The organism is Pseudomonas sp. P4795, assembly GCF_048822895.1.
Taxonomy (GTDB): Bacteria; Pseudomonadota; Gammaproteobacteria; order Pseudomonadales; family Pseudomonadaceae; genus Aquipseudomonas.
Map to the genome: position 1 here is coordinate 227,099 of NZ_JBMFBT010000007.1, position 88,281 is coordinate 315,379.

Below are 88,281 nucleotides of genomic sequence, written 5' to 3' on the forward strand. Positions count from 1 at the left end.
CGATGATCCCTTGAGTCAGATCGGACATTTTTTCAAAGTGAGCCGAGCGGCCGGTCTGCGCAGTTGACTCTTCTTCGTCCAAAAGTGTGAGAGTTGCGCGCAAGCTGTCGCGGAACTCTTTCGAGCGCTGGTCGAGCCAGGATTGGCTGAGAAACAGCTGGTGCGACAGCCGCTCGACCATGGCCGCGCGGTAGCTGGGAACACTCTCCAGAGCGTTCAGCGCCTTCAGTTGCTCGGTGTGGTCGGCGTACTCCTTGAGCTGGGAATCGAGGGTTTGCAGGAAGTACTCGCGTGCGCTGTCAGCGGCTGCCGGGAGCGCGGACAGCATCGCCTGCCGGGCATTGACCAATTGGGTTTGCCTGGCGTCGAGAGCCGCATCAAAGGCCATTATTTCGGCTCTTTTCTGGCTCAGACGCTGCTTGTTCTCCTGCTGCATCTGCTTGCGCCTGCTGCCCAGTCCACCACCACGCAGGCGCAGGCGCAGATCGATAAACCACAGGCCTTTGGCGTCATGGGTCAGCAGCGGCCCGTTGCGCACCGGTTGCTGCCGAGAATCGATAATCTGCACCTGTTCATCGTCGTTGAGCGCCACCTCGAACCAGCGTTTGCCGACTGGCGCGTACCACGTTTGCAGGTGGGCATAGAGGTGACGGTGCGCACCGTCGATGGCGGGGCTGGCGAGCGCTTCGGGTTTGTCCACTTTCAGTGTGTCGAGCAGCGTCCCCAGCACCGGACGCGAGCGACTCAGTGCGCCGATGGTGCGCAGCGAGGTTTCATGCGCCGCGGGAAATTCCGCGCCACTGACGTCTGCCAGTTGCGTCACCGTGAGCGTCCGGGCAATGGCCTTTGGCGGTGGCTTGATGGCTGTCGGGCGCCGTGCCTGGAGGCTCGATGCCGCGCGGTGAGCGAGCACCGTACCAAGTGTCAGCAACACATCGGTCAGGGCCGACCAGTCGACCGCGCCAGGCTGTTCATTGCGTGCGTCGATCAACGCTTGCAGGTCATCCATGATCTGCCAGATCCACGCGGCCGTACCGACGCTGCGCCCCAGAAACGGCAACGCCGCGTTGAACAGCATCCAGCCCCCGCTTTTGAGCGTGGCCCAGCGTGCTTCAGCGTTAGACACCGTCTGGCGGTCGGCCTGAGTGATCAAGGCTTGCACATTGGCATCGAACAGCGCCGTCAGCACGTCAGTCTCGATGACGTTGTCTTCGGCCAGAGTGACCGCGCCGGTCATGTCCAGTGCGATGGTTGGATCGAGCAGCAATTGCGGCACGATCCACACCGAAGGCAGGGTCGCCGGGAACACATATTGTGAGTAATTGAAGCGCACGCTGTCGGGTAGCCAGGCGAGCACCGATTGTTTGAGTGCGCGGGAATGTTTGATCGCATACAGCAGATTGGTCCGGCTCGGATACTGCAGCAATGGCGGGTCGAGCAGCGGTCTGTAAAGCAGGCACGGGCCCTTGTCTGCCTGACGTGGCCCGATCACGAACATGTTTGCCACGGTGTCGACCGTGTTGTTGATGCGATGGGCCATGAATGCCAGCGGGCGGATCACGATGGGCTGGTCGTCCACCTCGCGGGCATTCGCGTCAGTGGCAAACGCGGCGACGACGTAGCGGTAACCCTGTGCGTCGAGCCGCGCTTCGCTGCGGATCTTGGACTGCAGCGCGAGCAATGCCAGTTCGATCGGCAACTGCCGGGCATACAGCTGACGCAGGGCCGGCGCATCGGTCGGGTCGTCGATCAGCCGGCGTTTGAGCATTGCCGGATAGGTGCGGCCGATGTCGACAGCCGTCACCACAGTTTCAAGATAATCGGCCGTCAGCCAGCCGGGAACCGGCGTGCCGTCGACATGGCGCACGGTTTTGATTCCCGTCGGCAGCCCGGCAAGGTTTTGCAGCGCCAGTTCGCTGAGCGACAGGGTCAGGGTGTCCATCTGCCCGGGCAAAACGAACGTGCCCCACACCACCAGGCTGGTGATGGTGATCTCGATGTTTTCGACCTGGATAGCTGCCGGCGCCGGATGATCCTGGCGAATCCTTGTGGTCAGCGCCTCCACGGTAAAGGCGTGGAGACTGCTGACCTCGCGCTGAAAGGTTTTGCCCTTGTTGCGGTTTTGCACAACCGCCAGGTCAAGCAAGTGGCGGCTGTAGCAGGCTTGATCAGCGGTAGATGCGCGGTCCAGCCAGCGCGGGAGCAATGGTCGCAGTTGTTCGAAATACTCCTCTGGCTGCACGGCCGTTGGCAGATCGGTTACCTCGTCGACCACAGCGCTGGCGTCGACGGGTGGAGAGGCACCGAGCGACCCGATGACATCCGTATCCAGCGCTATCAGCGTACAAGCTTGATAATCGAAGAAATTGCCTTGCGGCTCGAACAGTCGCCATTGCAGATGGTTGGCCTGAGTGTTGTTTTCCAGCAGTTTGACCAGAGCCTTGCCGAGCGCATCGAGCGAATCAAAGTGGCGAAAACCCTGGGTGATCGAGTGCGTGGCGATCAGTGTGCGTTTGCCCGAGGTGCCCACCAGCACCGCGATGGGTAGCACCTCCAAATGCGTGCGTTCGCTGGCATCATCGCAGTCGATGTCGATCAGGCAGGCACGAGTTTTCAACGGGTCGTCGGTCAGCCGCTGTTGCTTGTCGGGAAACCGGTACACCGCCGCGGCCATGGCCAGTTGCTCGGCGTCCCAGCCCTTGGCATCGGTAATGTTCCACAGGTTGCGCAAGGCATCCGAGAGTTGATACCAGCGCGGCTGTCCGGGGCTGGTGGCGGTGTTCCAGTAGTCGACCTGTTGTTCCTGATAGGCCACCAGCAGCAACGCGGCGAGCTCGTTGATCAGGCGCCCGACCGCATCGATTTGCACCGGCAGATGCAGGGCCGATCCAGCGCCCGGTTGCCGGGTCAGAAAATGTTCACCATCGAGCCAGGTCACGCTACCGCCGTAGATGCCAAGTCGCACCAGCACGTCGGTGAGTGATTCAAACCGGTCGGGGCCGGCTGCGACGTGATCTCCCTCAATGTTCCATGTGGGCGTCGCAACCAATGCCAGCTGCGGATCGATGTCGAGATGCGGATACAAGGTTTTTAGCGCGTGACGCAAGGTATTCGAGGCGGTGTCCCTGAGCGTAGGTCCGGACACCAGTTGGGTCTGCAGATCGATGACGTCAGGCTTGGAGATTGCGGGCATGGCCGTTCCTTCTCTGTCGGTGGCGGCGCTCACCAACAACGCCGGAGTCGGAGCAGACTAAAATCCCGGCCACGGCCCAGTGCGGTACATAGATATCGCAGGCAAAAAAAGACCCGCGAATGCGGGTCCTGGTCTGATGGGGAGAGCGGCTTCAGCTGACGGACCGGCCTTCAAAACCTTGCAGCACGTTCACCGCATTGATGCCGATTTCTTCTACCGCGTAACCGCCCTCCATGACGAACAGCGCAGGTTTACCGAGCGCGGCGATGCGTTGGCCCATGGCGAGATAATCCGGGCTGTCGAGCTTGAACTGCGAGATCGGATCATCCTTGAACGTATCGACACCCAGCGACACGACGATGACGTCGGCGTCGTAACTTTCGATCTCTTTGCAGGCCTGTTCCAGCGCGGCGCTCCAGGTTTCCCAGCCAGAACCGGCCGGCAGCGGATAGTTGAAGTTGAAGCCCTCACCCGGACCTTCGCCCGGCTCGTCTTCATAACCGAGGAAGAATGGAAATTCTGCTTCCGGGTGGCCATGAATCGACGTGAACAGCACGTCGTTGCGCGCGTAGAAAATCGACTGGGTGCCGTTGCCGTGGTGATAGTCGACGTCGAGGATCGCGACTTTCCTGTGGCCCTGATCGAGGAACGCCTGCGCGGCAATCGCGGCGTTGTTCAGGTAGCAATAACCGCCCATCAAATCTGCGGCGGCGTGGTGTCCCGGTGGACGACAGAGGGCGAAAGCCGCGCGCGCGCCACGCTGGATCTCGGCCTGTGCGGTCAACGCCACTTGCGCCGCGCTGTACGCTGCTTGCCAGGTGCCGGCGGTGATCGGTGCGCCGCCATCGAAGCTGTAATAGCCGAGCTGGCCGTGCAGGCTGACCGGTTTGATCGCGCGCAAGGTGCGTGTCGGCCATGTGTAGGGCAACAAGTCGCCGTCAGTGTTGAATTCGGTCCAGCGTGCCCAGGCACCTTTGAAGAAGTCGAGATAGTCACGGCTGTGAATACGTTCGATCGGCCCGAGACCGAAATCCTGCGGCGCCGCGACCGGGCCGAGGTTTTGCTCCTTCACCCGTTGCAGCACATGGTCGGCACGCGAGGGCATCTCGAAGCACGGCTTGAGCTGGCCATCGATCAGTTCGCAGCGGCCGTGGTGCAGGTGGTGATCGTCCGAGTAGATCGTCAGCATTTGTTGTTCTCCGCAGGGCTGATTCGGTGGCCTGTAGTGTCACGGCGGATGCTGATTCGGAGAACGGCAGGAGCGGCCAAAAGGGGATTGATCTGGCCAAAACCGCTGACCGGAATTCGCCCCGCTTCGCGCAGAGCCGGCGCCCCTGTGCAGGGCGCCGCAGGAGACTTCAGCGGCCGGTTACGGCCTTGTCTGCCTCGGGTGCATGGCGCTCGAGAGCTTCCAGCAGGTCCGGTCGTTGACGTTGGCCGATGACTTTGCGCAGTTCACTAAAGGCGTCTGCCGAGCACTCTCGGCCCAAAGTCGGGTCAGCACCCTTGTCCAGCATCAAGGTGAACAGTTCAAGCGTCTGCTGCTGATTGAGCGCAAGTCCCAGCTCTTCGCGAGGCGCCTGACTGGCCAGCAGAAACAAGGCTGACTGGGTTCGGTCGCCTTCAGTGCAGCGTCCTCTTGGATAGACCAGATTGAGCTTTGCACCGGCGTCGACCAGACGTTTTGCCGCCGGGTAATTGTTGCGATAAATCGCTTCGTACAGCGCGGTTTTCTGCTCTCTGTCCTCGCGCCGATCAAGGTCTTGTGGATAGTTGAGCAGCCAGTTGAACGCTGCAGAGTCTTTGACTGAAGCTCGCTGCATCAGCAGGGTTTGGCCGCTTGCGTCAGGCTCGTCGATGGCTGCGCCAGCGGCCAGTAGAAATTGCGTGCGCTGCGCCCGCTCGGGGTTGGCGTCAGCCTTGATGTCTTTGTTGAATGCCTGCATCACCAGCGGTTCGCTGCCATTGATTCCGCTGGTCACAGCGCCGCGTTCAAGCAACAGACGCGCAATCGGGAAATTCGGCGCGTCCAGTGCACGCAGCAGGGCACTGCGGCCATCTTCGCCCAAAGTCTTGGCTTGAAGGCCGCGGTCGAGCAGTTGCCGCACGCGCGGTTCGTCCTGATTGTCGACAGCCTCAATCAACGGCCACTGGGCCTGGCAGGCCTGCGGGTCGGCCTGGGTGAGGCCGAGATTTTTCAGTACACGCTCAGGAACACTCAGATTGCGTTGCAAACGCAGCCCACAGTAGATCCGGTAATACTCCTGCGCCAGTGCGTATTGCGTGGTGTAGGCCGGTGACTTTTCATAGGCCTTCCACGCTTGATCCGCGAGGTTCAGATACACCGGAATGCGTTGCGGTGCGCGCCGTACAACCTCCAATAACCATTGCCGTGAACCCTCGTCCGGCGCCAGTTGGCTCTTCCAGTAGGCAATGTCATTGAGCTGGCCGATGAATTCCGGCTGATCGGCACCGATGCGGCGAAAGTCCTGATTCAAGAACAGCTCATCGACTTTCTTCAGTCCCGGCCCTTTGTCGCTGGCCGTGCTCAGTTGCCGATGCAGCTCCCAAAGTTGCAGGGCGCCGTCGCCGGCAATGTAGGGGCGCGGATCGACTTCGATGCTCAGCGGTGCGTCGGGCACGCGGTAGCGCATGGCGTCGCGGGCGCCTTCGATGCCCTTGAGCCAAGAGTCGAGCACGGGGGCAGGGGTGTCCTGCAACGGCTGGAATGACAACAGGTGATCGTTGCGCACCCGACCCAGGGCGAGCAGCGGCGTGCCGGGTGCGCGCCAGTCGATCAGCAGATAACGCTTGCTTTCCCAGCCGTTGGTTTTGGCGCACTCGAAACTCAGAGTGTCGACCACGATGCCGGGCGCGATATCGGTGCGAGCAGCCGAGGTGCCCAGATTCAGATACTGAAACTCAGTGATGCAACTGCGAAACTCGTCGCCGCTGAGCAGCGGGATCGGCCCCAGTTTATGCAGGCGCTCGCGGTAGTCCTGATCGCGATAGACGTTCAGGTAGAACAGACCACGAAAGCCGCTGAGCAAACCCGTCAGCGGCGTTGCAACACCGGGCGTTTCGGTGGCGGCTGGAATCGGGATGATGGTGCGGGCGTACTCGGGTGCATCGACCACAGCTTTGGGTGGCAGCCCCCACCAGTTCAGTTCAATGGCGTTGGCGGCCATCGGCAGGTTGAGCAGAACAGCGAGCAGCACAAGGTGCGCAGAGGAACGAAAAAAGGCCATCAAGCTAAAACGCCGGCGACATGATTGGCCGCGTAATGTAGTGCAGTCGCCGGCGCGCCGCCTGATTTATCTCAAGGCCTGAACTGACTCGGCGCCACACCGCTCCAGCGCACGAATGCATGGCGGAAACTTGCGGTCTCGCTGAAGCCCAGGGTTTCGGCGATGCGGTAGATCGGCAGCTGCTCTTCGCAGAGCATTTGCTTGGCGCGCTCGAAGCGCAATTCGTCGAGCAGTTCCTGATAGCTGCACCCCAGATCCTTGAGGTGCCGGCGTAGCGTGCGCGGTGAGCACTTCATCTGTTGCGCCAGACCTTCCAGCCCCGGTGCGGCGTTGAGTTGTGCGTCAAGCAACTGGCGAATCCGCCCCAGCCACGCCTGGCGGCCGGTGAACTCGGTGTTCTGCTTGCGGCAACGTTCGGCCATCGCCTGATGGGTGATGACGTCGGCCAGCGGCAACGGCTGATCGAGCCAGCGCCGGTCGAAGGCAAACGCGTTGTCCTTGGCCGCGAAGTGCAGCGGGCAGGCGAAGTGTTCGGCATAGCTGTCGCGGTAGTCCGGCGCGGCGTGTTCGAAGCGCGCGGCGAGCAGCGGCAGCGCGTGCCCAAACAGGTCGTCGCAAATGACCTTCAGCGAGACCAGACAGAATTCGGCATTGAACACCGCCATCGCCGGGCTCTCGCGATAATCGGCCGCGACGAACCAGACGCGCTCGCCGTCGTCCTCAAGACTCAGTTCGAAAAGTGTTCCCAACAGCGCCGGATAACGGATCGCCAAGCGCAAAGCGTCACCGAAGGTGGCACTGGTGAGTAACGCGTAACCGAGCATGCCGTAGGACGAGACGTGCATGCGTCGTCCCAGTTCGAGGCCGATGTCACGCTTGAGCGCGACCGCGTTGGCACACACCTGCATCTCCTGATTGGTGGTGATGCGCGTGTCCGCCCGGTTCAGATCCGCTGCACTGATGCCGCTGCCGGCCAGCAACGCCTCGCTGGACAAGCCTTTGGCCTTGAAAGTGTTGAGCACCAGCGAGACGGCGTTGAGGGTAGTGAGGTGGGAGTGGAGCATGAGGAACTTCCAGCCTTGGGATGCTGAAAAAGGGAGCAAGTTGTGTGCCGTGGATTAGTTGTGTCAGTTGGAGCCAGCCCCTCACCCCAGCCCTCTCCCCAAGGGAGAGGGGGAAGGGAGCCGATCTCCATGGCTTTCAAATCCGGAGCTCGGCTCGGTATTTCAGGTCGATGTCTAGCGAAAGAATAACTCGGTCAGTCCCCTCTCCCTCAGGGAGAGGGTTAGGGTGAGGGGCATTCCGGAGCCGTTCTCAGACCAGCTCACCACACAAATCCAGCTCCATCAGCCGCCGAACCTCAACAATATCCAGCCCCGCACCCAGCAATCCATGCAATTTGCCAAACGCCGCCTCACGGGTTATGCCGCCACCGGACAACACGCCAACCCCGCGCAAACGGCTGCCAGCCTCGTACACATCCAGTTCAACCCCGCCTTCATGGCACTGCGTCACTGCAACCACCACCACGCCGTTATCCCGCGCGCGGCCGAGGCTGGCGAGGAACTCGGGATTGTCACTCGGCCCGGTGCCACTGCCATAGCACTCCAGGACCAGCCCTTGAATGCCGCTGGCGAGTAGACCATCGAGAACCCCGGCGCTGATACCCGGGAACAACGGCAGAACCGCGACGTTCGCCAGTTGCTTGGGCTGGTTGTAGTTCAGCGCGGCTGGCACGGACGCAGCTTTCACGCCGCCACCCTGACGCTCCAGACGTTTGAACGGGTGCCGACCAAAACTGCGCACTTTCGCGCAGCGCGTCGGTGCCAGCAGCTCACCGTGGAAGTACAAATGCACGCCCGGCGCCAGGCCCTGGCCGAGGGCGACCAGTGCGCCGCCAAGGTTTTCCCAAGCGTCGCTGTCGGTGACCCCGGCCGGCAGCATCGAGCCGGTGAAGCACACGCGGGCATGCAGGCCGAGCAGTTGGAAACTCATGGCCGCCGCGCTGTAGGCGAGGGTGTCGGTGCCGTGCAGGATCAGCACGCTGTCGCAGCCCTGGACATCGACGGCATCGACCACCGCTTCACGCAGTTGCTGCCAGTAGGCCGGGGTCATGTTGGCGCTGTCGATCAGCGGCGACATCTCGCGGAAACGCCACTGCGGCAACACCAGCTCAGGCTGGCTGTGCAGATATTCGCGCATCCGCGCTTCGAAACCGGAGGCCGGGGCCAGACCATTGGCGCTGGCCTGCATGCCGATGGTGCCGCCGGTGTAGAGCACCATGACGTGCTGGGCGGCAGGGTAAGTCGAGGAATTCATGGGGAGTTCTCCTGAACGATGACAGCGTGCGGTCGAGCATGACGCCGACCACACGCTGTGTCACGCCGGGCGCGTGGAGTGCACCCGGTTTTTACCCGATCAGCGTTGCGCTGCGGGTACGCCTTGCGGCTGTTTTTCAGTCTTGGTGACAGCCGGCGGATTGGCTGGCCAGGCTTTCAGGTCCAGATCCAGATCCGGGAACTTGCTCGAATCAAACACCGGGGTCTTGATGCCCGCTGCGCGCTGATCATCGTAGTCACGCAGGATGCGCATGCCGACTTTGAACAGCATGAACAGCGCGATCAGGTTGACGAACGCCAGCATGGTCATCGTGATGTCGGCGAAGGCGAACACGGTGCCGAGGTTCTCGATGGCACCCCAGAAGATCAACACCAATACCAGTGCGCGGTAGCCGATCAGCGCCTTGCGGTTTTCACCGATCAGGAAGCGCAGGTTGCTCTCGCCCAGGTAGTAGTTGTAGAGGATCGAGGTGAACACGAACAACGCCAGTGCGACCGAGATGAACATGCGGCCCCAGTCACCGACCACGGCGGCCAGCGAGTTTTGCGTCAGGGCAATGCCATCGCCTTCGAAGCCGGGGGTGTAGAAACCCGAGAGCAGGATCAGCAACGCGGTGCAGGTGCAGATCACGAAGGTGTCGAGGAACACGCTGAACGCCTGAACCACGCCTTGCGCGACCGGGTGTTCAACCGAAGCCACGGCTGCCACGTTTGGCGCACTGCCCAGACCCGCTTCGTTGGCGAACACGCCACGCTTCACGCCCATCACGATGGCGCTGCCGATCAGACCGCCGAACGCCGGGTCGAGACCGAAAGCGCTTTTGACGATCGTCATCAACATGGCCGGCACGTGGTCGAATTGCAGCACGATCACGTAAACGGTCACGCCGATGTAGACCAGGGTTTTCACCGGCACCAGCAGGTCAGCAACCTTGGCGATGCGCTTGATCCCGCCGATGAACACCAGACCCAGCAACACCGCCAGACCGAGGCCGGTGTAAGTAGTGTCGAGGCCGAAGGCGTTGTTCAGCGAGTGGGTTACGGCGTGAGCTTGCAGGCCGTTGAAGGCGAAACCGAAGGTCACCAGCAACAGGAACGCCATGACCATACCCAACCAGCGCTTCTGCAGACCGTGCTGGATGTAGTAGGACGGCCCGCCGCGGTAGGTGCCGTCGGCATCTGTACGTTTGTAGAGCTGGCCGAGGGAGCATTCGAAGAAGCTGCTGGACATGCCGACCAGTGCGGTCACCCACATCCAGAACACCGCACCTGGACCACCGAGGGTCACGGCGATGCCGACACCGGCGATGTTACCTGCACCGACGCGGCCGGCGAGGCTGAGCATCAGGGCCTGGAACGAGCTGAGTTGCCCGGCGCTGCTTTTCAGGCTGTCGCGGAACACCGCGAACATGTGGAAGAAGTGGCGCAATTGAACGAAACGCGAGCGAATCGTGAAGTAGCTACCGAGCCCGACAATGAGCACGATCAGTACTTTCCCTGAGAGGAAGTCGTTGATGACTTCGAGCATGGATTTTTCCTCGCTGTTTTTTGTTTAAGCAAATGCTGGATTGTCAGAAACATCGCGTTACACCGGTCTGCGCGCGGCACGACAGGTGAGGCGAGGGTTTCGTCCCGGATCCATTTCGCGGGTTTGTTATTAGTTCGGGTTTCGCATGGGTTGTGGCCTCGTTACCGACGACCGCTCACGCGAAGAGGGGCGGCACTATACCGATCAGTGCGGCGCCCGTCTGCACGGTAGTGGTGCAAGCGACGAAACGAGGTGCTGCAAAATCAACAGATCGCAGCCTTCGGCAGCCTCTACAGGTGTACGTCAAACTCTGTAGGAGCTGCCGAAGGCTGCGATCTTGGCGGCATCAGAAACACAAGTCATTCAGAGGCATATCCCGCAAACAAGTTAAAAAAAAGGGCTTGGAGACTGAGTCCCCAAGCCCTCAAAAGGTGAGAGGTGTCTAGTCCCTCGACCTGGTGAGCGGTGCTACCAATAACGCGTCGGCTCAGGCTTTAAGCGGAACCAGACGCGGAGCAATCATGTTTTCCGGGCGCAGGATGTCGGCGAGCATGGCTTCGTCGAGCAGCCCTTCTTCGCGCACCAGTTCCAGCACGCCGCGGCCGCTGGCCAGAGCGAGGCCGGCGATACGGGTGGCGTTTTTGTAGCCGATGTACGGGTTCAGTGCGGTAACCAGACCGATCGAGTGCTCGACCAGTTCGCGGCAGCGCGCTTCGTTGGCGGTGATGCCGACGATGCAGTGCTCACGCAGCATGTCCATGGCGCGTTGCAACAGACGGATCGAGTCGAAGATCTTGAACGCGATCAGCGGCTCCATCACGTTCAATTGCAGTTGGCCGCCTTCGGCCGCCATGGTCAGCGCCAGGTCGTTACCGATGACCTGGAACGCCACCTGGTTCACGGCTTCCGGGATAACCGGGTTGACCTTGCCGGGCATGATCGAGCTGCCTGGCTGACGTGCCGGCAGGTTGATTTCGTTGATGCCGGTGCGCGGGCCGCTGGACAGCAGACGCAGGTCGTTGCAGATCTTCGACAGCTTGACCGCGGTGCGTTTGAGCATGCCGGAGAACAGCACGAAGGCGCCCATGTCGGAAGTGGCTTCGATCAGGTCGGCCGCTGGCACCAGCGGTTGACCGCTGATCAGTGCCAGACGCTCGACAGCCAGTGCCTGATAGCGCGGGTCGGCGTTGATGCCGGTGCCGATCGCGGTACCGCCCAGGTTGACTTCAGTCAGCAGCTCCGGGGCCAGCGTCTTCAGACGGGCCAGGTCTTCGCCCATGGTGGTGGCGAAAGCACGGAATTCCTGACCGAGGGTCATCGGCACGGCGTCTTGCAGCTGGGTACGACCCATCTTCAGAACGTGGTTGAATTCTTGACCCTTGGCTGCGAATGCCTGAATCAGGCTGTCGAGGCTGGCCAGCAGCGCGTCGTGACCCAGCAGCAGACCCAGACGGATCGCGGTCGGGTAGGCGTCGTTGGTCGACTGCGCCATGTTCACGTCGTCGTTCGGGTGCAGGTACTGGTATTCGCCTTTCTGGTGACCCATGGCCTCCAGTGCGATGTTGGCGATCACTTCGTTGGCATTCATGTTGGTCGAAGTGCCAGCGCCGCCCTGAATCATGTCCACCACGAACTCTTCGTGGAAATCGCCGCGGATCAAACGTGCACAGGCTTCGCTGATGGCAGCGTGTTTGGCTTCGCTCAGGTGACCCAACTCACGGTTGGCGTCAGCGGCGGCCTGTTTGACCATCGCCAGGCCAACAACCAGTTTCGGGTAATGCGAGATCGGAACGCCGGAGAGGCGGAAGTTGTTCACCGCTCGCAGGGTCTGGATGCCGTAATACGCTTGAGCCGGTACTTCGAGGGCGCCAAGCAGGTCGTTTTCTGTGCGGAATGATGCAGCGGAGGACATGATGGAAATCATCTCGATATGGACCCGGTCTGTGCCGGAACGCTGCGAATGCTAGGCTTGTGGGAAATTTTGGGCCAATGCTGTTAAGCGCTGCCCTATGCATATTCGGCATAATGCCCGTGTGACGCCGCGTGTGCGGCAGACGTGTGACCTGTTTTGGTGCGTGTCCGGGAGGACAGGATGAATCTGGAAAGCAAATGGCTCGAGGACTTCAGTGCTCTGGCCGCCACCCGCAGCTTCTCGCAAGCAGCCGAACGCCGCTTCGTGACGCAACCGGCGTTCAGTCGGCGGATCCGCAGCCTTGAAGCGGCGCTGGGGCTGACGCTAGTCAATCGCTCGCGCACGCCGATCGAACTGACGGCGGCGGGGCAATTGTTTCTGGTGACCGCGCGCACCGTGGTCGAACAGCTCGGTGAAGTGCTGCGGCATCTCCATCATCTGGAAGGCGGGCAGGGCGAAGTGATTCAGGTCGCAGCGGCGCACTCGCTGGCATTGGGCTTCTTTCCGCGCTGGATCGCACAACTGCGCAACGACGGACTGAACATCGCCACGCGGCTGGTGGCAACCAACGTAGGCGATGCGGTCCACGCGCTGCGCGAGGGTGGCTGCGATCTGATGCTGGCGTTCTACGACCCGGATGCAGCGATGCAGATGGACCCGGAGATCTTTCCGTCACTGCATCTGGGCCAGACCGAAATGCTTCCGGTGTGCGCGGCAGATGCCGAGGGCAAGCCGCTGTTCGATCTCGAAGGCGAACACAGTGTGCCGCTGCTGGCCTACAGCGCCGGCGCGTTTCTCGGTCGTTCGGTCAACGGGCTGCTGCGTCAGCGTGGACTGCGCTTTACCACCATCTATGAAACCGCGATGGCCGACAGTCTGAAAAGCATGGCGCTTGAAGGTCTCGGCATCGCCTGGGTGCCACAACTGAGCGTGCGTGGCGAACTCGGCCGTGGTGAGCTGGTGGTCTGCGGCGGTCCGCAATGGCATGTGCCGCTGGAGATTCGCCTGTACCGTTGCGCGCTGGTGCGCAAGGCCAATGTGCGGTTGTTGTGGCGCAAGCTTGAGGGCGGTGCCGTGAGCACTTCCACTTGATGGAGCGCTGGTGACGCCGAATGACCGGGAACGACACAGGCATACATCCAGTTCAGTCCTCGTCGTCATCATCGGGGCGCGGGCTTGATCGCACCGGAGTTCCCAAATACTCAGAGTCCAGGTATGTACGTATGTTCTCTCGATTTTTATCACTGAAGCGATTTGCATCGTGACGTAGTTCAGAAAAATCATCCGTTTCTCGCATGACTGTTTCGCTCCACCATCCGTTGTACAGAACTTCGCCATCTTCATGGCCTGCATTGAACATGTGTCCTACTTCGTGAGCGGGAGTTCTGGCTGCTGTTGTGCAGGCGATACCTACGTAGCCTGGAAAATCGGCAATGCCATATACATCTGCGTTTATGGGGTAGCGCGTCAACAACAGGAATTTGTGAAATTGTGTGGAATGTTTTTTTGCGGAGGGGTGCTCCGGTATTTGTCTACCTTGGTTCTCCAGGCATCCAGCGACTTAACTTCATCCTTATCCTGATAAGGGTGATTACTCAACTCCTCCGTTTCCGAGGGGCGGAACAGCACAATCAGCATCTTGCGCCCTGAGATCTTTTCAAATTCCTCGGCTAGCCAGGAGAAGTGTTTTTGATACAGCGCTTCCTTGCTGTACTCCGCCAGGTCCTGGTGGATGAAGACCAGTAGTGCTAATGGTTCTTTAAACATGGGTTATCCTTTTTGTGGTTGTAAGAACGACGCATCTGGCCCAAACCATTTTGCAGTTATATAGGCAGTCGTTCACTTTGATTGTGATTAAACACTGTTATTCGCAGGCTATTTGATGCAAGACTTGTTTGGTGAAAAGTTTCAATATCAGGTGCTGCTTAGTTATATATCACCAATGATCGGTTATCGCTTTCGAGATTGTTTTGAATTTTATTACATGCAGCCTGCCTTGGTGTCCAAGTGCGGGATCCATGCAATCTTTTGCGCGTTCTTTAAGTCGGAAGAGTTGTAGGTATATTCTTGATTCTCGAGTCAGTAAAATCAGCGATTCAAGGCACAAGACAGATGGTCGTGACGGGGGCTGTTTATTGCTTTCATTGCGGTATACTGCGCGGCCTTCGGCCGGTTCGCCCGGCCATTTTTCCTACAACAAGCCACGCATTTCTGCGTGGCTTGTCGTTTTTGACGCGCCTGCGGGCGCCCAGAGAGAAGAGGCACGACGATGAGTGCACTGGTTGGCGTGATCATGGGCTCCAAGTCCGATTGGTCCACCCTTAGCCACACCGCCGATATGCTGGAAAAGCTCGGCATCCCTTACGAGGTGAAAGTGGTCTCTGCCCACCGCACCCCGGATCTGCTGTTCCAGTACGCCGAAGAGGCCGAAAGCCGTGGCATCGAGGTGATCATCGCCGGTGCCGGTGGCGCGGCCCACTTGCCAGGCATGTGTGCGGCCAAGACCCACCTGCCGGTGCTGGGCGTGCCGGTGCAGTCGTCGATGCTCTCGGGCGTTGATTCGCTGCTGTCCATTGTGCAGATGCCAGCAGGCATTCCGGTCGCTACTCTGGCCATCGGCAAGGCCGGCGCGATCAACGCCGCCTTGCTGTCGGCGAGCATCCTCGGCGCCAAGCATCCACAATTCCACGCGGTGCTGAAAACCTTCCGTGCCGAGCAGACAGACAGCGTCCTGGACAATCCAGACCCACGTATTGCCTGAGGTTGTTGAGATGAAGATCGGTGTAATCGGTGGCGGCCAGTTGGGTCGCATGTTGGCCCTGGCGGGCACTCCGCTGGGCATGAACTTCGCTTTCCTCGACCCGGCGCCGGACGCTTGCGCGGCCGCATTGGGCGAACACCTGCGCGCCGATTACGGCGATCAGGATCATCTGCGCCAGCTCGCCGATGAAGTCGATCTGGTGACCTTCGAATTCGAAAGCGTTCCGGCTGAAACCGTGGCATTCCTCTCGCAATTCGTGCCGGTCTACCCGAGCGCCGAAGCCCTGCGCATCGCGCGTGATCGCTGGTTCGAGAAGAGCATGTTCAAGGATCTGGGGATTCCGACCCCGGCCTTCGCCGACATTCAGTCGCAAGCCGATCTGGATGCCGCAGTCGCTTCAATCGGTCTGCCGGCCGTGTTGAAAACCCGCACATTGGGTTACGACGGCAAGGGCCAGAAGGTCCTGCGCACACCGGAAGATGTGGTCGGCACCTTCGCCGAACTGGGCAGCGTCGCCTGCTTGCTGGAAGGCTTCGTGCCTTTCACTGGTGAAGTGTCGCTGATTGCTGTGCGTGCTCGCGATGGCGAAACGAAGTTCTACCCGTTGGTGCACAACACCCACGACAGCGGCATCCTCAAGCTGTCGGTCGCCAGCACCGATCACCCGTTGCAGGCCCTGGCCGAAGACTATTCCAGCCGCGTGCTCAAGCAGCTGGATTACGTCGGCGTGATGGCGTTCGAGTTCTTTGAAGTCGACGGTGGCCTCAAGGCCAACGAAATCGCCCCGCGCGTGCACAACTCCGGGCACTGGACCACCGAAGGTGCCGAGTGCAGCCAGTTCGAAAACCATCTGCGGGCCGTTGCCGGTCTGCCGCTGGGTTCGACAGCCAAGGTTGGCGAAAGCGCGATGCTCAACTTCATCGGCGTGGTTCCACCGGTTGAGAAAGTCATCGCCATCGACGATTGCCACCTCCATCACTACGGCAAGGCCTTCAAGGCCGGGCGCAAGGTCGGTCACGCCAACCTGCGCTGCGCCGACATGGCAACGCTCAAGCAGCAAATCAGCAAGGTCGAAGCGCTGATCGCCGAGTAAAACAGTTTCATGTGGCAGCGGCGGAACCATTACGGGCCGCCGTTCTCTCATGGCAGGATGCCAAAGTCTGACTAGGCTTTGGCATATCTACCAAATCAGAGGGAAATGCCATGGGAATTATCGGAACCATCTTTATCGGCTTGATCGTCGGCCTGCTGGCTCGGTTCCTGAAACCGGGCGATGACAGCATGGGCTGGATCATGACCATCCTGCTCGGTATCGGCGGTTCGCTGGCGGCCACTTACGGCGGCCAGGCTCTGGGCATTTATCACGCGGGCGAGGGCGCAGGTTTCCTTGGCGCACTGGTCGGTGCAGTCGTATTGCTGGTGATCTACGGCCTGATCAAAAAGAACTGATCCAAAGCGACAAAGCCCTCTCGGCCAATCGGGTCGGGAGGGCTAGAATGCTCGGCGTTGTGCATACCCTTCTATATACCGAGCACCTTCATGCGCCGTCTTTTATTGACTCTCCTTTTGCTGGGCAGCGGTCTCGCCCACGCCGGCGAATTGCCGGAAACCGACTGGCTCGACCTGATGCCCAAGTCGGATCAGAAAGCCCTCGAGGCCATGCCTGAAATCGACCACGACTCCCCGGAAGCTACCGGCACCTTCACCGAGAAGGGCGGGATGAAGCAGGCCAAAGGTTTGCCGGCGGTGATGTATTCGACCAAAACCGTGGCGTCGATGAACGACAAACACATCCGCATCGGTGGTTATCCGGTGCCGCTGGAATCCGATGCCAAGGGCCGCAGCACGCTGTTCTTCCTCGTACCGTATCCGGGCGCGTGCATCCACGTGCCGCCACCGCCGCCGAATCAACTGGTGCTGGTGCGTTATCCGAAAGGTTTGAAGCTGGACGACATCTACACGCCGTTATGGGTGACCGGCACGCTTAAGGTCGAGAAAGTCAGCAATGACCTGGCTGATGCGGCGTATGCCCTGGATGCCGATAAAGTGCGGGTGGTGCAGGAATCTGATCTGTAACCACCACAAATCAAAAGATCGCAGCCTTCGGCAGCTCCTACACAAAACCCTGTAGGAGCTGCCGAAGGCTGCGATCTTTTGATCTTAGAGCGGTTTCGAACCGATGCTGACGCCCATGGTGTGACTGGCGCCGGACGGAAGATTCACTACATCACCCATCACATTCGCCGTCTCGATACACAACATCCGCTGCCAGCCGTCATCGGCCATATCACTGAGTGCAGCGGCGCGGTCGATCCACGGATTCCAGATCACCGCCGTACGCGAACCGGTGGTGGTCAGCACAATCTGCCGCTCCCACGCCGGATCAACGATGCTCAACTGCGGCGGCGCATTCAGATAGATGCGGTCGGTCTCCCCGGCAAAGCGCAGGTCGCCTTGCTGGGTATGCGTGTTCCAGTCGTCCAGCGTTTCGATGTAATCCAGACCATCCACACCTTCGACGCGCACATTGCGCACATCGCTGACGGCGAAGTAGGTGTGCAGCGCCTGACTGAGGCTGACGGTTTCGCTGCCACGGTTGTGGCTGGTCAGGCTAATGTGCAACTGATCATCGAGACGCAACGTCAGCGTGAGATCCACTTGATGCGGCCAGCCGGGAAAACCGCCTTCAGGGTACGGCAGCTTGAATTCGACCTTCAGGCCATCGCCTTCAGCCTCGATGCCACCCAACTCCCAGTCCATCGCCCGGACAAAACCGTGAGCGCCAGCAGGTTCTGCGCTGGTGCGCATCGCCTGCACGCTTTCGGGGTTGCGCGCGAAGATGCCGAACCACGGCCAGCACACCGGCACGCCGGCGCGGATGCTCTTGCCGGTCTTGAACTCGGCCTTGTCGTTGAGCCAGATCAGCGGCGGCTGGCCGTCGACCTGATAACTGAGAATGTGCGCGCCTTGCTGGGCCACCAGCACTTCGGCCTGACCGTGACGAATGCGCCAGCAGTTCAGTTCATCGAGTTTCACGGCTTCAACGTTGGGCGTGCTCATGGGACGGCTCTCGATCAGACACTTGGACGACTATCGACCGCAAAACGGCCGCGATGTTTAACGCGCGCGCGGCGGAACCGAGCGGGTGCGACCGCTGCCATCAATGGCGACGAACACAAACACCGCTTCGGTGACCTTGCGCCACTCGCTGGACAGCGGATCGTCGCTCCACACCTCGACCATCATCTGGATCGAGCTGCGGCCGATTTCCAGGGTCTGTGTATAAAAGGACAATTGCGCGCCAACGGCGACCGGCACCAGGAACGCCATGCGGTCAATCGCAACGGTCGCGACGCGGCCACCGGCCACGCGGCTGGCCATGGCCGTGCCGGCCAAATCCATCTGCGCTACCAGCCAGCCGCCGAAAATATCGCCAAAGCCGTTGGTTTCGCGCGGGAGTGCGGTGATTTGCAGGGCCAGGTCGCCTTGCGGGATCGGATCTTCTTGTTCGAGCTCTATCATGCCGGGGGTGCCTCTGACCCGTGACTCTTCTTTGGTGCTGCTGGTGGTAGCCGTCTTCGGGAAAAACGATTCAGCACCGAACATACTACGTTCGTCACGTTTTCCATAAGGCGCCTGAGAGGGAAACTCTGCGAAACCGACTGACGTCTCCAGCGACGTTTTCGCACAGCAACCCCTTACAAACCGGTGCAGGTTGCGAGTATATCGGTCGGTAGACTCCGCGACGACCGTCCGGTTCTCATTTCGACCGTCAATTACGCGCCTCTATGTGCTTTTTCGAACAATTTGCTATGGTGCCGAACCTGCCCGAGCCACAGCCAGCGTTGTTGTGGCGGCAGATCCGACTATAAGAGAAGACCTCGCCATGACCTCAGCGCCTTCGAGCCTCGCGCAGCCCGACCAACCCGCACGACCGTTGACCCGCAATGACTACAAGACTCTGTCGCTATCGGCCTTGGGGGGCGCGCTGGAGTTTTACGATTTCATCATCTTCGTGTTCTTCGCCACTGTAGTCGGCAAGCTGTTCTTCCCGGCCGACATGCCGGAGTGGCTGCGCCTGATGCAGACCTTCGGCATCTTCGCCGCCGGTTACCTCGCGCGGCCGCTGGGCGGCATTGTCATGGCGCACTTCGGCGACCTGCTGGGGCGCAAGAAGATGTTCACCCTGAGCATTTTCATGATGGCCGTGCCGACCCTGATCATGGGGCTGCTGCCGACTTACGCACAGATCGGCATGTGGGCGCCGATCCTGCTGCTGGTGATGCGCGTGATCCAGGGCGCGGCGATTGGCGGTGAAGTACCGGGCGCGTGGGTCTTCGTTTCCGAACACGTTCCGCAAAGACATATGGGCTACGCCTGCGGCACCCTCACCAGCGGTTTGACTGCCGGCATCCTGCTCGGCTCGCTGGTCGCCACCGCGATCAACAGCATTTATACGCCAGTGGAAGTCTCGGACTACGCCTGGCGGATTCCATTCCTGCTCGGCGGCGTGTTCGGCCTGTTCTCGGTCTACCTGCGCCGCTGGCTGCACGAAACCCCGGTGTTCGCTGAACTGCAACAGCGTAAAGCCCTGGCCGAAGAAGTGCCGCTGCGCGCGGTGCTGCGTGATCATCGCGGGGCGATTGCAATCTCGATGCTGCTGACCTGGCTGCTGTCGGCCGGGATCGTCGTGGTGATCCTGATGACTCCGACCGTGCTGCAGACGGTCTACCACTTCTCGCCGACCACGGCTCTGCAATCCAACAGCCTGGCCATCGTGTTCCTGAGCATTGGCTGCATCATCTCCGGCGCACTGGCCGATCGCTTCGGCGCGGGTCGCGTGTTCGTCTTCGGTTGCCTTGGTCTGTTGATCAGCTCGTGGACCTTCTATCACAGCCTCGCCGATCACCCGGACTGGCTGTTCCCGTTGTATGCGCTGACCGGATTCCTGGTTGGCACCATCGGCGCGGTGCCATACGTAATGGTCAAAGCATTCCCGCCAGTGGTGCGTTTCAGCGGCCTGTCGTTTTCCTACAACGTCGCCTACGCGATCTTCGGCGGCCTGACCCCGATGGTCGTCAGCCTGCTGCTCAAAGAAAGCCCGATGGGGCCTGCTTACTATGTGGCGGTGCTCTGCGGCATGGGGATTCTGGTGGGGGCGTGGTTGTGGAATAAGGGGCGCTGATCCGGAAATTATGGGTAGCTGTACCGGCCCAATCGCTAGCAGGCTAGCTCCCACATGGAGATGCATTCCCATGTGGGAGCTAGCCTGCTAGCGATTAGGGTCGAATGAATCATCCTGTAAAAACTCCGAATGCTGGCCTTTCATCCAATTGTCATATTTCAGCCATAGAGTGTTCACACGGCCTGCTGATACTTGGCCCCGACTTAACACACCCTATCTGCTAGGAGTAAGGCATGAAACTGAAGCGTTTGATGGCGGCAATGACTTTTGTCGCTGCTGGCGTTGCGACTGCCAACGCGGTTGCCGCTGTTGACCCTGCGATCCCGAGCTACACCAAGACCACTGGTGTGTCGGGCAACCTGTCCAGCGTCGGCTCCGATACCCTGGCCAACCTCATGACCCTGTGGGCTGAGAACTACAAAAAAGAATACCCGAACGTAAACATCCAGATTCAGGCTGCCGGTTCGTCGACCGCGCCACCTGCGTTGACTGAAGGCACCGCTAACCTGGGCCCGATGAGCCGCAAGATGAAGGACAACGAGCTGCAGGCGTTCGAAACCAAGTATGGCTACAAGCCAACCGCTATTCCGGTTGCCGTGGATGCCTTGGCTGTGTTCGTACACAAGGACAACCCGATCAAGGGGCTGACCATGGAGCAAGTCGACGCGATCTTCTCGTCCACTCGTCTGTGCGGCGCTAAAACCGACGTGAAAACCTGGGGCGACCTGGGTGTGACCGGCGATCTGGCGAACAAACCGGTTCAGCTGTTCGGTCGTAACTCGGTATCGGGCACCTACGGCTACTTCAAAGAAGAAGCCCTGTGCAAAGGCGACTTCAAGCCAAACGTTAACGAGCAACCAGGTTCGGCTTCGGTTGTACAGTCGATCAGCTCCTCGCTGAACGGCGTTGGTTACTCGGGCATCGGCTACAAGACCGCTAGCGTGAAGACCGTTGCTCTGGCCAAGAAAGGCAGCACCGACTTCATCGAAGACACCGAAGAGAACGCCCTGAACGGCAAGTATCCGCTGTCGCGTTTCCTCTACGTGTACGTCAACAAAGCCCCGAACAAGCCTCTGGCCCCGCTGGAAGCCGAGTTCGTGAAGCTGATTCTGTCCAAGCAGGGTCAGGAAGTTGTGGTGAAAGACGGCTACATCCCACTGCCGGCCAAGGTTGCTGCAAAAGCACTGGCTGACCTGGGTCTGCAGGAAGGCGGCGCTGTCGCAAAGAAGTAACACCTTAGGTTCGGGCTAAACCCCGAACCTGCAGGAACCCTGCAGGGGCTGTCGAGATTCACTCGACAGCTCCTGCACAGGTCCTGAAAACCTTCGAATTCTTCTGATCCTCCTCCAGTCCTGCTGGCGGTGGATTTGCTGCGTCACTGCATTGTCATCTTTCTGTCATACAGGATCGCTAGGGTGAGCGCATGAATGATCTGGCCAATTCCCAAATGACTAATAATCCTCCCAAGCGCATTGATTTCAATACGCCTGAGCTGCAACGCAAGCGCCGTATCCGTGCGCTCAAGGATCGCTTCACTCGCTGGTACGTCCTCGTCGGCGGGCTGGCGGTGCTGGCAGCGATTACCCTGATCTTCTTCTTCCTCGCCTACGTGGTTGCGCCGCTGTTCAAAGGTGCCGACCTGAGCGCGCAAGACGCGATCACCCCGGCCTGGATGCAGGACGCCGGCAAGCCGCTGATGATCTCGCTCGAAGAGCAGAATCAGGTGGCGATGCGCGTTTCCGACAAGGGGCAGGCGCTGTTCTTCGACATCGACAGTGGCGCTGAATTGAAACGCGTTGATCTGCCGTTGCCGGCGGGCGCCAGCGTGACCTCCATCGGGGAAGACCAGCCAGGTCATCCGCTGGTCGCCGTAGGTCTGTCCAATGGTCAGGCGCTGGTGTTCCGCCACACCTACAAAGTCAGCTACCCCGATGGCAAGAAAACCATCAGCCCTGCTATCGAGTATCCGTATGGCGAAGCGCCGATTGCGTTGAATGAAAGCGGCGGTGCGCTGGAGCACGTCAGCCTCAACGCCACCGACACAACGCTGATGCTCGTCGGATCCAGCGGTTCGCAGCTCAACGTGCTGTCGCTGACCAGCGAAGAAAACCTGATGACTGGCGAAGTCACCAACGAGCAGAAGCGTATTGATCTGCCGCAGATGACCGAGCCGGTTAAAAACATCTTCGTCGATCCACGTCAGCAGTGGCTGTACGTGGTCAACGGGCGTGCTCAGGCCGACGTGTTCAGCCTGCGCGACAAGAGCCTCAACGGTCGCTACAAGCTGCTGGAAAATGGCGACGCCGAAGTCACTGCCTCCACGCAACTGGTGGGCGGTATCTCGCTGATCGTCGGCGACTCCACCGGCGGTCTGGCCCAGTGGTTCATGGCGCGCGATCCGGATGGCGAGCTGCGTCTGAAGCAGATCCGTACGTTCCAGATGGGCAAGTCGCCGATCGTTGAAATCTCTGCCGAAGAACGTCGAAAAGGCTTCCTCGCCCTGGATGCCAGCGGCAAGCTCGGCGTGTTCCACAGCACCGCGCATCGCACCTTGCTGGTTGATCAAGTGGTCGAAGGGCAAGGCCTGTTCGGTCTGTCGCCGCGCGCCAACCGCGTGATCGTCGAGGCCGGCGGCAAGCTGCAACCGCTGATGCTCGAAAACCCGCACCCTGAAGTGTCGTGGAGTGCGCTGTGGAGCAAGGTCTGGTACGAAAACTACGACGAGCCTAAATACGTCTGGCAATCGACTGCGGCCAACACCGATTTCGAACCTAAAATGAGCTTGGCGCCGCTGACCTTCGGCACGCTGAAGGCTGCGTTCTACGCCATGCTGCTGGCTGCGCCACTGGCCGTTGCCGCCGCGATCTACACCGCGTACTTCATGGCCCCGAGCCTGCGCCGCAAGGTCAAGCCGGTGATCGAGCTGATGGAAGCAATGCCGACGGTGATCCTCGGTTTCTTCGCCGGTCTGTTTCTCGCACCGTATGTCGAAGGGCATTTGCCGGGCATCTTCAGCCTGCTGATGCTGCTGCCGATCGGCATTCTGGTCGCCGGTTTCACCTTCAGCCGCCTGCCTGAATCGATCCGTCTGCGCGTCCCGGATGGTTGGGAAAGTGCGTTGCTGATCCCGGTGATCCTGTTCGTGGGCTGGCTGTCGCTGTACATGAGTCCGTTCATGGAGAACTGGTTCTTCGGCGGCGACATGCGCATGTGGATTTCCCACGATCTGGGCATCACCTACGACCAGCGCAACGCTCTGGTAGTCGGTCTGGCCATGGGTTTCGCGGTGATCCCGAACATCTACTCGATTGCCGAAGACGCCGTGTTCAGCGTGCCGCGCGGCTTGACTCTGGGTTCGCTGGCGCTGGGTGCCACGCCATGGCAGACCATGACTCGCGTAGTGATTCTGACCGCCAGCCCGGGCATCTTTTCGGCGCTGATGATCGGCATGGGTCGTGCGGTCGGCGAAACCATGATCGTGCTGATGGCCACCGGTAACACCCCGGTCATGGAAATGAACCTGTTCGAAGGTCTGCGCACGCTGGCAGCCAACGTCGCGGTGGAAATGCCCGAGTCGGAAGTCGGCGGCAGCCACTACCGCGTGCTGTTCCTCTCGGCGCTGGTGCTGCTGTTGTTCACCTTCGTCATGAACACCCTCGCGGAGCTGATTCGTCAGCGTCTGCGCAAGAAATACTCGTCGCTTTAAGCAAAGGTAGAAGTCTGTGAAACAGAACTCCCTGAAAGGATGGTTCAAGAGCGGCGCCCCGGGCGTCTGGATCAGCGGTGGCGCGGTGTCCATCGCGGTCATCATGACCATTGGCCTGCTGGCGGTGATTGCCGTGCGCGGTCTGGGTCACTTCTGGCCGGCGGATCTGATCCACGCCAGCTACGACGTGCCGGGCCAGGCCCAGCACCTTGTGGTCGGCGAAGTGGTGCAGAAAGAAGAAGTGCCGCGCGCCCGTCTGAAAAGTGCCGGCCTGCCGGTACCGGACGCCGGCCCGGAATTCATGACTCGCGAGCTGATCAAGGTCGGTAACCGTGATCTGAATGGCAACGACTTCACCTGGATCGTCGGTGACTGGTTGACCAACCAGACCACCCCGGTCGAGTTGATGGCCATCGAGCGTCGCGAGTGGGGCAACTTCTACGGCTACCTGGTCAACGTCAAACAGGACGGCAAGGTCATCGCCGAAGGCGAAGCGGCGTGGCCGGAACTGCAAGCGCGGATCAACCGTGTGAACGATCTCGCCGCACAGCTCAAGTCGCTGGAAAAAACCGACATCGGCGCGATCAACGCCGGTCTCGAACGCATCCGTCTGCACGGCCGCAAACTGGAACTGGAAGGCAAGCTCGACGCCACCGCCCAAGCGGACATGGAATCCGAGCGTGCCGAGCTGAATGCCCGTTATCAGGACATCGAAGCGCGTCTGGCTGATCTGCATGCGCAGTTCAACCGCGATGCACTGACCGCCCGTGATGCCAACGGCAAGGAAATCGAAATCGGCCTGGGCAAAGTGGTTCACGCCTATCAGCCGAACGGCATGAGCACCTTTACCAAGATCGGCTTCTACTTCAGCAAGATCTGGGAATTCCTGTCGGATGACCCGCGCGAAGCGAACACCGAAGGCGGGATCTTCCCGGCGATTTTCGGCACCGTGATGATGACTCTGATCATGGCGATGGTCGTTACCCCGTTCGGCGTGCTGGCGGCGGTGTACCTGCGTGAATATGCCAAGCAGAACACCCTGACGCGGATCATCCGCATTGCGGTGAACAACCTCGCGGGTGTTCCGGCGATTGTTTACGGCGTGTTCGGTCTGGGCTTCTTCGTTTACGTGTTGGGCGGTTCGGTTGACCGCTTGTTCTTCCCGGAAGCGCTGCCGGCACCGACGTTCGGTACGCCGGGTCTGCTCTGGGCATCGCTGACCCTGGCGCTGCTGGCGGTGCCGGTGGTGATCGTCGCGACCGAGGAAGGTCTGGCGCGTATTCCGCGTACCGTACGTGAAGGCTCGCTGGCGCTTGGCGCGACCAAGGCCGAAACGCTGTGGAAGATCGTCATTCCGATGGCCAGCCCGGCGATGATGACCGGCATGATCCTCGCCGTGGCCCGTGCTGCGGGTGAAGTGGCGCCGCTGATGCTGGTGGGTGTGGTGAAACTGGCGCCGTCGCTGCCGGTGGACGGCAACTACCCGTACTTGCACCTCGACCAGAAGATCATGCACTTGGGCTTCCACATCTATGACGTCGGCTTCCAGAGCCCGAACGTCGAAGCGGCCCGCCCGCTGGTGTACGCCACGGCGCTGCTGCTGGTGCTGGTGATCGCGACGTTGAACCTGTCGGCCGTGTATATCCGCAACCATCTGCGCGAGAAATACAAAGCGCTGGATAGCTGATAGCCGCCAGAAGAATTGCAAGAGCTGCTGGCCCTCAGGCCAGCAGCCCACTGAACCGAATTTGTTAGCACAGGGGATTTCCCATGCAGCACGAAACACACTCTCACGGCATCAACATGTCCGCCCTGGGTCGCGACAAGCAGAGCCTGAACCTGGCGCAGGAAACCGTGGCCATCGAAGTGCCGGGCCTGAGCCTGTACTACGGCGAGAAACAAGCGCTGTTCGACGTCAGCATGAACATTCCGAAACAGCGCGTGACCGCCTTCATCGGCCCGTCCGGCTGCGGCAAGTCCACGCTGCTGCGCACCTTCAACCGCATGAACGATCTGGTTGATGGCTGCCGGGTCGAAGGCGCGATCAACCTGTACGGCAACAACATCTATCGCAAGGGCGAAGACGTTGCCGAATTGCGTCGTCGTGTGGGCATGGTGTTCCAGAAGCCCAACCCGTTCCCGAAAACCATCTACGAAAACGTGGTTTACGGCCTGCGCATTCAAGGCATCAACAAGAAGCGTATTCTCGACGAAGCGGTCGAGTGGGCACTCAAAGGCGCGGCGCTGTGGGATGAGGTCAAAGACCGTCTGCACGAGTCGGCACTCGGTCTGTCCGGTGGTCAGCAACAACGTCTGGTGATCGCGCGCACCATCGCCGTCGAGCCGGAAGTGCTGCTGCTCGACGAACCGTGCTCGGCCCTTGACCCGATCTCGACCCTGAAAGTCGAAGAACTGATCTACGAGCTGAAATCCAAGTTCACCATCGTCATCGTGACCCACAACATGCAGCAGGCTGCGCGGGTTTCGGACTACACGGCGTTCATGTACATGGGCAAACTGGTGGAATTCGGCGACACCGACACGCTGTTCACCAATCCGGCCAAGAAGCAGACCGAAGACTACATCACCGGTCGTTACGGCTAGCAGATGCTGGTTGTCGCTCACTGAATTGACGCTGCGGCCCGCCGCACCTTACCGGACGCTCCAAGGACGCCAAGATGATTAGTAAAGAAGGCCTTACCCACCACATTTCCGCGCAATTCAACGCCGAGCTGGAAGAGGTGCGCAGCCACCTCCTGGCCATGGGCGGTCTGGTGGAAAAGCAGGTCAACGACGCAGTCACCGCATTGATTGAGGCCGATTCGGGCCTGGCTCAGCAAGTGCGTGAGATCGACGATCAGATCAACCAGATGGAACGCAACATCGACGAAGAATGCCTGCGCATTCTCGCTCGTCGGCAGCCGGCGGCGTCCGACCTGCGTCTGATCATCAGCATTTCCAAGTCGGTAATCGATCTGGAGCGCATCGGCGACGAAGCGACCAAGATCGCCCGCCGTGCGATTCAGCTGTGCGAAGAGGGCGAAGCCCCGCGCGGTTACGTCGAGGTTCGCCACATCGGCGACCAGGTGCGCAACATGGTCCGCGATGCGCTGGACGCGTTCGCTCGCTTCGACGCCGATCTGGCGCTGTCGGTGGCGCAGTACGACAAGATCATCGACCGCGAATACAAGACCGCTTTGCGTGAGCTGGCGACCTACATGATGGAAGACCCGCGCTCTATCTCGCGGGTCTTGAGCATTATCTGGGTGTTGCGTTCGCTGGAGCGCATCGGCGATCACGCGCGCAACATCTCGGAACTGGTGATCTATCTGGTACGCGGCACCGACGTACGCCACATGGGCCTCAAGCGCATGAAGGAAGAAGTTGAGGGCACAAGTGGCGAAACCGCTAATGTTCCGGGCGAAGTTGACGATAAGTAAGATTGCCTGAGAAAAGCGCCCGGCCCTTTGGCCGGGCGTTTTTGTTTCCGGTGCTTTTCAATCAATCGAATTAAAAAGCAGCACCCGCGAACGAAAAGTCCCGGCGTGACTGAAGAGTTTTGGCAATGTGCCATCAGCCAGCGTTATGCTTGCCGGGATTTTAATAGGGGTGTTGGATGAGCAAGATCAGTGTGTTGGTCGTGGACGATGCTTCGTTCATTCGTGACCTGGTGAAAAAGTGCCTGCGTAATTACTTCCCGGGGATCCGCACCGAGGACGCCGTCAACGGTAAAAAGGCTCAGGCCATGCTGGCCAAGGAAGCGTTCGACCTGGTCCTGTGCGACTGGGAAATGCCGGAAATGTCCGGTCTGGAACTGCTGACCTGGTGCCGTGAGCAAGACAACCTCAAGACCATGCCGTTCGTCATGGTCACCAGCCGTGGCGACAAGGAAAACGTGGTGCAGGCGATTCAGGCCGGCGTTTCCGGCTACGTCAGCAAACCGTTCACCAACGAGCAACTGCTGACCAAGGTCAAGCAGGCGTTGAACAAGGTCGGCAAACTCGACACCTTGATGAACAGCGCGCCAACCAAGATGAACTCGGCGTTCGGCAATGATTCCCTGAGTGCACTGACTGGCGGCAAAGCTGCTGTAGTCGGCGGCGCCCCGGCGCCTGCGGTGGTCAACCCGTTCGCCAAGCCTGTCGCTGCGGCCCCGGCACCTGCCGCCGCCCCGCAACGCGGCTTGCTCAACAGCCCGCCGGTCAAGGCGCCTGTTGCCGCTTCGTCGCCAGCCAGCGGTCGCGGCCAAGGCCAGTTGCGCCTGCCGAGCGGTACCCAGCAATGCGTGATCAAGGCCTTGAGCATCAAGGAAGCGTTGCTGGTGGTGAAACGCACCGACACCCTGCCACAGATCCTCGACAGCGCCGTGCTCGACCTGGAGCAGGGCGACAACGCCGAAATCGCCCGCCTCAACGGCTACCTGCACGCCATCGTCGCCTTCGAGCAGAAACCCGACAGCGACTGGCTGCAACTGACCTTCCGCTTCGTCGATCAGGACGCACAGAAACTCGACTACATCTCCCGCCTGATCGCCCGCGGCACAGCGCAGAAGCACTTCGTTCCAGGCGCGTAATCGGGGCGCCCGAAAAGATCGCAGCCTCCGGCAGCTCCTACAGGGATCGCATTCCAATGTAGGAGCTGCCGTAGGCTCGGGCCGCGATCGGACGATCTTTTGCTTTGCGCTCTGCCACATTTGAAACATCTCTCCACTACCTTGGTCTGTCTCACCTGCTAGGCTCTTTTTCAGGCCTTACTCAGACAGAACCTTTGCCCATGCTCGCGCGCCTGCTGTTTTTCTGTGGTCTGTTGATGGCTTCTGCTTCGGCTGTGGCCATGACCATCTACAAATCCACCGATGCCAACGGAGTGGTCTCCTACAGCGACCGTCCGAGCAAAGGCGCGAAGGTGTTCGTGTTTCAGGACCGCATGGTCGAGCGTCTTGAGCGTCAGGTGTACCTCGACATCAAGAAGCAGAAGGGCGTGGACGTGGTGTTCGTGCGCAACGATCTGTATGCGCCGGTTGAAATAGCGCTGGCGTTCACCGGCCTGAGCAACGTGCGTGGTGTCCCGAAGCAAACCATTCGCCGGGTGCTGCCGGCGCGCAGCAACACACGGCTGGCGCTGCTGACGGCGATCACTGGCGGCAAGCCGTTGGTGTATAGCCCGCAATTCCAGTATTCGCTGGGCGACCCCGCAGGCGCCGCGCAGAGCTATCGCTATCCGTTACCGTGGCGTGGCGGGCCATTCCGTCTGAGTCAGGGCGCTGAGGGCCAGTACAGCCACTTCGGGCCGAAGAACCGCTATGCGATGGACATTGCCATGCCGGTGGGCACGCCGATCATTGCAGCGCGTGCGGGTGTGGTGGTGAAAACCGAGAACTCTCAGAGCGGGCGCGGCACAGACCCTTCCGGCAATTTCGTGCGGGTGCTGCACGACGACGGCACGATGGGCGTGTATCTGCATCTCAAGCAAGGTTCGGTGAGTGTTCGCGAGGGCCAGCGAGTAACGGTGGGCAGCGCGCTGGCGCTGTCAGGCAACACCGGCAACAGCAGCGGCCCGCATCTGCATTTTGTGGTGCAGCGCAATACCGGGCTGGGGCTGGTGTCGATTCCGTATCAGTTCAACCAGCCACTGGGGGCATTGCCCAACTTTGCGTTGGGCAAGAAATAGGCGCGTCGTGAACCAGTGTGGCGAGGTGCTTTTGTGGCGAGGGGATTTATCCCCGTTGGGTCGCGCAGCGGCCCTTAATTCTGTAATCGCGCGCTGCCGGCCCATTTGCAGTCACAGTTTTTGGGACGGCTGCGCCGTCCAACGGGGATAAATCCCCTCGCCACAGACCCCTTCCAAAAACTCCCGTCAATCCAGCATCAACACCTTGGCCAGTACGATTTTCGGGCCTTTCATCTTCTTGATGATGATCCGCAACCCTTCGACTTCCAGTACTTCCTCTTCTTCCGGCACCCGCTTCAGGGTTTCGTAGACCAGCCCGGCGAGGGTTTCCGCTTCAATGTGATCGAGGTCCACGCCGAGCAGGCGTTCGACCTTGAACAGCGGCGTATCACCGCGTACCAGGAGCTTGCCCGGCTGATAGGCGAGGATTCCGCGTTCGGCCTTGCGGTGTTCGTCCTGAATGTCGCCGACCAGCACTTCCAGCACGTCCTCCATGGTCAGGTAGCCGATGATGTTGCCATCCGCTTCCTCGACGACGGCGAAGTGCGAGCCGCCCTTGCGGAACTGCTCCAGCAACTGCGACAGCGGCATGTGCCGTGACACGCGCTCCAGTGGACGGGTGAGTTCGGCGAGGTTGAACGACTCGGGAATGTGATCCAGCGCCGCCAGCTCCAGCAGCAGATCCTTGATGTGCAGCAGGCCTACGAACTCCTGGCGATCGCTGTCGTACACCGGATAACGGCTGAACTTGTGGCGACGGAACATCGCCAGGATTTCCTTCAGCGGCGCGTTGAACTCAAGTGTGATCAAGTCTTCGCGGGAGTTGGCCCAATCGACCACTTCCAGCTCGCCCATTTCCACGGCAGAAGCCAATACGCGCATACCTTGATCGCTCGGATCCTGGCCACGGCTGGAATGCAGGATCAGTTTGAGTTCTTCGCGGCTGTAATGGTGCTCATGGTGCGGGCCGGGTTCACCCTGGCCGGCGATACGCAGGATCGCGTTGGCGCTGGCGTTGAGCAGGTAGATTGCCGGGTACATCGCCCAGTAGAACAGGTACAGCGGCACGGCCGTCCACAGCGACAGCAGCTCGGGTTTGCGGATTGCCCACGACTTGGGTGCCAGCTCGCCGACCACGATGTGCAGGTACGAAATGACGAAGAACGCGGCGAAGAACGAGACGCCTTTGATCACTTCGGGCGACTGCACGCCAGCGGTTTCCAGCAAGGGCTCGAGAATGTGCGCGAACGCCGGCTCACCGACCCAGCCCAGGCCCAGAGAGGCGAGGGTGATACCAAGCTGGCACGCCGAGAGGTACGCATCGAGCTGACTGTGCACGGTGCGCAGGATATGCCCGCGCCAGCCGTTCTGTTCAGCGATGGCCTCGACTCGGGTCGAGCGCAGTTTGACCATGGCGAATTCCGCCGCAACGAAGAAGCCGTTGAGCAAAACCAGGATCAGAGCGAAAAGAATCATGCCGAAATCGGCGAATATCGTAGCGAGGGACAAGCCAGGGGAAGGGTCCATGATGGAGTTTTGCGGGTTCCGTGTAATTCAAAAGAGAGGTAGATCAGCACCTGAAAGGCAGGCGCAAGTCAGCCAATGTAGCGGCTGACTCGGCGATTGCCTAGTGCCGCTCTACTCAGCGGCACTGATGACCTGCGATTGCGCCACCTGTGCCGGGGCGAAATGGCAGGTGAACGTGCTGCCATGGCCGGGCACGCTGCTGATCTCCATGCGCGCGCGATGGCGCAGCAGCACGTGTTTGACGATGGCCAGACCGAGACCGGTACCGCCGGTATTGGAGTTGCGGCTGGAGTCGACGCGGTAGAAGCGTTCGGTCAGGCGCGGCAAGTGTTTGCTGTCGATGCCGATCCCGGAATCCTGCACGCTCAGGTGAGCACCCTGACCATCACCCCACCAGCGAATGCGGATGTTGCCTTCGGCCGGGGTGTACTTGACTGCGTTGAACACAAGATTGGAAAACGCACTGCGCAGTTCCGCCTCGCTGCCCTTGAGCAGAATCCGTGGATCGGCTTCCAGCGTGATGTGCTGGTTTTTCTGCCCGGACAATTGCTGGGCGTCGCTCTTGATTGATTGCAGCAAGCTGTCGATCGGCACCGGCTGGTTGTCCGACGGATAATCGGTGGCTTCCAGTTTGGCCAGCAGAAGCAAGTCGTTGAGCAGGGTCTGCATGCGTCCGCCCTGTTGCTGCATTTGCTGCAGGGCGCGCGTCCAGCGGGGATTCACCTCTTCGACATTGTCGAGCAGGGTTTCCAGATAGCCGCAGATCACCGTCAGCGGTGTGCGTAATTCATGGGAAACGTTGGCGATGAAGTCTTTGCGCATCTGTTCCAACTGATGGATGCGCGTGACGTCACGCACCAACATCAAGTGTTCGTTGTTGCCGTAGCGCGTGATGTACAGCTGAATGCGCAGCCGGTCATTGGTCGGTGAAGGAATTTCCAGCGGCTCGGCGTAGCTGTCCTGCTCGAAATATTCCTTGAAGCGCGGATGGCGCACCAGGTTGGTCACCGGTTGGCCGCTGTCCTGGGGGGTCTTGAGACCGAGCAGGGTTTCGGCGGCGCGGTTCCACCACTCGAGGTTGCCTTCGCTGTCGAGCATGATCACCGCATCTTTCAGCGCGGCAGTGGATTCCTGAACCCGGTCGATCACCGCTTGCAGGCGCCCGCGCACCCGTTGGTCGCGGCGTTGCAGGTGATAGATGCTGTCGAACACCTCACCCCACAGACCGTAGCCGTCGGGCGGCGCTTCATCAGGTTGGTGCAAGCGCAGCCATTCGTGCAGACGCAGCAGTTGTTTGAGCGTCCAGGCCAGATACAGGCCCAGGCCGACCGCCAGACTCCAGCCGTAGAAACCGGTGATCAGGCCGATCACCAGGCAGGCGGTGACCAGCAGCAGCATGTGGCGAATCAGGGTGCCATGCCAGTTTTGGTTCACGGAAAATACGGTCCTTGTCTGCGGGTCTGGGGCTTGGCTCAGGCCTTGGTGGAAAACCGGTAGCCAGTGCCGCGCACGGTTTGTACCAGACTTTCGTAGGCATCGCCGAGGGCTTTGCGCAGGCGGCGGATATGCACGTCGACGGTCCGTTCCTCGACATAGACGTTGCCACCCCAGACTTGATCCAGCAACTGCCCACGGGTGTAGGCGCGTTCCTGGTGGGTCATGAAGAATTGCAGCAGACGGTATTCGGTCGGGCCCATTTCGGCAGGTTTGCCGTCGATGGTCACGCGGTGGCTGATCGGGTCGAGCAGCAGACCGCCGACTTCAATCGGCGCTTCGCCATCGGTCGGGCCGGCGCGGCGCAGCACAGCTTTGAGGCGGGCAACCAGTTCACGCGGGGAAAACGGTTTGGTGATGTAGTCGTCGGCGCCGACTTCCAGACCCTGAATCTTGTTGTCCTCTTCGCCCTTGGCGGTGAGCATGATGATCGGGATATCCCCGGTCAGCTCGTCACGCTTGAGGCGTCGGGCCAGCTCGATGCCGGAGGTGCCTGGCAGCATCCAGTCGAGCAGGATCAGGTCCGGCTTGCGGTCGACGATGATGGCGTGCGCCTGCTGCGAGTTTTCCGCCTCGAGGCAGTCATAGCCGGCCATTTCCAACGCAACGGCGATCATTTCGCGAATGGGCGCTTCGTCGTCGACGATCAGAATGCTCCTGCCAACCATGCCTTAATCCTCTTGTCATTTAACTGTCTTGCGCCGCATTAGATAACGGAATTATTGCAGTCGTGTGACAGTATTTTCCTCCAGCGGCGATTGTGCAAATCCTCGACTAAGCTCTAAGTCCGAATCCTGACAACCACAAAAGAAGGTTTCCATGACTCAAATGACTGCTTCCTTCAAAGCATTGCTGATGGCCGCTGCGCTGACTCTGCCTGTATTTGCGATGGCGGCCGAACCGGCCATGATGAAAGACGGCATGATGGTCGATCACAAGGGCATGACCCTGTACACGTTCGACAAGGACAGTGGCGGCAAGTCGATGTGCAACGATGATTGCGCGAAGAACTGGCCACCGCTGATGGCCCCGGCTGACGCCAAGGCTGAAGGTAAATGGACGGTCATCAAACGCGACGACGGCATGATGCAATACGCCTACGACGGCAAGCCGCTGTACACGTTCATGAAGGACACCAAACCGGGTGAGATGACCGGCGATAAAATGAAAAACATGTGGCACGTGGTTCGCGAATCGCAGAAATAACCACTCGTGTAGCGCAAATCTGCCCCGGTTTTGCGGGGCAGATTTCATTCAGCGCAACGCGTAATCCAGCACAATCCCGACGAAAATCGCCAGCCCGGCCCAGTGGTTGTGCAGAAAAGCCTTGAAGCAGCGCATGCGATCTTTGCCGCGGGTATACCAGAACTCCCAGGCAAAACAGCCGGCAGCTACCAGCAGGCCGAGGTGGAACCAGCCCCCCAGATCGAACTTCGACCCAGCCAGCAGCAGGCAACCCAAGGCCAGCGCCTGCAAGGTCAGGATGATTACCCGATCCGCCTCGCCGAACAGAATCGCCGTGGATTTCACCCCTATCTTCAAATCATCGTCGCGATCGGTCATCGCGTAATAAGTGTCGTAACCCACCGTCCACAGCAGATTGGCGATCCACAGCAGCCAGGCGGCGGCGGGCAACTCGCCGGTCTCGGCGGTGAACGCCATCGGCATGCCCCAGGAGAACGCCGCGCCCAGCACCACTTGCGGGTAGTAGGTGTAGCGCTTCATGAATGGATAAGTGAAGGCCAGCGCCAAGCCGCCGAATGACAGCCAGATCGTCGCAGCGTTGGTACACAGCACCAGCAGGAAACTCACACCCATCAGCAGCGCAAAGAACACCAGCGCCTCTTTCGAGCTGATTCTGCCGGCCGCCAGCGGTCGTTGCGCGGTGCGTTTGACGTGGCCATCGACCTTGCGATCGGCCCAGTCGTTGATCACGCAGCCACCGGCGCGGGTCAGCACCACGCCGAGCACGAAGATCACGATATTGGCGAGCGACGGCGAGCCTTTGCCCGCGATCCACAGCGCCCACAAGGTCGGCCATAACAGCAGATAGATGCCGATCGGCTTGTCCATCCGGGTCAGTTGCACAAAATCCCAGGCGCGCGGGTTCAAGCGATTCAGCGACTTGAGCAGGTTTTGGTACATCAGCAGTTCTCCGGGCAGGCGCGGGCGGCTTCCCACAGGGTAGGCAGAAAAATCTCCGCCACCAGCACGCTCAGCGCGCCACGGTCGAAGCGCGAACGCCGGCCCCACAGACCTGTAGCGCGCGACGCTTGCGGCAACCATTGTTCGGGGTAGTGACAAACTTCAATAGCGCGGCGCACGAAGGCGTGATCGCAAAACAGCAGCTCACCCAGCGAGCGGCTGCCCAGCTCATCCATGTGCAAACCATCGCCCTGTAGGGCACTTCGCGAAGCCACGCTGCGGGCGAACACCCAGGCCTCGCCGTGGCCACGCAAATACACTTCGCGAACCCAGCCTTCGCTGCCTTCGGTCAAGTCCAGCGCCGCACATTCGTCGGCGCGCAGGGTCTGCCAGCCTTCGAACAACGGGGTGACGCTGAAGCCGTCATTCGACAGCCGGGTCAGACGCCGGGTCAGCGAGCCCTGGTCGAACAGCCAGTCCAGCGTCAACGGGTCGGGGAGGGGCGTCAGGCGGTTTTGCACAAGCCACAGCGGCGCCGGGCAGGAGGAGTTTGTCTGTTGCACAATGAGTCATTATTGGCCGCAAATGAGGCGCCGAGCTTAACATGGCGATCCGCGATGTTGATTGATCCGGAGCGCAGTCGCGCCGATCAGGCTTGCATCTGCGCCGCCCGATCAGTACAAAACGCCCTGAGCCGGATGGCAGCGCTGCACCCATCGACCGTCTGTGCCGTAAAAAGCCTGAATCCTGAGGAAGTACCTGAATGAAGAAGTGGCAATGTGTGGTCTGCGGCCTGATTTATAACGAAGCCGACGGCTGGCCGGATGACGGCATCGCGCCGGGCACCTTGTGGCAGGACGTACCGGAAGACTGGCTGTGCCCGGACTGCGGCGTCGGCAAACTGGACTTCGAAATGATCGAAATCAACTAAGTTACCCAAAGGATCTAGCAATGAGCGCACCTGTAGTCATCATCGGCACCGGCCTTGCGGGTTACAACCTGGCCCGTGAGTTTCGCAAACTCGATAGCGAAACCCCGCTGCTGCTGATTACCGCAGATGACGGTCGTTCCTACTCCAAACCAATGCTCTCCACCGGTTTCGGCAAGAACAAGGACGCCGACGGCCTGAGCATGGCCGAACCCGGCGCCATGGCCGAGCAGTTGAAGGCCGAAGTGCGCACCCACACGCGTATCAGCGGCATCGATCCGGGCCACAAGCGTCTGTGGATCGGTGAGGAAGCGGTCAGCTATCGCGACCTGATTCTCGCCTGGGGCGCCGAGACCGTGCGCGTGCCAATCGACGGTGACGGCGCGGATCTGGTGTTCCCGATTAACGATCTCGAAGACTACGCGCGTTTTCGTGCTGCTGCGGCCGGCAAACGCCGGGTGCTGCTGCTCGGCGCCGGGCTGATTGGCTGCGAATTCGCCAACGACCTGATCCTTGGCGGTTACGAGGTGCAACTGGTCGCGCCGTGCGAACAAGTCATGCCGACCTTGCTGCATCCCGCCGCTGCCGCTGCTTTACAGGCCGGGCTGGAAAGCCTTGGCGCACGTTTCCACCTTGGCCCGGTGTTGACGCGTCTGCACAAGGTCGCCGATGGACTCGAAGCGCAGCTGTCCGACGGTCAGGTCGTTGCGTGCGATGTGGTGGTTTCCGCCATTGGCCTGCGCCCGCGCATCGACCTGGCGGCGGCTGCCGGGATTCAGGTCAATCGCGGCGTGGTCGTTGACCGCCATCTGCAGACTTCCCACGCCAATATCTACGCCTTGGGCGACTGCGCCGAGGTCGATGGGCTGAATTTGTTGTACGTGATGCCCCTGATGAGCTGTGCGCGTGCGCTGGCGCAGACCCTCGCGGGAAATCCTGCGGCGGTCAGCTACGGTCCGATGCCGATCACTGTGAAAACTCCGGTCTGCCCGCTGGTGGTTTCGCCGCCGCCACGCGGTACCGAGGGCGTGTGGACGGTTGAAGGGCAGGGTGGCGACATCAAAGTGCTGTGCCACGATGCACAGGGCCAATTGCTCGGTTATGCGCTGACGGGTGCGGCGGTGCTGGAAAAACTCGCCCTGAACAAACAGCTTCCGGCACTGCTGGCGTAAATACCGGTCGTTCTGTCGGAATCACCCCGCTTTTGCCCCCACAAACGTCGCGGGGAGACTGGCGCCGCCCTTAAGCGCGTGCCATCCTCACTCCCGTCTGCCGCAGAGTAGAGCCTGCGGCGCCTTGGGCGCTGTTCCAACGAGAACAGCACGGACATAACAACAATAAACCGTCAAAGGGGCTTCACTAATGCGTAAACCAGAACTCGCCGCTGCAATCGCTGAAAAAGCAGATCTGACCAAAGAACAGGCCAACCGCGTACTTAACGCCGTTCTCGAAGAAATCACCGGCGCCCTGCACCGCAAGGACAGCGTGACGCTGGTAGGCTTCGGCACTTTCCTGCAACGCCATCGCGGTGCCCGCACCGGCAAAAACCCGCAAACCGGTGAGCCGGTGAAGATCAAGGCCAGCAACACCGTCGCCTTCAAGCCAGGCAAGTCGTTGAAAGACAGCGTCAATCCATAATTGCGCCGAACTCCCTGAATAACGGGGAGAACCGCAATAAAAAATGGGCATTCCGATTCAGTCGGATGCCCATTTTTTATGCTTCAAGGAAACTGCGGCTCAAGCGGAGAAGAAGTACCGCGTCAGGTGAAAGAAGATTGGTGCCGCGAAACAGATCGAGTCCATGCGGTCGAGCATGCCGCCGTGGCCCTTGATCATCGTGCCCCAGTCCTTGGCACTCAGGCTGCGCTTGATCGCCGACATGACCAGCCCGCCGAGGAAGCCCATCACCACGATCACCAGCGACATCAGCAGCGATTCCCAGAAGCTGAACGGCGTCATCCAGAACATGCAGCCGCCGATCAACGTCGCGGACAAACCGCCGCCAACCAGGCCTTCGACGGTTTTCGACGGGCTCACCAGCGGCGCAACCTTGTGTTTGCCAAAGAGCTTGCCGAATACGTACTGCAACACGTCGCTCATCTGCACCACGAACACCAGATAGAACAGCAGCAACGCGTTCTGCCCGTGGAAACCTTGCAGATCCAGCAGCAACAGCGCCGGCGCGTGGCTGATGCAATAGATGCAGATCATCACCCCCCACTGAATCTTCGCCGTGCGCTCGAGAAAGGCCTCGGTGTCCTGGCTGAGCACGGCAATTGCCGGCAGCAACAGGAACGCATACACCGGCACCAGCAAGGTGAACATCGAGTACCAGTGGCTGCCGATCAGCAGGTATTGCAGCGGGATCAGGATGAAAAACGCCGAGAACAGCGCGTTATGGTCACCGCGCGCGGTCGGTGTCAGGGTGATGAACTCGCGCAGGGCAAACAGCGAGATGAACGCGAACAGCACCACCGTGGCATTCGGCCCAAGCAACCACGACACGAAGAAGATGATGACCATGCCCCACCAGGCATTTACGCGCTGGTTGAGGTTTTCGATGGTCGAGATCGAGCTCTCGGACGTCGCCCGCCGCGCCAGTACATAACCAACCAGCGACGCCACGGCCAGCAGGCCGGCAATGGCCGCGAAGAACCAGAGGAATTTGGTTTCCAGACTCATTTCGACAACCTCACGATGGCGTCACGCGCGCGCTCCAGGAATGCTTGCTTGTCCTCATCGGCAATCCTTGGCAGTGGATCGCCGATGCGGATGGTGCAGATGATCGGCAGCGGCACATGCTTGCCTTTGGGCATCGAGCGATGCAGGTTTTCCAGGTAGATCGGCACCAGATCGACGTCCGGGAAGCTCTCGGCCAAACGGAAAATCCCCGATTTGAATTCCGCCGGCAGCGCCTGAGTCGAGCGCGTACCTTCGGGGAAAATGATGATCGAATGCCCGGCGCGGACCACGTCGAAAATCGGCTCCAGTACGTTCACACCCGGCGCTGGATTGCGCTCGATCAGCACCGCGTTCAAACCCTTCTGCGAGATGTACGACAGAAAGCGGTTCTTGCCCCAGTAATCGGCGGCGGCCACCGGCTTCACATTGCGACGCGCCTCGGGCGGCAGGGCGGCGATGATCGCCAGGGTGTCCATGTGGCTGGTGTGGTTGGCGTAGTAGATGCGCTGACGGCTGAGGTCCGGCGGACTCTCCCAGCGCGCCGTAACGCCGATCAACAAGCGCAGCACTGAAATCAGCGCATTACTGATCCACATGAGCGTTCTCCTTCAACTGTCTGGAGATGGTCAGCGTGCGCGTTGCGCAAGTGGCTACCGAACCGATGGCAATGATCGTCAGCGCGATCAGCAATACATAGTGCGTCGCATAAAAACTCGTTTCGACCGCGTTCAACAGCAACCCGACGGTCATCAGCGCCATACGGTGTTGTTTGGCCATTGGCCCGATGAAACTCTGCTTGAGCCCGAGCGAACCGCCGAACACCCGCACATAAGCAGTAAGCGCCGCAGCCAGCGCAGCAAACCAACCCAGATCGGATTGGCCAATGGCGTAACCCAGCCCAACGATCAGCAGACTGTCTGCGACCCGATCGGGAAACTCGTTGTACAGACTGCCGATCGCCGACTGCTTGCCACCTTCAATCGCCACCATGCCATCGAACAGATTGCACAACAGCCGCAACTGAATGGCGACAGCGCAGCAGATCGAGCCGACCACGCCGTTGTCGATGTTCAGCGCCAGCGCGCCGAGCAGCGCAAAGACCATGCTCACCACGGAAATCTGATTCGGGGAGATGTCTCTGTTCACCAGTACTTCGGTGAAGCGCTTGGCCCAACCCGCCGAGCGCGTGTTGATGGGCCTTCTGTTTTCATCCATTTGCCAATGTCCATATCAATGATGAGCAATCGCCATCAAGTGACGGCGGGCGACAATATAAGGGCTTTCTTGTTCGGCAACGCTATTAAGTCAAGAAACAATTCGATGTAAGTACATTCGTCGGTAACTGTCAGATCATTTTCGAGAAAAGTGTTCTCTTTCGGTAAGTCTGTAAGTGTCCGCGACATGTGCGAGGCGGCCTGACGAAGCACTAGAGATTGTATGCAATATAAAATGGCATCAAATTGATGGCACTTTTCCCGATTGCTGCTGTCTTGCACGATTTGTTGATAGAAGCTCGTCGGTTTTAGGAATATTCCTACTTCTATTTCTTACCAGTGTTGTCATGATGTTGCCCGCCGTTGTGGAACGAACGTTCGAATTCATGGGGTTGCGAGACGCTCTAGCTCAAGGCTTGCGGAGGATTAGGCGAATTTGGTCAAATTCAAACGGGTATCGGGGAAAACCCTGCGCGATATAGGGCGATCTCCTACACACTCCAATGAACACTTCGTCTTGTTGTTTAATCGGATGCTTGCTAGTGGCCATCATTGTGATTACGATGCGCGCACTTGAAAGAGCACAAACTCAATTGGATGAGTCTCCAAACTGCTCTTCGATACAGTCCCGCGCCGCGGCAATTCCAATAGGCGCACGACCGTTATCCAAATCAAAGGCCATGGATGTCCTACTCAAGCAAACTTTCCGCCCATTACCTCGAACTCGCCAAAGTCTCTGTTTCCAAAGAGAATTTCGCGGGCGAAGACGTTCGTTTTTCGAGCGAATTCGAGGCGCTGGAAAGTGAGCTGGCCAAAGCCTCGTCAATGCACGAAAGCGGGCAGATCGACTGGCTGAAAATCCGCGAAAACAGTGAATCCCTGCTGCGCACTCAATCCAAGGATTTGCGCGTCGGCGCCTGGCTGACGTGGGCGCTGTATCAGCGCGAATCCTTCCCCGGGCTGCTCGCCGGCCTCGGTCTGCTGCACCACTTGTCGGAAAACCACTGGCCCGACATACATCCGCTCAAGGCCCGCACCCGTGCCGCCGCCATTGGCTGGCTGGTGCCGCGTCTGGAGCAAGTGCTCACCGAAAACATTGCGATTAAAGAACAGCTGCCGATGTTCCGGCAGTTGTCCGAGCATCTGTCTGGCCTCGAAGCGGCGTGTACCGAACATTTGGGCGATGACGCGCCGTTGTTGCTGCCGATCGCCCGTCGCCTGAAATCGATGATCCAGCGTGCCGCCGACAACCAGCCGGAACCGGGCATGGTCGGCGCGGCCGTGGCCCAGGTGAAACAGGCCGCCGCCCAGTTGCTCACCCCCGGCGCGCCGATCGACAACGAAAAAGATGCCTACAAAGCCCTGCGCGCCCAGCAAGACAGCGCGCGTCCGTTGTGTGCCTGGTGGCTCAAGCAGAAAGCCACCGACCTGCGCGCCCTGCGCCTCAATCGCACCTTGCTGTGGATGACCATCGACCAGGTTCCGGAGCGTAACGCCGAGCAGATCACCGTGCTGCGCGGGTTGCCGGTGGACAAACTCAAGCAGTATCAGGATCGCTTCGATCAGGGCAAATACGCCGACCTGCTGGTGGAACTGGAGGCGAGTCTGGCGAAGGCGCCGTTCTGGTTCGATGGCCAGCGAATGGTCTGGGAATGCCTGCAGAACCTCAACGCCGAGCTGGCCATGCGCGAAGTGGAAATCCACTTCGCGCTTTTGATTCAGCGCCTGCCCGGCATCGCCGAGTTGCGTTTCCATGACGGCGCGCCGTTTGCCGATCCGTCCACCCGGGCGTGGATCGCCGCCAACGTCATGCCGCACCTGCAAAGCGCCAGTGCGCCGCGCAAGGTCGAGACCGACGTCGAAACCCAGCCAGCCTGGGAAAAAGCCCTCGAAGAAGTCCTGCCGATCCTGCGCAAGGAAGGCCTCAAGCCTGCCGTGCAGATCCTCAAGCAGGGCCTGCAAGCTGCCCAGGGCGGGCGAGTGCGCTTCTTCTGGCAGTTCGCCCTCGCACGGCTGTGCTTCATGGCCAAGAAATACGAACTGGCCAAGAACCAGCTGGAAACCCTCGATCAGACATTACAGGACTCAGGCCTGCACGCCTGGGAGCCCGATCTTGCATTGGAAGTGCTGCACCTGCTGCACAGTTGCTGCGAGTTGTTGCCGCAGAACCATGCCGTACGTGAACGCAAGGAAGAGATTTATCGCAGGCTGTGCCACCTCGATCTCGAAGTGGTACTCGAATAGGCCCCAGGGCCACAACCGCAAGGAGAAAAGCCATGGCCAAAGAAGGCTCGGTAGCCCCCAAGGAACGCATCAACGTCACTTTCAAACCCGCCACCGGCGGTGCTCAGGAAGAGATCGAACTGCCGCTGAAACTGCTGGCAATCGGTGACTACACCCACCGCAAGGACGAGCGCAAGATCGAAGATCGCAAGCCGATCAGCATCGACAAGATGACCTTCGACGAAGTGCTGGCCAAGCAAGAGCTCAGCCTGACGATGAACGTGCCGAACCGTCTGCAAGAAGAAGGCAGCACTGAAGAGTTGGGCGTGCAACTGCGCGTCAATTCGATGAAGGACTTCAACCCGGCCAGCCTGGTCGAGCAAGTGCCTGAGCTGAAAAAGCTGATGGAACTGCGCGACGCGCTGGTGGCCCTCAAAGGCCCGCTGGGTAACGCCCCTGCTTTCCGTAAAGCCATCGAAGGCGTACTCGCCGACGACGAATCCCGCGGTCGCGTACTCGGTGAGCTGGGCCTGAACGCCGCAGCCACGGACGCCTGAACCCAGCAGCCAAGGAAGCCAAAAAATGAGCACTAGCGCAGCACAAGAGAAAGGCGCCGCCAGCGGCGAGTACAGCATTCTCGACAGCATCATCGCCGAAACCCGCCTGACGCCGGACGACGAAGCCTACGACATCGCCAAACGCGGCGTGTCGGCTTTCATCGAAGAGCTGCTCAAGCCGCAGAACAACGGTGAGCCGGTCAAGAAAGCCATGGTTGACCGCATGATCGCCGAGATCGATGCCAAGCTCAGCCGTCAGATGGACGAAATCCTGCACCACCCGGACTTCCAGGCGCTGGAATCGGCATGGCGTGGTCTGCAGTTGCTGGTCGATCGCACCAACTTCCGCGAAAACATCAAGATCGAAATCCTCAACGTTTCCAAAGAGGATCTGCTGGACGATTTCGAAGATTCGCCGGAAGTCATGCAGTCGGGCCTGTACAAGCACATCTACACCGCTGAATACGGCCAGTTCGGTGGTCAGCCGGTTGGCGCGATCATCGCCAACTACTACATGTCCCCAAGCTCGCCGGACGTGAAACTGATGCAGTACGTGTCCAGCGTAGCCTGCATGTCCCACGCGCCGTTCATCGCCGCTGCCGGTCCGAAATTCTTCGGCCTGGAAAGCTTCACCGGCCTGCCGGATCTGAAAGATCTGAAAGACCACTTCGAAGGCCCGCAATTCGCCAAATGGCAGAGCTTCCGTACTTCGGAAGACTCCCGCTACGTTGGCCTGACCGTGCCACGTTTCCTGCTGCGTAACCCGTACGATCCGGAAGAAAACCCGGTCAAGTCGTTCGTGTACAAGGAAACCGTTGCCAACAGCCACGAGCACTACCTGTGGGGCAACACGGCCTACGCGTTCGGCACCAAGCTGACCGACAGCTTCGCCAAATTCCGCTGGTGCCCGAACATCATCGGCCCGCAGAGCGGTGGTGCTGTTGAAGACCTGCCGTTGCACCATTTCGAAAGCATGGGCGAAATCGAAACCAAGATTCCTACGGAAGTGTTGGTTAGCGACCGTCGTGAATACGAACTGGCCGAGGAAGGCTTCATCTCCCTGACCATGCGTAAAGGCTCCGACAACGCGGCGTTCTTCTCCGCGAGCTCGGTGCAGAAGCCGAAGTTCTTCGGCATCAGCGCAGAAGGCAAGGCCGCAGAGCTGAACTACAAGCTCGGCACCCAACTGCCGTACATGATGATCGTCAACCGCCTTGCTCACTACTTGAAAGTGCTGCAGCGCGAGCAACTCGGTTCGTGGAAAGAACGTACCGACCTCGAGCTGGAACTCAACAAGTGGATCCGTCAGTACGTTGCCGACCAGGAAAACCCAAGCGCCGAAGTACGTGGCCGTCGTCCGCTGCGCGCTGCGCAAATCATCGTCAGCGACGTTGAAGGCGAGCCTGGTTGGTACCGCGTGAGCTTGAACGTGCGTCCGCACTTCAAGTACATGGGTGCCGATTTCACCCTGTCGCTGGTTGGCAAGCTGGACAAAGAGTAAGAGCGACTCATGGACGGATACGGCAGCCTTTTCGAACGCCTCAATGGCGATGCAGAAAAACGCAAAGGCAGGAGCCTCGAAGCTTCTGCCATGGCGTCTGTGGCTGCCCATCTGGCCAAAATGCTCAGCACCCGGGCCGGCAGCGTGCAAACGCTGTCCGACTACGGGTTGCCCGATCTCAATGACATGCGCCTGAGCCTGCACGACTCCCTGAGTCAGGCCCGCCTGGCCATCGAAAGCTTCATCGAAGCCTACGAACCGCGCCTGAGCAACGTGCGTGTCATTTCCCTGCCGCGTGACAACGACCAACTGCGCCTCGCCTTCAGCATCGAAGGCCTGCTCGAAGTAGCCGGTTTCAAGCGTCAGGTCAGTTTTTCCGCGCGCCTGGATGGCAGCGGTCAAGTGAAGGTCAACTAAGGAGAACCCCGATGTCTGGCAAACCCGCAGCACGCGTATCCGACCCCACTGCTTGCCCGCTCCCCGGCCACGGCACTAACCCGATCGCCGCCGGTTCTTGCGACGTGTTCTTCGACGGCCTCGCGGCCGCCCGTGAAGGCGATGCCTCCCCGTGTGGTGGTGCGATGTCCGGCGGCTTGGCGACCACTGTGTTGATCAACGGCAAACCTGCTGCGACGGTTGATTCGGTAGGCACCCATGGCAACAAAGTCACTGCTGGTTCCGGGACGGTGATTATCGGCAATTCTCATTCGCCGGCGCCGTTTGTGCCGCCGTTGCCGGTGGAGCTCAATTGGCCTTTTACCCAGCACTTCGTAGCGCGTAATCCGAGAACGGGCGCTCCGGTTGCAAACCGTGCGTACACACTGCGAACGGCTTCCGGCAAAGAAATCAAAGGCGTTACTGACTCACAGGGTAAAACGGCGCCAATTGCATCCCATTTGGCTGAAAGCGTCACGCTTACCTTCGAACCCCAGTCTTCGCTCGTGATTGCATAGGGTTCATGACATGACCGCACCAGCACCACTCACGACCCAGCTCACCCCTTCTTCTGACAAGACGCCAGTGGAAGTGCCCGTGGACGAATTCCAGATCACGGATATTCCCGGTGCCATGAGAAAAATGTGCTGGGTGCAGGCTGCTCGACTGATGCAACGCTGGTTCGATGGCCAGCCTTACGAAATGACTATTGACGAAAAGGAAGGGCGTCTTGACGTTAAGCAACTTACTCCAGAAAAACTGTTTGATGATCTGGACTTTGACTGGTTGAGCAGTGCGTCACCGCATACAGGTGACGATGTAAAAGAGTTGCTCGAAAAAGCGTCGTATTCCAGTCAATACAACGAGCTGATTGGGCGTGTCAAAGGATTGAATCAACTGGCGCCTGGTCTTTTGCAGTTTATGACGCGTTTGAGAGATCTCGGGATTCTTGATCAGGCAAGCTTGGATCTGAAAACCGGCGAGTACGATTTCAGCTCAATGAGTGCCAAAGAGCTGGAGGTGACCTCGCAGTATAATCGCAGGTCTATCGGGATTGCTAAGTGGGAAAGAGTTAGTAATCCATTGGATGACGTTTATGGAACGTTGGGTGGGTTTTCTGTCAAGTTTGCTGTTACCAAGTTTTCAACAGTCTCGAAAACCAAAAAAACACCGGCGACTTTGCACATCGAAGAGATTGGTTGCTACATACGTGATACGTATGAGTTTTTGAATGACAGCAGTAAGGATCAGCCGCTTGGATACTGGAGCTTTGAAAGCGGCGTGAAAGGGTTGACTGCGTTGGGTCGAGATACATTTGAGGCTGATGGTCAGCTGTATCACAAGGTAACGAACGAAAGCTTCAATCAGTACCGTGCTCTACATGGTAAAGGTGGCGATTTATTTGTTTACTCGACCGTGAAGAAGTTGCCGACATCCATTTCCTTTCGTTTCATGAATGCTGATTTCGGTGAGTTCGTGGCGAGAGCGAAGCCGATGGTAACGTCATGATCAGTGCTAACAGAAAACGAGGAGTTTTTCTGCTGCTGGCTATGTCATTGCTTCTGGCGATGCTTCTCGCGCTGAAAGCGTACAGTTCTCTGGTTGCAAAGCCATTAAAAACGTATGTGAGTGAATCTGGTAAATGCTACATCGCCAGATATGCAGCTGATTATGAGTTTTTGGGGGTTGCGGGAAGTTTGTTGGAGCTATTCAGTAGTCAATCCTTCTATCGGGTTTACTCTATGGAAGGAGAACTTATAAAAACATCGGAGTGGTATTTATGGATGCGAGAGGGGGATTCAGGCGTTGCGCCGGAGTTTCATGGCGAGATGATCTTGTATCCGGGTTCTGAGGGTTGGGAAAGTTGGATAATTCCAGAATGTCGATAATGGCCGGCCGGACTTGCGCATGAATAGTCGTCAAGTTATTGGTGTGGCCGTGCATGCGCTTGCCTGCGTGCTCTACATCGTGCTCAACCACTTCGCCGTGCCGGTCTACAAACAGCTCGTGGGCGGACTGACCTCCCGTGGCGTAGCCATCGGTATGGGCATGTACCTCATTTTTTACTTTTTCGTTTTCCTGAATTTTGTGCTGGTCTTCATCAATCGTCTCGCCATCAAGTTTGGCGTGGCGATCTTCATGATGCTGGCGATCCTGTTTTACATGCTCCCGCAGTATCCCGTTCGTGGCATGGCGTATTGCGCGCTGGCTGGCGGTTTGACGATGGCCGCGATTGTGCTGAGTCACCTCTTGAATGCAGCCGTTGTCCGCCTGCGCAGGGAACAGGGAGCGGTTCAATCGTGATGCACAAACGTCGAACCCTTTCGTCTCTCGTGTTGACTCCGAGCCTGATCGCCAGCTTCGCAGGGCTGATGGGGTTGTTGTTGGCGGGCGTAGTGCTTGCCACACCGGTTTTTTCCAACGCCTTGATGTTGCTCATGGATCGCACCAACTTCATCCCGACAGAGTCGTCGGTCTGGGTGTTCGAGCCTTACGAAATCAATCAAGGCTCCTCGTCCTACTGGCTCTATGGTGAGGATCGGGTCAACTACTACCATTTTGCTTACACCCCCGAAAACGCTTACCGGGTGATCGGCAAAAACAATCAATGCGTGGGCTTCGACAAGCGTGATGTGCGTACCTGGTGCACACCATGACGTGGCAGCGGGTGTGGAAATGGCTCAATCATCTACTGAGTCTGATCGGAGCATTAGCCATCATCGCGGTCGTGATGGTCGCGATCAGGTTGAGCTGGAGTCATTCGAAAAATCCAGTATTGCCCAGTTACCCCGATGCGGTGTGGCGCGGTGCCGAGGACGGTGGCGACTTCATCGAAATTACCCGTTCGATGCCGCCGGACTACTTCATTGAGGTGCGCTCAGAGGACGGCAGTCTCGTCAAACAAGGCTGGGTGCGCTTCGCTACCCACGATGGCAAACCGTTGACGATGAACCGCGTCAGCGCGACCGACGGTGAATACCTTTTCATCGATTCGTACGTGCCGATCACCGCAAGCAAGGGAGGGCAGATCCAGTGAAATTTCGCTCTTGCCAGACGATGGTGCTGTCGGTTTGCCGAGCTGAAGATGGTGGCTCGCCAATGATCAATGCAGCGGACGATATGCCCAAGCTCAGTCGCGCGCAGCTGAATTTCTTCATGGCTGCCTTGTGGTGGCCATTGCTGGTGGTGCTGGCGATTTCTACTTACGGCCTGTGGAGTGGCTTGTACACGACGTACGATTCATCCCATACCTATTGGGAATTTCTCTTGTGGTGGGGTATTCCCGGGCTTTTGGGGTTTGCGCTCTGGATGTCTCGATCCGCGAAAAGCAGAACCGAGCAACAAGCGCTGCGGATGGTCTGGTGGGCGCCCGTGAAGTTCATCCCCTTTTACATCGTGCCATGGGTGATTTATGGCGTGTGCTGTTTGATCGCTGGGCAGTCTCAAGACGCCTATATGGCGTTCGGCCTGATCATGATTGTGCCTTACCTACTCATCGGCGGTTACGTGTGTGCCGCAGCAACGGTCGCGGTCTACAGGATATTTTTTTGATGAGTTCCACTACCAGGCAGGTAACCCGTGTCCTTTAACCACTACTACCAAAGCGAACTCACCGCTCTGCGCCAACTCGGTCGCCGTTTCGCCGAGCGTAGTCCGGCGTTGGCGCCGTTTCTGGGCCAGGCCGGGCGGGATCCGGATGTGGAGCGGTTGCTCGAGGGCTTTGCGTTTCTGACCGGGCGTCTGCGTCAGAAACTCGATGACGAGCTGCCGGAGCTCAGCCATTCGCTGATGCAATTGCTCTGGCCGAACTACATGCGTCCGCTGCCGGCGTTCAGCATTCTGCAGTTCGATCCGCTCAAGCGTTCCGGGCCGGCGCTGCGGGTCGAGCGGGATACGCCGATTGAAAGCGTACCGATTGAAGACGTGCGTTGCCGCTTCCGCACCTGCTACCCGACCGAAGTTCTGCCGCTGGAACTGGCCGGGCTTGTGTACTCGGTGAAGGGCGACGGTTCGCTGCTGAGCCTGCGTCTGGATATGACCGCCGACGGCCACCTAGGCGAGCTGGAACTGAGCAAACTGCGCCTGCACTTCGCTGGCGAGCGCTACATCAGCCAGATGCTTTACCTGAGCCTGCTGCGCAACCTCGAAGGCATCGAGCTGATCCCGCTCGACGGCGCCGGCAAGCCAATCGACGGTGTCGGTGGCAAGCCGATGGCGTTCAAGATCTCCGGTGACAAGGTCAAACCGGTGGGCTTTGCCGAAGAAGAAGCGTTGATCCCGTATCCGCTGAACACCTTCCGAGGCTATCGCTACCTGCAGGAATATTTCGCCTTCCAGGACAAGTTCCTGTTCGTCGATGTCCACGGTCTCGACATCCTCAAAGCGCTGCCGGAAGACACCCTCAAGCAGATGCGCGGCCTGGAAATACGCTTCGACATTCGCAAGAGCGGCATCATGCGCATGCGTCCGACGCTGGATAACGTGAAGCTGTTCTGCACGCCGATTGTCAATCTGTTCGAACACGACGCGCTGCCGATTCGCCTCGATGGCAAACAGGATGAATACCTGCTGCTGCCAGCCGAATACGATCTGGAAAACTGCGGCGTGTTTTCGGTGGAAACCGTGACCGGCTGGAAGCCCGGTGGTCTCGGTTATCAGGATTACGTGCCGTTCGAATCCTTCGAGCACGACCCGAGTTTCGACGTGCCCAACAGCCGTCCGCATTACAGCATCCGCCAGCGTTCGTCCCTGCTGCACGACGGCCTCGACACCTACTTGAGCTTCGGCATCCGCCACACCGAAGCCCACGAAACCCTGTCGATCGAGCTGACCTGCACCAACCAGAACCTGCCGCGCAAGCTCAAGCTCGGCGACATCTGCATGGCCTGCGAAGACACCCCGGAGTTCTTGAGTTTCCGCAACATCACGCCAGCCACTTCAAGTTTTGCGCCGCCGCTGAATCGCGACTTCCTGTGGAAGCTGATCAGCAACATGTCGCTTAACTATCTGTCGCTGGCCGACGTTAATGCGTTGAAGGTAATTCTCGAAACCTACGACCTGCCGCGCTATTACGACCAGCACGCGGAGAAGGTCAGCAAACGCCTGCTCGGCGGGCTCAAACACATCAAACATCATCACGTCGATCGGCTGCACCGTGGCTTGCCGGTGCGCGGTTTGCGCACCGAACTGACCATCGACCCGGAAGGGTATATCGGCGAAGGCGACCTGTTCGTTTTCGCTTCGGTTCTTAACGAGTTTTTCGCGCTTTACGCCAGTCTCAATTCGTTTCACGAGCTGCGGGTAAAAAGCACACAGGGAGAGGTGTACCAATGGACACCACGTATGGGCCTGCAGCCCCTGCTTTAAGCGGGCTGACCCGGGTAATACGCGAGTACTCGCTGTTTCAGGCCGTGCTGCTGGTGATCGATCGGCTGCGCGATGCACACCCGCACCTGAGCGAAGACGATCTCTACGATCAGGTCGAGTTCCAGGCCAACCCGAGCCTCGGATTTCCGCGCAGCGACGTTGATCGCGTGGAGTTTTTCGAAGAACACGGGCAGTTGCGCGCGCGCGTGCGTTTCAACCTGATCGGTCTGGTCGGTTCCGGTTCGCCGCTGCCGGCGTTCTACGGCGAACAGGCGTTGGGCGACAGCGAAGACGGCAACCCGACGCGCAACTTCCTCGACCTGTTCCACCATCGCCTGCAACGTTTGATGCTGCCGATCTGGCGCAAGTATCGCTATCGCGCGAGCTTCCAGAGCGGTGCAATCGACCCGTTCTCGTCGCAGCTGTTTGCGTTGATCGGTCTGGGCGGCGAAGAGATTCGCAAGGCCAAGGAACTCAACTGGAAACGCCTGCTGCCGTACCTCGGTTTGCTCAGCTTGCGGGCGCACTCGGCGGCGTTGATCGAAGCCGTTCTGCGTTACTACTTCAAGCACGAAGACCTGGTCATCGAGCAGTGCATCGAGCGTCGCGTCGACATTCTCGAAGAGCAGCGCAATCGTTTGGGCCGCGACAACAGCGTGCTTGGCGAAGACCTGGTGCTCGGCGAGCAAGTGCGCGACCGCAGCGGCAAATTCCGCATTCATATCACCCAACTCGACTGGCAGCGCTTTCACGAATTCCTGCCGATCGGGTTTGGTTACCAGCCGCTCTGCGCGCTGGTGCGGTTCACCTTGCGTGACCCGCTCGATTACGACATTCGCCTGGTGCTGCGCCAGGAAGAAATCCGCGAACTGCGCATCGGTGAGCAGAACGCCTGTCGCCTCGGCTGGACCAGTTGGCTGGGCCGCGAAAAAGCGGACGGCGTGGTGACCCTGGGCAGCAAAATTCATTAAGGACGTGAGCCATGATCAACGTAGACCTGCAACAACTCATCCAGGCGCTGGACGCCGAAACCCGCCGCGATCTGGAGCGTTCGGCCGAGCGCTGCGTCGCCCGTGGCGGCAGCAAGATTCTGGTTGAAGACATGCTGCTGGGCTTGCTCGAGCGTCCGAACGGACTGCTCGCGCGCGCGCTGCAAGATGCCGACGTCGACGCCGGTGAACTCAGCGCCGCCCTGCAATCGCGGGTTGAACACAGCGCTTCGCGCAATCCGGTGTTCGCCCCGGAGCTGGTGCAGTGGCTGCAAGACGCGCTGCTGGTGGCCAACCTCGAACTGGGCCAGACCCAGGTCGAAGACGCCGCGCTGATCCTCGCGCTGCTGCGCAACCCGATGCGTTACGCGGGGAGCCGTTACCAGCCGCTGCTGGCCAAACTGAACATTGATCGCCTGAAGGAATTTGCCCTGTCGCAACAGCCGCAATCGGCTGGCAACGGCAAGCCGGCAGCGCAGGGCGAATCACTGCTCGAACGCTTCACCCACAACCTGACTCAACAGGCGCGCGACGGCAAACTCGACCCGGTGCTGTGCCGCGATGGCGCGATCCGCCAGATGGTCGACATCCTTGCGCGTCGCCGCAAAAACAACCCGATCGTGGTCGGTGAAGCCGGTGTCGGTAAGACCGCCATCGTCGAAGGCCTGGCTTCGCGCATCGCTGCCGGTGAAGTGCCACAAGTGCTCAAGGGCGTTGAGCTGTTGTCGCTGGATATGGGCCTGTTGCAGGCCGGCGCCAGCGTCAAAGGTGAATTCGAACGTCGCCTGAAAGGCGTGATCGACGAGGTCAAATCCTCGCCGAAGCCGATCATCCTGTTCATCGACGAAGCGCATACGCTGATCGGCGCGGGCGGCAATGCCGGCGGTTCCGACGCGGCCAACCTGCTGAAACCGGCACTGGCGCGTGGCGAGCTGCGCACCATCGCCGCCACCACGTGGGCCGAGTACAAGAAATACTTCGAGAAAGACCCGGCGCTGGCCCGTCGTTTCCAACCGGTGCAATTGCACGAACCGACCGTCAGCGAAGCAGTGACCATTCTGCGTGGCCTGGCTCAGGTCTACGAGAAGAGCCACGGCATCTACCTGCGTGATGACGCGGTGGTTGCGGCTGCTGAACTGTCCGCGCGTTATCTGGCCGGTCGGCAACTGCCGGACAAAGCCGTCGACGTGCTCGACACCGCGTGCGCCCGAGTGCGCATCAGCCTCGCCGCTGCGCCGGAAAGCCTTGAGCGTTTGCGCGGCGAACTGGCGGAAGGCGGCCGTCAGCGTCAGGCGCTGCGTCGCGATGCTGAAGCCGGTCTGCTGATCGACCACGAAGCGCTGGATGCACTGGAGGCGCGGCTGGAAGAAGCCGAAGACGAAATGGTCGCACTGGAAGCCCTGTGGACCGAGCAAAAGGCCTTCGCCGAGCGCTTGCTGGATCTGCGTCAGCAACTGGCCAAGGCGCGTGAAGCCGCCGCTGTCGAGCCGACGGTCACCGTTGAAGAAGACGCCGAAGGCACCGTGATTGAAACCCACGCTGCCGAAGTCGACGAAGCCCAAAGCGTGGCAGCGCTGGAAGCCCAACTCAACGAAACCCACAGCGCCCTGACTGCCGCTCAAGTCAAAGAACGTCTGGTCAGCTTTGAAGTCTGCCCGCGTCTGGTGGCCGAAGTGATCAGTGCCTGGACCGGCGTGCCATTGGCGCAACTGGCCCGTGAGCACAACGCCAAGGTCGCGAGCTTCGCCACTGATCTGCGCACACGCATTCGTGGTCAGGAACAAGCGGTACACGCACTGGATCGCTCGATGCGCGCCACGGCTGCCGGTCTGAACAAGCCTGACGCGCCGGTCGGCGTGTTCCTGCTGGTCGGCCCGAGCGGCGTCGGCAAGACCGAAACCGCACTGGCGCTGGCTGACTTGCTGTACGGCGGCGACCGTTTCATCACCACCATCAACATGTCTGAATTCCAGGAGAAACACACCGTTTCGCGCCTGATCGGTGCACCGCCGGGCTACGTTGGTTACGGCGAGGGCGGCATGCTCACAGAAGCCGTGCGCCAGAAACCGTACTCGGTGGTGTTGCTCGATGAAGTCGAGAAGGCTGATCCGGACGTGCTCAACCTGTTCTACCAAATCTTCGACAAAGGCGTGGCCAACGATGGCGAAGGGCGCGAGATCGACTTCCGCAACACGTTGATCCTGATGACCTCGAACCTCGGCAGCGACCGCATCAGCGATCTCTGCGAAAACGGCGCGCGACCAACCGCCGAAGTGCTCGAAGAAACCATTCGCCCGGTACTCAGCAAACACTTCAAACCAGCGCTGCTGGCGCGGATGAAAGTGGTGCCGTACTACCCGGTCGGCGGCCCGGTATTGCGCGAGCTGATCGAGATCAAACTCGGCCGTCTCGGCGAGCGACTGAACCGTCGTCAGCTGGAATTCACCTGGTGCCAGAACCTCGTCGATCACCTGTCCGAGCGCTGCACGCAGAGCGACAGTGGCGCGCGTCTGATCGACCATTTGCTCGATCAGCATGTGCTGCCGTTGGTAGCCGACCGCTTGCTCGATGCCATGGCCACCGGTGAAAGCCTCAAGCGCGTGCACGCCACGCTCGACGGCGACGCCAGCGTGATGTGCGAGTTCGCCTGAGGTGGGTGTGATGTTCACTCGAGTGCCGCAGCCACTGGCCTACGCCGAAGCCTTGCTGGCGCAGTTCGCCAGCCTGTCGCGGGCGGCGGACGGTGCTGCGTTGCTGGGTGAATTCGTGCGCGGTCTGGCCGAGCTCAGCGGTTGCGAATTGACGCAGCTGTATCTTCTCGACGCCACGCACACCTGCCTGGGAATGAACGCCGAGTGCCTCGACGGTCAGTTGCAACCACGCGTGTCGGCGAGCCTGCCGGCAGACTACAACGGTGAGCAATTGCTGCAGTTTGCTCTGTGCCAGAACCGCGTGGTCTGCCTCAGCGAGTTGAGCGGCAGCGTGCACGAAACCAGTTTCCTGCCGGCGGCGGTTTTGCCGTGGCAGTCGCTGCTGTGTGTGCCGCTGGTCAATCAGCAGAAGTCGGTCGAAGGCTTGCTGCTGTGCGCGAGTCATCGTGACATCGACCTGCAAGGTTTTGCCGATTCCCTTGGGCAACTGGGTTCTTTCGTGCTCGGCCAACTGCATTTGCTGCAACGCCTGCGTCAGCCAACGGGCGATTCGCGGCCAGCCTCGCACAGCGTGCCGAGCGCCAGCGGTTATGGATTGATCGGCAAAAGTCCGGCGATGCGCCAGACCTATTCGCTGATCAGCAAAGTCCTGCACAGCCCGTACACCGTGCTGTTGCGTGGCGAAACCGGCACCGGCAAGGAAGTCGTGGCGCGGGCGATTCACGATTGCGGCCCGCGTCGCTCGCAGGCATTCATCGTGCAGAACTGCGCGGCGTTCCCGGAAAACCTGCTGGAAAGCGAGCTGTTCGGCTATCGCAAAGGTGCCTTCACCGGTGCCGACCGTGATCGTGCCGGGCTGTTTGATGCAGCTAACGGCGGCACTTTGTTGCTGGATGAAATCGGTGATATGCCGCTGTCGCTGCAAGCCAAATTGCTCCGCGTGTTGCAGGAAGGCGAGATCCGTCCGCTGGGTTCCAACGACACGCACAAGATCGACGTGCGCATCATCGCCGCCACTCACCGTGATCTGTCGGTGCTGGTCAGCGAAGGCAAATTCCGCGAGGACTTGTACTACCGTCTCGCGCAATTCCCGATCGTACTGCCGGCCCTGCGTCAGCGCGAAGGCGACATTCTCGATCTGGCGCGGCACTTCGCCGACAAGGCTTGCGCGTTTTTGCAGCGTGACCCGGTGCGTTGGTCCGAAGAGGCGTTGGAGCATCTGTCCAGTTACACCTTCCCCGGCAACGTGCGCGAACTCAAAGGTCTGGTCGAACGCGCGGTGTTGTTGTGCGAAGGCGGCGAGTTGCTCGCCGAGCATTTCTCGCTGCACATGGAACCGATGTTCGAGGACAACAGCAGCCTCAATCTGCGCGAACGCATGGAGCAGGTCGAACGCAGTCTGCTGCTCGATTGCCTGCGCAAGAACGACGGCAACCAGACCCTCGCCGCCCGCGAACTGGGCCTGCCCCGGCGCACCCTGCTGTACCGCCTCGGCCGCTTGAACATCAACCTGGGTGACTTCGATGGTTGATCTGAAATTGCACGGTCGGAACGCATCCCCTGTGGCGAGGGGATTTATCCCCGTTCGGCTGCGCAGCAGTCGTCGTCCAGTAAACGCGGTCTGCCTGAAAAAACGGGGTAGCCGGTTTTGGGGTCGCTTCGCAACCCAGCGGGGACAAGTCCCCTCGCCACAGGTGTTCGGCTCAAAGTCTCTGACTAGAGCCTCAAAACCTACCTCATTCGCTTATTTCAGCGCCGCCCGCAAGGGTCGGCGCTTTGTGCTTTGTCTAGCCCTGGAGACCCTCTGATGTCTGTTCGTCACTGGCACGCCGTCCTGCTGACCCTTGTCGTTCTATGCGGCCTCGGCGGCTGTAGCGGCAATTACAAATTCAACGACAACGATTATCGCCCGTTGGGTGATCCGCAGGCGGTCAATCGCGGCAAGTGACCGCAAGGAGCATCAAACATGGAATTGGTTTTCGAAATGCTGAACACCAAGCAGTTCGTGCCCACCGAGTTGTGCCAGAAGACCTTCAAACAGGCCGGCGGCGTAATCGGGCGGGGCGAGGACTGCGACTGGATCATCCCGGATCGCAAACGGCATCTGTCCAACCACCACGCGATTGTCAGCTATCGCGAAGGGACGTTCTTCCTGACCGATGCCAGCAGCAACGGCATTCAGGACGGCGGCAGTGGCGCGCGCCTGCACAAGGGCGAACCGGTGCGGATCGAGCACGGCAGCACTTACGTGCTTGGCGACTTCGAGATTCGTGCGCGGCTGGTGCGCGACCCGGCGACCTTCGACGGTGAAGCCGGGCGCCCACGTGCCGCCGGCAGCATCATTCCGGACGACGCGTTTCTGGATCTCGATCCGTTGAATGCCATGGATCAGCAGGAGCGCGTGTACTCGGAAATCGACGAACTGCTGGCGCCGACGGCCAAGCCCGAAGATTCCCGTCAGCGCGCCGACTACGCGCGCATCGACATGGAAAGCCTGATGGTGCCGGAGCTGATCGACGCGCCCGCCGAACCTGCGCCCGCGCCGGCACCCAAAGCCGTCGAACGCCAGAGCGAAGGTTTCTGGGAGCACTTCGGCGCAGCGCTGGGTGTGAATCTGAAGAACCTCAGCCACGACGAACGCGAAGCCATGGCGCTGAACGCTGCACGTCTGCTGCGCCAAAGCATCGGCGGTTTGCAGCAGAGCCTTCGTACCCGTTCCGAGCTGAAAAACGAGCTGCGTCTGGCGCAGACCACCGTGCAAGGCACCAACAAGAATCCGCTGAAATTCGCCGTCGATCCGAGCGAAGCGCTGGACATTCTGTTGCAGCCAAGCAAGCCGGGTCACTTGCCGGCCGAGCAAGCGATATCCCGTGCGTTCCGCGACTTGCAGGCGCATCAGGTAGCCCTGCTGACCGCCAGCCGCGCGGCAGTTCGCGGCACGCTGGAGCATTTCTCGCCACAACAACTGACCCTGCGTTTCGAGCGCGACAACAAGCCTTTGCTCGCGACGTCCGGCAGCCGCTGGAGAGCGTACGGCCGCTATCACCAGGCGCTGCGTCAGGACGATGACTGGAGCGAGCGCCTGTTGGCGCGCGACTTCGCTCAGGCCTACGAAGAACAGATCCGCCTGATCTCCACCCTCCACACCGACCACCAAGGATGATGCGCATGTCTCGCCGCTCGACCGCTTTTATCAAGACGCTGACTGCGCTCACCGTGCTGGTGCTGCTCGCCGGCTGCTCGTCGCTGTCGCCGTACTCGAAAGTGACCAAGCTCAATCTGAAGCTGACCGGTAGCGATCAGCTCAACCCGGATCTCAACGGCCGCCCTTCGCCAATCGTCGTGCGCCTGTTCGAACTCAAGCACCCGGTGACTTTCGAGAATGCTGATTTCTTCAGCCTCTACGAGCGCGCCAAGGAATCCTTGAACCCGGATCTGGTGGCCAGCGAAGAAATCGAACTGCGCCCGGGTGAGACCGTAGAAATGAAGCTCAGCGTGGAAGAGGGCAGCCGCTACGTGGGCATCCTCGCCGCCTACCGCGACCTGCCGGAAACCAAATGGCGCTACACGATCCAGATCACGCCGCTGGAAGCCACCGATGCTGATGTGACTCTGGATCAGGCCGGCATTCGCAACACCCATGAAGTGCTCGCCAAGGCGGATGACTGATCATGAATACCCATAAAGTCATTTGGCAGGAAGGCATGCTGCTGCGTCCGCAGCACTTCCAGCACAACGATCGCTATTACGATCATCAGATGAAAACCCGCACCAAGTTGCTCGGTGGCTACACCTGGGGTTTCCTCAATCTGGAGATCGACCTGCAGTTCCTCAACATGGGCAAACTGGTGATCAGTGGCGCCTCGGGGATTCTGCCGGACGGCAGCCTGTTCGAGCTCGGTGGCAACACCGAACCGCTGGCGCTCGACGTGCCGCCGAACACCGGCAACACGCCGATCTACCTAGCGCTGCCATTGGTCACCGGCAACCACATCGAGTCGCGTCGTCCGGAGCAGTCCGACGTGCTCGCGCGTTACACCGCGTACGACGCCGAAGTGGCTGACTCCAACGCTGGCGACGATTCCGCCAGCCAGGTCAGTTGCGGCCGTCCGGACTTCAAACTGTTGCTCGGCGAGCAGCAGAGTGATCAGGCCTACGTGAAGCTGAAGATCTGCGACGTGCTCGACACCACGCCCGACGGCGTGATCAGCCTCGACCCGGATTTCGTGCCGACCTATATTCAGGCCCACGCCTCCAGCTATCTGCTGTCGTGCCTGAAAGAAGTGATCAGCATGCTCGGTCACCGTGGCGACACGATTGCCGAGCGCATTCGTTCGAACGGCAAGGTCGGCGGCGCGGAAGTCGGCGATTTCATGATGCTGCAACTGATCAACCGCACCGAACTGCTGCTGCGCCACTACCTCGGTCTGGAGCAAGTGCATCCGGAAGAGTTGTACCGCACGCTGCTGACCATGCTCGGCGATCTGGCGACCTTCTCCAGCGACAGCAAACGCCCGCGTCTGGACAGCCGCTATTCCCACGCCGATCAGGGCGCAAGCTTCCGCAAACTGATGGAGTCGATCCGTCAGGTGCTGTCGATGGTGCTCGAACAGCACGCCATCGAACTGGTCCTGCAAGCGCGTCAGTACGGCATCATCGTCTCGCCGTTGCACGACCACAAACTGCTTGGCTCGGCTTCGTTCGTGCTGGCAGCCAGTGCCAACTGCGACTCCGAAGAACTGCGCCACCGCTTGCCGGCGCACCTCAAGGTCGGCCCGGTGGAGCGCATCCGCCAACTGGTCAACCTGCACTTGCCGGGGATCAAGGTCAAACCGTTGCCGGTGGCCCCGCGGCAGATCGCGTTCCACTCGAACAAAACCTATTTCATCCTCGAACTCAGTTCCGAAGACCTGGCACAACTCGAGCGCTCCGGCGGCTTCGCGTTCCACGTGTCGGGCGAATTTGCCGAGCTTGAACTGAAATTCTGGGCCATCAGGAACTGACCGACATGATCAAGGACATGGAACACAACCAGGACGACAAAACCGTCCTGCTCGACCGTCAGGGCCACGGCCCGGCGTCGAGTCCGCTGACCGACTTCGCCGCGCCGCCGCGTTTCGAGCAACTGGAAGAACGCATGATCTACGCCGCGCGCCTGCGCCCGGCCGAAGCGTTCAACATCAGCCTCAATTCGCTGGTGGCCGCGTCTTCCGAACTGCTCTCGGAAGTGGTACGGCTCAAGCACAGCGAAACCCGCGAAGACTTATACGCGCTCAACGAGCGTCTGACCGCCGGCCTCAAGCTGTTTGAAGTGCGCGCGCTGCACAACGGCGCCGAAAGCAGCCAGGTGATGGCCGCGCGTTATGTGCTGTGCACCGTGGTCGACGAAGCTGTCGTGACCACGCCGTGGGGCAACGAAAGCGAGTGGTCGCAGATGAGCCTGCTCAGCAGCTTCCACAACGAAACCTTCGGTGGCGAGAAGTTCTTCCAGCTGCTGGATCGCCTGTCGAAAAACCCGGTCAAGCACCTGCCGATGCTTGAGCTGATGTACCTGTGCCTGTCCCTCGGTTTCGAGGGCAAGTACCGGGTGCAGGCACGCGGCATGCTCGAACTCGAAGGCATCCGTGATGCTCTCTACCGGCAGATCCGTCAGTTGCGTGGCGACGTGCCGCGCGAGTTGTCGCCACACTGGGAAGGCCTGAACGATCAGCGCCGCAGTCTGGTGCGCATCGTGCCGGCGTGGATGGTGGTGCTGTTCACCTTCGTCTGCCTGGTGGTGATGTATTCGGGCTTCGCCTGGGTTTTGGGCGAGCAGCGCGAAACCGTTCTGCAACCATATCAGCCGCTTGATCCAGCCGCGGTTCAGCCGCAGTCGCAGCCGTAAACAGGGACGTGTGATGAAAAAGTTTTTCAAGAAAGTCGGCGCCTTCCTGCGCCAGACCTGGGTCTGGACCTTGCTGCTGGTGCTGTTCGTGGCGCTGCTGGTGTGGTTCGTCGGCCCGCTGTTGGCGGTGAATGACTACAAGTTCTGGGAAGGTGCGACCTCGCGTCTGTTGACCATCAGCGTGCTGTTCCTGATCTGGGGCCTGACCATGGTTTTCGTCAGCTGGCGCGCCGGTGTGCGCAAGAAAGCCGTCGAAGCAACCGAAGATGGCCAGGACCGCATTCGTCGCGAAGAAATGATCGACGAAGAGCAGAAAGAGTTGAAGGCGCGTTTCAAGGACGCCCTGAAAACCCTCAAGACCTCGAGCCTGTATCGCGGGCGCAGCGAGCGCTGGCGCAGTGACTTGCCGTGGTACTTGCTGATCGGTCCGCAAACCAGCGGCAAAACCAGTCTGCTGGACTTCTCCGGTCTGGAATTCCCGATCAACAAGATCGACCGCAAGCTGACCCGCGACACCCTCGGCACCCGTCATTGCGACTGGTACTTCGCCGATCACGGTGTGCTGATCGACACCGCCGGGCGTTACCTGACCCAACCGGATGCCGAAGTTGACGGCAGTGCCTGGAGCACCTTGCTCGAACTGCTGCGCAAGCGTCGTCGCGGCCGTCCGTTGAACGGCGTGCTGGTGACCATTCCGGTGGAAGCCCTGCTGGGTGGCAGTGAGCAAGACATCGACACCCTGGCGCGCCAGGTGCGTGCACGTCTGCAAGACGTGCATCAGAAACTGCACGTCGATGTGCCGGTGTATCTGGTGCTGAGCAAGGCTGACAAGCTGCTGGGCTTCGACGAGTTCTTCGATCAACTGACCCGCGAAGAAAGCGATCAGGTGCTGGGTTCCAGTTTCCGCAAGGATCAGGTCGGCACCGACGTGGCTGTGCTGCGCGGCGAGTTCGAAGAGCTGCTGCGTCGCCTCAACAGCCAAGTGATCATGCGCATGCACTCCGAGCGCGATACTCAGCGCCGGGGCCGCATCCTCGATTTCCCGCATCAGTTGGGGCAAATCGGCGAGCGCCTGTGCCTGTTCGTCGACATGGCGTTCACCGGCAACCGCTACCAGCGGGCCACGCAACTGCGCGGTTTCTACCTGACCAGCGCACCGCACCTGACGCAGGAAATGGACGCGACCACCGCCGGCATCGGCGCCAATCTGGGCATGAACGCCGGCGTGCTGCCGACGTTGCGCAGCGGTCGTTCGCGCTTCATCCATCATTTGCTCAGCCGGGTGATTTTCCCGGAAGCCGATCTGGCCGGTCTGGACAAGCGCGAGCGCAGCCGCATTCATTGGGGCCAGCGTGCGCTGTACGTCGGCGCACTGGCGGCGCTGGCACTGTTCGGCATGCTCTGGGCTGGTGGTTTCTCGGCCAACTACGAGCGTCTGGAAAACCTGCGCAACCTCGCACAGAACTGGAATCAGCAGCGTTCGGCACTCACCCCGCGCGATGACGCGATGGGCGTGCTGAAAACCCTCGATACCAGCTACGCCGCGACTCAGGTATTCCCGAAAAAGGGCGACGTTTCGTACCACGAACGTGGCGGTCTGTATCAGGGTGAAGACGTCAATCCAGTGGTCAAAGTGGCTTACGAGCACGAGCTCGAACAGCAACTGCTGCCACGGGTTGCCACTCAGCTCGAAGGGCAGATCCGCGCCAACATGAAGGATCGTGACCGGCTGATCAACAGCCTGCGCGCGTACCTGATGCTGAACATGAAGGATCGTCGCGACGCCGCCTGGCTCAAGGACTGGATCGCCACAGACTGGTCGCAGCGCTACACCGGCAACACCGCGGTGCAGAACGGTTTGAACACGCATCTCGAGCGTTTGCTGCAGCAGCCGTTTATCTACCCGCTCAACGATCAACTAGTGGCTCAGGCACGTCAGGTTCTGCGTGCCGAATCGCTGGCGACCGTGGTTTACCGCATGCTCCGCGAGCAGGCGCGCAACCTGCCGGAATACCGTTTCAGCCAACACCTCGGCCCGCAGGGCTCGCTGTTTGTCGGCACTGATTACGTGATTCCGGGCTTCTACACCCAGCAGGGTTATCAGCAGTATTTCTCGGTACAGGGCTCGGCGTTGGTTACCGACATCCTGCGAGACAACTGGGTGCTCGGTGAAGGCGCGGGCATCAGCGACATGGACTTGCGTCGCCTGATGGTCGAACTGGAGCAGCTGTACTTCCGCGATTACGCCAACTTCTGGAGCGAGGCCGTTGGCCAGGTGGCGTTGCCGCCGATCAACGATGCGGGTGAGGGCGCCGAGCAACTGGCGGGCCTGACTTCGGCCAACTCGCCGGTACTCGCGCTGCTGACTGAAGTGCGTGAAAACACCCGCTTCGAGGCGACTGCAGATCCGGTTGATGAAGCCGGTGATGCCGCTGATGCACTGGCGGGGCAGAAGGGCAAACTGGGTAAAGTGGGCAAACTGGCGTCGGCCGTCGCGGACAAGGCTTCGGCCCTGAACGTGGCGAAAAACCTGCCGGACACCGCCAAGAAATCCCTGCAACGTCGCTTCGAACCGCTGCATCGTCTGCTCGATGAGAACAACGGCCCGGCGGCTGACCTGACGCCGGCGCTGAGTGCGCTCAACGACCTGCAACTGCAACTGGCCAGCCTCGCGCGGTCCAGCTCGCCGGAGCAAGCTGCGTTCGAACTGGCCAAGACCCGCATGAGCGGCCAGCGTGATGCGCTGACCAACCTGCGTAATGCGTCCGGTCGTCTGCCGCGTCCGCTGAGCGTGTGGTTCAACGTGCTGGCCGAAGACTCCTGGCGTCTGGTGCTCAACGATGCTTACCAATACCTGAATGGCCGTTATCAGAACGAGCTGTACAGCGTGTATGGCAAAACCATCAGCAAGCGTTATCCGTTCAGCGCGTCGAGCACCAGCGATGTGGCGATCAGCGATTTCCGCGAGTTCTTCAAGGCTCAAGGCATCGTCGACCGCTTCTTCGACAGCTACATGCGTCCGTTCGTCAGCGGTGATCCGGGCAACTACCGGATGCGCAGCGTCGACGGTCACAGCCTGCCGGTGTCCAAGCTGTACCTCGATCAAATGGCCGCGGCGCAGACCATTCGTCAGAGCTTCTTCTCGATCAACCCGGCCGAGCCGACCGTGCAGTTCAAACTGGAGCCGTACACCCTCGATCCGGCGGTCAGCCGTTCCGAGTTCAAGTTCGGCGACAAGACCATGGAATACCGCCACGGTCCGATTCTGCCGATGACCTTCAAATGGCCGACCGATGCTGAAGACGGTCGCACCAGCCTGGTCATGGACAAAATGGCCGGGCGCCCGATCGGCATCGAGAAGAACTCCGGCCCGTGGTCGCTGTTCCGTCTGTTCGACCTGATGCAGACCGAGTACCTGACCGGGCGCGACGTGCTGGTGCTGAAAGCCGATGTAGGTGGCCTGCGCGCCAACTACCTGCTGACCAGCCAACGCTCGCCGAACCCGTTCGACCTCGGCGTGCTGCGCACCTTCCGTATGCCGGTGCAGCTCTGATGCTGGTGGCCAGCCCTTGGCGCAGCGCGGCGCGCACCGACCCGGGCAAGGTGCGGGCGCGCAACGAAGATGCCTTCCTCGACACCCCGCAGCATGGGCTGTGGGTGGTCGCGGACGGCATGGGCGGTCATCAGGGTGGCGACATCGCCAGCCAGTTGATCGTCGCCAGCCTGGCCGAATTGCCGCAACACGAGGATTTCGACGAACGCCTCAAAGCCATCCGCCAGTGCCTGCACTGGCTGAACCGGCGGTTGGGGCAGGAGTTGACGGTCACTGCCGGGCGTCACGACAGCATCATGGGCAGCACCGTCGTGGCGCTGCTGGTGGACGGCAATCGCGCGGCCTGCATCTGGGCCGGCGACAGCCGTTGCTATATGTGGCGCGGTCAGCGTTTGTATCAACTGTCGAAGGATCATTCGCTGCAACAGCAACTGATCGACGAGCAACAGATGAGCGTCGAACAGGCCGCGGCGCACCCGGCGGCCCAGGCATTGACCCGGGCGGTCGGCGCGGCGGAACAGCTGACCCTGGATGTGCTGGAACTCGAGGTGTATCCGGGCGATGTGTTCTTGCTGTGCAGCGATGGTTTGTACCAAGGCCTGAGCAGCGACGCCCTCGGCAACGCCCTCAGCCTGACTGCGCCGCATGTGGCGCTGGAACGTCTGTTCGACGGCGCCCTGCGTGGCGCCGCGCGCGACAACCTGACTGCCGTGGTGATTCGCCAATGACTGAAATCGAATCCTCAGTCGATGACTTGCTGATGAGCGAAGAGCAGGCCAACAACCTGACCTACTTCGCCTTCGCGCCTATCAACAAAAAGCAGCACAACGCCGAACCCGCGCTGGCGCCCACTCGGGCCAGCGTCGGCGAACTGCCGGATGTTCTGGCAGGCCGCTACCACCTCGAGCGTCTGCTCGGGGCCGGTGGCATGGGTGCCGTTTACCGGGCGCGGGATCTGCTGCACGAACAGTTCGGCGATCCCGATCCTTACATTGCGCTGAAAATTCTCAGCGAAGAATTTGCCGAGTCGCCGGACGCCAGTGCCTTGCTCTACAGCGAGTTCGCCCTGACCCGACGCCTGCGCCACGACAACGTGCTGCGACCGCACACGTTCGAAGTGGACACCGATTGCCAGCGGGCATTCATCACCATGGAACTCATGCGTGGCCTGACCTTGGACAAATTGCTCTGCGAGCGGCCCCTCGGCCTGCCGTGGAAAGAACTGCGCGACATCGTGCTGCCGCTGCTCGACGCGCTGGCCTACGCCCACCGTCGCGGCGTGCTGCACGGCGACATGAAACCGAGCAACGTCATGCTCAGCGAAGACGGCGTGCGCTTGTTCGACTTCGGTCTCGGGCAAGCCGAGGAGGGCATCCTGCCCGGCCTGCCGCACCTGAGTCGCGAGCGCTTCAACGCCTGGACACCGGGCTACGCCGCCCCCGAACTGCTTGAGGGCCAACCGTTGTCGGCCAGCGCAGACGTGTACGGCGTGGCCTGCGTGATCTTTGAGCTGGCGGGCGGCAAACACCCGTTCCGCCGCTTGCCCTCGACCCAGGCCCGCGACGAGCATCTGGAGCGCGAGCTGCAAGCACCGCAGAATCTACCGAAACATTGTTGGCCAGCACTGCGTACCGCGCTGGCTTTTGATCCGGCAGAACGCACCATCACTGCCGACCAATTGCGTGACGCCATGGGCGCCACTTCGTCCTGGCTGCAACGTCTGCGACTGCGGGCATAACGGATGACATTCGAACAGGGAGCACTTTATGTTCAACCCCGCTAACGAAACGCACTTCAGCCTGACGGTCGAAGACTACGTGGGCGACCTGCAAGTCCTGTCGTTCACCGGCACCGAAGGCATCAGCCAGCCGTATCGTTTCGATCTGGAACTGGTCAGCGAAAACCCCGATCTGGACCTGGAAAAACTCCTGCACAAGCAGGCGTTCCTTGCCCTCGATCCACAAGGATCGGGCATCCATGGCCAGATCTATCGCGTCGCTCAAGGTGATGCCGGCAAGCGCCTGACCCGCTACAAAGTCTCGCTGGTGCCGCAACTGCAATACCTGCATCACCGCACCAACCAGCGCATCTATCAGCAGATGTCGGCGCCGAAAATCATCGCGCTGATCCTCGACGAACACGGGATCAAGGGCAATGCCTACAGCTTCCAGTTGAGTCAGCCGTGCCCGGATCGCGACTACTGCGTGCAGTACGACGAAACCGACCTGCATTTCGTCCAGCGCCTGTGCGAAGAAGAAGGCATTCACTACCACTTCCAGCACAGCGACAAAGGTCATCTGCTGGTGTTCGGCGACGACCAGACCGTGTTCCAGAAACTCGGCCAGCCGACTGCGTATGTGCAAGGCAGCGGCATGGTTGCCGACGAACCGGTGATCAAGAGCTTCAAACTGCGCCTGGAAACGCGCACCGGCCGTATCACCCGCCGCGACTACGACTTCGAAAAACCGCGCCTGCAAATGGAAGCGGCCTACAAACCAGAAACCGCGCCCGACAGCGAAAGCACCGAACCGGATCTGGAAGACTACGACTACCCCGGTCGCTTCATCGACCGCGCGCGTGGCAAGTTCCTCAGCCAGCGCGCCCTCGAACGCCATCGCGCTGACTACCGCCAGGCCGAAGGTCGCGGCGACCAGACCAGACTGGTCAGCGGCCACTTCATGGAACTGTCCGACCACCCGCGCAGCGAGTGGAACGACCTGTGGCTGCTCACCGAAATCTTCCACGAAGGCAAACAACCGCAAGTCCTCGAAGAATCGGTGACCAGCGACACCACCGACAACAAAGACGACTTCCACCAGGGCTACCGCAACACCTTCCTCGCCACCCCATGGGACGTGTTCTACCGCCCGGCGCTGGAACACACCAAACCGCGCGTGCTCGGCAGCCAGACTGCCCACGTCACCGGCCCCAAAGGCGAAGAAATCCACTGCGACCAATACGGCCGCATCAAAGTCCAGTTCCACTGGGACCGCGAAGGCCTGGCCGACGACAAAACCAGCTGCTGGCTGCGCGTCTCCAGCTCCTGGGCCGGCGACCGGTACGGCGCCATCAGCATCCCGCGCGTCGGCATGGAAGTCCTCGTCACCTTCCTCGAAGGCGACCCCGACCAACCCCTGGTCACCGGCTGCCTGTACCACAAAGAAAACCCGGTGCCCTACGCCCTGCCAGCGAACAAAACCCGCAGCGTCTTCAAAACCCTCAGCTCACCGGGTGGCGGCGGCTACAACGAACTGCGCATCGAAGACAAAAAAGGCGCGGAGCAGATCTACATCCATGCCCAGCGCGACTGGGACGAAAACATCGAACACGACCAGAAAATCCGCGTCGGCAACGAACGCCACGACACGGTGATCAAGAACACCTACACCGAGCTCAAGGCTGAAGAACACCGCACCACGATTGCCGACCGCAAGATCGAAGCACGCTCGGATGATCATCTAACGGTTGGGCAGAACCAGCATGTGAAGCTGGGGACTGCGCATCTGACTAGCGTGGGGAAAGAGATCCACCTCAAGGCTGGGGACAAGATCGTTATTGAGGCTGGGACTGAGCTGACCATTCTTGGGGGGGGGAGCTTTATCAAGCTCGATGGCGGCGGTGTGACTGTTGTTGGGCCGGTGGTGAAGATTAATGCGGGTGGGTCGGCTGGGTCGGGGACTGGCATTGGGATTAAACCGCCAGTGCTGCCGGGGGCGGCGGATAAGGATAAGGCGGGGAGTTTGATGGATCAGGCGTTGGGGAATGCGCCTGAGGAACAGGTCAAACGCAAGCCAAAGCGCATGCTCAATTTTTCCGGGTAAGACATCGACGGCACTCCAAGCCACCAGGGATCAGAATTCAGGTAATTGGTAATGACAGAGACAACCAGCAAGAAAGTAGAAAAATGGTCGTATCCATTAAAAGCAGGGGCGGCCGGGGCGACAGATCCGCAGCAGTTCTACAAAGCTCTAGCCAAGGCCAAAGATGGTTTCTACCCGTTGGGTGCCAATGGTCTTTGGCACGGTGGTGTTCATTTCGACGAAGCTTCGGGTTTGGTGCCGGATTTGGCGGAAGTCAAGTGCATCGCGGATGGTGAAGTCGTCGCTTACCGTATTGATAGTACTTACCCGAAATCGGCCTACGGTACGGCAGAGTCCGAGTTCTCGACTGGTTTTGTTCTGATCAAGCATCGTCTGGAAGTGCCGGTACCTCCTGCGCCTCCAGCCACTGCCGGAGCCCAACCAGTAGCAGCAGCTCCTGGCCCCAGTCTGACTTTTTTCAGCCTTTACATGCACCTATTGCAGTGGAAAAACTACGAAGAAGCCCCAGCACTGTCGCGCCCAGCGTTTTGGAGTGGCGGCACGTTGCAGGTCAAAGCAACCGCCGACGACGAAATTCTTGGTTTGCGCGTGCGTCTGGAGCGGCGCGGAAAACCAGGCTACGGTACTGTGTTAACAGTTTTGGCTCGCGGTACGGTTGTTCAGACAGGTGAGGAAGAGAATGGTTGGCTGAAGGTCGTGAGCGTTACACCGCCTAGTACCGATCTACCGTCAGGTACCGGCTGGGTCTATAAAACAGAAATGACGGCGGGTTCGACACCTAATACTTACGTCATTGGTACCGCTGCAAAAGACCCGATGGATCCTCCTCAGAAAGGTCTTGTTGTTCGCGCCTCTGCAAGCCGATCAGGCGCTGCAAAAGCAATTTTGCCCCACGGTACTCAAGTTAAAATCGGGAACGACGGGACACGCGGCAAATATCAAAAGTTGCTGGAGATCGTTAGTGGGAATGCTGTCCCGCCCTTGGCAGCGGCCGAGGTGCTTGGGTATGTCTGGGAGGGGCAACTTGAAGCGAAAAGTGAGCCAGCTGAAAAGGACGCAGTACATGTTCTGACAACTCCAATCCCGATTTCGGCGGGAAGTCTGATCGGTCACGTAGGGAAGTATCAAAACCATTCGGACTCGGCCCCAAAAAATCTGCTTCACGTTGAGGTATTTAGCTGCGAAGACGTTGAGGCATTCACTGTCGTTAACAAGGACAAAGCCACAGGATTGCCAGCAGTCGAAAAGACGCTTGTAAAAATTCCCAAAGGCAGCGTGTTGGTCACGCACACGCAAGGAATGAGCGCAACAAACCCTCCAAGAGTGACAGATCCCCACAAAACTGTTGGTCATGATTTCTTTGTTCCTGTCGGGGTGTTGGAGGCACTACCGGCGGAGAAAAAGATAAAGGCGCCTGTTGTTATGGCGGGATCTACCACCTATACGCTTTGGTGGCGTTTGGACGGATTGCTAGGCGATGCTGAAGGGAATGAAATTAGCGGTTGGTTTGCAGAGCCAGATACTGCTCTGTCACGCCATTCTCCCTTTGAATGGGAGGGTTTCAGCTTCATAGAGGAGACAGGAAGTAACGTGGACCATCTGTCAGCTTTTCTTCATGCCCAAGAAAGCCTCAGCGAAGAGGAGCAAGCCACTTATTCGCCAAATATCGATAATGCTGAAGAAGGATCGGCGAGACAGCGCTTATACAAAGTTCTCGACAGAAATGGAGATAAAAAAATTACGCCCGATGAGATAAAAGAGGCATTGAAGAAACCTTGGTTTTCTCAGCCTATTTCTCAGATGGTTACTCAGTATGAGAGCGAATGGCTTTATGAGAGCGAAAAGTGGGATGCATTAGATGAAGTAATGGGGCATACAGATTCTGAGCCTAATAAAGCTTGGCAAGAGGAAAAAAATCGAATTAAGCGCCTGGGGTGGTGGGATAAACTGACGGGTAAGCACGGTATCGATGGTGCGAAGGTCTGGCACATTCATCCTGTAGGTTTTATTGGTAGCTTTTTAGGGAAGGCAGAAAGAGAGTTAATAACTCGGGCAATGTTGAAAACGGCAAGGCCCAGCATTACTGATGAGTATTGTGAGTCGATACTGCCGTTCCTGAATAAATATGCAAGGCTCTACAAAATTGATACGCCATTAAGAATTGCTCATTTATTGGCGCAAGTAGGACATGAAAGCGGGTTTAAGATTGGGCAAGAGAATCTTGATTATACCGCGCGCCGCATGAGGGAGATGTTTGGCTGTCGGAATAATCAAGACGGTTATAATTCGGCGCAAGATGAATGTATTGTGTTGCCAAGGCTGCGTCCAAAGTTGTGGAGTGAGCCAGGCACGTATGCACATAATCCGGTAAATTTGGGTAGCTACGTGTATTGTGACAGAGCTGGAAATGGAAGCGAGGCGAGCCAGGAAGGGTATAAGTATCGCGGGAGAGGTATTATACAACTAACCGGCAAATCAAATTATCGCGAATATACGCGAGTCCATAATCTAAGAGATCCCGCGGACCCCAAAGACTTTGTGGAAAATCCTGATCTGATCATAAATGAATTAAAATATGGGATTGAGTCAGCGTTTGTTTGGTGGGATATGAACAGTATTAATGATGTGATTGCGACCTCTTATGCCTCTCGAACTGAGGCGAATATTCCGCTTCATGTTGCCGATATTTCTAAAAAAGTGAATGGCGGGACTAATGGTCTGGCCGAAAGAGTGACGTTGTTTAATAATTTGCGCGGAATGGTTGAAGCGGAGTTGCATTGATGAGAAGTATTGTTCTGGTTCTGTTGTTTGGCTATTGTGCTTGGTCATGGGCGGAAGGGCGAATTAGTATTTTGGACCCGCTATTCAATGGTGCTGTTAAAGCAGAGTTTCTATCCTCTGAAGGCGGTCGAGGTCAAGTATTAAAAGGTAGCTTGATCACCGAAGGCGGAAAGCGTTATACGATTCCCGATACTTGTGAACCTGAGGGAGGGGATGCTGAGCTAAATGATGCCTTTACTGTAAAAGCTGGGAAAGTTTATTTTCTGTTCACATGCGTGTGGCCTGTTCAACATTCAGGCATCGGATTGAATGGTAAGCAGTATGAAACCTTTGCTTACTCCGGAAGTGATCTGGCTACGATAAAAAACATAAAATCACTATCCCAAAGCCTTTCTGCATATGAAGGTAGTTTGGAGGGCGGAGGCTACAGCTACGCTTGGTACACGCAGCGTAAACTCGCTGCTGAGAAGATAACTGAAATAGAGTCAGGTAAAACAACAGATTCTATAATGTTGGCACATGACGTCATTTTAGCTCGTTTGAAAGATATGGACTACGATGCGATTAAATCCTATCTTAGTGCTGATCGTGTAGGGCGGTTGAAAATGGATTATCCTCTCAGCAATTCTACTGTAGTAGCATATAATGATTTTGGTTATGCGCTTGCGCAGTCAGGGGAGTACGAAAAATCATATCAACTCTTGACGGAAGTTGAGAAGAGCTTTCCTGATAGAGTGGTACTTAAGCTCAACATCGCGGATGTACTTTGGGAGACTGATAGGAAACGGTCTGTGGCTTATTATAAAGAGTATGTCGACTTGATGCAGCGCTCTGGGAAAGCAAAGCTTATACCTAAGAAGGTGCTTGAGCGAAGTGAGGGAGAGTGAACTATATTCTCGCGAAAGGGGACCGCGAAAGGGGGCGGATTTAATTATTTGGCTCGACGTTATTGACGTCTGACGGAGATTTTAAATAAATCTGTCCGCTCGTTTATAACAACACTGCAATTGCTAATTGAGAAGTCGTCTGTAGTTAACGAGTTTCGATAAATATGAAAAAATCATGTTTTGGTTTTTTGGCGTTATTTCCTTTCGCCGCCCACAGCGCAGTCACCAGCGAATCCATTTGCTTCGAACTCTCTGAATCCAGCCCGGTAAAGTTTGAGTTCCGTACCTTTTACGATGCCTCCAGCAAATGGTCTGGCGGCTTCGTCAAGTACGCCAAGTCCAGCGAGCCAATTTCCATTGTGTTGACGGATACCCAGAGCGAAATGCTCGGCGCCGATGCCCCTTGGCAGAGCGCCACAACGTGGTCTGAAGTCATCAACGGCAAGGTCGCGGGAGCCTACAAGTTCGTGACTCAAGGGACGCAGATCGTCTCGATGACGTACACGAAGAAGTCCAACGGCAAGGTTTACTACTTTGGAAATAACACCAGCATCGATTCCTCTTTGGAGTCCGGATGCAAGTGGGAGTAGGGCGAGCACATGTCATCCGAAACTCTGGCGCTATCACTGCTCGGCCTGTTGTGGATTGTGCCGGTATGGGCCGAAACCACGACGTTTAGTCCAACCAATGGCATCGAAGCAATGCTGGTCCTCGAAGGCTCTACGTTGAACGTCGCGGTTAAAAGCGAAACGCACAGCGAGTCGCGGACAATCGATTTCGAAGCTGAAAACGCACTCCATGTGCAGGTCGATGATTTCAATTTTGACGGTGCCAAGGATTTTGCGATCTGGCAACTTGATGACGGCATGGGCACTTACGACTACTACAGGGTTTTCGTTTACCAACCCAAAACCGGCGTCTTCAAGGAGTTGCAGCCGGATTGCGGCGATGGCTTCGTCAATCTCCGCGTCCTCCGCGTCGACAAAAAACGCAAAGTCTTGCTCAGCACGTACTGGGAAATGAACATACCGAAGCAATGTGTCACCCGGTTCGCCAAACGCAAAGCTTGAATGACTCAAGGAAGAACACAGTGAAACATTTTGTTTTTAGCCTGCTGGCCGTGCTGCTGCCACTCTCACCGGTGTACGCGCAGGATGACTGCAGCCATGTCACCTCAAGCCTGGAAATGGTGCCCTGCTCTGAGGCGGCGAAGAAGGCTGCCGATACGCAGTTGAACCTCAGCTACAAGCAGTTGATGTCGCGGCTTGAGTCTGACTATCGAGCAGATCCGGCGTTGGGTGCGGAGTACGCGGCAAAGGTTAAAGAGTCGCAGCGTGCATGGCTCAAGTTGCGCGATGCGAATTGCCCCTTGGAAGCGTTCGAGATCGAGAGCGGGATGCCGGCGCACGTATTCGCTGTTAATTCGTGCATCGCCAGAATGAGCCGCGAGCGCTCGACGTATCTGGACAAGATCTCTCCCGAACAACTTCAGCAGTCATCCGATAAAAGCGCCGCGTGTCCATCCGAAGACTTCATGACGTTCCTGGCAGCGTTTTCTGCCGATAGCCAATCCCAGCGTCGACTTACGGCGATGACGGTCAAGTCGCTGGTGTTGAAGCCGGCAGCCGAAGCAGGGCGTTTTGAACCGATCGTCACAGGTGTGAAGGGTGCCGAGTTGAGCTATCCGTTGATGGCGCCTATCCCGTCTCGCAAGATTGTCGGAGTCAAGATTCAAGAGGTCGACGATAGTCACTCCATCGTTGTGGACAAGCGTGCGGGTTGGAGCAACATGAAAGTCTTCAACTTTTCCCGGCAGGCTTGCTGGGTGCTTGAAGGTGTTGAAGATTGGTCGATCAGCGCTAAAGATCTGGTCGTCGCGAGCAAGCCCAAGCTGAGCAAGGAGGAGAACTTCTGTTACCAACGCGCTGAGGCGTTCGAAGCATTGGGTGCTCCGGAAGATCAACCGCTCACCGTTGAGCTGTATGAAGCGACGCTGGAAAACCTGTTGTGTGCCGCCCGTTCCGGCGATCCACTAGCCAGTTATAAAGCGGCCATTCTGAGCCTCTCGGGCATGGCGCCACAGGTGCCGACGGATACGCTTGAGTCATTGTTCAAAGCTGCCGCGACCACTTTGCCGCTTGGTGCGATGGGGCTTTCGCAGTTTTACTGCGACGGCAACGAACTGACATCCACTGGTCCCTGCAAACATCCCGCGCTTGCCGAGGAGACGCTGATTCGTGCCGCAAAAATGGGCAGTCCCGTAGCTTTATCCTTTTTGGGTTCAGCCTTCGAGCGCGGTGAAATGAAGACTAAGGACATGGCTCGTGCCCTAGCCTGTTACCAAATGGCAGCTGCGCAGGGCGATGAAGGTGCGATCAGGATGCTGGAGCATCTGAAACAGGGTTCCGCCACCGAACTGAAAGCCAGTTATTGCTTCTGACAACCCACGATCCGAAGCCATTTTCCTTTAAACTCCCCACCCCCAAAGGAATGCTCTCAGGACACGGAATGCCAGTCCCTTCTCTATCCCTTCGCCGCGCGTTGGTGCTCTGGCTATATGCCGTTGCGCTTTCGCATTTGCTCGTCAGCGTCGCGCTGACTTGGGCCGGTCATTCCGGGTTGTTCGACGGCTACTTGCACACGATCGAGCAGGCTTTCTGGGCCGCTGATGCGGTGCCCGTGGCTGCGCGTGAGCAGCAGGTCTGGTGGCTCGGTTTGTTCGGCGCGACGTTGCAAAGTTATTCGCTGTACATGCTCGCGCTGGTGCACATCGGCAATCGCTTGAAGGCTTCGATGGCCTGGGGTTGGTTGATCGCCGGCATCGTGCTGTGGGCGCCGCAGGATATGTTGTTCTCCGCGCAAAAGCAGGTGTGGTCGCATCTATGGTTCGACTGTTTTGCGTTGTTGGTTTTGCTGCCGCCGCTGTTTTGGTTGTTGCGTCATGACCGCAAAAATTCCCTTTCCGTTACCGCATTGAGTGAGCCGAACCATGCCTGATTTTTCGCTATTGGATTGGGCGGTCGCGTTGCTGATTGCCCAAGCGTGCCTGGGTGCGCTCGACACGCTGTATCACCATGAATTGACGGTGGCGTTGCCGTATCGCCACAGCGCGCGGCTGGAGTTGTCGATCCATGCATTGCGCTCGTGTTTCTACGGCGTGCTGTTTTTGGGCATGGCGCATCTGGCTTTTCACGGCACGTGGGCGATTGTGATTGCGCTGTTGTTTGCGCTGGAGATCGGCCTGACGTTGTGGGATTTCGTGGTCGAGGATCGCAGCCGCAAGCTGCCGGCCATCGAGCGCATCATGCATACGGTGCTGGCGGTGAATGGCGGGGCGTTTTTTGCGTTGTACGGCGTGCAACTGGCGCAGTGGGCGAGTTTGCCGACCGGTTTGGGCGCAGTGGATTTCGGCTGGCGCGGGTGGTTGTTGACGCTGTTCGCGATTGGCGTGACCGCGTCGGGGATTCGCGATGGGCTGGCGGCGTTGCGCATGCAGCGCGCGGGCAAGCCGGCGAATCCGTTTGCCGGCGGCGCCTACAAGCGCGTGCTCGTAACTGGCGGCACCGGGTTTATCGGCGAAGCGCTGGTCAATCAATTGCTCGACGCTGGCCACACCGTCAGCGTGCTGGCGCGTGATCCGTTGAAAGCCGCGTACCTGTTCGACGGTCGCGCGCGTTGCGTGCGCTCGCTGAGCAAACTCGGTTACCACGAAACCTTCGATGTGGTGATCAACCTCGCGGGTGCGCCAGTGGCCGGGCCGCGCTGGAGCGCCAAGCGCCAGGCGCAACTGCTCGCCAGTCGCGTCAACACCACCGAAGCGCTGCTGAGCTGGCTGAAAAACGCTACGCACAAACCGGCGCTGTGGATTCAGGCATCGGCCATTGGTTACTACGGCGTGCGCGATGCCAGCGAACATCTCGATGAAACATCGAGCAAGGGCGACGGCTTCATGGCCGAACTTTGTGCGCAATGGGAAGCCGCCGCGCAACCGGCCACGCAGTTCGGTGTCCGCCAAGTGGTGATGCGCCTCGGCGTGGTGTTCGGGCCGGGCGGTGCGTTGCTGCCGTTGCTGATTCCGTTCCGTCTGGGCTTCGGCGGGCGCATGGGTGATGGTCAGCAGATCATAAGCTGGGTGCATCGCGACGATGTGATTCAGGTGATCGCCCGCGCGTTCGACGATGAAAGTCTGAGCGGCACTTACAACTTGGTCGCGCCGGATACGGTCAGTCAGGCGGCGTTCGCCGAGCAGGCCGGCAAGGTCCTTAAGCGCCCCGTGTGGTTCCACATTCCCGCCGCGCCAGTGCGTGCGTTAGCCGGGGAAATGGCTCAGCTGTTTTTCGACGGTCAGCGTGTGCTGCCGCAGCGTTTGAGCGAAGCGGGCTACTCGTTCCGCTATCCGACCCTCGACGCCGCCCTGCGCGATCTGGCCTGAGGATCGCCCATGAGCAAGCCGCTGATGTACCTGCTGGCGGGCAACGGCAGCGCTGCCGATTGGTGGGATGACGCGCTGCCGCGTTTTCAGCGTTACGACGTGGTGCCGCTGGAGCTGCCGGGCTTCGGCGCCAATCCGCAGCCACCCTGTGAGGATCTTGCGGATTACGCGCAGACCTTGCTGGCGATGACGCAAAAGGGCAGCGCGATCATGGCGGTCGGGGTCAACGCCTTGCTGGTATTGCATGCATTGCAACGGCAGCCGGGACACTTTTCCCGCAGCGTACTACTGGCGCCAGTCGGGGCGTTTTTGTGGCAACGACGGTTGCCGGCGCTGATGTCGCCATTGCCGATTCGCAAAACCATTCACTGGCTGCTCTCGAACAAACCGACGCTGTTCGCGCGCAAGTTTTCCAACCAGACCTGGACGCCCGCGCAGTACCAACGCATGGGCGCCGGCTATGCCCGCTGCCGCGCGTTTGTGCCGCACTGGGACTTGGTGCGTGCCGACACCGCGCTGCCGCTGCTGGAGTGGATTACCGATCCGGTCGAGCTGGTGTGGGGCGATCAGGACGCCGTTCTCGGCATCGAGCAAGCGGCGGCATGGTCGGCGATTCTGGCTCGCGCTGATCTGACCATCAGCCTCAAACCCGGCTGGGGACATTACCCGTGGATCGACGCGCCGGCCGAATTTGCCGCGTGGCTGGAGTCCGGCGAGCGCGGGTTTGTCGCGCACACCAAGGGCGGGCGCTTGCGTCTGGCCGAGCTGGCCGGGCAGCCGGTCCCGGCGGCGTTGTCGCTCAACGATTGCGACGATCCACGCTTGCCCGCGTTTCTCGCCGGTCAGCCCGACGCGACTTGGGCCGTGCGTTCTTCGAGTTACGGCGAAGATCAGGCCGACTCGGCGAATGCCGGTTTGAGCACGACCTATCTGCGCGAGCCGACCGCCAACGTGCCGGCGCGCATCGCCGAGCTTACAGCCGAAGGCGTCGAGGAAGTGGTGGTGCAGCGCTTCGTCACGCCGCAGGTTTCCGGCATCGCGTTTGTGCGGCATCTGGCGGTTGAACTGGAATGGGTTGAAGGGCATCTGGAGTCGTTGGCCGACGGTCAGGTCAGTCCCGAGCGGGCGACCCTGTCGCGGCTCGGTAATGCTTGGCGCAGCGGCTCGTTTGTCGCAAAACACGGTTTGACCGAAGACCTGTTGTGGCGTTTTTTACAGGACGTGTTGCGCGTATTTCACTACGTGCCCGGCGATGTCGAATGGGCCTGGGACGGCACGCAATTGTGGCTGCTGCAATACCGGCCGATCAGTGATTACGGCTGGCGCCGTCACCTCACCGCCGCCAACATCGCCGAGATCCTCCCGCCGCAACCCAGCGTGCTAGTGGAGTACGCCCAGCGCCGCGCTGCCGCGAGCATTCCGGCGATCATGGCGCGTTGGGACGCGCGGGTGTTGCAGGACAACGAGCCGTTCACCGCAGTGTTCGGCGGCGCGTCCTACATCAACAACGACCTGTTTCTCGCACGGCTGGCCGACTGGGGCATCAGCGCCAGCAACTATGCCGGTGAAGTCGGCGGCGCCACGCCGCATCTAGCGTGGCAACCGCTGCGGATTCTGCGCTCGCTGCCGCTGTTCCTGCGCATGCAGCGCATCGCCCGTGGCCATCTGCTGACCCTTGAACGCGGCTTGCAGCGCTTCGATCAGGAACTGTCCGACCTTGTCGCCGAAGGTGCCGACGGTCAGCAACTGGCCGACTGGTTCACCCGGTTTTACGTGTTCGTGGTGCAGGGCAATCTGTGTATCGCCACCGCGCTGGCCAGCAGCGGCGGCGCTTGGCTGGGCCGACCTCCCACCGCTTACGACAACCTGGAAAACAGTCCGCATCGCCTGCCGTGGGAGACCGATCCGGCAACCCTGCGCCCAGCCGCAACCGAGCTGCCACTCCAGGCATTCCCGCAGTGGTCGCGGGCGATCCGCCTCGCCAACGCTTCCGGCCTGCCGGGCCTGCGCGGTTACTACCTGCAAGTACGCGAGTGGTACCGCGACAACCTGATGCGCATCTTCTTCCGCCTGCATCACGCCATGCCACCGGCCGATCGCGAAAACTGGTTCGCCCCGCACCCGGACATTCGCAGTCGCGACGGCAGCTTCTGGCAGGACGGCCGCGAAGGCACCGAACAAGCTGCGGGATTCATGATTTATCCGGGGCAGGTGCGGGGCATTCTTGGGGATGACATCTTGCTTGAAGACACCCTCGACCCGGGGCGGCATGCGCACTATCAAGCCGCTCGAGCGGTGATTGCGCGGATGGGTGGGCGCCTGTCCCATGGCTCGACGTTGTTGCGCGAACTGCGCAAGCCTTCGGCGGTGATGCCGCAGGTTGATCCGGCTTGGGTGGGGTGTGAGGTGGTGTATCGGGATGGTGAGTTGGAGCTGATCAGTGCAAAGGATGTGAAGTGAACATTCGAGGATTTCCCGGGTTGCTCTTCGCTTTGTTCGCGCTTGCACAAACGGACTATGTCGTTGCCGAGAGTACCGTGCTGGTCGGCAATGCCCCCGGCCAGTCGACCATTGCTCACGGGCCGACCGAGACAGTTGTCGATATGGATTCGTGCCGGTTCTCCATGCCGCTGTTGCAGGATCAATGGTGGAAGTTCGACGATTTCTATCCAGTGTTTATCGCGGCCAAGCAGTTACCCCATCCGTCCAGCGCCCCTCGTTTGTGGCAAGCGCAAACGTCGAGTGGCACCGACTGGCATTTCGAGAAACGCGGCGACCTGACTCAGCCGTGGTTTGGTTTGATGTGTGAAAACACTGAGTACTTTTCCCTTCTCACCGACTGGAAACCCCCCGAAGACGATGCGTTTGCGGTGCAGGTCCTGCGGGATGACAACGATCGCAGGTGTCCGGCGACGCTTACCGATCAAGGCTGGAAACCTAATGAGCTGGCGGGTCGTGCGAATACCTACACCTTCGAGCAGTGGGGCGGAGACAAGTCGTCGGGGTTCATCTTCGGCTTCCACGACAGGTCAAAACAGCACATCACCCGCGTCGCTTTTTGCCTGCTGCGCGGCAAAGACGTGCTGATCGGAGCAGCGGAATTAGGCTCGGCCAAGCCATTGTCGATCAACACGGCAGGGTTCGAACAGATCAAGAAAGCAGTGCGCAGCATCGCATTCGAATGAACATCCCGACGATACGTCGCACAGATGGAGTTACAGCGTGAAAGGATTTTTGGTTCTACTCGGCAGCTTGCTGCTGGCGGTCTCATCCATGGCCTTCGCCACCGACCCTGCTTTCAAGGATTACGCCGTCACCCCGATCTTCACCGGCACTCACCCTGCACTGGTGCCGCAGGAAAACAGCAGCCCAGTGATGGACAGTGCGCGAGCGAAGGCCCTGAAAGGCAAGGTTAACTTCGCCGGCCATTACATCGTGCACCAGCTCGGTTGCGGCGGTGGCGCCATCTGCGCCGAAGTGCTTGATGCGCGCACCGGAGAAGTGGTCGGCGGGCTGCCGAATGCCTACGACGGCAGCACGTTCGCCATGCTCTACCAGCCCGACAGTCGCTTGATTTTCATCACCGGTATCACCCTCGACGGCGAAGAAGACGCTCAGGGTAATTCGCTGGAAAGCGTCAACCGGTATCGCTACTACGAATTTGTGAACAACGAATTCCGACTGCTGACGATGACCGACGCGGAATCGCCGCCGCTTGAATAAGGATGATTGGATGAACGGTTTTTTCCTTCGGCTCGTTCTGAACGCGTTGCTGCTTTTGCCTTTCGCCCTGCCGGCGAGTGCCAATGAAGGGAGTTGCTACGGCTACCTCACCGAGTTGGTCAGGAGCAGCGACTTTCCGTTTCTGTATGTCGGCAAGGACAAGGTGAATCTGCTGATTGATGAGGATGACGGAGAAATGGTGCGCGCCCAGCTGTTCTTCGACACCGACGGCACCGGCATCATTGGCTGGATCAAGTACACCCCGGCGACGCGCGTATTGCTCAACACTTCGGCGGATCTGGATGAGCCAGTTAAGTTGTCCTTCGACGCCAGGTTCGCCGATGGCTACGCAAAGTGTTTGATGGAAAAACAGGCCGGTTAAAGGCGACAGGGATTTCACGATGAATCAGTATTTTTTCGCTGGCAGCCTGGCATGGCTGCTCTCGTCGCCGGCGTTCGCTGCGCCGGCGGATGCTTACACCCAGCGCGACGTGATGCAGTGCGCTGGTGTTGAAGTGGTGTTGGTTTCTTCTTGCCGATCCGTGACGGTGGATGACGCAGAAACCCACCTCATCGCGGTTTGTTCCGATCAGACCATCAACATCGGCGGCAAAGTGCTGCGGCGCAACATCGACAAGGTTTCACAGCTCACGTCCGACGGTAAGAAGACGAAGATGCTGACTAACGTGGTAGTGGCGATGGATTGTGTGCAAGGCACCAAAGGCAGCCTCGTTTCCATTGGCGGATATGGCGGTTGTGGTGCCTGCCCGGAGTGGCGCGGTTATTACTCCACGGTCGGACGGTTGGAGCATTACAGCTACAGCAATAGCTATAAGTCGTTTGGTTCGAAAGGTTCTTGGGAAGGGCTTATCGAGGCTTATGGCGTCACGGAGAAACAACTGCAATCGGAAAGCCCGGCAGTAAAAAGGATCGTTTATGGCCAGCCTTAAATGGGTGCTGATGTTCGGCAGTTTATTTGCCACAAGTGCGTTCGCCGAAGACCCGCCAATAGTTGGTATTGACGGACATACGGTGACGTTTCGGGCGACAAAATGGACGATGCCCGGTGTGGAGTCGGCGACCGCATGGTTCACCGCAAACGGCAAAACCTTCCCGCTTTTCGGCCCCGACGTTGGCGCCGATGGGCACTCCAATATGCTCAGTCCTGACAAGAAAACCTTGCTGCTCGACCCGGTGATCTTCGGCATGTTGTCGGAGGAGGACGGTAAAGAGACGCTGCAATCACAACAGCATTGCGATGTGATTTCGATGGAGACGGGTTGTGTGCTGGCTGAGCGTTCTGCTTATTTTTGTGTCGGTAAGTGGGTGAGTAATCAGTGGGTTTCCGCAGACGGTGATGTGCTCTCTCCCACCTTGGAGACGGTGTCCCCCAAGGACTTGTTGAAACAGGTCTCAAATATCGAACCGGCGCAGTCCCGCGCGCAGTCCATCGAAGGCAGCCTGGACTTCTTGAGTCCCGAATCCTACATGGCATGCCACCCCCCGGCGCAAAATGTTCAGGCCTACAACGACTTGGGTTTCTACCTGGCCGAGGGCGGTAGAGATGAGCTTGCGCTGAAGTTTTATCGCGGCGTTGAGGCGGTGGGCAAACGCACGGTATTGATGCTGAACATCGCCGACTCACTATGGCGACTAAACAGGAAAGACGAAGCGCAGCGCTATTACCGCAAGTACGGCGAAGCAATGGTTGCCGCCGGCAAGACACAGAAAATTCCGCAACGAGTAGTTGAGCGAACTGTCATCCAGGGACTGAAAAATTGAACATCTTTGCGAGCTTTGTCGCCTTGGGACTTGGGTTGTTATCGTCGACTCAGCCGGCGTTGGCAAGTGATCCCCAAACCATCGGCCAGTTGCATCCGCCGGTAGTTGCCTCGCTGGGTGATCAAAAGATCACGGTGTTCTTTTTGAAGAACAACCTCAAAGGTCAGGCGAGAGAAGTGCATGTGCCCGATGCTGAAATTTTCTACGCCCCCATGGATGCGACAAAGCCTTCGCTGAATTATGTGTGGAAGGTCGAAGGCGGTGAGATCGCCTCGGTGTTCTTCTTCGAGCGCAAATCCCCGGCGCGAGCGGGGAAGTCGATGTTTGTTCTAACAAAACGCAAAGTCTCGGACAGTCATTTCGAAGGTAGCTCCTACTCGGTGCTGGAACTGCCGCTCTTCAAGGATGGCGATCACTTGTCGTTGCAGTTCTTTCGCGGTGACCCGCCAGAACCCGAATTTCAGAACTGCCGCGACGGCCTGAATAAGGAAGATCACGTAGAAGTCGAGTGCGCTTACAAGGATGCGGCGAGCGTTAAAAAGCGATTGGCAGAATGGGATGCACAGATGATTGCGCGCTCAAAGCTGGAAGCGGCAAATGTCGCTTGTCCCTCAACCGAATTCTTAGCGTTCCTTACAGCCTTCTCCGAGAGCACCGAAGTTCAGAAAGCCTTTGTTCAACAGCCGCTGAAAATGGTCACGACCGTTGCGGGCGATCCCGAGCCCGAGATGCAAAAAAACAGTCTCAGCGGTGATCAGCTCAAGTTTCCAATCATCCCTGATCTGGCGAAGCGCGAAGTCCAAGGCCTGACGTTGACGGTCAAGGAAGAGCGGGGCAACAAGGCCACGGCGATTCTGCAGAAGCCGGATACCGACTATGTCTTCGAGTATCGGTTTGTCCGTGGGCAGTGCTGGCGGCTGGAAGAAGTGATGGATTACTCGCTTTGAAAACGGTGACAAGTTGAAAAGATTAGGCTTGATCGCGGTATTGCTGTGTTCTTTCTCTGCAGTGGCGGGGCCGATGTTCCCGGCACTCAAGTCGTGTATGGACGCCAACAGCGACTGTGCGCTCGCGCTGAAGGACGATTTCCTGGTGGACGCACAGTCCGGGCAGCGTCTCTCCGAAAGTGCGGTATCGGCCGGAGCGATGAGTGTTTTCTGGCTGTATCGAGATGGCGAGCGCTACATCCTGGAGGAAGAAAATTCCTCACAGTCGAAGACGCGCCGTTGGCTGGTTTTTTCCTACAACAACGGAAAAGTGCTCCTCGACGGTGCCTATATTTTCTCGATAAACATTGATATGAACACCGGCCCGTATTGGCATGGTTACGATTGTCGAGGTGATGCCAAGCCGTTCGCTGTTCCCACGAAAGACTCATTCAGTGACGTCGCTTTGGAGGAATTGTGCGGTGAGGCCGAAGGCTGGGTCGTTTCGGGGAAGGATTCTGTAGTGCCTGTATCTGCCAAGGGGCTGGCTGTGAGCGTCCCCGTTTATCACGCCCGCACCCGTGATGGTTCAGCGACGTACCTGTTTACTGAAAGCGATGTTCCGGATCTTTCGAAGCTGGTTTGCCTGTCCAATTGTGCCGATGTCGCGCAAACGCCAGAGCGCGTCTCGCAAGACACCGCGCCATTGAAAGGCGGGCAGGACGGAACGCTGTGCTCGGATGACGAAGACATTTATTTCAGCTGTCCGTTAACTGGCGGCAAGACGGTTTCTGTTTGTGCGAGTGGGAACAGCAAGCCTTCGGCTGGCTTTGTTCAGTACCGTTATGGTGTACCGGGAAAAATAGAGATGGTGTTCCCGAAGAGCGCTGTACCGCCCAAAGGAAAATTCTTTGTAGTGAATGCGTCGGAAGGCAGTGTGAACCTGAACATCATCAAGTTTAAAACGGGTCCGTACACCTACCTCGTTAATCAAGCCTTCGTCAGCTATCTGACCGTGCTCAAGGATGACAAACTTATCTTCAGGCAGCGTTGCGCTGCCGGAGGTTATTCTTTTATCAACCGGTCAGCGCTCCAAGGGTTGCAGTCACGTCCCAAGAGCGCAGAAGACTTTCGCTAGTTCGTTGGTAATGAAAATCGAAAAAGGGGACGTGAAGTCCCCTTTTTTCCTACCGCGATTTTGTTACGGCTTAATCCCGTACTCCTTCAACTCGATGTTATCGAGCACGCCTTCCACCATTAGCTGCACGCCATCCGCCATCCTGCTCAAGGCCAATGCCACCGAGCGGCGTGTGCCGTCGAGGTCGTCGGCCAGGTCGGCGGCGATGGCGCTGATGGATAGCAGGTCTTCCGAGGCGTTGGCCATCAGGGCTTCGGCGTCGATGTCGCTGGAGAGGGTGAAAAGACCGCCTCGGCGTTTCGGCGGAGGATCGGACGGTGGGGCGGATGCAGGGGCGGGGGCCGGGCCGAAATGGTGGTCGAGGGCGCGCTCGGCGGCTTCGTGGAATTTCTTTGAGTCTGGGGATTCGTACGGCGAAACTGTTTCGTCGGCGGGCGTTGGATTGGTCATCGGTGTAAATCCTTTTAAGTTGGAAAGATTTGCTCCGAGGTCGGACTTGCACATCCGGCCACCGATTTTGCGGTGACGAACAAAGGTTATCGCCGAACCTCCAGCCCGCATAGTTCATGGACAGCGCCAGAGTTTGAAGGACATTTCCGACAGGGTTGCGGGTTAGAAGATCAAAAGATCGTCCGATCGCGGCCCGAGCCTTCGGCAGCTCCTACAGGAATGTGTTTCTTCAGGTGTAGGAAGTTGGGCGTGAAAGAGTGACTTGGTAGTCATCAGGCGAGAAAAGCGTGGCATCGTCTTCTATCAGTGGCAGATAGTGGCGAATTGGCGCGAAGCCGTTACACTGCGCCGGCCGTTCATTTTCCTTTTGAGGCTGTGCGCATGAAATTTCGTTTTCTTCTGTGGATGCTGGGTCTGTTGATGGGTAAGGCCAGTCGGACAAATCCTGCGTTTCAGCAGCAGTTGGGTGACAAAGATTTGGTGTTCCAGATGCAGACTCTGGACGGCAAGGTGGCGCGGCATTTCGTGGTGAAGAATCAGCGCATTACCAGCAAGTCTGGGATGGTGGCGGAGCCGGCATTCGCGATCGCCTTCAAGGACGCGGCGTTCGGTTTTGCCACGATGCAAGCGAAGAACAAGCAGTTGGCGTTCATGCAGGGGATTCAGGACAAGACGATTCAGATCAAAGGCAACCCGGCGCTGGTGATGTGGTTCCAGGGGTTGATGAAGTATTTGAAGCCGAGGAAGGCTAAGCCGAAGGCTTGAGGATTTAGGCGGGTTGTTGGTGAGCTGCTTTTTGTGGCGAGGGGATTTATCCCCGTTCGGCTGCGCAGCAGTCGCAAACCCGCGAATAAGGTATGCCTGATACAGCTGGCTTTTAGATTTTAGGGCCGCTTCGCAGCCCAGCGGGGATGAATCCCCTCGCCACAGGGGTTGTGTTGAGTCAGTTGGATCGAGTTGGATTTATCGCGGGCAAGCCCGCTACCACAGGGATCGCGTGGATCTTGTGGGGGTGGCTTGCCCGTGATGCGTTTAGGCCTGGCTGAATTGCGAAGCGAGTTCGCGCAGCAGGACTTCGGCTTCGAGGACTTTGCTGACGACGTCGTTGGCTTTGTCGCGGGTCAGGCCGACGCGTTCGAGCAGGGCGTCGGGGATGTCTTCGTCAGGGCCTGAGCCTACTCCGCGAGCGCGCAGCAGGCGTACCGCCAGGCACACGAGGTTCGGGTATTCGGCGTAGGCGCCGTCGTAGCTTGGGTCGTGCTGGAAGCGCAGGGCGGTGGCCAGTTCGTCCGGCATGTCCCAGTAGCGCATCAGCCACGAGCCGATCTGCTCGCGGCTGATGCCCAGCAGGTGTTGCTCGACGTAGCTGTGGCACAGGTGCGGGTTGACCTCAAGGTGGCGGCAGATCAGCGAGAAGTGCGGCGGGAACACGTGGGCCAGCAGCAGGTAACCGAAGTTGTGCAGCAGACCGGCGAGGTAGGTCAGGCCGGCTTCCGGGCGCTGGGCGCGGGGCATGGCGCGGGTCAGGCCTTCGATGACGGCGGCGGTGTAGATCGACTGCTGCCAGTACGGCGTGGTGTGTTGCGGATGGTCTTTCGGCAGGCTCAGAGTCTTGCCGAGGGCCAGGCCCAGTGCGAGGTTGATCACCAGATCGAAACCCAGCACGCGGACGATGGCGTCTTCCACCGAACGAATCTTGCCCGGCGAGGCGTAGTACGGCGACGCCGCCCAGCTCACCACTTGTGCGGCCAGCGCCGGGTCGGTTTCGACCACGCCAGTGATGTCGTCGATGGTCGCGTTCGGGTCAACCCGCAGCTTGATGATTTTTTGCGCGGTTTCGGCCAGCGGCGGAATCTCGATGGTCGCTTCCAGACGCTGCTGGATGCGCCGCGCGGTGAACGCTTGCACGGCCTGGGTGATTTCCTCGCGGTCATCATCGGGGCGGTCGAGGTTCGGGCGGATGCTGGTCAGGTTTTCGCCGAAGTTGGCGGCGCTGGCCTTGGTCAGCATGGTCTTGAAGGCTTCGCTGGTGATCTCCAGCAGCAGGCCCGGCTCGCCGGAGTTGATCAGCAACTTCGGTTCACGCAGCAGGCTTTCTTCGTAGAGGCACGGCGAACTGGTCAGCGCCGGCAGGCCCGGCAACAGGCTCAGGCTGTGTTTGCCGAGCATCTTTTCCAGGCGCTCGGTGGACACCGCAGTCAGGCGGCGGCCGGTCAGTTCGGCGAGGCGATTGAGGTCGAGCAACTGGCTTTGCGGGAACAGCACCATCAGCGCGCCCACGGCGTCATCCAGCAACACGGCCTGTACTTTGCGCGAGGCATTCAGGCCGTGGTGGTCGAGCACTTCTTCGTAGGCGATGCCCAGCTTGCCCAGCAGCAGCCGAATTACCGACGGAGCTTGCGGGGGTTCGGGGGCGAGAGCAGCTTCGGTCATGGTCTGTATCCGTTTTTGAAACAATTGCTGGAGTATAACCAGCTTGGTTGGGACGAGGGTTCAGAAACTGCGACGCTGCTCACACTTGGCCATATTGCTGCCCATGGCGCAGCCAGCGATCAAGCAGCGGGCTGACGTGCGTCGGCCAGCGTTCGAGCAACGCTTGCGCGGCGTCACGTACGGCGGGCAGCAGATCGGCGTCGCGCATCAGGTCGGCGACTTTGAATTGCAGCAGACCGGTCTGGCGGGTGCCGAGCATTTCGCCGGGGCCGCGCAGCTCAAGGTCTTTCTCGGCGATAACGAAACCGTCGTTGGTCTCGCGCATGATGCCGAGGCGCTGACGACCGATCTGTGACAGCGGCGGATGGTAGAGCAGCACGCAATGGCTGGCAGCGCTGCCGCGTCCGACCCGGCCGCGCAACTGGTGCAGTTGCGCCAAGCCGAGGCGCTCAGGGTTTTCGATGATCATCAGACTGGCGTTAGGCACGTCGACGCCGACTTCAATTACCGTGGTCGCGACCAGCAGTTGCAGGTTGCCGGCCTTGAATTCGGCCATGACGGCGGCTTTCTCCACCGGTTTCATACGGCCGTGGATCAGCCCGACTTTCAACTCGCCGAGGGCGAGGGTGAGGTCTTCGAAAGTGGTTTCGGCGGCCTGGCAGGTCAGCTCTTCGGATTCTTCAATCAGGGTGCAGACCCAATAGGCCTGACGACCTTCGGCGCAGGCACCGCGCACGCGTTCGATGACTTCGACGCGGCGCGTGTCGGTGACCAGCACGGTGTTGACCGGGGTGCGACCCGGCGGCAATTCGTCGAGGATCGAGGTGTCGAGGTCGGCATAGGCGCTCATCGCCAGCGTGCGCGGAATCGGCGTGGCGGTCATGATCAATTGGTGCGGACACATGCGCCCGCCAACACCTTTCTGCCGCAGTGCCAGACGTTGCTGCACGCCAAAGCGGTGCTGTTCGTCGATGATCACCAGCGCCAGATTCTTGAACTTCACTTCGTCCTGAAACAGCGCGTGCGTGCCGACCACCATCGGTGTGCCGCTGGCGATCTGTTCCAGTGCGGCCACGCGGTTTTTACCCTTGAGCTTGCCCGCCAGCCACGCGACTTCGATGCCCAGCGGTTCGAGCCAGCGCTTGAACGTGATGAAGTGCTGCTCGGCGAGAATCTCGGTCGGCGCCATCAGCGCGACTTGGTAACCGGCCTCCAACGCCTGCAACGCAGCGAGGGCGGCGACCACGGTTTTACCCGCGCCAACGTCGCCCTGAATCAGCCGCAGCATCGGTTCGTGCTGACTGAGGTCGTAGGCGATTTCATTGCCCACGCGCTGCTGGGCGCCGGTCGGGGCGAAGCCGAGATTGGCCAGGTATTTCGGCGGCAGCTTGGTAGCTTTCGGCATCGCCGGCGCACGTAGCGAGCGCATGCTTTCGCGCAGACGTTGCTGCGACAGTTGATGCGTCAGCAGTTCTTCAAAGGCCAGGCGATGCTGCGCCCAGTGATGACCGAGGGCGAGTTCATCGACGTCGGCATCGGCGGGCGGGTTGTGCAGGTAGCGGATCGCATCGGCCAGCGGGGCGAGTTGATAGTCGCGCGCCAGTTCGGTCGGCAGCCAGTCGGGCAGGCTGGACGGGCCGAGCAGGGTAAGGGTCTGCATGCACAGTTGGCGCAGGCGCGCCTGGGTCAGGCCTTCGGTCAGCGGGTAAACCGGGGTCAGGGTTTCATCCACTGGCGGCGGTTCGTCGCCGGTGATCGCGCGGTATTCCGGGTGGTAGATTTCCAGCCCGGAAGCGCCGGGCCGGGCTTCGCCGTAGCAGCGAATCCGCGTGCCGCGTTTCAGGCCTTCTTTCTGCGCATTGCTGAAATGATAGAAGCGCAGACTGAGCCCGCCGGTGCCGTCCTGCATGCGCACCACCAGACTGCGGCGGCGGCCCATGACCACGTCAGCGCCGCTGACGGTGCCTTCGACCACGGCGTCCTGTCCCGGTCGCAAGTGGCCGATCGGCACCACGCGGGTGCGATCCTGATAACGCAGGGGCAGGTGAAACAGCACGTCCTGGAGATTTTCCAGACCGACCTTGGCCAGTTTCTCGGCCATGGCTTCACCGACACCCTTGAGTGCCGTCACCGATACTTGCGACAGCTCCGTCATGACCCTGGCTTAACCGGCTGTGACCGGTGCCGCTGGCTTGGCCACCGAGCACAGGCGAATGGAGTCGGCGAGGATCTCGATGGCTTTCGGCCGTGGGAAGCTTGCGCGCCACGCAATGGCCACGGTGCGGAACGGAACCGGCGCCGACAGTGGCCGCACTTCGATCACGCCCGGAGCGTAGTGATGGCTATCGACTGCCGACAGCGGCAGGATCGAAATGCCCAGACCGGACGCGACCATGTGGCGGATGGTTTCCAGCGAGCTGGATTCCACCGTGGTGTGTTTGGCGCCGTCGTTGCCTTTGGTCAGGGTCGGGCAGGCTTCCAGCACTTGGTCGCGGAAGCAGTGACCCTCGCCGAGCAGCAGCAGGCTCTTGTCGTTGAGCAGCCCGGCGTCGATGGATTCTTTCTGGGTCCACGGGTGCTGGGCCGGCATCAGGACGTAGAACGGCTCGTCGTAGAGTTGCAGGGTCAGCACGTCGGCTTCGTTGAACGGCAGGGCGATGATGATCGCGTCGAGCTCGCCGTTGCGCAGTTTGTCGCGCAGCACGTGGGTGAAGTTTTCTTCGATGTACAACGGCATCTGCGGGGCGACCCGGTGCAGTTGTGGAATCAGATGCGGGAACAGGTACGGGCCGACGGTGTAGATCGCGCCGACTTTCAGCGGGGCGGTCAGCTGGTTCTTGCCAGCCTGAGCCAGCTCACGGATGCCTTGCGCCTGCTCGAGCACTTTTTGCGCCTGAGCGACGATGCCTTCGCCGACCGGCGTCACGCGCACGGCACTCTTGCTGCGCTCGAAAATCAGCACACCGAGTTCGTCTTCAAGTTTCTTCACGCCCACCGACAGGGTCGGCTGGCTGACGTGGCATTTCTCGGCGGCATGGCCGAAATGCTGCTCTTGGGCGAGGGTAACGATGTAGCGCAATTCTGTGAGGGTCATAGCAAGCGTCCATGAAGGTGCGGGCCAAGCATACCGAGTGCAATCGATAGACGCACGTTATCAGACTCAGTGATGAGTGCGACACCGGGCAATAGCGGTTTAGCGCTTATGGAGAGGGCAAA

The 88,281-nt window shown here is 59.4% G+C and carries 80 protein-coding genes (1 of these 80 running past the window's edge); 58 read left to right on the top strand and 22 right to left on the bottom strand.

The window, feature by feature from the left end; genetic code table 11:
* The 3 genes from ACOI8A_RS21220 to ACOI8A_RS21230 form a co-directional block, all read right to left on the bottom strand.
* Positions 1-3,193, bottom strand: the 5' portion of a protein-coding gene (locus ACOI8A_RS21220; protein ID WP_420651322.1) for a hypothetical protein. It extends 1,394 nt beyond the left edge of the window; only the first 3,193 of its 4,587 coding nucleotides appear in the window; its start codon is at positions 3,191-3,193; its stop codon lies off the left edge, out of view.
* Between the two features lie 151 nt (positions 3,194-3,344).
* The gene (locus ACOI8A_RS21225; protein ID WP_420649327.1) at positions 3,345-4,382 is read right to left on the bottom strand and encodes a histone deacetylase family protein; all 1,038 of its coding nucleotides are present in this window, start codon (positions 4,380-4,382) and stop codon (positions 3,345-3,347) included.
* Positions 4,383-4,551: 169 nt separating this feature from the next.
* A complete protein-coding gene (locus ACOI8A_RS21230) occupies positions 4,552-5,139 on the bottom strand; it encodes an ankyrin repeat domain-containing protein (RefSeq protein ID WP_420649397.1) in 588 nt (195 codons plus the stop codon).
* 178 nt (positions 5,140-5,317) lie between these two features.
* Between ACOI8A_RS21230 and ACOI8A_RS21235 the strand changes: the two genes are divergently transcribed.
* A complete protein-coding gene (locus ACOI8A_RS21235; protein WP_420649396.1) occupies positions 5,318-5,443 on the top strand; it encodes a hypothetical protein in 126 nt (41 codons plus the stop codon).
* A gap of 1,069 nt (positions 5,444-6,512) precedes the next feature.
* Here ACOI8A_RS21235 and ACOI8A_RS21240 read toward each other — a convergent pair.
* The 4 genes from ACOI8A_RS21240 to ACOI8A_RS21255 form a co-directional block, all read right to left on the bottom strand.
* Positions 6,513-7,505, bottom strand: a complete 993-nt coding sequence (locus tag ACOI8A_RS21240) for an AraC family transcriptional regulator (RefSeq protein WP_420649326.1) — start codon at positions 7,503-7,505, stop codon at positions 6,513-6,515.
* Positions 7,506-7,755: 250 nt separating this feature from the next.
* A complete protein-coding gene (locus ACOI8A_RS21245) occupies positions 7,756-8,760 on the bottom strand; it encodes an asparaginase (protein ID WP_420649325.1) in 1,005 nt (334 codons plus the stop codon).
* Between the two features lie 99 nt (positions 8,761-8,859).
* Positions 8,860-10,308, bottom strand: a complete 1,449-nt coding sequence (locus ACOI8A_RS21250) for an alanine/glycine:cation symporter family protein (protein ID WP_420649324.1) — start codon at positions 10,306-10,308, stop codon at positions 8,860-8,862.
* Positions 10,309-10,795: 487 nt separating this feature from the next.
* On the bottom strand, positions 10,796-12,220 hold the full coding sequence (locus ACOI8A_RS21255) for an aspartate ammonia-lyase (protein WP_420649323.1): 1,425 nt from the start codon (positions 12,218-12,220) through the stop codon (positions 10,796-10,798).
* Positions 12,221-12,400: 180 nt separating this feature from the next.
* Here ACOI8A_RS21255 and ACOI8A_RS21260 point away from each other — a divergent pair, with 180 nt between their 5' ends.
* Positions 12,401-13,312, top strand: coding sequence for a LysR substrate-binding domain-containing protein (locus tag ACOI8A_RS21260; RefSeq protein WP_420649322.1), 912 nt, complete (start codon positions 12,401-12,403; stop codon positions 13,310-13,312).
* 375 nt (positions 13,313-13,687) lie between these two features.
* On the opposite strand, the gene ACOI8A_RS21265 is transcribed toward ACOI8A_RS21260, so the two are convergent.
* Complete coding sequence (locus ACOI8A_RS21265) at positions 13,688-13,987, bottom strand: hypothetical protein (protein WP_420649321.1); 300 nt, start codon at positions 13,985-13,987, stop codon at positions 13,688-13,690.
* A gap of 502 nt (positions 13,988-14,489) precedes the next feature.
* Here ACOI8A_RS21265 and purE point away from each other — a divergent pair.
* From purE to ACOI8A_RS21285, 4 genes are all read left to right on the top strand, one after another.
* Positions 14,490-14,981 carry a 5-(carboxyamino)imidazole ribonucleotide mutase gene (gene purE, locus ACOI8A_RS21270; protein ID WP_095081226.1) on the top strand — a complete coding sequence of 164 codons (492 nt, stop codon included), beginning with the start codon at positions 14,490-14,492 and terminating at the stop codon, positions 14,979-14,981.
* 10 nt (positions 14,982-14,991) lie between these two features.
* Positions 14,992-16,074, top strand: a complete 1,083-nt coding sequence (locus ACOI8A_RS21275; RefSeq protein ID WP_420649320.1) for a 5-(carboxyamino)imidazole ribonucleotide synthase — start codon at positions 14,992-14,994, stop codon at positions 16,072-16,074.
* Between the two features lie 110 nt (positions 16,075-16,184).
* Positions 16,185-16,430 carry a GlsB/YeaQ/YmgE family stress response membrane protein gene (locus tag ACOI8A_RS21280; RefSeq protein WP_402807896.1) on the top strand — a complete coding sequence of 82 codons (246 nt, stop codon included), beginning with the start codon at positions 16,185-16,187 and terminating at the stop codon, positions 16,428-16,430.
* Between the two features lie 90 nt (positions 16,431-16,520).
* Positions 16,521-17,057: a DUF3299 domain-containing protein gene (locus ACOI8A_RS21285; RefSeq protein WP_420649319.1), complete on the top strand. Its 537-nt coding sequence runs from the start codon at positions 16,521-16,523 to the stop codon at positions 17,055-17,057.
* A gap of 84 nt (positions 17,058-17,141) precedes the next feature.
* Here the strand turns inward: ACOI8A_RS21285 and ACOI8A_RS21290 are convergent, their stop codons facing one another.
* Both ACOI8A_RS21290 and ACOI8A_RS21295 read right to left on the bottom strand, forming a co-directional pair.
* Complete coding sequence (locus ACOI8A_RS21290) at positions 17,142-18,041, bottom strand: D-hexose-6-phosphate mutarotase (protein WP_420649318.1); 900 nt, start codon at positions 18,039-18,041, stop codon at positions 17,142-17,144.
* A 57-nt stretch (positions 18,042-18,098) separates the two neighbouring features.
* On the bottom strand, positions 18,099-18,503 hold the full coding sequence (locus ACOI8A_RS21295; protein WP_003229628.1) for an acyl-CoA thioesterase: 405 nt from the start codon (positions 18,501-18,503) through the stop codon (positions 18,099-18,101).
* A 364-nt stretch (positions 18,504-18,867) separates the two neighbouring features.
* Here ACOI8A_RS21295 and ACOI8A_RS21300 point away from each other — a divergent pair, with 364 nt between their 5' ends.
* The 8 genes from ACOI8A_RS21300 (at position 18,868) to ACOI8A_RS21335 (ending at position 29,542) form a co-directional block, all read left to right on the top strand.
* Positions 18,868-20,166: an MFS transporter gene (locus ACOI8A_RS21300; RefSeq protein ID WP_420649317.1), complete on the top strand. Its 1,299-nt coding sequence runs from the start codon at positions 18,868-18,870 to the stop codon at positions 20,164-20,166.
* Between the two features lie 233 nt (positions 20,167-20,399).
* A complete protein-coding gene (locus tag ACOI8A_RS21305; protein ID WP_042561820.1) occupies positions 20,400-21,398 on the top strand; it encodes a phosphate ABC transporter substrate-binding protein PstS in 999 nt (332 codons plus the stop codon).
* A 191-nt stretch (positions 21,399-21,589) separates the two neighbouring features.
* Positions 21,590-23,872, top strand: a complete 2,283-nt coding sequence (locus ACOI8A_RS21310; RefSeq protein ID WP_420651321.1) for an ABC transporter permease subunit — start codon at positions 21,590-21,592, stop codon at positions 23,870-23,872.
* Positions 23,873-23,888: 16 nt separating this feature from the next.
* A complete protein-coding gene (pstA, locus tag ACOI8A_RS21315) occupies positions 23,889-25,559 on the top strand; it encodes a phosphate ABC transporter permease PstA (protein WP_420649315.1) in 1,671 nt (556 codons plus the stop codon).
* Between the two features lie 83 nt (positions 25,560-25,642).
* Positions 25,643-26,476 carry a phosphate ABC transporter ATP-binding protein PstB gene (gene pstB, locus ACOI8A_RS21320; protein WP_186531116.1) on the top strand — a complete coding sequence of 278 codons (834 nt, stop codon included), beginning with the start codon at positions 25,643-25,645 and terminating at the stop codon, positions 26,474-26,476.
* 74 nt (positions 26,477-26,550) lie between these two features.
* Positions 26,551-27,312: a phosphate signaling complex protein PhoU gene (gene phoU / locus ACOI8A_RS21325; protein WP_420649314.1), complete on the top strand. Its 762-nt coding sequence runs from the start codon at positions 26,551-26,553 to the stop codon at positions 27,310-27,312.
* A 176-nt stretch (positions 27,313-27,488) separates the two neighbouring features.
* Positions 27,489-28,445, top strand: a complete 957-nt coding sequence (locus ACOI8A_RS21330) for a response regulator (protein ID WP_420649313.1) — start codon at positions 27,489-27,491, stop codon at positions 28,443-28,445.
* 200 nt (positions 28,446-28,645) lie between these two features.
* Positions 28,646-29,542, top strand: coding sequence for a peptidoglycan DD-metalloendopeptidase family protein (locus tag ACOI8A_RS21335; RefSeq protein ID WP_420649312.1), 897 nt, complete (start codon positions 28,646-28,648; stop codon positions 29,540-29,542).
* Positions 29,543-29,728: 186 nt separating this feature from the next.
* Here the strand turns inward: ACOI8A_RS21335 and ACOI8A_RS21340 are convergent, their stop codons facing one another.
* The 3 genes from ACOI8A_RS21340 to phoB form a co-directional block, all read right to left on the bottom strand.
* On the bottom strand, positions 29,729-31,069 hold the full coding sequence (locus ACOI8A_RS21340) for a hemolysin family protein (protein ID WP_420649311.1): 1,341 nt from the start codon (positions 31,067-31,069) through the stop codon (positions 29,729-29,731).
* Between the two features lie 111 nt (positions 31,070-31,180).
* Positions 31,181-32,467 carry a phosphate regulon sensor histidine kinase PhoR gene (gene phoR / locus ACOI8A_RS21345; protein WP_420649395.1) on the bottom strand — a complete coding sequence of 429 codons (1,287 nt, stop codon included), beginning with the start codon at positions 32,465-32,467 and terminating at the stop codon, positions 31,181-31,183.
* 74 nt (positions 32,468-32,541) lie between these two features.
* The gene (gene phoB, locus ACOI8A_RS21350; RefSeq protein ID WP_310844182.1) at positions 32,542-33,231 is read right to left on the bottom strand and encodes a phosphate regulon transcriptional regulator PhoB; all 690 of its coding nucleotides are present in this window, start codon (positions 33,229-33,231) and stop codon (positions 32,542-32,544) included.
* A gap of 151 nt (positions 33,232-33,382) precedes the next feature.
* On the opposite strand from phoB, the gene ACOI8A_RS21355 reads away from it, so the two are divergent.
* A complete protein-coding gene (locus tag ACOI8A_RS21355) occupies positions 33,383-33,769 on the top strand; it encodes a hypothetical protein (RefSeq protein ID WP_420649310.1) in 387 nt (128 codons plus the stop codon).
* Between the two features lie 48 nt (positions 33,770-33,817).
* Here the strand turns inward: ACOI8A_RS21355 and ubiA are convergent, their stop codons facing one another.
* Both ubiA and ACOI8A_RS21365 read right to left on the bottom strand, forming a co-directional pair.
* Positions 33,818-34,708 (bottom strand): 4-hydroxybenzoate octaprenyltransferase, encoded by an 891-nt coding sequence (gene ubiA, locus ACOI8A_RS21360; RefSeq protein WP_420649309.1) that lies wholly within the window; start codon positions 34,706-34,708, stop codon positions 33,818-33,820.
* On the bottom strand, positions 34,708-35,271 hold the full coding sequence (locus ACOI8A_RS21365) for a chorismate--pyruvate lyase family protein (RefSeq protein ID WP_420649308.1): 564 nt from the start codon (positions 35,269-35,271) through the stop codon (positions 34,708-34,710). The genes ubiA and ACOI8A_RS21365 overlap by 1 nt, the downstream gene beginning before the upstream one ends.
* Positions 35,272-35,471: 200 nt before the next feature.
* On the opposite strand from ACOI8A_RS21365, the gene ACOI8A_RS21370 reads away from it, so the two are divergent.
* The 3 genes from ACOI8A_RS21370 to ACOI8A_RS21380 all read left to right on the top strand — a co-directional run bounded on the left by ACOI8A_RS21370 (position 35,472) and on the right by ACOI8A_RS21380 (position 37,274).
* Positions 35,472-35,639, top strand: a complete 168-nt coding sequence (locus ACOI8A_RS21370) for a rubredoxin (protein WP_034152097.1) — start codon at positions 35,472-35,474, stop codon at positions 35,637-35,639.
* Positions 35,640-35,659: 20 nt separating this feature from the next.
* Positions 35,660-36,808: an NAD(P)/FAD-dependent oxidoreductase gene (locus tag ACOI8A_RS21375; RefSeq protein ID WP_420649307.1), complete on the top strand. Its 1,149-nt coding sequence runs from the start codon at positions 35,660-35,662 to the stop codon at positions 36,806-36,808.
* A gap of 190 nt (positions 36,809-36,998) precedes the next feature.
* The gene (locus tag ACOI8A_RS21380; protein ID WP_003213368.1) at positions 36,999-37,274 is read left to right on the top strand and encodes an HU family DNA-binding protein; all 276 of its coding nucleotides are present in this window, start codon (positions 36,999-37,001) and stop codon (positions 37,272-37,274) included.
* Positions 37,275-37,373: 99 nt separating this feature from the next.
* Here the strand turns inward: ACOI8A_RS21380 and ACOI8A_RS21385 are convergent, their stop codons facing one another.
* From ACOI8A_RS21385 to ACOI8A_RS21395, 3 genes are read right to left on the bottom strand one after another with little or no spacing between them, the layout of a single operon-like run.
* Positions 37,374-38,318, bottom strand: a complete 945-nt coding sequence (locus tag ACOI8A_RS21385) for a phosphatidate cytidylyltransferase (protein ID WP_420649306.1) — start codon at positions 38,316-38,318, stop codon at positions 37,374-37,376.
* Positions 38,315-38,914, bottom strand: coding sequence for a lysophospholipid acyltransferase family protein (locus ACOI8A_RS21390; protein ID WP_420649305.1), 600 nt, complete (start codon positions 38,912-38,914; stop codon positions 38,315-38,317). Before ACOI8A_RS21390 ends, ACOI8A_RS21385 begins: the two co-directional genes overlap by 4 nt.
* Positions 38,901-39,533 (bottom strand): CDP-alcohol phosphatidyltransferase family protein, encoded by a 633-nt coding sequence (locus ACOI8A_RS21395; protein WP_420649304.1) that lies wholly within the window; start codon positions 39,531-39,533, stop codon positions 38,901-38,903. The genes ACOI8A_RS21390 and ACOI8A_RS21395 overlap by 14 nt, the downstream gene beginning before the upstream one ends.
* Positions 39,534-40,216: 683 nt before the next feature.
* Between ACOI8A_RS21395 and tssA the strand changes: the two genes are divergently transcribed.
* The 39 genes from tssA (at position 40,217) to ACOI8A_RS21590 (ending at position 82,182) form a co-directional block, all read left to right on the top strand.
* Positions 40,217-41,776 (top strand): type VI secretion system protein TssA, encoded by a 1,560-nt coding sequence (gene tssA, locus ACOI8A_RS21400; protein ID WP_420649303.1) that lies wholly within the window; start codon positions 40,217-40,219, stop codon positions 41,774-41,776.
* 32 nt (positions 41,777-41,808) lie between these two features.
* Entirely contained in the window at positions 41,809-42,312 is a 504-nt protein-coding gene (gene tssB / locus ACOI8A_RS21405; protein ID WP_042561805.1) for a type VI secretion system contractile sheath small subunit, read from the top strand.
* 25 nt (positions 42,313-42,337) lie between these two features.
* Complete coding sequence (gene tssC / locus ACOI8A_RS21410; protein WP_420649302.1) at positions 42,338-43,813, top strand: type VI secretion system contractile sheath large subunit; 1,476 nt, start codon at positions 42,338-42,340, stop codon at positions 43,811-43,813.
* Positions 43,814-43,822: 9 nt separating this feature from the next.
* Entirely contained in the window at positions 43,823-44,230 is a 408-nt protein-coding gene (gene tssE, locus ACOI8A_RS21415) for a type VI secretion system baseplate subunit TssE (protein ID WP_420649301.1), read from the top strand.
* Positions 44,231-44,241: 11 nt separating this feature from the next.
* Positions 44,242-44,766, top strand: a complete 525-nt coding sequence (locus tag ACOI8A_RS21420) for a PAAR domain-containing protein (protein ID WP_420649300.1) — start codon at positions 44,242-44,244, stop codon at positions 44,764-44,766.
* 10 nt (positions 44,767-44,776) lie between these two features.
* Positions 44,777-45,757 (top strand): DUF6402 family protein, encoded by a 981-nt coding sequence (locus ACOI8A_RS21425; protein WP_420649299.1) that lies wholly within the window; start codon positions 44,777-44,779, stop codon positions 45,755-45,757.
* Positions 45,754-46,137, top strand: a complete 384-nt coding sequence (locus tag ACOI8A_RS21430) for a hypothetical protein (RefSeq protein ID WP_420649298.1) — start codon at positions 45,754-45,756, stop codon at positions 46,135-46,137. The genes ACOI8A_RS21425 and ACOI8A_RS21430 overlap by 4 nt, the downstream gene beginning before the upstream one ends.
* A 19-nt stretch (positions 46,138-46,156) precedes the next feature.
* Entirely contained in the window at positions 46,157-46,552 is a 396-nt protein-coding gene (locus tag ACOI8A_RS21435; protein WP_420649297.1) for a hypothetical protein, read from the top strand.
* Positions 46,552-46,905 (top strand): hypothetical protein, encoded by a 354-nt coding sequence (locus ACOI8A_RS21440; protein ID WP_420649296.1) that lies wholly within the window; start codon positions 46,552-46,554, stop codon positions 46,903-46,905. Before ACOI8A_RS21435 ends, ACOI8A_RS21440 begins: the two co-directional genes overlap by 1 nt.
* Complete coding sequence (locus ACOI8A_RS21445; protein ID WP_420649295.1) at positions 46,902-47,285, top strand: hypothetical protein; 384 nt, start codon at positions 46,902-46,904, stop codon at positions 47,283-47,285. The genes ACOI8A_RS21440 and ACOI8A_RS21445 overlap by 4 nt, the downstream gene beginning before the upstream one ends.
* A gap of 62 nt (positions 47,286-47,347) precedes the next feature.
* Complete coding sequence (locus tag ACOI8A_RS21450) at positions 47,348-47,800, top strand: hypothetical protein (RefSeq protein ID WP_420649394.1); 453 nt, start codon at positions 47,348-47,350, stop codon at positions 47,798-47,800.
* A 27-nt stretch (positions 47,801-47,827) separates the two neighbouring features.
* Positions 47,828-49,615 carry a type VI secretion system baseplate subunit TssF gene (gene tssF, locus ACOI8A_RS21455; protein ID WP_420649294.1) on the top strand — a complete coding sequence of 596 codons (1,788 nt, stop codon included), beginning with the start codon at positions 47,828-47,830 and terminating at the stop codon, positions 49,613-49,615.
* Entirely contained in the window at positions 49,579-50,586 is a 1,008-nt protein-coding gene (gene tssG, locus ACOI8A_RS21460; protein ID WP_420649293.1) for a type VI secretion system baseplate subunit TssG, read from the top strand. Before tssF ends, tssG begins: the two co-directional genes overlap by 37 nt.
* An 11-nt stretch (positions 50,587-50,597) precedes the next feature.
* Positions 50,598-53,255 carry a type VI secretion system ATPase TssH gene (gene tssH / locus ACOI8A_RS21465; RefSeq protein WP_420649292.1) on the top strand — a complete coding sequence of 886 codons (2,658 nt, stop codon included), beginning with the start codon at positions 50,598-50,600 and terminating at the stop codon, positions 53,253-53,255.
* Positions 53,256-53,265: 10 nt separating this feature from the next.
* Positions 53,266-54,786 (top strand): sigma-54 interaction domain-containing protein, encoded by a 1,521-nt coding sequence (locus tag ACOI8A_RS21470; RefSeq protein ID WP_420649291.1) that lies wholly within the window; start codon positions 53,266-53,268, stop codon positions 54,784-54,786.
* 276 nt (positions 54,787-55,062) lie between these two features.
* Positions 55,063-55,203: a hypothetical protein gene (locus ACOI8A_RS21475; RefSeq protein ID WP_003229566.1), complete on the top strand. Its 141-nt coding sequence runs from the start codon at positions 55,063-55,065 to the stop codon at positions 55,201-55,203.
* 18 nt (positions 55,204-55,221) lie between these two features.
* Complete coding sequence (gene tagH, locus ACOI8A_RS21480; protein WP_420649290.1) at positions 55,222-56,418, top strand: type VI secretion system-associated FHA domain protein TagH; 1,197 nt, start codon at positions 55,222-55,224, stop codon at positions 56,416-56,418.
* A gap of 5 nt (positions 56,419-56,423) precedes the next feature.
* Complete coding sequence (gene tssJ / locus ACOI8A_RS21485) at positions 56,424-56,924, top strand: type VI secretion system lipoprotein TssJ (protein WP_420649289.1); 501 nt, start codon at positions 56,424-56,426, stop codon at positions 56,922-56,924.
* A 2-nt stretch (positions 56,925-56,926) separates the two neighbouring features.
* The gene (gene tssK, locus ACOI8A_RS21490; protein WP_420649288.1) at positions 56,927-58,258 is read left to right on the top strand and encodes a type VI secretion system baseplate subunit TssK; all 1,332 of its coding nucleotides are present in this window, start codon (positions 56,927-56,929) and stop codon (positions 58,256-58,258) included.
* Positions 58,259-58,263: 5 nt separating this feature from the next.
* Positions 58,264-59,139, top strand: a complete 876-nt coding sequence (icmH, locus tag ACOI8A_RS21495) for a type IVB secretion system protein IcmH/DotU (RefSeq protein WP_103302644.1) — start codon at positions 58,264-58,266, stop codon at positions 59,137-59,139.
* Positions 59,140-59,152: 13 nt separating this feature from the next.
* Positions 59,153-62,692: a type VI secretion system membrane subunit TssM gene (gene tssM / locus ACOI8A_RS21500; RefSeq protein ID WP_420649287.1), complete on the top strand. Its 3,540-nt coding sequence runs from the start codon at positions 59,153-59,155 to the stop codon at positions 62,690-62,692.
* Positions 62,692-63,420: a PP2C family protein-serine/threonine phosphatase gene (locus ACOI8A_RS21505; protein WP_420649286.1), complete on the top strand. Its 729-nt coding sequence runs from the start codon at positions 62,692-62,694 to the stop codon at positions 63,418-63,420. The genes tssM and ACOI8A_RS21505 overlap by 1 nt, the downstream gene beginning before the upstream one ends.
* The gene (locus tag ACOI8A_RS21510) at positions 63,417-64,430 is read left to right on the top strand and encodes a serine/threonine-protein kinase (RefSeq protein ID WP_420649285.1); all 1,014 of its coding nucleotides are present in this window, start codon (positions 63,417-63,419) and stop codon (positions 64,428-64,430) included. The genes ACOI8A_RS21505 and ACOI8A_RS21510 overlap by 4 nt, the downstream gene beginning before the upstream one ends.
* Positions 64,431-64,458: 28 nt before the next feature.
* A complete protein-coding gene (locus ACOI8A_RS21515; protein WP_420649284.1) occupies positions 64,459-66,513 on the top strand; it encodes a type VI secretion system tip protein VgrG in 2,055 nt (684 codons plus the stop codon).
* A 51-nt stretch (positions 66,514-66,564) separates the two neighbouring features.
* On the top strand, positions 66,565-69,294 hold the full coding sequence (locus ACOI8A_RS21520; protein WP_420649283.1) for a hypothetical protein: 2,730 nt from the start codon (positions 66,565-66,567) through the stop codon (positions 69,292-69,294).
* Entirely contained in the window at positions 69,294-70,181 is an 888-nt protein-coding gene (locus tag ACOI8A_RS21525) for a tetratricopeptide repeat protein (protein ID WP_420649282.1), read from the top strand. The genes ACOI8A_RS21520 and ACOI8A_RS21525 overlap by 1 nt, the downstream gene beginning before the upstream one ends.
* A 164-nt stretch (positions 70,182-70,345) precedes the next feature.
* A complete protein-coding gene (locus ACOI8A_RS21530; RefSeq protein WP_420649281.1) occupies positions 70,346-70,771 on the top strand; it encodes a hypothetical protein in 426 nt (141 codons plus the stop codon).
* A gap of 9 nt (positions 70,772-70,780) precedes the next feature.
* Positions 70,781-71,251, top strand: a complete 471-nt coding sequence (locus ACOI8A_RS21535; protein ID WP_420649280.1) for an XAC2610-related protein — start codon at positions 70,781-70,783, stop codon at positions 71,249-71,251.
* Between the two features lie 20 nt (positions 71,252-71,271).
* Entirely contained in the window at positions 71,272-72,621 is a 1,350-nt protein-coding gene (locus ACOI8A_RS21540; RefSeq protein WP_420649279.1) for a lysozyme inhibitor LprI family protein, read from the top strand.
* A 68-nt stretch (positions 72,622-72,689) separates the two neighbouring features.
* The gene (locus ACOI8A_RS21545) at positions 72,690-73,178 is read left to right on the top strand and encodes a cell division protein (RefSeq protein ID WP_420649278.1); all 489 of its coding nucleotides are present in this window, start codon (positions 72,690-72,692) and stop codon (positions 73,176-73,178) included.
* Positions 73,171-74,613, top strand: coding sequence for a TIGR01777 family oxidoreductase (locus tag ACOI8A_RS21550; RefSeq protein ID WP_420649277.1), 1,443 nt, complete (start codon positions 73,171-73,173; stop codon positions 74,611-74,613). The genes ACOI8A_RS21545 and ACOI8A_RS21550 overlap by 8 nt, the downstream gene beginning before the upstream one ends.
* Positions 74,614-74,622: 9 nt before the next feature.
* Positions 74,623-77,073: an alpha/beta hydrolase gene (locus ACOI8A_RS21555; protein WP_420649276.1), complete on the top strand. Its 2,451-nt coding sequence runs from the start codon at positions 74,623-74,625 to the stop codon at positions 77,071-77,073.
* The gene (locus ACOI8A_RS21560; RefSeq protein WP_420649275.1) at positions 77,070-77,798 is read left to right on the top strand and encodes a hypothetical protein; all 729 of its coding nucleotides are present in this window, start codon (positions 77,070-77,072) and stop codon (positions 77,796-77,798) included. Before ACOI8A_RS21555 ends, ACOI8A_RS21560 begins: the two co-directional genes overlap by 4 nt.
* 88 nt (positions 77,799-77,886) lie before the next feature.
* Positions 77,887-78,336, top strand: a complete 450-nt coding sequence (locus ACOI8A_RS21565; RefSeq protein ID WP_420649393.1) for a hypothetical protein — start codon at positions 77,887-77,889, stop codon at positions 78,334-78,336.
* 10 nt (positions 78,337-78,346) lie between these two features.
* Positions 78,347-78,718, top strand: a complete 372-nt coding sequence (locus ACOI8A_RS21570; RefSeq protein ID WP_420649274.1) for a hypothetical protein — start codon at positions 78,347-78,349, stop codon at positions 78,716-78,718.
* A 19-nt stretch (positions 78,719-78,737) separates the two neighbouring features.
* Complete coding sequence (locus tag ACOI8A_RS21575; RefSeq protein WP_420649273.1) at positions 78,738-79,286, top strand: hypothetical protein; 549 nt, start codon at positions 78,738-78,740, stop codon at positions 79,284-79,286.
* Positions 79,273-80,118, top strand: coding sequence for a tetratricopeptide repeat protein (locus tag ACOI8A_RS21580; RefSeq protein WP_420649272.1), 846 nt, complete (start codon positions 79,273-79,275; stop codon positions 80,116-80,118). The genes ACOI8A_RS21575 and ACOI8A_RS21580 overlap by 14 nt, the downstream gene beginning before the upstream one ends.
* Positions 80,115-81,065 carry a hypothetical protein gene (locus ACOI8A_RS21585; RefSeq protein ID WP_420649271.1) on the top strand — a complete coding sequence of 317 codons (951 nt, stop codon included), beginning with the start codon at positions 80,115-80,117 and terminating at the stop codon, positions 81,063-81,065. Before ACOI8A_RS21580 ends, ACOI8A_RS21585 begins: the two co-directional genes overlap by 4 nt.
* Before the next feature lie 28 nt (positions 81,066-81,093).
* Positions 81,094-82,182 (top strand): hypothetical protein, encoded by a 1,089-nt coding sequence (locus tag ACOI8A_RS21590; protein WP_420649270.1) that lies wholly within the window; start codon positions 81,094-81,096, stop codon positions 82,180-82,182.
* A 63-nt stretch (positions 82,183-82,245) separates the two neighbouring features.
* Here the strand turns inward: ACOI8A_RS21590 and ACOI8A_RS21595 are convergent, their stop codons facing one another.
* Complete coding sequence (locus tag ACOI8A_RS21595; RefSeq protein ID WP_420649269.1) at positions 82,246-82,632, bottom strand: DUF6124 family protein; 387 nt, start codon at positions 82,630-82,632, stop codon at positions 82,246-82,248.
* A 381-nt stretch (positions 82,633-83,013) separates the two neighbouring features.
* On the opposite strand from ACOI8A_RS21595, the gene ACOI8A_RS21600 reads away from it, so the two are divergent.
* Positions 83,014-83,397: an SCP2 sterol-binding domain-containing protein gene (locus ACOI8A_RS21600; RefSeq protein ID WP_420649268.1), complete on the top strand. Its 384-nt coding sequence runs from the start codon at positions 83,014-83,016 to the stop codon at positions 83,395-83,397.
* A gap of 267 nt (positions 83,398-83,664) precedes the next feature.
* Here the strand turns inward: ACOI8A_RS21600 and ACOI8A_RS21605 are convergent, their stop codons facing one another.
* The 3 genes from ACOI8A_RS21605 to ACOI8A_RS21615 all read right to left on the bottom strand — a co-directional run bounded on the left by ACOI8A_RS21605 (position 83,665) and on the right by ACOI8A_RS21615 (position 88,159).
* Complete coding sequence (locus tag ACOI8A_RS21605; protein ID WP_420649267.1) at positions 83,665-85,065, bottom strand: aminoacyl-tRNA deacylase and HDOD domain-containing protein; 1,401 nt, start codon at positions 85,063-85,065, stop codon at positions 83,665-83,667.
* A gap of 79 nt (positions 85,066-85,144) precedes the next feature.
* Entirely contained in the window at positions 85,145-87,220 is a 2,076-nt protein-coding gene (gene recG, locus ACOI8A_RS21610; protein ID WP_420649266.1) for an ATP-dependent DNA helicase RecG, read from the bottom strand.
* 9 nt (positions 87,221-87,229) lie between these two features.
* A complete protein-coding gene (locus ACOI8A_RS21615; RefSeq protein ID WP_166221843.1) occupies positions 87,230-88,159 on the bottom strand; it encodes a hydrogen peroxide-inducible genes activator in 930 nt (309 codons plus the stop codon).
* Positions 88,160-88,281 lie beyond the last annotated feature (122 nt).

Bases quoted from the DNA above. Each gene is read 5' to 3' on its own strand.
- ACOI8A_RS21225 (WP_420649327.1), bottom strand. From the start codon at position 4,382: ATGCTGACGATCTACTCGGACGATCACCACCTGCACCACGGCCGCTGC.
- ACOI8A_RS21230 (WP_420649397.1), bottom strand. From the start codon at position 5,139: ATGCAGGCATTCAACAAAGACATCAAGGCTGACGCCAACCCCGAGCGG.
- ACOI8A_RS21240 (WP_420649326.1), bottom strand. From the start codon at position 7,505: ATGCTCCACTCCCACCTCACTACCCTCAACGCCGTCTCGCTGGTGCTC.
- ACOI8A_RS21245 (WP_420649325.1), bottom strand. From the start codon at position 8,760: ATGAATTCCTCGACTTACCCTGCCGCCCAGCACGTCATGGTGCTCTAC.
- ACOI8A_RS21250 (WP_420649324.1), bottom strand. From the start codon at position 10,308: ATGCTCGAAGTCATCAACGACTTCCTCTCAGGGAAAGTACTGATCGTG.
- ACOI8A_RS21255 (WP_420649323.1), bottom strand. From the start codon at position 12,220: ATGTCCTCCGCTGCATCATTCCGCACAGAAAACGACCTGCTTGGCGCC.
- ACOI8A_RS21260 (WP_420649322.1), top strand. From the start codon at position 12,401: ATGAATCTGGAAAGCAAATGGCTCGAGGACTTCAGTGCTCTGGCCGCC.
- ACOI8A_RS21265 (WP_420649321.1), bottom strand. From the start codon at position 13,987: ATGTTTAAAGAACCATTAGCACTACTGGTCTTCATCCACCAGGACCTG.
- purE (WP_095081226.1), top strand. From the start codon at position 14,490: ATGAGTGCACTGGTTGGCGTGATCATGGGCTCCAAGTCCGATTGGTCC.
- ACOI8A_RS21275 (WP_420649320.1), top strand. From the start codon at position 14,992: ATGAAGATCGGTGTAATCGGTGGCGGCCAGTTGGGTCGCATGTTGGCC.
- ACOI8A_RS21280 (WP_402807896.1), top strand. From the start codon at position 16,185: ATGGGAATTATCGGAACCATCTTTATCGGCTTGATCGTCGGCCTGCTG.
- ACOI8A_RS21285 (WP_420649319.1), top strand. From the start codon at position 16,521: ATGCGCCGTCTTTTATTGACTCTCCTTTTGCTGGGCAGCGGTCTCGCC.
- ACOI8A_RS21290 (WP_420649318.1), bottom strand. From the start codon at position 18,041: ATGAGCACGCCCAACGTTGAAGCCGTGAAACTCGATGAACTGAACTGC.
- ACOI8A_RS21295 (WP_003229628.1), bottom strand. From the start codon at position 18,503: ATGATAGAGCTCGAACAAGAAGATCCGATCCCGCAAGGCGACCTGGCC.
- ACOI8A_RS21300 (WP_420649317.1), top strand. From the start codon at position 18,868: ATGACCTCAGCGCCTTCGAGCCTCGCGCAGCCCGACCAACCCGCACGA.
- ACOI8A_RS21305 (WP_042561820.1), top strand. From the start codon at position 20,400: ATGAAACTGAAGCGTTTGATGGCGGCAATGACTTTTGTCGCTGCTGGC.
- ACOI8A_RS21310 (WP_420651321.1), top strand. From the start codon at position 21,590: ATGAATGATCTGGCCAATTCCCAAATGACTAATAATCCTCCCAAGCGC.
- pstB (WP_186531116.1), top strand. From the start codon at position 25,643: ATGCAGCACGAAACACACTCTCACGGCATCAACATGTCCGCCCTGGGT.
- phoU (WP_420649314.1), top strand. From the start codon at position 26,551: ATGATTAGTAAAGAAGGCCTTACCCACCACATTTCCGCGCAATTCAAC.
- ACOI8A_RS21330 (WP_420649313.1), top strand. From the start codon at position 27,489: ATGAGCAAGATCAGTGTGTTGGTCGTGGACGATGCTTCGTTCATTCGT.
- ACOI8A_RS21335 (WP_420649312.1), top strand. From the start codon at position 28,646: ATGCTCGCGCGCCTGCTGTTTTTCTGTGGTCTGTTGATGGCTTCTGCT.
- ACOI8A_RS21340 (WP_420649311.1), bottom strand. From the start codon at position 31,069: ATGGACCCTTCCCCTGGCTTGTCCCTCGCTACGATATTCGCCGATTTC.
- phoR (WP_420649395.1), bottom strand. From the start codon at position 32,467: ATGCTGCTGCTGGTCACCGCCTGCCTGGTGATCGGCCTGATCACCGGT.
- phoB (WP_310844182.1), bottom strand. From the start codon at position 33,231: ATGGTTGGCAGGAGCATTCTGATCGTCGACGACGAAGCGCCCATTCGC.
- ACOI8A_RS21355 (WP_420649310.1), top strand. From the start codon at position 33,383: ATGACTCAAATGACTGCTTCCTTCAAAGCATTGCTGATGGCCGCTGCG.
- ubiA (WP_420649309.1), bottom strand. From the start codon at position 34,708: ATGTACCAAAACCTGCTCAAGTCGCTGAATCGCTTGAACCCGCGCGCC.
- ACOI8A_RS21370 (WP_034152097.1), top strand. From the start codon at position 35,472: ATGAAGAAGTGGCAATGTGTGGTCTGCGGCCTGATTTATAACGAAGCC.
- ACOI8A_RS21375 (WP_420649307.1), top strand. From the start codon at position 35,660: ATGAGCGCACCTGTAGTCATCATCGGCACCGGCCTTGCGGGTTACAAC.
- ACOI8A_RS21380 (WP_003213368.1), top strand. From the start codon at position 36,999: ATGCGTAAACCAGAACTCGCCGCTGCAATCGCTGAAAAAGCAGATCTG.
- ACOI8A_RS21385 (WP_420649306.1), bottom strand. From the start codon at position 38,318: ATGAGTCTGGAAACCAAATTCCTCTGGTTCTTCGCGGCCATTGCCGGC.
- ACOI8A_RS21390 (WP_420649305.1), bottom strand. From the start codon at position 38,914: ATGTGGATCAGTAATGCGCTGATTTCAGTGCTGCGCTTGTTGATCGGC.
- ACOI8A_RS21395 (WP_420649304.1), bottom strand. From the start codon at position 39,533: ATGGATGAAAACAGAAGGCCCATCAACACGCGCTCGGCGGGTTGGGCC.
- tssA (WP_420649303.1), top strand. From the start codon at position 40,217: ATGTCCTACTCAAGCAAACTTTCCGCCCATTACCTCGAACTCGCCAAA.
- tssB (WP_042561805.1), top strand. From the start codon at position 41,809: ATGGCCAAAGAAGGCTCGGTAGCCCCCAAGGAACGCATCAACGTCACT.
- tssC (WP_420649302.1), top strand. From the start codon at position 42,338: ATGAGCACTAGCGCAGCACAAGAGAAAGGCGCCGCCAGCGGCGAGTAC.
- tssE (WP_420649301.1), top strand. From the start codon at position 43,823: ATGGACGGATACGGCAGCCTTTTCGAACGCCTCAATGGCGATGCAGAA.
- ACOI8A_RS21420 (WP_420649300.1), top strand. From the start codon at position 44,242: ATGTCTGGCAAACCCGCAGCACGCGTATCCGACCCCACTGCTTGCCCG.
- ACOI8A_RS21425 (WP_420649299.1), top strand. From the start codon at position 44,777: ATGACCGCACCAGCACCACTCACGACCCAGCTCACCCCTTCTTCTGAC.
- ACOI8A_RS21430 (WP_420649298.1), top strand. From the start codon at position 45,754: ATGATCAGTGCTAACAGAAAACGAGGAGTTTTTCTGCTGCTGGCTATG.
- ACOI8A_RS21435 (WP_420649297.1), top strand. From the start codon at position 46,157: ATGAATAGTCGTCAAGTTATTGGTGTGGCCGTGCATGCGCTTGCCTGC.
- ACOI8A_RS21440 (WP_420649296.1), top strand. From the start codon at position 46,552: ATGCACAAACGTCGAACCCTTTCGTCTCTCGTGTTGACTCCGAGCCTG.
- ACOI8A_RS21445 (WP_420649295.1), top strand. From the start codon at position 46,902: ATGACGTGGCAGCGGGTGTGGAAATGGCTCAATCATCTACTGAGTCTG.
- ACOI8A_RS21450 (WP_420649394.1), top strand. From the start codon at position 47,348: ATGATCAATGCAGCGGACGATATGCCCAAGCTCAGTCGCGCGCAGCTG.
- tssG (WP_420649293.1), top strand. From the start codon at position 49,579: ATGGACACCACGTATGGGCCTGCAGCCCCTGCTTTAAGCGGGCTGACC.
- tssH (WP_420649292.1), top strand. From the start codon at position 50,598: ATGATCAACGTAGACCTGCAACAACTCATCCAGGCGCTGGACGCCGAA.
- ACOI8A_RS21470 (WP_420649291.1), top strand. From the start codon at position 53,266: ATGTTCACTCGAGTGCCGCAGCCACTGGCCTACGCCGAAGCCTTGCTG.
- ACOI8A_RS21475 (WP_003229566.1), top strand. From the start codon at position 55,063: ATGTCTGTTCGTCACTGGCACGCCGTCCTGCTGACCCTTGTCGTTCTA.
- tagH (WP_420649290.1), top strand. From the start codon at position 55,222: ATGGAATTGGTTTTCGAAATGCTGAACACCAAGCAGTTCGTGCCCACC.
- tssJ (WP_420649289.1), top strand. From the start codon at position 56,424: ATGTCTCGCCGCTCGACCGCTTTTATCAAGACGCTGACTGCGCTCACC.
- tssK (WP_420649288.1), top strand. From the start codon at position 56,927: ATGAATACCCATAAAGTCATTTGGCAGGAAGGCATGCTGCTGCGTCCG.
- icmH (WP_103302644.1), top strand. From the start codon at position 58,264: ATGATCAAGGACATGGAACACAACCAGGACGACAAAACCGTCCTGCTC.
- tssM (WP_420649287.1), top strand. From the start codon at position 59,153: ATGAAAAAGTTTTTCAAGAAAGTCGGCGCCTTCCTGCGCCAGACCTGG.
- ACOI8A_RS21505 (WP_420649286.1), top strand. From the start codon at position 62,692: ATGCTGGTGGCCAGCCCTTGGCGCAGCGCGGCGCGCACCGACCCGGGC.
- ACOI8A_RS21510 (WP_420649285.1), top strand. From the start codon at position 63,417: ATGACTGAAATCGAATCCTCAGTCGATGACTTGCTGATGAGCGAAGAG.
- ACOI8A_RS21515 (WP_420649284.1), top strand. From the start codon at position 64,459: ATGTTCAACCCCGCTAACGAAACGCACTTCAGCCTGACGGTCGAAGAC.
- ACOI8A_RS21520 (WP_420649283.1), top strand. From the start codon at position 66,565: ATGACAGAGACAACCAGCAAGAAAGTAGAAAAATGGTCGTATCCATTA.
- ACOI8A_RS21525 (WP_420649282.1), top strand. From the start codon at position 69,294: ATGAGAAGTATTGTTCTGGTTCTGTTGTTTGGCTATTGTGCTTGGTCA.
- ACOI8A_RS21530 (WP_420649281.1), top strand. From the start codon at position 70,346: ATGAAAAAATCATGTTTTGGTTTTTTGGCGTTATTTCCTTTCGCCGCC.
- ACOI8A_RS21535 (WP_420649280.1), top strand. From the start codon at position 70,781: ATGTCATCCGAAACTCTGGCGCTATCACTGCTCGGCCTGTTGTGGATT.
- ACOI8A_RS21545 (WP_420649278.1), top strand. From the start codon at position 72,690: ATGCCAGTCCCTTCTCTATCCCTTCGCCGCGCGTTGGTGCTCTGGCTA.
- ACOI8A_RS21550 (WP_420649277.1), top strand. From the start codon at position 73,171: ATGCCTGATTTTTCGCTATTGGATTGGGCGGTCGCGTTGCTGATTGCC.
- ACOI8A_RS21555 (WP_420649276.1), top strand. From the start codon at position 74,623: ATGAGCAAGCCGCTGATGTACCTGCTGGCGGGCAACGGCAGCGCTGCC.
- ACOI8A_RS21565 (WP_420649393.1), top strand. From the start codon at position 77,887: ATGGCCTTCGCCACCGACCCTGCTTTCAAGGATTACGCCGTCACCCCG.
- ACOI8A_RS21570 (WP_420649274.1), top strand. From the start codon at position 78,347: ATGAACGGTTTTTTCCTTCGGCTCGTTCTGAACGCGTTGCTGCTTTTG.
- ACOI8A_RS21575 (WP_420649273.1), top strand. From the start codon at position 78,738: ATGAATCAGTATTTTTTCGCTGGCAGCCTGGCATGGCTGCTCTCGTCG.
- ACOI8A_RS21580 (WP_420649272.1), top strand. From the start codon at position 79,273: ATGGCCAGCCTTAAATGGGTGCTGATGTTCGGCAGTTTATTTGCCACA.
- ACOI8A_RS21595 (WP_420649269.1), bottom strand. From the start codon at position 82,632: ATGACCAATCCAACGCCCGCCGACGAAACAGTTTCGCCGTACGAATCC.
- ACOI8A_RS21600 (WP_420649268.1), top strand. From the start codon at position 83,014: ATGAAATTTCGTTTTCTTCTGTGGATGCTGGGTCTGTTGATGGGTAAG.
- ACOI8A_RS21605 (WP_420649267.1), bottom strand. From the start codon at position 85,065: ATGACCGAAGCTGCTCTCGCCCCCGAACCCCCGCAAGCTCCGTCGGTA.
- recG (WP_420649266.1), bottom strand. From the start codon at position 87,220: ATGACGGAGCTGTCGCAAGTATCGGTGACGGCACTCAAGGGTGTCGGT.
- ACOI8A_RS21615 (WP_166221843.1), bottom strand. From the start codon at position 88,159: ATGACCCTCACAGAATTGCGCTACATCGTTACCCTCGCCCAAGAGCAG.